Origin of the sequence: Micromonospora sp. NPDC049359 (assembly GCF_044466585.1) — a bacterium.
Lineage (GTDB): Bacteria > Actinomycetota > Actinomycetes > Mycobacteriales > Micromonosporaceae > Micromonospora.
This window is the reverse complement of record NZ_JBITMW010000010.1, coordinates 169,843-285,185: the sequence shown is the minus strand read 5'-3', so window position 1 is coordinate 285,185 and position 115,343 is coordinate 169,843. Positions and strand designations below refer to the sequence as shown.

Here is a 115,343-nt window from a genome sequence, read left to right as displayed (position 1 = left end):
ATCCGGCACTTCTCGCATGGCACTCCTCGCGTGGCAATCCGATTTGATCACACCGCGACGCGCCTAACAAGCAGCGTTGACTCATCTAGCATGTCTAGATATGTTGATCCCGAGCCGGTCCTCGCGTGGCAACGAGTGCGGCTCATCCCCTCGGTCGGGGCGGGTGCGTGCACCCGCCCCGACCCCGCAATCCCGCCTGCTGGCAGAGAGGATCGCCGTGGCTCAGGTGTATCGAGGAAGCCAACCCCTGCCGGCCGGCTACCCCGCCCGGCTGACGCCGTACGAGGTGCGGACCCGCGAGTTCGCCGCCCGCCGGCCCGGCGTCGACCCCGATGAGGTACGCGAGTTCCAGGCCCGCGTGGCCGACGAGCTGAGCACGCTGAACGAGACGGTACGGCTGCTCAGTCAGGAGAACACCCGGCTCGGGCGCGCGCTGCGGGACTGGCAGAGCATGCACGCGCAGGAGTGCCGGCCGCCGCACGAGCAGCACCCCGACGTCCGCGACTGGTGACCACGCGCCCCTCCCCCGGAGACCTGATCGTCATCGACGGGCGAGCCTCGGTGCAGTTCGCCGGGGATCGCGCCCTGACCTTCCGCGTCGTCTCAGTCTGCACCCTGCCGGCCTACCAGGGCTGGGCCTGGTTGATCGGCTACCTCATCGACCGCCGAGGCGTCGCGACCGCCAAACGGGAGATCTTCGTTCAACTCATCGGCCTGACAGCGGCCGAGTCATCGCATGAGACCGGAGCGCGCTCAGCGCAGGCAAGACCGGATCAAGCCGCCTTGTAGACGGTGTCGAGATGCCATTCGAGGAAGTCAGCGCGTGGCCGATCGCTGCGTCGTTCCGGCAACGCGATCTGTTCACCAGCCTTCGCATAGAACTGGTCGCCGTTGCCGAACTCGCTGCGAAGCCGGGGACTGACCAGTAGGCGATGCTTTGGATCGACACCGAGGTAGCCACGGTCGAAGAGGATGTGCACGTCGGACTTGAGCAATAGGCCATTGTCCAGCCGATGCTCGCCGCCGAGCGGGAGCGGACGGATGTGCGCAGCCTGCAACACGGGCTGGACTCTGTTGCCGGTGATCGCACAACGCCGGCCGTAGGCCCCCAGGACCACCGCCTTGAACGACTGTTGCCCGAGCCGTTGGGGCACCAGCCGCGGATCGCCGTAGACGGGACCGGGGCGGTGCCACGGACCACTCAGGTCGACCGCCGCCGTCGTCCCGATCAGACGATGGATCAGCAGATCGAAGTACGCCGCAGCATCAGCGTCGGCCAGGTTGTAGGTCTTGCCCTGCACGACGTTCGGCGCGAATCGTGGCGGTGGATCAACGGTCGACTCGTCGGGGAAGAAGGTCACGTCGCGGACAAAGATACAGCCGATGATCGGGTCCTCCCCGGCACCGATCGCCTGCTTGCGGTAACGCCCGACACTGCGGCGCATCTCGTCGATACTCGAGGCGCCGTTGGCTTCGCCGAAAAGGTCCCAGGCCTCGGAGATCCGCAGCTGGGTGAAGCCGCTGAAGAAGCCGCCGCCCACCACCCGGTTCAGCGGAGAGTGCGCCTTGAACAAGAAGGGCTCACCGGGCGTGAGAGCGCGGAAGGTGCCACCGGAGGGCCGCCAGAAGTTGACCTCGTTCAGCGCGGGCCGCTCGGCCAGATAGCGGTACCACCTCTCGTCGGTCACACCCACGAACGCCTTCACATCGAACAGCGTGCGTCAAAGTGGATCTAAAGACCACCATCTGAACGGTCACCAGCGGGCGCGTCGCGACGGCCACTGTCCTCAGGAACATCGTGCACGGGCACTGAGAGCGCGGCAGCCGTACCCGCTGGCCGGCCGAGCAGCGCCTGCCGCAGCGCCGCCGACTGCTCTACCGACCCACCGCGGACACCGAGGCTCCGTCGAGCCGCCCGGTAGTAGGCATCGCGGGCCTCGTTGACCCGGGCCAGCATCTCGGAGATGTCAGACGATGGATCGACGATGGATCGGGCGAGCCGTTCCACCTGCCAGACCGCATCGCGCCAGTTGGCGGCGGCGGCGACCGTCGGCTCGTCGCCGAGCAGCAACAGGTTCTCCCAGACGATGGTCCTTCGCGCGTCGGACTCGGCCAGCCGGGCCAGACCGCCCTCCCGGTCGATCGGGTGGCTATGCGACTCCGGCCGCAGGTCAGCCGTCATCCGCAGCGCCACCGCGTAACTCTCCTTGAGGGCGTGCGCGTAGTCGACGTACGCATCGAGCCGCCGCTCGTCCCAGCGGGTGCTTTGGCTGCGCCGCCACCGTGCGCGATCGGTCAGGGTAGTGGCGAGGATCGTGCCCAGGGTGCCGACCAGCACACCGAGAAGTGCCGGAAGCTGCGTCACGAATGTACCCACGACGCCGAGGTTGTCAGCACCGGGCAACCCGCGCCAGCCCCGACCCGATGGTCCAGATCAGGCACGGTCCGACTCCGAGCGCCGCCGACGCGTCCGGGACTGATGATCTAGGCTGACGCCCGTCGAGATGTGGGGCAGGAACTGAGTGGCAGGGTGTGGAGCAGTGGGCGTCTCAGTAGCTCGCTTTCACGTGGATTCCGGCCCGAGTCCCCTGTTCGCCCGTGTCCGTCAGGTGCTCACCGGAGTTCGACCGCTTCGGCTGCACGGGGCGCATCTGCGTGAGCGGGTCGATGGGCACGACGCTCCCCTAGCTGATCTGGAGAAGTTCGATCCGGAGGCATGGGAGCTCATTCTCGTGGAAGCACGGACAGACACCGGGAAGTTCGTGTCGACAACCTGGCGACGCCGCTATCCCGACGGGACCTGGTGGGTCGTGGTCGGATTTGGCGACACGGTCCGAACGCTCTACCGCGCCTCACCCACGAAGCAAGGACGAGGCGAGGGCATCGTGACGCATGGCCCTCTCTGGGAACTCGCCGATCGCGTGAACGCGCAGCTGATCCTCGACAGTTGATATTGGCCAGTCCTGCACCCCCGCGTCAGCTCCGGCGAGTCGCCAGGATGGTGACGGTTTCCCGGCGTACGGCGACGGCCTCGCCCTCCCGGCGACGGTGGGCGAAGGACGGGCCGAGCGCGCGACGTTCAGGCCGCCAGCGCGGCGTAGCGGCCGTTGCGGTCCAACAGGCTGCCGTGGGTGCCGGCCTCGACGATGCGGCCATGGTCGAGGACGGCGATCTGGTCGGCGTCGCGGACGGTGGAGAGGCGGTGGGCGATGGTGATCGTGGTACGGCCCTGGGCGAGCACGTCGAACGCCCTCTGCACAGCGCGTTCGGTCTCGGTGTCCAGGGCGCTGGTGGCCTCGTCGAGGACCAGGATGCGCGGGTCGCGCAGCAGCGTACGGGCGATGGCGAGCCGTTGCTTCTCACCGCCGGAGAACCGGTGCCCACGCGAGCCGACCTCGGTGTCGTACCCGTCGGGGAGCGCGACGATGAGGTCGTGGATCTGGGCGGCGCGGGCGGCGGCCTCGATCTCGGCGTCGGTGGCGTCCGGCCGGGCGTAGCGCAGGTTCTCCCGGACGGTGGTGTGCAGCAGGTACGTCTCCTGGCTGACCACGCCGACGATCGCGGCCAGGTCGGCCAGGCGCAGGTCGCGCAGGTCGACGCCGTCGATGGTGACGCGGCCGGCGGTCGGGTCGTGCAGGCGGCTGACCAGGCCCGCGAGGGTGCTCTTGCCGGATCCGGTCTCGCCGACGAGGGCGAGGCTGGTGCCGGCGGGCACGTCGAGGGTGATGCCGGCGAGGGCGGCGGTGTCGCTGCCCGGGTAGCCGAAGGTGACGTCCTCCAGGCGCAGGTGACCCTGGACCCGGGCCGGGTCGAGGCGGACCGGTTCGGCGGGGTCGTCCACGTCGACCGGCAGGTCGAGGTATTCGAAGATGCGGGCGAACAGGGCCAGCGACGCGGTCAGCGACACGCCCACGTTGAGCAGGCCCATCAGCGGCCGGAACAGGCCGCCCTGCAGGGCGGTGAAGGCGACCAGGGTGCCGATGCTCAGTGTCCCGGCGGCGCCGGGCAGGCCAGCGGCGAGGTAGATGACGGCCGGTACGGCGGCGAAGATGATGCTCATCGAGGCCATCCGCCAGCGTCCGGCCAGCTCGCTGCGCAGCTCCAGGTCGACGAGCCGCTCCGAGGAGGCGGTGAACCGGTCGACCAGCGCGGGGCCGGTGCCGAGGGTCTTGGCGAGCTGCACCCCGCTGATGGACAGCCCCTCCTCCACCGTGACGTTGAGGTCGGCGAGTTCGCGTTGGCGCTGGGCGGTGATCTCGCGGCGCATCCGGGCGACCCGACGGGTCAGCCAGATGGCCGGTGGCAGCACCACGAGCGAGACCAGGGAGAGCTGCCAGGAGAGCGCGACCATCGCGACGGCGGTGGCGACCACGGTGGTGAGGTTGGCCGCGACGGCGGTGGCGGTGGACGTGACCACCGACTGCATGCCGCCGATGTCGTTGGTGATGCGCGACTGCACCTCGCCGGTGCGGGTGCGGGTGAAGAAGCCCAGCGACTGCCGCTGGAGGTGACGGAACACGTCGGTGCGCAGCCGGTGCATGACCCGCTGCCCGACCTGGGTGGAGATCCAGGTCTGGACGACGCCGAGCGCGGCGGTCACGGCGGCGACGGCGACCATGCCGAGGACCAGCCAGACCAGCAGGGTCACGTCACCCTGCGGGAGGGCCCGGTCGATCACGGTACGGAGCAGGAACGGGCTCGCCATCGCGACGATCGAGGAGAGCACGATGATCGCGGTGACGACGGCCAGCGCGGGTCGGTGGGGGGTGAAGAGGCGGCCGATGCGGCGCAGGGACACCTGGCGTGCCTGCTCCTTCTCCTCGGCGCTGACGGTGCGGTGGCCGCGGTCGCGGCCCATCGGGGTGGGTTCCAAGGGGAACTCCTTCCGGAAGGATATGCTGAGGTTACCTCAACATGAGGGAACAACAGCATCGGCTGCTACCGTATTCCGGTGACCGAGGACACCGCCGACAGCGGCGACGAGAGCCTGGCCGAGACGTTCTGGGCGGTCGCGTCCCGCCTGCGTCGGCAGACCCGCGAGTCACTGGCCCCGTGGGACGTCACCCCCAGCCAGGCCCGGGCGCTGGGCGTGCTCGGCCGGCACGGCGAGGTACGCCCCGGCACCCTCGCCGAGCACCTGCGCATCGCGCCCCGCTCGGCCACCGAGGTCGTCGACGACCTCCAGGCCCGGGGGCTCGTCGAGCGGCGACCCGACCCGGCCGACCGGCGGGCCACCCTGGTCGCGCCGACCGCCGAGGGCACCCGGGTCAGCGCCGCCATCCGGGCCGCCCGCCGCGCCGAGGCGGACCGCTTCTTCGGCCACCTCCCCGACACCGACCGGGCCGAGCTGGCCCGCATCCTGCGCACCCTGCGCACCTGATGTAAGGAAGGGCACCTTATTAACGCCTGGTGTATAAGAAGGGGCCCTTCCTTACATCAGGGCTCTGGTTTACCTGGCTTGTGTGCGGGTAGCCAGCCGCCCCGTTCGTCGCTGCGGCGGGACCGGCCGCCACCGCGCCGGGAAGCGCGACAGGAGACGCCCGATGTGCGGGATCAGCGGAGAGGCACGCTTCGACGGCCGACCGCCCGACGCGGCGGCGGTCACCCGGATGACCGAGGCGATGCGCTCCCGCGGACCGGACGCCGAGGGCCTGCTGACCGACGACTGGGTGACCCTCGGGCACCGCCGGTTGACCATCATCGACCTGTCCGACGCCGGCGCCCAGCCGATGGCGCGCGACGATCTGGGCCTGGCGCTGGTCTTCAACGGCTGCGTCTACAACTACCCGGAGCTGCGCGAGGAGCTACAGAACGCCGGGTACGCCTTCAGATCCACCAGCGACACCGAGGTGATCCTGGTGGCGTACGCGCACTGGGGCGAACGTTTCGTCGACCACCTGGTCGGCATGTTCGCGATCGGCCTGGTCGACCGGGTCCGGCGACGCCTCGTCCTGGCCCGCGACCGGCTCGGCATCAAACCGCTCTACCTCGCCGAGAGTCCCGGACGGCTCCGGTTCGCCTCCACCCTGCCCGCGCTACTGCGCGCCGGGGACGTCGACACCGGCATCGATCCGGTGGCGCTGCACCACTACCTGTCCTGGCACTCCATCGTGCCCGCGCCGCGGACCGTGCTGCGCGGCGTCCGCAAGCTGCCACCGGCCACCCTGCGGATCGTCGAGGCCGACGGGCGCAGCCGGGAGCAGGTGTACTGGCAACCCGACTACGTGCGGGAACCCGCCGACGCGCGGATGGACGCCGCCGACTGGCGGGCCGCCGTCGGGGACGCGCTGCGCACGGCGGTACGCCGCCGGCTCGTGGCCGACGTCCCGGTCGGTGTGCTGCTCTCCGGCGGTCTGGACTCCAGCCTCATCGTGGCGCTGCTCGCCGAGGCCGGTCAGGCGCACCTGCGCACGTTCAGCATCGGCTTCGACAGTCGGGGCGACGAGTCCGGCGACGAGTTCCACTACTCCGACCTGGTGGCCCGCGCGTACGACACCGACCACCAGCGGATCCGGCTCGCCGACGACGACCTGGCGCCCGCCGTCCGCAACGCCGTGCGGGCCATGACCGAGCCGATGGGCAGCCACGACGTGGTCGCCTTCCACCTGCTGTCGGAACAGGTGGCGAAGCACGTGAAGGTGGCCCAGTCCGGGCAGGGCGCGGACGAGGTGTTCGCCGGCTACGGCTACCACCAGCCGCTGGTCGACGCACCTCGGCACGGTGCCGCCGAGACGTTCGCGGCGGCGTTCTTCGACCGGGACCACGATGGGCTGCGTGCCGTCGTCGGCCCGGCGTACGCGCTGGACCACGACGCCAGCCGGGACCTGCTCGCCGGGCATCTCGACGCGCCCGGGGCGCAGACCGCGCTGGACGCGGTGCTGCGCCTGGACACCCACCTGATGCTGCCCGACGACCCGGTCAAGCGGGTGGACAGCATGAGCATGGCGTGGGGGTTGGAGGTGCGCACGCCGTTCCTCGACCAGGACCTGGTGGCCCTCGCCGCGCACTGCCCGCCGGAGCACAAGGTGGCGCAGGGCGGCAAAGGCGTGCTCAAGGAGGTGGCCCGGGAGGTGCTGCCGGCCGAGGTGATCGACCGGCCGAAGGGTTACTTTCCGGTGCCGGCGCTGCGCAACGTGGACGGACCGGTGCGCGAACTGGTCGCGGAGGCGTTGCAGGCCCCGGCGGCCCGCGAGCGAGGCCTCTTCCGCCCCGAGTACGTCTCGCGTCTGCTCGCCGAGCCGGACCGGGCCGAGGCGGCCGCCGGCAGCAACAAGCTGTGGCAGCTCGGCCTGCTGGAGCTGTGGCTACAGACCCACGGCATCACCTGAGCCACCGCCGACTCCTGCGGCGCGGAAACGGGAGCGGCCCGGCCCGTCAGGCGGCGGCGGTCTGGGCGGCGAGGTCGTCGATGACGGCACGCAGGTCGCCAGTGTCGTCGAGCACCCGGCGCTGTCGGGTCGCGCCGGTGCCGTCGCGGCGCAGCCGGGCCAGTTGGGCCAGGACGTAGCCGAGGTCGCCGTGCCGCAGCAGCGCCGGGGCGATCGTCGCCATCAGGTCGTCGACCAGGTCCCAGGCCGGGCGGGCGCCGCCGGCCCGCAGATCGATCAGCTCGCCGTCGAGGCCGTCGTGGGCGGCCCGCCAGTGCGCCGCGGCGACGAGGCAGTCGCGCACTCCCGGGGCGGGCACACCGGCGCGTACGTCGTCGGCGAGCGTCGCGACCAGGCTGCGGACCAGGGCGGCGACCAGCACCGCGTCGTCCACCGTCGGACAGACGTCGCCGACGCGCACCTCGACGGTCGGGTACGCCGACGACGGCCGGGCGTACCAGTACACCATCGCGGCGTCCAGCATGACGCCGGCGGCGATCAGCTCGTCGACCGTGCGGTCGTAGTCGGTGACCGACTCGAAGTACGGGGTGGGGCCGATGCTGGGCCAGCGTTCCAACTGCATCGACCGCCAACTGGCGTGGCCGGTGTCGTACCCGTCGTGCAGCGGCGAGTTGGTGGTGAGGGCCTGCACCACCGGCAGCCACACCCGCAGGTGGTTGCAGACCTGCACGGCCAGTTCCCGGTCCGGCAGCCCGACGTGCACGTGACACCCGCAGACGGCCGGATCGTGTGCCACCGGCCCGTACCGGCGCGACATGGCGTGGTAGCGCGGCTCGTCGGGCACCGTCCGGTGCGGCTCGGCCACCGGTGTCGCGCCGACGGCGACGAGCCGGGCCCCGGCTTGGGCGGCGGCCTCGACGGCCGATCGCCGCAGCGCCACCAGGTGGGTACGGAGTTCGTCGAGGTCGGCGCAGACCGGGGTGACCATCTCGACCATGCTGTGCCGGAACTCCTGGCGGCTCTGGTCGCGGGCCGGGCCGCGCAGGGCGGCCCGCACCTCGTCGGCGACCGCCAGGTTGCCGCCGCTGGCCGGGTCGAGCAGCAGGAACTCCTCCTCGACGCCGAGGGTGAGGGTGCCGAGGTCGGCAACGGCGTCGACGGTCGCCGGTCGGTACGCCATCTCCGCCTCCATCCACTGCTGCGGCCACGGGCGGGCAGCCGGGCCGGCGGGCGGCTCGGTTTCCCGGCGCGGGCGGTCGGCAAACGCGCGGTCAGCCCGCAGCCAGCGCCGCCGCCCGCGCGGTGAGGAAGGCCCGTTCGGCCGCGTTGTCCGTCAACGCCACGGCCGTCCGGTACGCCTCGACAGCCTCGGCGTCGCGGCCGAGCCGGGCCAGCAGGTCGGCGCGGACCACGTGCCGCACGTGGTATCCGGGCAGGTCGAGCCGGTCCACCTCGTTCAGCGCCACGGCCGCGCCGGCGACCTCGGCGAGCGCGACGGCCCGGTTCAGCGCCACCACCGGGCCCGGGGCGACGACCGTGAGCTGGTCGTACAGCGTGAGGACCTGTCCCCAGTCGGTGTCGGCGGCGCGGGGCGCGACGCTGTGCACGGCGGCGATCGCGGCCTGGATCTGGTACGGCCCCGGCCGGCCGCGGCGCAGGCAGCGGCGCACCAGCGCCTGCCCCTCGGCGACGAACGCGGCGTCCCACCGGCTCCGGTCCTGCTCGGGCAGCGGCACGAGGTCACCGCCGGCGGTGGTGCGGGCGACTCGGCGGGATTCGGTGAGCAGCATCAGCGCGAGCAATCCCAGCGCCTCCGGCTCGTCCGGCATCAGCTCGACGAGCAGCCGGGCCAGCCGGATCGCCTCGGCGCACAGGTCGGCGCGGACCAGGTGCGGGCCGGTGCTGGCCGTGTAACCCTCGTTGAAGATCAGGTACAGCACCGCGAGGACGCCGTGCAGCCGGTCGGGCAGGTCGGCGTCGCTCGGCACCCGGTACGGGATGCGCGCGTGGCGGATCTTCGACTTGGCGCGGACCAACCGCTGCGCCATGGTCGCCTCCGGCACCAGGAACGCGCGGGCGATCTCGGCGGTCCGCAGGCCACCGAGCAGACGCAGGGTGAGCGCGACCCGGGTGGCCGGCGCGAGCGCCGGATGACAGCAGGTGAAGATCAGACGGAGCTGGTCGTCGCGCACGGGCCCCTCCTCGGCGGGTGGGTCGGGGGCGTACAGCAGGGCCGCCTGGGCATGCCGCTCGGCGCGGGTCGCCTCCCGACGCAACCGGTCGATGGCCTGGTTACGGGCGGTGGTGATGACCCAACCGGCCGGGCTGGCTGGTGGGCCGCTGGTCGGCCACCGCCGCAGCGCGATCGTGAAGGCGTCCTGCACGGCCTCCTCGGCGAGGTCGATGTCGCCGAGGAGGCGCACCAGGACGGCGACCGCGCGGCCGTACTCGGCGCGGAACACCGCCTCCACGTCGGGCACGGTCACCCTCCGGCGGCGGACCGGAAGGGGCGGACCTCGATCGGCAAGGTGGTGGCCAGCGCGTAACGGCGGCCCCAGCGCAGAGCCGCGTCCAGGTCCGGAACGTCGATGATGGTGACCCCGCCCAGGTGCTCCTTGCCCTCCACGAACGGTCCGTCGGTGACCAGAACGTCGCCGTCGCGGGGACGCAGCACGGTGGCGGTCTCCGGCCCGTGCAGGCCCTGACCGAACACCCACGACCCGTCCGCGACGAGCTCGTCCCGCAGCTCACCGACCTCGCGCATGACCTGGGCCAGGAACTCCGGCTCCGGTGTCCCGCCGTTGGGCTGGTGCATGCTGAGCAGATAGAGCGCCATCGTTCCTCCTCGCGAGCGGTGGGTCGACGTGACGTCGACCCCTCATCTTCCACACGAACGGCGACCGCCCACATCGACAGGCCGATCGGATCGGTATCGGCCCGCCGACGCCGACGGGCCGTGGCGGTACGCCAGGTAACGGCACGGTGGCCAGCGCGTACGGGGTACGGTGTCGCGCCCTCGCGGGTCGGCTGCGATGGTGTAGAAAGGCGGAGTGAGCGCAGCGGTGACTCAGGTGCCGGTCTTCGAGCGAAGGACGGTCCACCGTGGCTGACCACGACCAGCCGCCCATCCCGCACGCTGTCGGCACCGCGCTGGTGCAGCTCGGCGACGTACCCCTGGCGGACCTGTTGGCCGGTGCCGGTGACGGCGTCCTGGCGCACGTGCTGGGCGCGCTGGCCGCCGAGGGCGAGCCGGCTCGGCCCGGCGACGTGTCGGCCTTCGAGTCGAGCTTCTGACCGTGCCGGCCGACGCCCCGCCGTCGGCCACCCGAGACCGCCCTGCCGTGGCCACGCCGCACATCCGGCAGGTGGTGCTGAAGGTCCACTCGCGGTGCAACCTGGCCTGCGACTACTGCTACGTCTACCGCCACGCCGACCAGGACTGGCGGTCCCGGCCCCGGATCATGGCCCCCGGGACCGTGAGCCGGGTCGCCGACCGGCTCGCCGCCCATCTGGCCCGGCACGGCGCCGACCGCGTCCGGGTGGTGCTGCACGGCGGTGAGCCGCTGCTCGCCGGTCTCGCCGTGCTCGACCGGACGGTCCGCACGCTGCGGGCCGCGCTGCCCACCGGGGTCACGCTCGATGTCGCGATGCAGACCAACGGGCTGCTGCTCGACGAGGCGGCGCTCGACCTGTGCCACACGCACGGCATCGACGTCGGCGTGAGCGTGGACGGTGACCGTACGGCCAACGACCGTCACCGCCGTCACGCCGATGGGCGCGGCAGCTACGCCGAGGTGGCCAGGGCGCTGCGCCTGCTGGCCCGACCCGAACACCGCGCCCGCTACGCCGGTCTGCTGTGCACCGTGGACCTGGCCAACGATCCGGTCACCGTCTACGAGGGCCTGCGGGAGTTCGACCCGCCCCGGCTGGACCTGCTGCTCCCGCACGGCAACTGGAGCGCTCCCCCACCCGGGCGTCACCCCGACGACCCCGCCACCCCGTACGCGGACTGGCTGATCGCCGTCTTTGACCGCTGGTACGCCGAGCGGCCCCGGCGGACCGGCATCCGACTCTTCGAGTCGCTGATCGCGCTGCTGCTGGGCGGTCGCAGCGGCACGCAGGCGCTGGGCGTCACCGATCCGGATGTCATGACGATCGAGACCGACGGCACCATCGAGGGCACCGACACGCTCAAGACCACCAGCGCCGCGGCGATGCGGACCGGCTTCGACGTCTTCCGGCACAGCTTCGACGACGCGCTGCGGCACCCGTCGCTGGCGGGGCGTCCCACCGGGATCGCGGCGCTCGCCCCGGCCTGCCGGGCCTGCCCGGTCGTCGGCGTCTGCGGCGGCGGCCTGTACGCGCACCGGTTCCGCGACGGCGACGGCTTCACCCACCCCTCGGTCTACTGTGCCGACCTGTTCCGGCTGATCCGGCACGTGCAGGAGAGGGTGACCGCCGACCTGGCGGCGCTGCGCGATCGGAGCGTGCCGGCGGTACGCCCGTGACGGGCCCGTTGACGGCGAGACAACTCGCCGGGCTGGCCGCCGGCCACGGTGACGCCGACACCATCGCCGTGTTGCGCGGCGGGCAGCTCGGTCGCCGCCGGCTGCTGACCGTGGCCGCGGCCCGCGCCTGCCGCGACCAGCCGCTGGTGCGGCAGAGTCTGGAGCTGCTCACCCGGGCCGAGCACGCCGAACCGGCGACGGTCGCCGCGGTGCTGGCCCATCCACCGGTGACCGGTTGGGCCCGCGCCGCGCTCGACGGCGCGGCGGGCCCCACCTATCTGGCGACGCTCGCCACGGCGGCGGCGGTCCGCGCCGGCCTGACGTTCACGCTGACGCTGCCCCGCCCGGCCGACGGTGTGCTGCCGCTGCCGACCGTCGGGGCGGCGACGGGCCTGCACGCCGATGGCGCGATCCGACTGCGCGGCGCGACCGGCACGCTGCGGATCGACGGCGGCGCGGACGACGGCGGAGTGTGCGTCGACGCCCGCGCCGGTCGGCTGCTGGACGCGGGCGACGGCGGGATCGAGTGGCAGCCGGCACGCCGGACCGTGCCGTTAGACGCGGCCGGGGTGCTCGTCGACGACCAGGACCCGTGGCGCGACTGCTACCACCGGCCGTCCGCGCCACGGCTGGACGACGCGGGGGCGGCCCGGCTGGACCGTCTCGCCGCCGGGGCCGGGCAGTGGCTGCGCGAGCACCTTCCGGCGCACGTCGACGCGCTGGCCGGGCTGCTGCGCTCGCTCGTGCCGCTGCGTCCGCCGCCCTCGGGCAACCCGGTGAGCGCCACCAGCAGGGACGCGCTGGGGGCCATCGCGCTCTCCGTGCCGGCCGACGCGCAGACCCTCGCGTTGCTGCTCGTGCACGAGGCGCAGCACACGAAACTCGGCGCGCTCCTCGACCTCGTCCCGCTGCACAGCGAGGGTGGGCCGGCGCGCTACCGGGCGCCGTGGCGGCTGGACCCGCGCCCGGTCGGCGCGCTGCTCCAGGGCGCGTACGCCCACCTCGGGGTGGCCGAGGTGTGGCGGCAGCGCCGGCACGAGGGCAGCGCCGCCGCGTTCGAGTACGCGTACTGGCGGGAGCAGACCGTCCGCGCGGTCCGGCAGCTCGCCGGGGCGACCGAGCTGACCGCGGTCGGCCGGTCGTTCGTGACCGACATGGCCCGCACGTTGCACGGCTGGCGTGACCCGCTCGACGGCCCGGTCGAGGCCGCCGCGCGGGACGTCGCGGACGCCGGCGCGGTGCGCTGGGGCCTGGCCAACCTGCGGCCCGACCCGGACGGGGTGGCCCGCTTGGCGCGCGCGTGGCGACACGGCGTGCCACCGGCTCTCGACGGCTCACCGTCGACGGTCGTCCCGGCCCCGGCCCGGCCCGCTCTCACCGTGGCCAGTGGCCCCGAGGCCGCCGTCCGCCACCGGCTCCTGGGCGGCGGCGGGCCGCACCGGTCGAGCCCGAGCGACCAGGCGTACGCGGCGGGCAACTGCGAGGACGCGTTGGCCGGGTACCGGCGACGGCTCGCGGCCGACTCCGGCGATGTCGACGCCTGGGTGGGACTCGCCCTGGCCGCCCACCGCACCGGGCAACCGGCGGCGGCACGGATGCTGACCCGCCGGCCCGAGGTGGTGCGGGCGCTCAGCCAGAGCCTCGTGGACGCCGACCCGCTCGCCCTCGCCGCGTGGCTGGCGGCGGCCACCTGACCGACCGCGCCTTGAAACAGGACCTAGAGCAGCGCCGGTTCGATGTAGGCGTTGGAGCGTTCCCGCTGGCGGGCCTGCACCACCCGGGGATTGTCGCCGCCGAAGAGCTGCACGAGTTGCCCGAACGCCTCGTCGTAGAGCGCCCGGCCGGCGTCCGCCTCGCTCTCAGTGCCCTGGCGGCTCAACGCGAGGTTGACCGACGCCGAGAGGGTGTCCGGGTGCTCGGCGCCGAACGCCCGGGTCAGCTCCACGTACGCGGTGGTGTCCAGCAGCAACGCGCTCTCCCGGTCACCGAGGGCGAACAGGTCGTTGGCCAGGTTGAGGGTGGCCAGCAGGGTGTGCGGGTGCCGCTCGCCGAGGTTGGCCAGCAACTGGTCGCGGACCCGCTGGGACAGCTCCCGGGCCTGGGCGTGGTCGCCCTGCTTGCGCAGCAGCACGCCGAGGTTGTTGAGGCAGGCCAGGCTGATGGCGTGCGAGTCGCCGAGCACAGCGTTGTAGCTGATGCTCAGGCGGCGTGCCAACCGTAGGGCGGTCTGGTTGTCACCCACCGCCGACCAGGTCGTGGCGAGGGCCATCTCGGCCGAGAGGGTGTCGGCGTGCTCGGCGCCGAGGGTGCGCTGGTAGCGGACCACCGTCCGCTCGATCAGCCGGTGCGCGTCGGTGAAGCGGCCGAGCTGACGCAGCGTGAGCGCCAACTCCTTGGCAGTCCGCAGGGTCTCCGGATGGTCCGGTCCGTTCACCTTCTGCTGGCTGGTGTACGCGCGTTGCAGGACGCTGTGCGACCGCCACAGCTCGCCGGTGTCGCGCAGGCCGCGCCCGTAGTTGCTGGCCGAGGCCAGGGTGGACGGGTCCTCCTCGCCGAAACGGTCCCGCCGTCGCTCGTGGATGTGCTGGTCGAGCGCGGCCGCGTTACGGAAGTCACCGACCAGCCGCAGCGACACGGCGAGGTTGTTCTCGGCGATCAGCGTACGGCCGCTGTCGTCGCCGAAGCTGCGCACGCTCAACTCCAGCGTGCGCCGGTCCTGCGCCTCGGCCTCGTGGTAGAGCCCCTGGGCGCGCAGGTCCGCGCCGACGCTGCGGGCCGTCATCAGGGTGTAGAGGTGATCCTCGCCGAAGATCCGCCGCTGCCGCTCGTAGACGTCCCGGTCGATCTCGTACGCCCCGTCGAAGTTGCTCTGCGCGCGCAGCACGTTCGCCAGGTGAAAGCGCATGCGCAGCCGGGTGGGGTCGTCCTCGTCGGTGTCGCGCCACCCGGTCAGCGCATCCTCGGCGAGGGTGCGGCTGCTGTCGTAGTCGCCCCGACGGTAGAGGTAGCGCACGATGTCCACGACGAGCTGACGCGCCTCGTCCAGGGTGGACAGGTGCAGGCCGCTGGGGCGTACGTGCGGCCACAGCTCGGCGTACTCGGGCCAGTTGACCGGCTTGTCGGGGTCGCGGGGGTTGGCGGCGGCGAGCAGCAGTTGGGCCTGCCGGCGGGCCTCGTCGGGATCGCTGAGCTGGTCCTGGATGACCAACTGGACCAGCCGGTGGATCCGTACCGTGTTGTTCTCGGCGTCGACCTGGGCCAGGCCGTAGCGGCCCAACTCGGCGGTCACCAGGCCCTGCAGGATCGGGTCGGTGAGCGTCGGATCGATCGGCGCCATGAAGCTGGCGAAGCGGTCACCGGTGAGCATGGCGACCGGGATCGGCTCCGGCGCGTAGAACGAGCACAGCTCCAGCAGCCGGGCGGCGGCCGGCTTCTCCTCGCGCAACTGGCCGAGGGTGAACAGCCAGGTGGCGGCGAGCGCCTTGGAGTAGCCGGCGGACTGCCGGCCGTCGAGGATGCGCAGCAGGCCGGGCGTGTCCAGCGAGTTCAGGTACTTCTCGACCTGCATGGCGCTGGCCCGCAGGTACGCGGCGCCCTGCTCGACCGCGAGCGGCAGGTCGCCGAGCTTCTCGGCCACCTGGGTGGCCTCGGCCTCACTGAGTCCGCGAACCCGGTCCCGCAGCAGTTGGACGCTCTCGGCGCGGTCGAAGACGGTCAGCTCGGTCGCGGTGGCGTACTCGCTCCAGCTCTGGTCGCGGGTCGTGAGCAGGACGTGGCCGGGGCCCTGCGGCAGTAGCGCGCGGGTGGCGTGGGTGGGCTTGTCGACGTTGTCCAGGATGATCAGCCAGCGCTGGTCGGGCCCGGCGCGGCGCAGCGCGTCGAGCACCCGTCGGGCCGCCTCGGCGCCACCGCCGGTGCCCAGCCCCATCGCCTGCCCGAGGTCGCCGAGGCCGCCGCGGATGCGGTCCTCGCTGTCCGCCGGGATCCACCAGACCAGGTCGTACCCGCGGCCGAAGCGCAGCGCGTACTCGGCGGCGAGCTGGGTCTTGCCCACACCGCCGAGGCCGTGCACGACCTGGATGGTCGAGTCCGGCGAGGTGGTGAGCCGGTCGCGTAGCGCTTCGAGTTGGGCGGCGCGACCGACGAACGGGGTGCCGTGTTGGCGGACGTTGGAGATCGCCGGGAACGGGCCGGGGAAACGGCCGACCGCGCGACCGCCGGCCATGGCGGTCGTCCCGCCGGCGGCATCCAGTAGGCGGGTTCGCGCGGTGGACGGGTCGACGTCGGTGAGGTCCACCGGGCTGTGGTCGCTGTACGGCATCGTCAGCCGCGACTCGTCGACGCGCAGCGGCACCAGCACGCCCGCGCCGCCGAGCTGGTCCCGGCCGGTGGCGTTCTTCCACACCTCGCCGGCGAGGGGCGTGCTGGCGTAGTGCCGGGTGAGGACGGCCAGCACCCGGCTCGCGCCGCTGACGGCCCGGTCGAACTCGGCCCGCCCGCCGGAGAGCACCGGCACGTCCAGCGCGCGACGATCCACCCGCAGCCCGGCGTCCTCCAACTGGTCGGTGATCCACTCGGCCCAGAGCCGGTCTGCCGAGGCGTAGCTGAGCAGCACGGCCTGCTCGGCGGTGAGCCGGCTGCGCTCGAATTCGGTCAGCGAACGGCGTCGGTCCGCCTCGCCGATCGGGTGCAACTGGGTGACGCGCCCGTCGGTGATCACCGAGGCGAGTTGCTCGTACGCGGCCAGCAGGGTGCCGACCTGCTCGGGCCGGTCACCGAACGCGGCGAGGATCTCCTCGTAGGCGTAGAAGGTGCGGTAGGGCACCTCGATGGTGTTCCAGTAGCGGGCGGCCGCCGCCTCCGAGAGGTGGTCGAGGAACGGGGCGAACTCGGTCCGTACCAGGTCACGCCCGGTCTCCAGCTTGCGCAGCTCGGCGTCCTCGACGCGCATCGGCACCGGCAGCAGCAGCGGCGGGTCGTCCGGGCGCTGGCTGCGGATCGAGCGGGCCACCGCCGCCGCTCCCCGGATGCTCTGGGTGGACATGGTGAAGCAGTTGACCACCAGGTCGGGCAGTTGCACGGTGCAGATGCCGGCCACGTCACTGAGGCCGGTGCGGCTGTCGATCAGCACCACGTCGTACTCGGCGCGCATCTGCGCCCGGACCGCGTCGATGAACGACGCGCCGCCCTGGCGCTCGTAGAAGTTGGCCCAGTCGAAGGAGCTCACCAACCGGGAGTACGCCGAGTCCTGCTGGCCGGCGGCCACGAAGTCGATCACGCCGCCGTGGCTGAAGTCCCAGTTCAGCGAGACCGCACGACGTTGGATCTTGGCGTGGCCGGTGAGAAGTTCCTGGGAGTCCTCGTCCCGGTTGCGCTGCATCGTGGCGATCGAGTAATCCCAGATCATCTCGATGACGCCCGGGGTGGCCCGCAGCTCCTTGTCCCGCAGGAACGGGTGGAAGTAGCGGTGCAGACCCGGAGACTCCAGGTCCCAGTCGACGACCAGCACCTGCAGGCCCTGACTCGCGAGGATCCAGGCCACGTTGGCCAGCGCCATCGTGCGACCGGTGCCACCCTTGTACGAGTAGAAGGTCACGATCTGGCCGCGTGCCGTCTCGTTCAGCGCCATGACGTGTCTCCCCTAGGGACCTTCGAGGATCGGGCGGGTACCGGGGCCGTCGGTGGGCGGCTCCTGGTAGACGGTGCCCGTACGGTAGATCCGGCCCTGTTCGACGACCAGCACGTCCTCCAACTCCTCCTGGAAGCGCGCGCAGGTCGCGATCTCGGTGCGCCACACGTCGCGGGTGCTGTGCAGCACGTGGTACGGGAGCACCCGGGCCAGGGTGTCCCACATCTTGCGGTTGCCACCGGCGGCGGCGTCGTCGGCCGCCGTCCACGGCACCAGCACCGGCGCACGCGGCCCGGTCACCTCGCGGTCGTGACGCATCAGGCTCTGCCGGTAGCGCGGCAGGTCGGCGGACCAGACGTCGACCACCAGCACGACGATCTGGTTGTGCGCCAGCGCCCACTCCCGCACCGCCGCCAACTCCTCGGCGTCCTCCACCGTCCAGCCGTAACTCTTGGTGGTGGCGATGGCCCCGGCCCAGCTGCCGATGGGCACCTCCAACTCGGGCTGGTACGGACGCCAGTCCCGGGAGATCGCGCCGTACCGGTCCTCGGCTCCGGGGCGACTGCCGGCGACCTCGGCGGAGCTGCCGGCGACCAGGACGATGTGCACGTGCCGTGCGCTGGTGGCCCGCTGCACCGCCGTCGTCACGGCGGCGCCGTGGTGCGCCTGCGGCCGTGGCGGCAGGTCGAAGGCGCTCGTCACCTTGGACAGCACCGGGCGCTGCGCGGGCCGCTGGAGCTGGTGGTCCCGGGCGGTCTGCACGATGTGCTTGGCGAGCGCGTCGACGAAGTCCTCGTAGTCGTCCTCGTGCCGTTTGCGCTGCTTGAGGGTGAGCAGGCCGTCCTGCGCGTACGCGGTGCCGGTCGGGAAGTTGCGGTACTGGTAGCCGGCGACCGCCGCGGGCAGCTTGTCGCACGGGATCCACTGGACCGGCACGATCGCGGGTGGACGGACCTTGAACAGCCGCTCGTGCTCGTCGATCCGGTCGGCGAAGACCCGGAACTCCCGACCGCAGTAGTCGCTGACGACGTACCGGGGCGAGGTGAGCGCGATCAGACAGGCGCTGGTGGACAACGCATCGGACAGCGTGTCCGTCCACGTGCTGCCGAGCAGGATCTGCCCGTCGATGAAGCCCGCCTCGTCCCAGCGGACGGCGGCCAGCCCGGCCACCGCGTCACTGAGATCGCCGAAGAACTTCTGGATCTGACCGTTGCGGTTGTCCTCTTGGGCGTAGCTCAGGAAGAAAAGTGGCACGCCCGCCTCCGCTTACGGGTTCCACGACCGGTAGGCACAGTATAAGACCGTCGATGCCAGCCCACCCGAGCCGCGATCATCAGCGCGGGCGCGCGGAGAGTCGTATGCCCGACGCTTTCGGGTGGCCGACGAGGTGGCGTACGCGGAGACGACCGTGGCCGGCCCGGTCTTCGGCGGGACCGGGCCGGCCTCGGCCCTGGGTACGACCCGCGCCGGCCCGGTCAGATGAGTCGACCGGGCCGGCGCGGGCGTCCCGGTCAGGGGTAGTTCGTCAGGTACACCGTCTGGTTGGCGGCGTTCGCGGTGCCACCGGCGTTGTTGATCACCCGGTTGATGGTGCCGACGCCACCGAGCGAGACGGTGACCATGTTGGTGAAGCGCACGTTCGAGTTGACCGGCACCTCGAAGGAGTGCTCCTCGACCACGGCGGGGTTGACGTTGAAGTAGCTGTAGCTGCCCAGCCCGAACGCCTGGTGGCTGGTCACCGAGTCGGCCACCTTGTAGGCGGCGTAGCCCCGGGTGGACCCGTTCATCCAGGCCGCCTGGTTCGGCACGTCGTACGGCAGTTCGTTCTGGTAGAAGTACGTCCGCCCACCGTTGCCGTTCCAGATGGTCTGGTACTTCTGGTAGTGCTCGACGAAGAGGCCGTACATGGTGACGTCGTCGCCGTTGACGGTGAGCCCGGTGTCGGCGGTGTTCAGCGTCCACCCGGTGGGCACGCCCTGGGCGGCGTGGTCGGCCCGCCACAGCCACATGTGGTCACCGATCACGTTGTCGCTGTTGACGGTCAGCGTGTTGGTGGCCTTGCCGACGAGCGGACCGCCGATGCGGAAGAACACGTCGTGCAGCGAGGTCGGGTTGCCGGCGTGGCTCGCCGACGAGCCCGACGGGCCGACCTCCATCAGCACCGGCGAGTTGGTGGTGCCGGCCTCGAACATGATGCCGGCGACCTTCACGCCGTCCACGTCGGCGACGCGCATCCCGACGCTGCCGTTGTCGGCCTGGATGGTGGCCAGGCCGAGGCCGAGGATGACCGTGTCGGCCCGGTTGACCTGGATCGGCTCGGTGACGTGGTGCACGCCCGGGGTGAAGAGCAGGTGCTTGCCCTGGGCGAGGGCGGCGTTGATGGTGGCCGCGCTGGTGCCGGGCTGGACGACGAAGAACTGCGACAGCGAGATCGACGAGCCGGCCGGGGTCTTGTTGTACCAGCTCGTGCCGGTGGAGTTGGTGCGCACCGCGGGCACGAAGACCCGGTACTCGCCGCTGCCCGTCACGTAGAGGAACGGCTTCTCGCGGACCTGCGGGGTCTGCGCGATGACGGTGTGGGACGGGTTGGGGAAGCTCGGCGGCGGAGCGCCGTTGACGCCCTGGAAGACCATGTTCCACACCGAGCCGGTCCAGCCGTTGCCGAACTCGCTGTTACGCGAGTACCACTGCTGCTGCGATCCGGAGACGACCAGGCCGTCGATGCGGGTGTCGGCCAGCAGGCCGCCGCTGGACCAGCCGTCGCCGCCGTTCCAGAGCTGGATCTGGTTCTGCGCGCCGCGCAGGTGCATCCGCCGGTACGGCGCGGCCTGCGACACCGCCCACCGCTCCACGCTGACTCCGGACGGCAGGGTCACCGAGAGGTTCTCCGCGGACCGCCAGAAGTTCTGGGTGGCGTTGCCGCCGAACCAGGTCGCCTCGGCCCGGACGTGACCGTTGAGGTTGACGTCGTCGGGGCTCATGCCGAGGCCGGCGACCTGGGTGAAGAAGCCGAGGTTGACGTCGGCGGTGTAGGTGCCCGGCTTGAACAGCACGGCGTAGCGCTGCACGCCGAACTGGTTGGTCTCCTGCTGGGTGAAGATGGTGTTCAGTCGACTCTGGATCGTCGACGTCGGGGTGCTCGGGTCGAAGACGTACGTGTTCGCGCCGAGGTTGGGGTTGTACGGGTCGGTCGTGCCGACCGGGGGTTCGGTGGTGCCGCCGCCGGTCGTGTTGACCGCCACCTCCCACAGCGAGTAGCCGTAGGCGGTGCCCCGGGCGGTGCCGTACACGCGCAGGTAGCGTCCGGTGCCGGTGACGGTGAGGCTCTGCGTGCCACCGGTTGCCGTGGTGGTGGAGTAGATCGTGGTCCAGGTGGACCCGTCCGCCGAGGTCTGGAGCTGGAAGGCCCGGGCGTACGCGGCCTCCCAGGTCAACGTGACCCGGCAGATGGTGCGGGTGCTGCCCAGGTCGACGCGCAGCCACTGCGGGTCGCTGGCGGCGCTGGCCCAGCGGGTGCCGGTGTTGCCGTCGACGGCCGCCGAGGCGGGGGTGCCGGCGTTCTCGGTGGACGAGGCGGTCACCGGGCTGCCCTGCGCCACGTTGGCGCTGCCGCAGGTGGACGTGTCGCCGCCGGTCTCACCGTAGACCTGGAACTCCCACAGCGAGTAGCCGTAGGCGGTGCCCCGGGCGGTGCCGTACATCCGCACGTACCGGCCGGCGCCGGTCACGGTGAGGTTCTGCGTGCCGCCCGCGCCGGTGGTGGTCGAGTAGATCGTCGTCCAGGTGGCGGCGTCGTCGGAGGTCTGGATCTGGAAGGCGCGGCCGTAGGCGCCCTCCCAGAGCAGGTTGACCTGGCTGATGGTGGCCCGCGCGCCGAGGTCGACCTGGAGCCACTGCGGGTCGCTGAAGGCGCTGGCCCAGCGGGTGCCGGTGTTGCCGTCGACCGCGGCCGAGGCGGGGGTGCCGGCGTTCTCGGTGGACGAGGCGGTCACCGGGCGGCCCTGCGAGAGCAGGGTGGGGGCGGCCTGCGCGGGCGCCGTGGCCACCGCCGGGGTCAGGGCTGCCACCAGGGCCACCGCGACTCCGGTGAGGAGGTGCCGAACGGTCCGCCGCCGGGGACGCGGGCGTACGGATGTAGCACGAGATGTCATGACATCGCCTGTCGATAGGGCGTTACGGACGCCGTGCGGGTGGGGTCGGTCTTCGCCCGTGGTGCCGTGGGTGGTGCCGCCGATGCGACGCCGCGGGGAGAGGAGAGCGCTCTCGTAGGAGTGTTGCGGCGAGATTGCGGCGGCGTCAAGACATCGATCTATAACTTCGTTATTTATCCCGAGAATCAGATTTTGTGTAATTCCACCCCGCCCCCACCCGTCCACCCCCGTCCCCCGGCCCGAGCTGACTCCCGTTGATCAAGAGGTTGGCGTCAGAAACCGCGCCCGGGATGACGCGAACCTCTTGATCAACGGGCGAAGGGGGTCAGGTGGGGGGGGACGCCGCCGGCGGTGAGGAAGCGGGCTATCGGGAGGGTGGCCGCGCCGAGGGCCACCGCGTCGACGCCGAGGCGGCACAGTTCGATCGACGCCTGCTCGTACGGCTGGCGCAGCGCCTGCCGGCCGGCGGCCTCGCGCACGGCCGGCAGCAGGTCGCCCAGCGCCATCGCCGCCCACCCGCCGAGGACCACCCGCTCCGGGTTGAACAGGTTGATCAGGTTGGCCACCCCCGCGCCCAGGTAGCCGGCGGTGTCGTCCAGCACCCGACGGGCGGTGGCCGAGCTGTCGGCGGCGGCGACCAGCGCGGCGAGCTGGGACTCCTCGTCCTCGCCGGGAACGGCGCGTCCCCGACGGGCCTCCCGGTAACGGTCGATGATCGCCTCCGCGCCCACGTACGCCTCGAGGCAGCCGCGTGCGCCGCACCGGCAGGTCCGGCCGCCGTACACCAGGGTGGTGTGCCCCCACTCCCCCGCGCTGCTGGACGCGCCCCGGTAGGTGGCGCCGTTGGTCACCACGGCGGCGCCCACGCCCGACCCGACCAGCGCGAAGACGGCGTGCCGGGCCCCACGCCCGGCGCCGAACCACATCTCGGCCTGCCCGAGGGTCTTCGCGCCGTTGTCGATGTGCAGCGGCAGGTCGGTGCCGGCGCCGATGAGGCGTTCCAGCGGCACCCGGTCCCAGCCGAGGGCCTGGGCGTGCACGACGGCCTCGTCGCCCTGCTCGACCACGCCGGAGACGCCGATGCCGACGCCGAGCACGTCGGCGGTGGCCACGCCGGCCCGGCCGGTCACCACCTCGATGCCGGCCAGCACGTGCCCGGCCACCAGGTCCGGCTCGGTACGCGCCGGGTCGAGCGGGTACTCGACGCTGGCGAGCAGCGTCATCGCGAAATCGAACAGCTCGACCCGGACCCGGGTCTCGCCGACGTCCACGCCGATCACGAAGGCGTACCGGGCGGCGACCCGCAGCAGCATGCTGGGTCGGCCGCCGTCGGACTCGGCGGCCCCGGCCTCGACGACGATGCCCTCGTCGATCAGGTCGGCCACCACGTTGCTCACCGCCGGCTGGCTCAGCCCGGTGCTGCGCACCAGGTCCTGCCGGGTGAGCGGGGCATCGAGGAAGAGCTTCGTCAGCAGGGCGGACCGGTTGCGCAGCCGGACGCTCCGGTTGGTGGCACGCGCCAGCTCCACTCGTCACCTCGTTCCCGTCGGCCGTAGGTGGCGACTGTAACCGCACCGTGCTTGACGACCCACCGGCCAACCACTTTAATGACGACATTCATTAAGCCGTGATGTAACTCCCGGGAAACGCCGAAGGACCTCCGACGGCGCGTCCGGAGAAACCCCGTCCGCAGCCGACCGCCGTCGCCTCACCCCTATCGACGACGACGGTCGGCGGACCCCCACCACGCACCGGAAGGGCTGACCGTGTCGAGACGACACCTCGGGATATTCGCTGCCGCCGTACTGGCCGCCGCATCGCTGACCGCCTGCGGCGGCTCCGGCGACGACTCCGCCTCCTCGCCCAAGACCCTCACCTACTGGGCCAGCAACCAGGGCGCCAGCCTGGAGGCCGACAAGACCACCCTCCAGCCCGAGCTGGACAAGTTCGAGAAGCAGACCGGCATCAAGGTCAACGTCGAGGTGGTCCCCTGGTCGGACCTGCTCAACCGGCTGCTCGCCGCCGCCACCTCGGGCAAGGGCCCGGACGTGGTGAACATCGGCAACACCTGGTCGGCGTCGCTGCAGGCCACCGGCGCGCTCGTCGAGTTCGACGACGCCGCGCTGCAGGCCGTCGGCGGCAAGGACCGGATCGTGCCCGCCGCGCTCGCCGCCGCCGGCGCGCCCGGCAAGCCGCCGGCCGCCGTCCCGCTCTACTCCATGGCGTACAGCCTGTACTACAACAAGAAGATGTTCGCCGACGCGGGCATCACCGCCCCGCCGACGACCTGGGAGCAGGTCGTCGAGTACGGCAAGAAGCTCAGCACCGGTGGCAAGTGGGGCCTCGCGATCGAGGGCGCCAACCCGTCGGAGAACGCCCACCACGCGTTCACCTTCAGCCAGCAGTACGGCGGCGAGTGGTTCGACTCGGCCGGCAAGCCGACCTTCGACACCCCGCAGAACGTCTCGGCCATCAAGCGCTACATCGACTTCATGGCCGCTGACAAGATCACCAACCCGAGCAACGCCGAGTACGCGCAGAACCAGTCGGTCTCGGACTTCGCCAACGGCAAGGCCGCCATGCTGCTGTGGCAGTCCGCCGGCTCGAACCTCAAGACGCAGAACATGGCCGCCGACGCGTACGGCGTGGCCCCGGTGCCGTTCCTGGCCAACCCGCCGGCCGGCGGCAAGAAGGTCAACAGCATGGTGGCCGGCATCAACATGGCCGTCTTCAAGCACACCAAGAACAAGGACGGCGCGCTGAGCTTCGTCAAGTTCATGACCAGCGACGAGGAGCAGACGATCCTCAACAAGACGTACGGCTCGCTGCCGGCCGTGAAGACCGCCGGCGCCGACCCGGCGTTCAGCGCTCCGGAGCAGAAGAGCATCCAGGAGACCCTGGTCACCACCGCGGCCCCGCTGCCGCAGGTGCCCGAGGAGAGCACCTTCGAGACCCTGGTCGGCACCGCGATGAAGGAGTTGTTCGCCGACGCGGCGAGCGGCAAGCCGGTCACCGAGGCATCGGTGAAGGCGAAGCTGACCGACGCGCAGCAGAAGATGCGCTGACCCACGCAGCGCCGGTGGCCGTGGTCGGGCTCGTCGCCTGACCACGGCCACCGCCTCCGAGAGGACCCCGATGGCAACCAGCACCACCGCGCCGGACGCCGACCGGCGCGCACCCCGGGCCGGGTCACCCGCCCGGGGGGCCGCCCGCCGGCCGCGCGGCCCCCGCCGTTCCCCCCTGCCGTACCTGCTGCTCGCGCCGGCCATCGTGCTGGAACTCGCCATCCACGTGATCCCCATGGTGGTCGGGGTCTGGATGAGCATGCTGGAGCTGACCCAGTTCCACATCCGCGACTGGTCCACCGCACCCTTCGTCGGCCTGGAGAACTACCGGGCCACCCTCGATTTCAACAGCGCCGCCGGCAAGGAACTGCTGCACTCGTTCTGGGTGACGCTGGCCTACAGCGTGCTCTCGGTCGGCTTCGCCTGGCTGCTCGGCATCGCGGCGGCCGTCGTGCTGCAGAAGCCGTTCCGTGGGCGGGCCATCCTGCGGGCGCTGTTCCTCACCCCGTACGCGCTGCCGGTCTACGCCGCCGTGATCACCTGGAGCTTCCTGCTGCAGCGCGACACCGGCCTGGTCAACCACGTGCTCGTCGACCAACTCGGGCTGCTGAACGAACGGCCGTTCTGGCTGATCGGCGACAACAGCTTCTGGTCGCTGCTGGTGGTGTCGGTCTGGCGCAACTGGCCGTTCGCCTTCCTCTGCCTGATGGCCGGTCTGCAGAACGTGCCTGGCGAGCTGTACGAGGCCGCCGCGATCGACGGCGCGGGGTTCTGGCGTCGGCTGCGCTCGGTCACCCTGCCCATGCTGCGGCCGGTGAACCTGGTGCTGCTGCTGGTGCTGTTCCTGTGGACGTTCAACGACTTCAACACGCCGTTCGTGCTCTTCGGCGGCTCCGCGCCCGCGCAGGCCGACCTGATCTCCATCCACATCTACCGCAGCTCCTTCAAGACCTGGGACTTCGGGTCGGGCTCGGCGATGTCGGTCGCGCTGCTGCTGTTCCTGCTGGTCGTCTCGGCCGCGTACCTGCTGATCACCAACCGCCGGAGGGACGATCATGCGTGAGACCGCCGGTGAGCGCTGGGGCCGGCGCATCGTGCTGACCCTGCTCACCCTCTTCGTCGTCATCCCGCTCTACGTGATGGTGACCTCCGCGGCGAAGCCGCTGCGGGACGTGCAGAACGGGTTCACCTGGTGGCCCAGCCGGCCCACCCTGCAACCGTTCGTCGACATGTGGAGCACCGTGCCGCTGGCGCGCTACCTGGTGAACAGCCTCGTGGTGTCGAGTCTCGCGGCGGTCTGCTCGGTCGCGATCGCCATCTTCGCCGCGTTCGCGGTCAGCCGGTACCGGTTCCGGGGCCGGGGCGTCTTCACCGTGACGGTGCTGTCCACGCAGATGTTCCCCGGCATCCTGTTCCTGCTGCCGCTGTTCCTCATCTACGTCAACCTGGGCAACGCCACCGGTATCGAGCTGTACGCCAGCCGGACCGGCCTGGTCATCACGTACCTGACCTTCTCGCTGCCGTTCTCGATCTGGATGCTGGTCGGCTACTTCGACTCGATCCCGCGCGGGCTGGACGAGGCGGCGCAGGTCGACGGGGCCGGGCCGTTGCGCACGCTGTTCCAGGTCATCCTGCCGGCCGCCGTGCCCGGCGTGGTCGCGGTGACCGTGTACGCGTTCATGACCGCCTGGGGTGAGGTGCTGTTCGCCTCGGTGATGACCGACGAGGGCAGCCGCACCCTGGCCGTCGGCCTGCAGGGCTACTCGACCCAGTTCAACGTCTACTGGAACCAGATCATGGCCGCGTCGCTGGTGGTCAGCATCCCGGTCGTCGCCGGGTTCCTGGCCCTGCAGCGGTACTTCGTCGCCGGCCTCACCGCCGGCGCCGTCAAGTGATCCACCCGAACCCAGAGGAGAGCCTTCCCGTGCCGGACCTGTCCAAGCTGCCACCCGACTTTCTCTGGGGCGTCGCCACGGCGGCGTACCAGATCGAGGGGGCCGTCGATGTCGACGGCCGGGAGCCGTCCATCTGGGACACCTTCTCGGCGACCCCGGGCAACGTCGACAACGGCGACACCGGGGCGGTGGCCTGCGACCACTACCACCGGTGGCCGGAGGACGTCGGGCTGCTGCGGCAGCTCGGCGTGGACGCGTACCGGTTCTCGGTGGCCTGGCCCCGGGTGATGCCCGCGGGTGTGGGCCGGGTCAACCCCGCCGGGCTGGACTTCTACGACCGGCTCGTCGACACGCTGCTCGCCGACGGGATCCGGCCGTTCGTCACGCTCTACCACTGGGATCTGCCGCAGGCCCTGCAGGACGCCGGCGGTTGGCCGGAGCGCGCCACGGCCGAGGCGTTCGCCGACTACGCGGCGGTTGTGGCCTCTCGCCTGGGCGACCGGGTGGCCGACTGGTGCACGGTCAACGAGCCGCTCTGCGTGTGCTGGATCGGGCATCTGGACGGGAACATGGCCCCCGGCGAGCGGGACCTGACCCGCGCGGTGCGCGCCTCGCACCACGTGCTGCTCGGGCACGGCCTCGCCACCCAGGCGATCCGGGCGAACGCCGCCCGGCCCGCCTCGGTGGGCCTGGTCGTCAACCTCAGCCCGATCGAGCCGGCGACCGACCGGCCCGAGGACGTCGCGGCGGCGCGGCGGGCGGACGGGCACGTCAACCGCTGGTGGCTGGACCCGATCCACGGGCGGGGCTACCCCGCCGACATGGTCGAGACGTACGGGGTCGAGCCGCCGGTACGCGGTGACGACCTCGCGGTGATCGCGACGCCCACCGACTTCCTCGGGGTGAACTACTACTTCCGGCAGTTGGTGGTCGACGACCCGACCGGCCCGGCGCCGTACGCGAAGCAGGTGCCCGTCCCCGGCTCGGTGGAGACCGCGATGGGCTGGGAGATGTACCCGGCAGGGCTGGAGCGGCTGCTCGTCGACGTGCACGAGCAGTACGGACCGGCCCGGATCATCGTCACCGAGAGCGGCTCGGCGTGGCACGACGAGATCACCCCCGACGGCACGGTCGAGGACAAGGAGCGCACCGACCACCTGGAGCAGCACCTGGCGGCGTGCGCGTCGGCGGTGGCCCGGGGCGTGCCGCTGGACGGCTACTTCGTGTGGTCGCTGCTGGACAACTTCGAGTGGGCGTACGGCTACGACAAGCGCTTCGGGCTGGTGCACGTCGACTACGCCACCCAGCGGCGGACGGTGAAGGCGAGCGGTCTGCGCTACGCGGAGTTGATCCGCGCGCATCGGAATCTTGCCCGGGCCACTCCGGTGGCCTGAGACGGGGGCGGGCGGACGGCCGCCCGGGTGGCGCTGCGGCGCGTACCCGGGCGGCCGTCGCCGTTCGCGGGGCGGACGCCCCACGGCGAAGCGCTCTTCGCGTTATTCGCCCGCATTTGTACCCGGGATGGCTAATCTGGGGCGGTGTCCGCAGCAGCAGAGAGACAGACGGTCGTCGACGCGCAGCACGCGTCCCGGGTGGGGTTCGACGTCAACGGCGCCCCACGCGAGGTGACGCTGGACAATCGCACCACCCTGCTCGACACGCTGCGCGAGCATCTCGGCCTCACCGGGGCCAAGAAGGGCTGCGACCACGGCCAGTGCGGCTCCTGCACGGTGCTGCTCGACGGTCGCCGGGTGAAGAGTTGCCTGCTGCTCGCGGTCACCCTGGACGGCCGCTCGGTGGTCACCGTGGAGGGGTTGGCCGACGGGGAGGAACTGTCGCCGTTGCAGGCGGCCTTCATCGCGCACGACGCCTTCCAGTGCGGCTACTGCACCCCCGGGCAGCTCTGCTCGGCGCGCGGGATGCTCGACGAGGTCGAACGGGGCTGGCCCAGCGCGGTCACCGAGGACCTCGCCGCCGCGCCCGACCTCACCGACGCCGAGATCCGCGAGCGGATGGCCGGCAACCTGTGCCGCTGCGCCGCGTACCCGCACATCGTGACGGCCGTCCGCGAGACGGCGGCGGCGCGATGAGGCCGTTCCGCTACCACCGGCCCACCGACGTGGCCGACGCCGTCGCCGTGCTGGCCGCCGAGCCGCAGGCGGCGTACCTCGCCGGCGGCACCAACCTGGTGGACCTCATGAAACTCGGGGTACAGCGCCCCGACGTGCTGGTGGACGTGAACCGGCTGCCCCTGGACACCGTCGAGGAACTGCCCGACGGCGGACTGCGGATCGGCGCGACGGTGCGCAACAGCGACCTGGCCGCGCACCCGGCGGTCCGCCGCGACTACCCGGTGCTGACCCGCGCCCTGCTCGCCGCCGCCTCCGGGCAACTGCGCAACATGGCCACCACGGGCGGCAACCTGTTGCAGCGCACCCGTTGCCCGTACTTCCAGGACACCGGCAAGGCGTGCAACAAGCGCGAGCCGGGCAGCGGATGCGCCGCCCTGCACGGCGAGAACCGCGACCTCGCGGTGCTGGACTGGTCCGAGCAGTGCGTGGCCACCCACCCGTCGGACCTGGCCGTCGCCCTCGCCGCGCTGGACGCCGTGGTGGAGGTGCACGACACCGACGGTGTCCGGGACGTCCCCATGGTCGACCTGCACCGCTCGCCCGGCGCCCATCCGGAACGGGAGACCACCCTGGCCCGGGGCGCGCTGATCACGGCCGTACGGCTGCCGGCGCTGCCGGCCGCGCGCCACTCGACGTACCTCAAGGCACGAGACCGGGCGTCGTTCGCCTTCGCGGCCGGCTCGGTGGCCGCGGTGCTGGACCTCGACGGCGGCGTCGTCCGCGACGTGCGGCTGGCCTACGGGGCGTTGGCCCACCGGCCGTGGCGCGCGTACCGGGCCGAGCAGGAGCTGCGCGGCCAGCCGTTCAGCCCGGAACTGGCGGCGCGGGCCGCCGACGCGGAGCTGGCCGAGGCCCGCCCGCTGAGCGACAACGGCTTCAAGCTGCCGCTGACCCGGTCCATCACCGTACGGGTGCTCAGCGAACTGGCGGCGTCGTGAGCACCGGGGCGATCGGTCAGGCGCACCCCCGGCTGGAGGGCCGGGAGAAGGTCACCGGCGCGGCGCGGTACGCGGTGGAGTACCCGGTCGACGGCGTAGCCTACGGCTGGGTGGTGCCCGCGACGGTGGTGCGCGGTCGGATCACCCGGATCGACACCACCGAGGCGCTGGCCTCGCCCGGCGTGCTGGCCGTCGTGCATCACGGCAACGCGCCGCGGCTGGCGACCATGGTGGAGCCGGACCTGTGGCTGCTTCAGGACCCGGCCGTGCACTACCGGGGGCAGTACGTCGCGGTGGTGGTGGCCTTGAGCCTGGAGGCGGCCCGCGAGGGCGCCCGGCTGGTGCGCGTCGAGTACGACACGGGCCCGCACAGCACCGTGCTCACCGACGACCACCCCGGTCTGTACAAGCCGGACGAGGTCAATCCCCACTACCCGACCGACACGGCCGAGGGGGACTTCGACGCGGGGTACGCGGCCGCGCCGGTCCGGGTGGACGCTACCTACCGGACCCCGGCCTACCACAACAACCCGATGGAGCCGCACGCCACCACGGCGCAGTGGACCGGCGGGCGGCTGCTCGTGCACGACTCCAACCAGGGCGCGTCATCGGTGCGGGCCACCCTCAGCGAGCTGTTCGGCCTGCCCAGCGAGTCGGTCCGGGTGATCGCCGAGCACGTCGGCGGGGGCTTCGGCAGCAAGGGGTACGCCAAGGCCGCCGTGGTGTTGACCGTCCTGGCCGCCCGACACGTGGACCGGCCGGTGAAACTGGCGCTGACCCGCCAGCAGATCTTCGGGCCGATCGGCTACCGCACGCCCACCATCCAGCGGGTCCGCCTCGCCGCCGACACGGATGGGCGACTCACCGCGATCAGCCACGACGCGATCAGCCAGACCTCGATGATCCGCGAGTTCGCCGAGCAGACCGCCGTCTACACCCGCAGCATGTACGCCGCGCCGCACCGCCGTACGACGCATCGACTGACCCGCCTCGACGTGCCCACCCCGTTCTGGATGCGGGCGCCGGGCGAGTGCCCCGGCGCGTACGCGCTGGAGTCGGCGATGGACGAGCTGGCCGTGGCCGTCGGCATCGACCCGGTGGAGCTGCGCATCCGCAACGACCCCGAGGTCGACCCCGACCAGGGGAAACCGTTCACCAGTCGGAATCTGGTGGCCTGCCTACGCGAGGGTGCGCGGCGGTTCGGCTGGGCCGACCGGAATCCGACGCCCCGGTCCCGGCGCGAGGGACGCTTCCTGGTCGGCTCCGGCGTGGCCGGCTCGGCCTACCCGACACGGTCGCGCCCGTCCTCGGCGCGGGTCACCGCCCGTCCGGACGGCGGCTTCCTGGTCCAGATCAACGCCACCGACATCGGCACCGGGGCGCGTACGGCGCTCTGGCTGGTCGCCGCCGACGCCCTGGGGGTGCCGCCCGAACGGATCGAGATCAGGATCGGTGACAGCGACCTGCCCACGGCCCCGTTGGCCGGTGGCTCGATGGGCACCTCCAGTTGGAGCTGGGCGGTGATCCGGGCGTGTGCGGCGCTGCGCGCCAAGGTGCCCGACGGCAGACCGCCGGACGCCGAGGTGACCGCCGAGGCGGACACCACCGACGAGATCGGCGAGCAGGCCGCACTCCCCCGGTACGCGTACGGGGCGCAGTTCGTCGAGGTCCGGGTGGACACCACCACCGGCGAGATCCGGCTCAACCGGATGCTCGGCGTGTTCGCGGCCGGCCGGATCGTCAACCCGACGACGGCGCGCAGCCAACTCATCGGGGGCATGACGATGGGCCTGTCGATGGCGCTGCACGAGGGGGGCCTACTCGATGAGCGGTACGGCGACTGGGTCAACCACGACCTGGCCACCTACCACATCACGGCCTGCCCGGACGTGGAGTCGATCGAGGCGTACTGGGTGGACGAGCACGACGACGAGCTGAACCTCGCCGGGGTGAAGGGCATCGGGGAGATCGGCATCGTGGGCGCGGCGGCGGCGGTCGCCAACGCGGTGTACCACGCCACCGGGGTGCGCATTCGTGACCTGCCGATCCAACTCGACAAGCTCGTCGGAGTATCAGAGCTGGCTTAAATAAGTCAGGAGTGATACAACTGTCGCCGTGCACGCCTTCGACGTGCTGGGCGATCCGGTCCGGCGCCGCATCCTGGAACTGCTCGCCGACGGCGAGCAGAGCGCCGGCGCGGTGAACGCGGTCATCCGCGACGAGTTCGGCATCTCCCAGCCCGCCGTGTCCCAGCACCTCAAGGTGTTGCGGGACAACGGCTTCGCCACCGTGCGTCCGGACGGCGCCCGGCGGCTCTACGCGGTCGACCCGCGCCCGTTGCGCGAGGTGGACGGCTGGCTGGAGCACTTCCGCCGCTTCTGGGCGCCACCCCTGGCGGCGCTCGCCACCGAGCTGGCCCGGGGCCGACGCGAGCGGCGCCTACGCGGGCCCGCCGACCCACCCGACGAGAGGAACACCTGATGTTCGACGCCACCGAGCAGATCAACGCCGTCCAGCGACAGGTCGGCAGCCGCACGCTGGCCGCCGGCGAGGCCCGGGTGACCACGATCAGCCAGACCTACCAGGCGACGGCCGAGGACCTGTGGGACGCCTGCACCAACGCCGAGCGCATCCCCCGCTGGTTCCTGCCGATCAGCGGCGACCTGCGGCTGCACGGCACGTACCAGCTCGAGGGCAACGCGCACGGCACCGTCGAGACCTGCGAGCCCCCGCACCGCTTCACCGCCACCTGGGAGATGGGCGGCGAGGTGAGCTGGATCGAGGTGCGGGTCACGCCGGTGGGCGACGATCAGGCCCGCCTGGACCTGGACCACATCGCGCACGTCGACCAGGACCGGTGGGCCCAGTTCGGACCGGGGGCCGTCGGCGTCGGCTGGGACCTGGGCCTGCTCGGCCTCGCCACGTACCTCTCCGGCGGCGTCGGCGTGCGACCCGAGGACAGCGCCGAGTGGGTCGCCTCCGCCCAGGGTCGACGGGCCATGGAGCTGAGCAGCCACCTGTGGGGCGAGGCAAGCATCGCCGCCGGCACCGACCCCGACGAGGCCAAGGCCGCCGCCGAACGCACCACCGCCTTCTACACCGGCACGCCAATCGAATGAGCGCGGCCGGCGGGTAACGTGCTGCGGCATGACCGGTACGCCGTACTCGCACTGCTCCTACTGCGGCGCCGCCTACCCCGCGGCGGCCGGCTGGCCGCGGGTCTGCGCGGCCTGCGGCGAGACCGTCTGGCGCAACCCTTTGCCCGTCGCGGTGGCGGTGCTCCCGGTCCGCACGGCCGAGGGCCTCGGCGTGGTGGTCGTCCGCCGGGCCATCGAGCCGGCCCGCGGGCTGCTCGCGCTGCCCGGCGGTTTCATCGAGTACGGCGAGGAGTGGTCCGACGCGCTGGTGCGTGAACTGTGGGAGGAGACCGGGCTGGTCGCGGACGCCGCCGACGCCCGGCTCCTCGCCGTACGGGGCGCACCACAGGGCGGCACCATGATGATCTTCGGGATGCTGCCGGAGCGGGACGCCGAGGATCTGCCGCCGTCGCGGCCCACCGAGGAGGCGACCGAGTGGTTGGTCCTCACCGACCCGGTCCAGTTGGCGTTCTCCACCCACACCCGCGTCCTGGCCGACGTCCTCACCAACCAGGCCTGACCACGACCCCCGGGCCCGGCCCCCGCCGCGATGATCCACTCGGGTTCGGTGATGTCGGGCCGTACTCAGCGGCGAGACGCCCCGGGTTCCTTGAACCCGAGTGGATCAAGCCCGAGCCGAGGCTCACCCCGACCCCCGCCGCGCCGCGGCTCCCACAGAACCGCCAGCCCAGCCCAGCCCACCCACCCACCCACCCACCCCGCCGGCCGGCCGGCCGGCGATCTTGCACTTTATGCGGCGACATAGGGCGCATCCCCACCGAATTCAACAACCGAAAGTGCAAGATCGCGGGGGCGACGGGCGGGGCAGGGGCGGCGGGCGGCGGGCGGGGGTCAGGGGCGGTGGGCTTCGCTGGTGTGGGCGCGGTAGCCGCTGGCCTGTAGCTCGAACAGCTCGCGGTAGAGGCCCCCGGCCGCCATCAGCTCGTCGTGGTTGCCCTGCTGTACGAGACGGCCCTGATCCATGACGAAGATCCGGTCGGCGTGCCGGACGTTGGCCAGCCGGTGGGTGATCAGGACGACCGCCCGGTCGGGCCGGCGACGCAGGTGCTGGAACAGGGCGTGTTCGGCGCGGGCGTCCAGAGCCGCCGACGGCTCGTCGCAGATCAGCAGGGCGGCGTCCCGGTAGAGGCCACGCGCGGCGACCAGCCGCTGCCACTGTCCGCCGGACAGCTCGTGGCCGTTCTTGAACTCCCGGTCGAGCAGGGTGTCGTAGCCGTGCGGCAGGCCCTCGATCATGTCGTGGGCGGCGGCCGCGTCGGCCGCCTCCCGCACGGTGGGGCCGGGCCGCTCGGGCGTACGGTCGTGCCGGCCCACCCTGATGTTCTGACCGGCCGTGAACGGGAACTTCCAGTACTCCTGCGTCATCACCGCGACCTGTGCGCCGAGCGCGCGCGGATCCAGCTCGGCGGCGTCGACGCCGTCCCAGCGGATCGTCCCGCCGGTCGGCTGGTAGAGACCGGCGATCAGCTTGGCGAGGGTGGTCTTGCCGGAGCCGTTCTCACCGACCAGCGCGATCACCTCGCCGCGCCGGATCGTCAGACTGACCCGGTCGACCGCAGGGGCGTCGGTGTCGGGGTAACGCAGGCTCACCTCGTGCAGGTCGATCGCCTCGACGCCGTCGGCCGTCCGGCTGCCGCCGACGGGCACCCGGCCCTGCGCCCGGGTGAGGAAGTCCCGGTAGTCCTGGTAGTAGAGGGCGTCCTCGTACAGCGAGTTGGTGGCGACGACCGCGACGCCCAGGCTGGTCCGGGCGGACTGGAGGGCGAGCAGGGCGGTGGCCGCGGCGGCGAGGGCGACCATGCCGGCGAGCAGCAGGCCACCGAGCACCGCGTACACGCCGAAGGTGGCCAGGCCCGCCACGGTGGCGCCGGCGACACGGGTGCCGGTCTGCGAGCGGACCAGCCGCAGTTGGGCGCGGGTCTCGACGGCCATCACACCCCGGTACTCGGCGAGCAGGAACTCGCGCATCTGATAGGCGCGCACCTCGGCGGCGGTGTGCCGGTTGGCCATCAGGTGGGCGAGCATCCACATCCGCCGCCGTCGGGTGATCCGGGCGAGCATCGCCAGGTACTCCCGGCGGGCCATCCGCACGGCCGTGATCGCCTGGGGCACCGCAGCGAGCAGCAGGCACGGCAGCAGCAGCGGCTGGATGACGGTCACCGCGACGGCGGTGGCGAGCATCCCGACGACGCCGGTGACCAGGTTGACGGTGTGGTCGACGATCCACGCCGCCTCGCCCATTCCCCGGTCGCGGACGCGGTCCATCTCCTCGGCGAACCCGGCGTCGTCGAACGCGGCCAGGTCCACCGCCGTGGTGGCCTCGAACAGCCGCAGCTCCACCTGGTAGTTGATCTGTGGGGTGAGCCGGGCCTGGGCCCAACCGGCGGCGATCGTCAGGCCGCCGCGCGCCGAGATCGCCGTCGCGGCCACGATCAGCGCCGGCAGGGCGGCGCGCACCCGGTCCGGGGTGGGCCCGGCGGCGAAGAGTTCCCGCAGTACGCCGGTCGTGGCGAGCAGGCCGAAGGTGGTCATCACCCCGGCGGCGACGTTCAGGCCGATGGAGGCGACCGTGTCCGTGCGGTTGGTGGCCCAGGCCAGGGCTACCGCCTCACGGACCAGCCTCGGCAGCCGGCGGGCCACCGCCCAGAAGCTGGTGTGCGCGAAGGTGTGCGCGTGGTGCATCCAGACGGCGTCCTCCAGCTCCGGCAGCACGGAGCTGTCGTCGGGGGGATCGATCGGCTGGTCATCGTGGGTCGCGGTACGCGGGCGGGCCATCGAGTCCACGGAAGCTCCTCGGGGGGCGGGAAGCACGGACGCCGCCCGAGACTACTGCCCGCAACCGCTCGATGTCTCTAGGTAGTCGGCGTGTCAGGGCAACGCGGCCACGTCCTCGGTGATCGGCAGCAGGACCCGGAAGGTGGTGTGCCCCGGCTCGGTCTCCACCCGGATGTCGCCGTGGTGCTTGTTGACCACGATCCGGTACGAGATGTCCAGTCCCAGTCCGGTGCCCGCCCCGACCGGCTTCGTGGTGAAGAACGGCTCGAAGATGCGCGGGCGCACCTCCGGCGGGATACCGGGACCGGTGTCGGTGATCTCCACCGCCAACAGGTCGCCGACCCGTCCGGTGCGGACGGTCAGCACGCCCTTCTCCCCCATCGCGCCCAGCGCGTTGTCGACGAGGTTGGTCCACACCTGGTTCAGCTCCGCCGCGTACGCCGGGATCGGCGGCAGGCTCCGGTCGTACTCGCGGACGAGTTTGACCTCCGCCGGAATCTTGCCCTTGAACATGACGAGCGTCGCGTCCAGCAGATCGTGCACGTCCACGACCCGGTGCGGCGCGCGATCGAGCTGGGAGTACTGCTTGGCCGCGCCCACCAGACCCGAGATCCGGGTCACCGCGTCGCCGATCTCGCGCATCAACAGTTCGGTGTCGACCGTGTACGACAGCCACCGCACCGCGGCCTCCAGGTCCGCCGGCCCGACGGCCGCCTTCACCTGGGCGAGCCACGCCGCGTCCAGGCCCCCGGCGACCAGGATCGGCGCCAGGTCCCACGCGCCACCCACACCGTGGTCCTCCAGCCAGTCGGTGAGGATGTCCTCGGCGTCGGCGGTGGCGACCGGGGTCAGCTTCGGCGCGGTCGCCACCCGGGCCACCGCCTCCTCCTGCAACGCGACCAGCCCGTGCAGCGCCCGCCCGTCGAGCCGCCCGTCGGCGATCATCGCGAGCTTGTGCCGCATCCCCGCGACCCGGTCCCGCAACACCGACGTGGCCCGCACCGCCGCGGCGGCCGGATTGTTCAGCTCGTGGGTCAGCCCCGCCGAGAGCGAGCCGAGCGCCAGCAGCCGCTCCCGCTCGCCCACGATGGTCTGGCTGTCCCTCATGCCGAAGAACAGCCCCTCCAACAGGTGCATCGGCATCGGGAACCAGGACCGCAGGGCGTGCGCGAAGTCCTCCGCCGGCAGCACGAAGAAGTCGGCGTCGACGAGCGCGCGCAGGCTGTTGCGGTACGTCTGCTCGACCTGGTCGCCCAGGTACGCCTGGGTGGCCCCGCCGTACACGCCGCGCTGGTCGGTGCGGCTGACCTCGACGTCGTCGCCACGGACCTGCCGGCTCAGCGCCACCGCACCGCGCAGCAGCACGAAGAAGCAGGTGGCGGCCTCGCCCTCGCCGTACACGAGGGTGCCGCCGGCGCGCTGCTCCACGCGGCCGTGCTCGCTCAGCCAGTCGAGCTGCGCGTCGTCGAGGGCCTCGAACAGGAACAGCTCACGTAGCTGTGCCGGGGTCAGCCGATCGGACTGGCTGGTCATTGGGCCTCCAGGTAGCGGTGCACGAGCGACACGGCCATCGCGCCCTCGCCGACTGCCGAGGCGACCCGCTTGACCGACTCGGCGCGGACGTCACCGGCGGCGAAGACCCCCGGCAGGCTGGTCTCCAGGTGGTACGGGTCGCGGGACAACGACCAGCCGGCCGGGCGTCGCCCACCGGCCAGCAGATCCGGGCCGGTGACGATGAAGCCCCGACCGTCCCGCACGAGCACGCCGTCCAGCCAGTCGGTGCGGGGTTCGGCGCCGATGAAGATGAACAACCAGGAGGTGTCGACCGTGCGACTCTCCCCGGTGCGGGTGTCGCAGAGGGTGAGCCGTTCCAGGTGGTCGTCGCCGGCCGCGCCGACCACGGCGGTGTGCGGGTGCACGGTGATCCGGTCGATGCGCGCCAACTGGTCGATGAGGTAGCTCGACATCGAGGCCGTCAGGTCCGCGCCGCGGATCAGCAGGTGGACGCGCGCGGCGTACCGGGAGAAGTGCACCGCCGCCTGGCCGGCCGAGTTGGCCCCGCCCACGATGTAGACGTCCTGGTCGACGCAGCTCGGCGCCTCGGTGGCGGCCGCGCCGTAGAACACCCCCCGACCGGTGAAGTCGGCCAGCCCGGGAGCGTCGAGCACCCGGTACGACACGCCGGTCGCCAACACCACCGTGTGCGCGGCGATCTCGCTGCCGTCGCCGAAGCGCAGCAGCCGCGCGCCGCCGGCCTCGCTCAGGCCGACCACCTCGCGGGCACTGAGCAGCTCCGCGCCGAACTTCACCGCCTGCCGGCGGGCCCGGTCGGTCAACTGCGCGCCGGAGACGCCGTCCGGGAAGCCCAGGTAGTTCTCGATCCGGCTGCTCTGCCCGGCCTGCCCGCCGGTCGCCCGCCGCTCGACGAGCACGGTCCGCAGCCCCTCGGACGCGCCGTACACGGCCGAGCCCAGGCCCGCCGGGCCGCCGCCGATCACCACGAGGTCGTAGAAGTCGGACGCGGGCACCACGGTCAGCCCGGCCAACGCGGCCAGCTCGGCCTCGCTGGGGGCCACCAGCGCCTTGCCCTCGGCGGTCACCACCAGGGGTACGTCCGCCTCGGTGGCCCCGGCCGCGTCGAGCAGTCGGGCGCCCTCCGGGTCGTCCGAGAGCAACCAGCGGTACGGCACGAGGTTGCGGGCCAGGAAGTCACGGATCTTGAACGACGGCGCCGACCAGCGGTGCCCGACCACGCGGATCTCGGCGCTCGTGGCGTCCGGGGTCACCGACCAGGCCTCCAGGAGCCCGTCGACGACCGGGTACAGCTTCTCCTCCGGCGGGTGCCACGGCTTGAGCAGGTAGTGGTCCAGGTCCACCACGTTGATCGCCTCGATCGCGGCGTCGGTGTCCGCGTACGCGGTGAGCAGCACCCGGCGGGCCGCCGGGAAGATGTCCATGGCGGCCTCGAGGAACTCGACGCCGGTCATCTCCGGCATCCGGTGGTCGGCCAGCAGCAGCGCCACCTGCTCGCCGCGTAACTTGACCTCCCGCAGCGCGTCCAACGCCTCCGGTCCGGAGGCGGCGCGCAGCACCCGGTAGCGGTCGCCGTAGCGGCGCCGGATGTCCCGGGCCACCGCCCGGGACACCGCGGGATCGTCGTCGACGGTCAGGATCACCGGGTTTGCCATGGCGCCAATAGAACCACCTCGCCGGGCCGCTCCGCACCACCGGTGGGCAGCGCCGCGAGGCGTGATCCGGCGCGGGGCGGGTAAGCGGCACCGCCGCGGGCGGCCGGCGCCGCGTCCCGCCGGCTGTCACACACCTCGGGGGGCCCATGGCGGACGCGTCGCCGACCGGACCGGAGACGGGTCGGATCGTGGAGCTGCGGGTGCACGGCGTCTCGGGGGCGGGCGCTGACCGGGTGCTCAACCGGCCGTTCGTGCACCAGGTGGCCGGCGACCGCAGCGGCGGGTTCTACCGCCCCCGTCCGGGCTACCCGGACTCGACCGGCACGGACGGGGTGACGCTGGAGGCGTACCGCTGGAACGACCTGCCCTCCGGCACGGCCGTACGGACGCTGTCGCTGGTGTTCCTGTTGCCGTTCATGCTCTGCAACGTGGCGCTCTGGATGCGCCCCGCCAACGATTCGGCGAAGCACGCCCTCGTCGCGTTGGGTCGGGTGCTCGCACTCACCCTCACGATGCTCTACGTGCTCACCATCGTCGGGGTGGCGGTGGACCTCGTCGCCTGGCGGTGCATGGGCACGCCGAGCTGCCTGGACGGACGCAACTGGCTGTCCTGGCTCGGCGGGCGTTCGCCCGGCGTACGCCTGGGCGTGCTGGCCCTGGTGCCGGTCGCCGCCATCGGGATCGTGTGGCGGCTGTCCGCTCGGCCGAGCCACTCGTTCGACGCCTTCCGCACCGGGGCGGTCCAGGAGACGTCCGTGTCGCAGTTGAGCGCGGTCGGCCAGTGGGACGGCACGCCGGTGGTGGGACGGCTGCGCTCCGTGCACGTCGCGGCCGCGTTCGCCACGCTGGACGGCAGCCTGCTGGCCGCCTGGGACAGCGAGAACTCCTCGTGGGTGCGGGTGGCGCTGGCGGTGGCTACGGGCGTCGTGCTGCTCGCCTGCCTGGTCCTGCTGACCCAGGTGAGCGGCATGGACCGAACCAGCTTCGTGCCCGGGCTGGAGAGCGTCACGCGCGGGCTCCGTACGATCGCCTGTGGCCTGACGATCCTGGTGATCGCGTACACCCTGGCCAGTGGCGAGCCCTGGCCGCACAGCGAGATGCTGCCCGGGTACAGCGCCACCGTGGCCTGGTTGTTCGTCAGCCAGACCTTCCTGCTGGTCATCCTCGCGGCGACGGCGCTCTGGGCGCGCGGCGGCGGACGGCGTGCCGACGGACAACGGCTCCCGCGGCTGCGCGCGCTGGGCGCGCCGGTCTTCGTCACGGTCGCCGCCGGACTCGCGGTCGCGTTCTCCGCCGAGTTGGTCTACCGCGTGGCGGACGTGTTGGACCGCGACGGGCGGCACGTCAGCCGGTTCGCGTTCGGCCCGCCGCTGGCGTACAAATGGGCGATCTTCGGGTTTTTCCTGGCGGTGGCCGCGGCGGTGCTGGTGGGCGTGCTGGTCACCGTCGCGACCCGTGCCAGCCGGTGGCGGGCCGCGCGGGCGATCGTGGCCGCCGACTACCCGGACGCGCCGCCGGAGGCGGCGACGCGGCTGCGACGGGTCGAGCAGGCGGTCGCCCGGGCCCGGTTCACCGAACGCGTGGAACCCCTCGCCGTGGTCTACGCCGCATTCGCCGCGATTGGGCTGGCCACCAGCCTGCTCGGCCTGTTGCAGCTCTATCCCGGCGACCTGTTCCAGGCGTACCTCGGTGTGCCCGACAGCTTCGTCAACTTTTTCATCGGGGCGGGCAACTACGCGATCGCCGCGATCCTGATCGGGCTCGTGATCGGTGGGTTCTTCGCCTACCGGACGGCCGGGTTCCGCCGGTACGTGGGCGTCCTGTGGGACCTGGGCACCTTCTGGCCCCGGGGAGCACATCCCTTCGCGCCACCCTGTTACGCGGAGCGGGCGGTGCCCGAGTTGGCCAAGCGGATCACCTACCTCGTGGACCAGGGCGAGGGCGTCCTGCTGGCGGGGCACAGTCACGGATCGGTGCTGCTCACGGCCACGCTGCTGCAACTGCCAGGGCGGGTCACCGACCGGGTCGCCCTGCTGACCTACGGGTCACCGCTGAGTCGGCTGTACTCGCGGCTGTTCCCCGCCTACGTCAACCCGGGGTCGCTCCGGGACATCGGCGGGCGCATCGGCTGGCGCTGGGTCAACCTGTGGCGCGACACCGACCCGATCGGTGGGTGGATCTTCGCCCCGCACCGGTGCGGGGACACCGGGCCGTCGACCGGGCCGGAGGCGGCGGTGGACCGCCGGTTGACCGACCCGCAGGGGCTCGTGCCCCCGCCCAGCGACAGCGTGCCGCCACCCATCCTCGCTCACCTGCCGTGCGAGTCGCAGGAGGAGTTCGGGCAGGCGGTACGGGACCTGACCGCGCGGCTGCGTGCCGAGCGCCGGACGGGAGACTGAGGCGGCGGCCGGATATCGTCGCCGGGTGAGCCCGTCCCGCAAGCCCGAACGCCGACTCATCGCCTCGAACAAGAAGGCGCGACACGAGTACACCGTGCTGCGCACGTACGAGGCGGGCATCGTGCTGGTCGGCACCGAGGTGAAGTCGCTGCGCGAGGGGCGGGCATCGCTCGTGGACGCGTTCGCGCACGAGCGCGACGGCGAGATCATGCTGTACGGGCTGCACATCGCCGAGTACCGCTACGGCACCTGGACCAACCACGCGCCCCGCCGTAACCGCAAGCTGCTGCTGCACCGCTCCGAGATCGGCAAGATCCTGGAAAAGGTCCGCGAGGGCGGGGTGACGCTGGTGCCGCTGTCGATGTACTTCGACAACGGGTGGGCCAAGGTCGAACTGGCCCTGGCCAAGGGCAAGCGCACGTACGACAAGCGGCAGTCCCTCGCCGAGCGCGACGCCAACCGCGAGATCGCCCGGGATCTGGGCAGACACCTCAAGGGCCATCCCCGCCCCAACTCCTGAATTGGTCCGACCGTGCGGTGGGGGCGTCGCGGCACGGTCAGCGTCCGATCGTGTCCAGCTCGACGAGGTCGTCGTCGGACAGGACGAGGGCCGCGCCCGTGATGTTCTCGCGCAGGTGTGCCACGGACGACGTGCCGGGGATCAGCAGGATGTTCGGCGACCGCCGCAGCAGCCAGGCGAGGGCGACGGACATCGGTGTCGCCTTCAGCCGCGTGGCGACGGCCGAGAGGACGGCGGACTGCAACGGGCTGAAGCCGCCCAACGGAAAGAACGGCACGTAGGCGACGCCCTGGTCGGCGAGCGCGTCGATCATCTTGTCGTCCTGGCGGTGCGCGAGGTTGTACATGTTCTGCACGCACACGATCGGCGCGATCGACTGCGCCTCGGCGACCTGCTCCGGCGTCGCGTTGCTCACCCCGAGGTGCCGGATCAGGCCCTGCCGCTGAAGGTCCACGAGCGCGTCGAGCGCCTCCGCCACCGGCCCGGGTTCGGGGCCCTCGGCGTTGCCGAGCCGCAGGTTCACCAGGTCGAGCAGTTCGAGGCCGAGCGTCTGGAGGTTCTCGTGGACAGCCCGGCGCAGGCTCTGCGGGTCGCGGGCAGTGGGCCATCCGCCCTGTTCGTCGCGGATCGCGCCGACCTTGGTCACGATGTGCAGCGACTCGGGGTACGGGTGCAGCGCCTCCCGGATCAGCTCGTTGGTGACGTGCGGCCCGTACGCCTCGGCGGTGTCGATGTGGGTGACGCCCAGTTCGACGGCCTCGCGAAGCACGGCGAGCGCGCCGTCCCGGTCGGCCGGCGGTCCCATGACCCAGGGGCCGGCGAGCTGCATCGCGCCGTAGCCGAACCGGGTGACGTCCAGGTCGCCCAGCCGGAAGGTGCCGCCGGGGAGAGAGTGGGAAGCCATCTTCGCTACCTCTGACTTTCGCATCGCACCGCGCGGGGCGCCGGTGCCGCACTGTTACCGGAACCAACTATCAGGGGGTAACTTCCTGATGGAAAGTAGGCACCTCGAAGTGCGTAACTCACCCTCAGGAAGGAGCAGGGCGATGGCGACGGCGACGGCGGCCCAGAAGAGGGCGCAGGCCAAGTCGGAGTACGACGCGTTCCTGGCGCAGTGCCCGAGCCGCAAGCTGCTCGACCGGATCGCGGACAAGTGGGTCACGTTGGTGCTGGCCGCGCTCCGCGGCGCAGGCTCGCCGCAGTCCGGTGCCGACTGTGCCGGCGAACCCCGGCCGATGCGCTACTCGGAACTGTCGCGCCAGCTCGCCGGTGTCAGCCAGAAGATGCTCACGCAGACACTGCGCTCGCTGGAGCGGGACGGTCTGATCACGCGCACCGTGGAGCCGACCGTGCCCGTCACGGTCACCTACGAGCTCACCGACCTGGGCCTCTCCCTGCACGAGGTGGTGCGGGGCCTGAAGGCCTGGGCCGAGACCCACATGGACGACGTGTTCGCCAACCGCGCGACGTACGACACCCGGGCCAGCTGAGCCCTATCGCAACTGCGATCGAAAACCGCGCACGCGTACGCAGAATCGGCCCTGTTTGGCTCTTCTTCCTCGCAGATGCGGCGGCTATGGTTTTCCGGTGACGACCTTCCGGATCGGCGCGGCGGCCGACCTGCTCGGCGTCAGCGCCGACACGATCCGCCGCTGGGTGGACGCCGGGCGGCTGCCCGCCGGGCGTGACGAGCACGGCCACCGGATCATCGACGGCGTCGACCTCGCGGCGTTCGCCCGGGCGCAGGCCGCCGACCCGGACGCGGGCGCCGAGTTCTCCTCGGCGCGCAACCGGCTGCGCGGCATCGTCGTCGACGTCCGCAAGGACACGGTGATGGCCCAGGTCGACATCCAGGCTGGCCCGTTCCGGGTGGTGTCGCTGATGAGCCGGGAGGCGGTCGACGAGCTCGACCTGCGGGTCGGCTCGGTCGCCGTCGCCGTGATCAAGTCGACCACCGTGGTGGTGGAGCGGGCCGCGCCCACCGCCCCGGTCGGAGCGAGGGGGAACGGATGAGGCCTCGGGCCAGATTCGTGGCGCTGGCGCTGGCGGTGGCCGTGCTGGCGACGGCCGGCTGCGACCGCGCCGGCGACCCGGCGACCGGGGGTGACACCCGGGACGGTCGGGTCAGCGGCACGGTGACCGTGTTCGCCGCCGCCTCGCTGACCGAGTCGTTCACCCGCATCGCGAAGGACTTCGAGGCCGCCAACCCGGGCGTCACCGTCACCCTCAACCTCGCCGGCAGCTCGGCCCTGGCCAACCAGATCACCCAGGGCGCTCCGGCGGACGTCTTCGCCTCGGCCGCGCCGAAGAACATGGCGACCGTGACGCAGGCCGGTGACGCCGACGGCACGCCGTTCGTCTTCGCCCGCAACCAACTGGTGGTCGCGGTGCCCAGCGGCAACCCGAAGGGCGTGACCGGTCTCGCCGACCTGGCCCGTCCGGGCGTGAAGGTCGCGCTCTGCGCCGAGCAGGTGCCCTGCGGCGCGGCGGCGCGTACCGCCCTGACCGCGGCCGGCGTCGCGCTGACGCCGGTCACCCTCGAACAGGACGTCAAGGGTGCGCTGGCCAAGGTCAAGCTCGGCGAGGTCGACGCGGCCCTCGTCTACCGCACGGACGCCCGTGCCGCGAGCGCCGACGTGACGGGTGTCGAGTTCCCCGAGTCCGCTCGGGCGATCAACGACTATCCGATCGTCGCGCTGAAGAACGCGCCCAATCGGGCGGGCGCGCGCGCCTTCGTCGCGTACGTCCGCTCGACGCCGGCACAGGCGGTCCTCGCCGAGGCGGGGTTCCAGGCGGCGTCGTGAGCCTGGTCCGCGAGCCCACCACCTCGCGACGTCGTTCGAGGGTGCCGGCGGCGTTGCTGATCCCGGCCGGGCTGGGCCTGCTCTTCCTGGTCCTGCCGCTGGCCGGGCTGGTGGTCCGGGCGCCATGGGCGACGCTGCCGCAGCGGCTCACCGCGCCGGGGGCGCTGACGGCGCTGCGCCTGTCGGTGCAGACCGCGACCCTGGCCACGTTGCTCTGCCTGCTGCTCGGGGTGCCCCTGGCGTGGTTGCTGGCCCGGGTCGACTTCCCCGGCCGCCGGCTGGCCCGCGCCCTGGTCACCGTGCCGCTGGTGCTGCCGCCGGTGGTCGGCGGCGTGGCGCTGCTGCTGGTCTTCGGCCGACGCGGGCTGCTCGGCGGCTGGCTCGACGCCACGTTCGGCGTCACCCTGCCGTTCACGACCGCCGGCGTGGTGCTGGCCGAGGCGTTCGTCGCCATGCCGTTCCTCGTCATCGCCGTCGAGGGCGCGCTCCGCGCGGCCGACCACCGCTACGAGGAGGCCGCCGCGACGCTGGGGGCCAGCCGGTGGACGACCTTCACGCACGTCACGTTGCCGCTGGTAGCACCCGGGATCGCCGCCGGCGCGGTGCTGTGCTGGGCGCGGGCGCTCGGCGAGTTCGGCGCCACCATCACCTTCGCCGGCAACTATCCCGGGCGTACGCAGACCATGCCGTTGGCCGTCTACCTGGCGCTGGAGACCGACCTGGAGTCGGCCATCGTGCTCAGCCTGGTGCTGCTGATCGTCTCGGTGGGCATCCTGGCCGCGCTGCGCGACCGCTGGATGGCGGCCCCGTGACCACGCCACCGCCCAACCAGAAGCCCGTGACCGCGCCGCCGCCCAACGAAAGGCCCGTGACCCCGCCACCGCCCAACGACCAGCCCGTGACCGCGCCGTTGTTGGATGCCCGGCTGGTCGTCGACCGGGGCGCCTTCCGGTTGGACGTACCGCTGCGGGTCGCACCGGGTGAGGTCGTCGCGCTGCTCGGGCCCAACGGGGCCGGCAAGACCACCGCGCTGCGCGCCCTGGCCGGGCTGCACCCGCTCACCGCCGGGCACGTCACCCTCGACGGTGTCGACCTGGACCGGCCGGCGAGCCGGGGCTGGGTGCCCACCGAGCGCCGGCCGATCGGCGTGGTCTTCCAGGACTACCTGCTGTTTCCGCACCTCGACGCGTTGGACAACGTGGCGTTCGGGCCGCGCCGGCACGGCGTCGACCGGCGGGCGGCACGGGCCACCGCGCGGAGCTGGCTCGACCGGGTGGGCCTCGCCGACCAGGCGCACCGCAAGCCCCGCCAGCTCTCTGGCGGGCAGGCGCAGCGGGTGGCGCTGGCCCGCGCGCTGGCCGTCGGACCGTCGCTGCTGCTGCTCGACGAGCCGCTGGCCGCCCTGGACGCCCGTACCCGCCTGGAGACCCGCGCGCAACTGCACCGCCACCTGGCCGCGCACCCGGGTGCGACGGTGCTGGTCACCCACGATCCGCTGGACGCGTTGGCGCTGGCCGACCGCCTGGTCATCGTCGAGGGCGGGCGCGTCGTCCAGGAGGGCGACGGCCCGAGCGTCACGGCCCGCCCGCGCACCGACTACGTGGCACGGCTGGTCGGGCTGAATCTCTACCGGGGTCGGGCCGAGGGCCACGGCGTACGTGTCGCGCCGGAGTTGACCCTGAGCGTGGCCGACCGGCTCGACGGCGACGCGTTCGTGGCGTTCCGCCCGGCGGCGGTGGCCCTGCACCCGTCGCGACCTGACGGCAGCCCCCGCAACACGTGGGCGGGCACGGTGAGCGGCGTCCAGCGCCACGGCGACAACGTGCGGGTGCAGGTGGACGGACCGGTCGGCGTGGCCGCCGACGTCACGCCGGCCGCGGCGGCCCAGCTCCGGCTGATCCCGGGCCAACGGATCTGGGTGGCGGTCAAGGCGACCGAGACCCACGCCTACCCGGCGACGAGCTGACCCCGCCGCACGACGAACGGACCGTGCCCGCTCTGCCGGCCTCGGTGCGCAGGGCGAGGCCGGACCGTGTGCGTCCACCGCCGCACGGCGCCCAGCCCCGACGCCGGACCGGGCGCGAGCCACCGCCGGACCGGGCGCGAGCCGCCGCCGCACGGTGCGCAGAGCCAGGCCGGAGCGGGCGCGAGTCGCCACCGGACCCGGTAAGCGGAGGTCAGTCGGCCAGCAGGTCGGCGTGCGCGGCGCGCAGCCGGGCCAGCGTCGGGTCGCTGCCCGGGACGACCCGGCGGTCCAGCTCGGCCCACACCTCCGCCAGCGCCGCGCGGACCGCGCCCAGCTCGGCGGCGTGCCGTTGGCTGCTGCGACGGTGCTGCTCGTCGAGGCGGCGGGCCCACCCGGCGGTGACCGCGGCGAGCCGGTCGGCGTCGGCGCGGGCCTGGGCGGCGCTGCGGGCCGCGGCGGCGGGAACGATCGCGGCGACCGGGCGGGGATCGCCGTCGCGGGTGACGACGGTGACCGCGTCGGTCAGCTCGGCCAACGCGACGAGCTGGCTGAACCGGGTGCGCGCCTCGCGCAGCGGCACGGAGCGCGGCGGGTCGGGATGCGGGGTGAGCGCGGGGATGGCCATGAATGCATGCTGCCGCCCGGGTACGACAGAAATCCGTCGTCGTCAGTGGACGGTGGGTGGTGGCGCGGACGCGGCCCGCCACTCGTCGGCCAGCACCGACCAGATCTCCAGGTCGATGCGACCGTCCAGGCCCGGGTAGACCTGACGCAGGGTGCCGTCGTGGCGCAGGCCCAGCCGGCGGGCCAGGGCGATGCTGCGGACGTTTGCGGCGTTCGTCCGCCACTCGACGCGGTGGATGCCGCGCTCCCGCACCGCCCAGTCGACGATCCGCCGAATCGCGGGGGCGACGAAGCCCTGGCCCTGCGCCGCCGGCTCCACCCAGCAGCCGACCTCGCACAGGCCCACCGTGACGTCGAACGACACGAACATCACCCCGCCGACCAGCGTGCCGCGCCACCACAGGCCCCAGATGCCGCCGGCGTCGGCCGCCCAGCGGTCGGCGTAGCGCTGCAACACGGCCCGGGCCGACGGCAGGTCGGTGGCGACGAAGGACGGCGCCACCCAGGGACTTATGTGATCCCGCGCCCGGTCGAGATGGGCGAGGAACTCCTCGGCCCGCCAGGGGTCCAACGCGCGCAGCTCGACATCCTCGTTCAGCGCCAGGGCGAACACCGGGCCTCCCCCGAAGTTGGCGACGACGGGTACCAGGCTCGCACAGGGTCGCCGGTGCTAGACCGGCAGGTGCGTCCGCAGGGCGGCGAACTGGGCCACCGTCAGGTACGAGGGGTTGGCCGCCTGCGGCTGTCGGAGCACCTCCAGAGCGGCGAGCCGGTCGTCGGCGCGCAACACGCCTCGGGGCACCCGGTCCGGCTCGGCGAGGATGGGTAGCTCCACGGGCACCGACCAGGGTCGCCCCGGTGGCCCCGGCTCGGCCGGCCCGGTGACCCGGCCGACGCCCCACACCCCGTACGGCAGGCGGGCGCGGCTGCCACTGGCCCAGAACACCACGGGCTGCCCGGTCCGCATCAGCCGGGCGCGGTAGCCGGGGCGTACGCACCAGCTCGTCACCAGGGGTTCGCGGGCGAAGCGGGTGGCGAGGTCGACGGTGTCCGCGTTGCCCTTGATCAGCCAGGCGCCCAGGTCGTCGAGGCGTACCCGTGGCTCGGTCATCGCCTCATCCTGCCCCGACCGACGTCCGTCCAATCAGATGATCATGTGGGTCCAGTAGGTGAGCCAGAGCACGAACAGCGCGCCCTGCACGAGGGCGAGCGCCGCCGTCAGCCACCCGTCGACGCTCGCCCGGCGGGCCCAGCGGGCCAGCACGAGGGCCACCGGGAACGCGGCGAGCAGGTAGCGCAGCAGGCTCTTGTAGACGGCGGGGCCCAGCGACAGCGGCACCACCACCATCAGCACGCCGTAGACCAGGTAGGGCAGCTCCCGACGGCGGAACCCGGCGGCCAGGACGGCCAACACGACCAGGGCGAACAGGACCCGGGCGGCGTCGCGCGGCTCGCCGGTGAGCCCGCCCAGGACCACCGGAAGCGGGTTCTGCGTCTCGATCCCCCAGCCGGCCTTCTGGGCGTGCTGGTAGGCGAACCAGTCCCCGCCCCGCCATTTGCAGAACGCCATGAAGGTGAACCATCCGGCGGGCAGCAGCAGTAACGGCCAGCCGGTCCGCAGGTATCCGAGCAGGGCACGCGGACCGAGCCGCCAGTCGTGCTGGCGCAGCAGCACGAGCGCCAACGGCAGGACGACGAGCAGTCCGAGAGACCGGCTCATCGCCAGGAAGTAGCCGACCACGCCGACCACCAGCCACCGGCGACGCTCGGCGTAGTAGAAGGCGGCCAGCGCGAGGCAGACGAACAGCGACTCGGTCAGCGCGGCCTGGAACAGGAACGCCGTCGGCAGGAGCACCAGGTAGCGGGTGAATCGACGAGCCGCGTCGGCGTCGGCGAACAGCAGCTCGGCCAGCCGGTAGCCGTACCCGAGGACGCCCAGGAACGCGACATTGCTGATCAACAGCAGGGCCAGCGCGTTGTCGCCGCCCAGCAGCGCGCCGACCGGCCGGGCGAGGAAGGGGTAGAGCAGTGGAAAGCCGAAGTCCCCCCACGGTCGCCCGGTCAGCGGCAGCTCGCTCAGCCGCAGGTAGAGCAGCGCGTCCCAGGCGAACCAGGAGGAGATCCACCGGTGCCCGGAGATCTCCCGCTGCTGCGCCCACATCAGCGCCTCGTCCGGCGGTGGCGCCCCGGGGATGCCGTCCCAGGCGTGCAGGACCAGGAGGCCGAGCAGGGTCAGCAGCAGCTTCGCGCCGAGAAAGAGCCCGATCAGGTACGGCCAGGGAGGCGGCACCCGGCGGACCAGTCGCGCGCCCGCCCGGACCAGCGCCGTCGCGCGCCGCCGGCCGCCCCGCCACCGGTGCATCCGCCCCGCTCCCCCGGTCCGCCGAACCGCCTGCCGCCCTCCCCGTTGTACGCCCCGGCGGACCTCGCCGGAGGAGAAACCCACCAGGACCAGAGGTGACATCCCGGTCATAACGGGTACGCGGGCCGCCTCGACCAGCAACAGGGAGTTCGGCGGCATGAGCGAGCAACACGGCACGGTGGTCATCGGCGCGGGGCCGGCGGGGCTCACGGCGGCGTACGAGTTGCTCCGGCACGGGCGGCCGGTCCAGGTCTTCGAGGCCGATGAGGTGGTCGGCGGGATCAGCCGGACCGTGGAACGCGACGGGTGGCGCTTCGACATCGGCGGACACCGGTTCTTCACCAAGGTCCCCCGGGTGGAGGCGTTCTGGCACGAGATCCTGCCCGACGAGGACTTCCTGACCCGGCCCCGGATGAGTCGGATCTTCTACCGGGGCGCCCTGTTCAACTACCCGCTGAGCCCGTCGAACGCGCTGCGCAACCTGGGTCTGCCGGAGGCGGTGCGGTGCCTCGCCTCGTACGCCCGGGCGCGGGTTCGCCCACCTCGCGACCAGTCGCACTTCGAGGGCTGGGTGTCGGCCCGGTTCGGCTGGCGGCTGTACTCGATCTTCTTCAAGACGTACACCGAGAAGGTCTGGGGGATGCCCGCGGACCGGCTGCGGGCCGACTGGGCCGCGCAGCGGATCAAGAACCTGTCGCTGGCCACGGCGATCCGCAACGCGGTGCTGCCCGGACGCCGCCGCACCGACGTGACCAGCCTGATCGAGGAGTTCCAGTACCCGAAGTACGGGCCGGGGATGATGTGGGAACGCTGCGCCGACCAGGTACGCCAGCGCGGCGGGGAGGTGTCGACCGGTACCTGGGTGACCGCCGTGCACCGCGACCCGAAGCGGCGCCGGGCGATCAGCGTGACGCTCAACGGCGCGGGCGGGCAGCGTACCGAGCCGGCCGACGACGTGATCTCGTCGATGCCGATCTCGGAGTTGGTCGCGGCGCTGCGCCCGCCGGCGCCCCCGCACGTGCTGGCCTGCGCCGCCGACCTGCGCTACCGCGACTTCCTGACCGTCGCCCTGGTGGTGCCGGCCGAGTTCTCGTTCCCCGACAACTGGATCTACGTGCACGATCCCGCGGTGCGGGTGGGCCGGATCCAGAACTTCGGCTCCTGGTCGCCGTACCTCGTCAAGGACGGGCGCACCTGCCTGGGCCTGGAGTACTTCGTCTTCGAGGACGACGAGATGTGGCGTACCGCCGATGCCGACCTGGTGGCCCTCGCGACCGCGGAGCTGCAGCGGTTGGGCCTGGTCCGCCCGGGGGTGGTCGAGGCCGGCTACGTCGTGCGCATGCCGAAGGCCTATCCGGTGTACGACGAGCGCTACCAGCACAACGTGGACGTGATCCGGGCGTGGCTGGCCGAGGCCGTGCCGAACGTGCACCCGGTGGGACGCAACGGCATGCACCGCTACAACAACCAGGACCACTCGATGCTCACCGCGATGTTGACCGTGGAGAACATCGTCACCGGCAGCGCCCACGACATCTGGTCGGTCAACGTGGAGCAGGACTACCACGAACAGTCGACCACCGGCGGCGCGCTCCGGGGCACGGGTCGGGACGCGCCGGTGCTGCCGAGCCGGATCATCACCGCCCCGATCACCGCTCCCGAGGGCGTCCGCGCGGCCGGCGACGGCGGCCGATCCGCGCAGGCGCCGCTGGTCTGACGGACCGGGGCTCGTTACGCGAACGCCGGCGTCAGATCGGGCCGCTGGTGTAGATCTCCGTGCTGCTCTCGTTGCCGATGAACGGGTTGTTGACGGCCCACAGCAGGCCCTCGTCGTACTCCGGCACGTCGAAGTTGCACATGACCCAGCCGGCGTCCGCGCCGCTGCTGTTGATGCACTGCCGGCTCCAGTCCGGTCCCTGGATCGTGCCGGCGGCGGGCGCGCCATTCGCCTTGGTGTCCTTCACCCAGACCCGGTCCCCGTACGCGGCGAAGCACGCCTTGGCGCCGGTCGTCGACACGCACCACACGTCGACACCGTTGGCCGCCGGCGGCGCACCGCTCGGCGTGCCCACGGCCGCCGACGCCGCCGAGGCGGTGCCGACCAGAACGAGGGCCACTGTCGTCGGCACCATGACCAGGGCACCCGCCAACCGCGTGCTCGGCTTCCCACGCATCCCCGTCAACTCCCCACATCCACCATGATCGTCATTCCGGTGCTGGACGATAGCAGTCGGGCCGTCGCTGAAGCCGATGTGGACGGTGGCACATCATGAGGGCGGCCCACCCGCCAGCCGCGTCCCCAACCTCTCTGGACAGAACACCTAGGGCTCGAGTGTGGCGGGCATGCTGAAGGCGGCGACGTGACGGGCACCGATGAAGGCGTTGCTCTCTACGATCTTCCCGTTCTCGATCCGGAGTACGTCGACGACCAGCGCCTCGTAGTGCGGGCTGCCGGGCCGGCGGAGATAGTTGATCAGCGCCGGGCGCCCGTTGGCCGAGGTGGGGAACGTACGCCAGTCGAGCGGTCGGCCGAGGAACTCGGCGGCCGCGTCGATCCCGACGACCGGCGGCTCGGGCGGCATCGTAATCCGTACGTCCTCGGCGAGCAGTGACCGGATCGTCTCCGGGTCCTTCGCGTTGGCGTAGCGGCGCAGGATCTCTTCGTCCTCGCTGGTGAGCTGCGGGCGGCGCCAGTCCTGTGGGTCCGACGGAGCGCGCCCGCGGAGGGTGTGGCGGGCCCGCTGGAGGAGGCTGTTGACGGCCGCCACGGCGGTGTCGAGCGCGGCGGCGATCTCCGGCGGCGTCCAGCCGTGGACGTCGCGCAGTACGAAGGCCGCCCGCTGCCGTGGCGGCAGGTACATGAGCGCGGCTATCAGGGCCAGCTCGACGGTCTCCCGGGCGGCGAGACCGGTCTGCGGATCGTCGGCCAGCAGGGCGTCCGGATAGGGACCGAGCTCGGTGGACCACTCCAGCGGATCCCCGGACGGTACCGTCCGGTGACCGGCCGCCTTGCGGCTGTCGAGGAAGACGTTCGTGGCGATCCGGTAGAACCAGGTGCGCGCCGACGCCCGACCCTCGAAGCGGTCGCGAGCCCGCCAGGCACGCAGGAATGTCTCCTGCACCAGGTCGTCCGCGTCGGTGACGTTCCCGGCGAGGCGGTAGCAGTGCACGTGTAGCTCGCGCCGGTGCTCGTCGAAGGCGCGCTGCAGCCAGACCGCCTGCTCGTCGGTCGAGTCGGACATCTGATTTCCCCGGGGCTGAATGATCCTCACCACTGTACTGACGACCGCAGACCCCATCCGTCATCGGTCGCCGATGACGATCGCCGACTCGGTCGTCTGTACCTGTAACCGATCCTCACCTACTAAGGAGAACGCCATGACGGCAACCCCCGCCTTCAGCGCCGCCGCGCTCCCGGTCGTCGACCGGGAGACCTGGCTGCGCGAGCGCGACGAACTGCTGGTCCGGGAGAAGGCCCATACCCGCGAAGGGGACGCGATCGCAGCCGCTCGCCGTCAGCTGCCGATGACCTTGATGCCGACGGTGACGGTCCAGGGTCCCGGCGGGGACACCCCGCTGGTGGAGGTCTTCGAGGGCCGCCGGATGCTCATCGCCTACTTCCACATGTGGCACGACGACAAGCCGTACGAGCACCAGTGTGAGGGGTGCACCTTCTCGACCTGTCACATGCAGACGCTGGACTACCTGCACGCTCGGGACGTCACCTACGCCGTGTTCTGTCAGGGCCCCTACGACGAAAGTGCCCCGTTCGCGGAGTTCATGGGCTACCCGTTCCCCTGGTATTCGGCGAGAGACTCCGACCCGGCTCTGGCCGACGGTCGTGACTTCGGGTTCATCGCCTGCTACCTGCGCGACGGCGACAACGTCTACGAGACCTACTGGACCACCGGGCGGGGCGTGGAGGCGTTGATGACCACCTACCACGCGCTGGACCTCACCGTGTACGGCCGGCAGGAGAACTGGGAGAACTCGCCGGAAGGCTGGCCGCGGGTCACCGGGCACCCGTGGCGTCTCAACGGCCGCCCCACCGCGCAATGGTCACGCCCCGGCGTTACGCCAGCGGTGACGACCTGATGATCGAGGTGATCATGCTCGGGTCGACCGCGGTGTCGACCTGCTGCTCGGGCATCCTGCCCATCGTGAGGAACACCTCGACGCCGCCGGGCGTCGTCCGGGCCCGCCGCAGGCCGACCAGTTCTTATGAAACAGGCCCTAGGCGTGATCCGGCCACCGCGCCGGCCCGATCAGCAAAGCGGTGGCTGTCATCTCAGGTAGGCAGCGAGTGGGATGTTCTGCGCCCGCAGGGCGGTGGCGACCAGGCCGGCGATCTGTCTGGCCCCGGCGGTCTCGAAGTGGGTGTGGTCGTTGCAGAAGAACGCGCCCACCGCGCCCGTCGAGTAGTCACCGTTGTTCGGGCACAACCGGAGCGAGTTGTAGAGCGCCACGCTCCTGGCGTGCAGGTCGATGACCGGTACACCGTTGGCGGCGGCCGCGGCCGTCGTCTCGGTGACGAAACCGCGATTGCCGACGGCGGTGTTGCCGCTGCAGGTGATCGCCGCGACCGGGGTGACGAAGATCGGCTTCACCCCTCTGGCCTTGGCGGCCGTCGCCATCACGCCGAGCAGTTCCTTGAAGCGGTTGGCGCCGACGTGTCGCGGGCAGGCCGAGTCACCGTCGTTGATGCCGAACTGGATGATCAGGTAGTCCCCGGCCTTGAAGCCACTGCCGCTGTCCAGCATCGCCGACCATCGCGCGCTGTAGGCGGTCGAGCTGAGCGCGCACTCGCCGGCCGAGTTCTTGGTGGAGGTCACATTGCCCTCGTACAGCCAGGTCTGGATGCTGCGACCGCCGACGGCGCTGTTCTGCACGGTGACGTTGGACGTGAGGTAGGACGCGAACTGGCTGCCCCAGCCGATCGGACAGGAACTGGCGTTCATCATCGTGGAGTCGCCCGCCATCCACACCTTGGTCGGCACGGGCGTCGGTGACGTGGAGGGGCTGGCCGGCGGCGTGCTCGGGCCGGTGCAGGGTGTCGGCGCCGGGGATGGCGTCGATGTCGGCGACGGCGCGGTGGGCGACGGCGTCGGCGCGGTGGGTGTTGGTGCCGGTGGACCGGCACAGGTGGTGCCGTTGAACGAGAACGACGACGGCACCGGGTTGCTGCCGCTCCACGAGCCGGTGAAGCCGAAGTTGACCGACGCGCCGGTGCCGACGGCGCCGTTGTAGCTCACGTTGGTGGCGGTGGCCGCCGAGCCGGTGACCGTGAGGGTGGCGTTCCACGCCTGCGTCACGCCCTGCCCGGGAGCGAAGCTCCACGCCAGGCTCCAACTGGTCACCGCGTCACCGAGGTTGGTGACGACGACATCCGCGCCGAACCCGCCGGTCCACTGGCTGGTGACCCGGTAGTCGACAGCGCACGCCGGGGTGGCGGCCTGGGCGGTGGCGATGCCGAGCCCACCGGCCACGACGGTCAGGACCGTTGCCGCCAGAACCACGAGACGCGATCGGCGAACCGTCATCGGGTTACTCCTGCCTCGATCGGAGGCGCTCGCCATCACGTGACGGCGGCGCACGGGGAGCCGTTGAGGGCGAAGCCGGTCGCTCCGCCGAGCGGGCTGTCGGTGATGAATCCGAAGCTGGTCGAACCGGCGGCCGGGATCACCGTGTTCCAGGCGACGTTCACCGCCGTGGCCGCGGCGCCGGACTGGGTGACCGTGGCATTCCAGGACTGCGTGATCCGCTGACTGCCCGGCAGCGACCAGGTCAGTGTCCACCCGTTGATTCCGACGGTGGAGGTGTTGTTGAGCGTCACGTCGAACTGGGCGCCCGTACCCCAGTCACCGGTCTTGCGGTAGGTGACCGCGCAGGCCGCGCCCGCGGAAGGCGTCGGCGCGGGCGTCGTCGGCGGCGGCGTGGTCGGCGCGGGCGTCGTGGGGGGCGGCGTGGTCGGCGCGGGCGTCGTCGGCGGCGGCGTCGTCGGGGCCGGGGTCGTGTTCAGTCGTGCGCTGAGGATCGGGGCCAGCCGGTCGGTGATGGCCTGGTGGCCGGCGTCGTTCGGGTGCACCGAGTCGCTCAGGCCCCCCGACGGCAGCCAGCCGGTGGTGTCCAGGTAGAACACGTTGGCGTCGCCCGCGGCGTTGCGCGCCCGCACCGCCGCCTCCGTCTCCGTCGCGTACCGACCGATGAACGTCCGCATGGCGAAGAGCTTGGCGTTCGGGAACCTGGCCCGGATCCTTGTCAGGAAGGTGGTGTACGCCGTCTGGAAGGCGGCCGCGCTCACGCCGTGGCTCTTGTCGTTGGTCCCCAGGTTGATCACCACGCCGTCGGCGGTGTAGCGGGAGAAGTCCCACGGGTCGGTGCCGACCTGGCCACCGGAGGACATCCAGTAGCGCGTCTCCTGCGCCCAGCACCCATCGGTCGTCTCGGCCAGACACATGCCACCGATCGCGATCTGCGTGTGGTCGTAGCCGAGCCGCTCACCGACCTTGAAGCCGTAGTCCGTCACGGCGAGTTGACTGCTCGTGGCCCCGGCGGTGATCGAGTCGCCGACGAACTCGACCAGCTTGGGGCGGGTCGGTGGCGCGAAGGTGCGCGCGCCGGAGTCGAGGATCAACCCCTGGAAGACCGCGTCACCGGTGTAGGAGCCGGCCACCTGCCGGTAGCTGACGATCAGCGTGTGACTGCCGGCCGCCAGCGCGGTCGGCGTCAGGTTGATCGTGCCGGAGCCGGTGAAGGAGGTGAACGCCCCACCGTCGATGCTCGCCCAGAGTTGGATGGTGTTGCGCTGCCGGAGCTTCACCGTTCTGCCGGTGAACCCGACGCGCAGGTACGCGCCGGCCCAGTAGGGCACGTAGGCCGAGGCGTTCGTCCTGTTCCACCGGCCGACGAAGCTGATGTTCGAGTCGGCCGGCGTGCCGTCGCCGGCCGCGGCCTGGGCGCTGAGCACCGGCAGGCCGGCGGCGAGCACCCCGGCGGCGACCGCGATGAGGGCTGCGGTACGCAGGGAACGGATCGTCGTCATCGGATCGGGTTCCAGCCGTCGGTACCCGCCAGGTAGGCGGTGGGTGTGTACTGGGTGGCGGTGGAGGCGCTCATCTGCGGCCGGTTGGCGTTGATGACGGCCCCGGGCCCGGTGCTGCCGTACTCGGCGAACCGGGCGTTCCGCCACGAGAAGCCGGACATGTCGGTCCACGGGTCGGTGCGGATGTGCGCGCCCATCGTGACGCCCCGGTAGAGGACCTGACCGCGGGCGTTCACGTCGCCGCTGGGGTGCCAGGGCCGGCCCAGGTAGACGGTCCTGGCGGGAGCGTTGCTGGTCAGGGTGGTTCCCCAGAACAGGAAGCCGAACTTGTTGTTGATGTCGGTGGCCGCGGCGGTGAGGTAGCCGTTGTTCGACGACGAGCCCCGCGTCAGCGAGTGCACGGTGCCGTTCTGGAAGACCATGGTGCCCCGCCCGAAGATGAAGTCGACGTCACCCTCCACGTAGGAGTTTCGGACGTAGAGACGCCGGACCGAGCTGACACTGGGCGCGTTGACCAGCAGGGTGTCCTGGTTGCCGAGAACGCGGACGTTGTCGAACTGCACCCGGTCGCCCGAGGTGTTGACAGCGACGGCCTGCTCGGCGTCGAGAGTGTTGGCGGCCTCGTCGAAGTCGTTCGACATGGTCAGGTTCCTGATCGTGGTGTCGTTGGCGTTGACGAAGACCGAGGCGCTGCCGGACGTGCCGTACGTACCGCCACCGGGCTTGGTCTGGCCGGAGGCATGCCCGTCGACGATCACCACCTGGGCGGCGGAACTGCCGGCGCCGACCAGGGTGAGGTAGGGCTTGTTGGCGGGAATGGTGACCACGCCCCGGTAGGTGCCGGGTTTGATGGTGATGGTGACCGGCACGCCGTTGTTCGCCGCGACACTGTCGATCGCCGCCTGCACGGTCGTGTAGGTGCCGCTGCCGTCGGCGGCCACGGTGATGGTCGTCGCGGACGCGGACGCGGACGCGGCCACCGGGACCGCGGTGGCGAGGGCGCACCCCGTCAGCACCGCCACCGTGCGCAGCCCAAGCACCCTGCCGGACGTGGTCATAAGCGTTCTCCGATCCCCGGGTCACTGCCGACGACCATGTCGACTGGCAGACGACGACGTTAAGTGAACGTTAACATCGACGTTCGGGAATATAAAGCGGATGTCCGCGGAAGGTCACCCGACCCGGACGTCGCGCCCGGACGTACTGGCCTCGGGGGCCACCGACGGTGTCCGGCTGGGCAGCAACAGCGGGGTGGCAAGCAGCAGGACTCCGGAGAGCGTGATCGCGGCGAGCGGGCTGGTGAGCGTGGCGAGAAGACCCCAGCCCACCATCAGGGCAGCCTGCAGGAGCTTGCCGACGGCACTCCACGTGCTGAGCACCCGCGCGGCGTGACCCGCGGGGACCCGGCGCAGGCGTTCGGTCGCGTAGATCGGATTGAAGACTCCCATGCACGTGATCAGCAGTCCCTCGACGACGATCACGGTGACGAGTCCGGGCACACCCGGCTGGACGAGGGCGAGACCGAGTGGGAAGACCGAACGCAGCCAGCCAAAGACGATCATGACTCGGTGTCGGCCGTGGCGGCTCACGAGGCGCGCGGAGAGGCGGGCGCCCAGCAGCCCACCGAGCGCCGGGATGCCGAAGGCGAGGCCGTACTGCCACGCCGGCAGGTGGTACTGGCCCAGCAGGAGCACGGCCAGCAGCGGCGCGGTGGCCATGATGAGGCCGCCGACCAGGATCGAGTTGAGGAACAGCCCGCGCAGGACGCCGTCGCCGAGGATGAGCCTGCCCCCGTGCAGCAGGTCGGCGGGCCGCAGCCCCGCCGCGCGGCCACGAGGTGTGGCGACGTCGCCGCCCCGCACACGCAGGATCGCGAACGCGGACAGCAGGTAGCTGACGGCGTCGGCCAGGACGGTCACGACTGGACCGAGCAGCCCGGCGAGCGCGCCACCCAGGGGCGGCCCGGCCGCGGTCGCCACCCAGGCCGTGCCCTCGAACCGCCCGTTGGCCGCCAGCAGGTCCGCGCCACGCACCAGATGTTTCAGGTACGCCCCGGACGCGGCGGAGAAGGCGATGCCCGCAGTCCCCGAGATGATCGACACAACCAGCAGTTGACCGTACGACAGAAGCCCGAGGCCGTACGCGGCCGGGACGCTGACCATCGCGACGAAGCGGACGAGGTCCATCGTGGTCATCACCGGTCGCTTCGCGCGGTGCTCGACCCATGGCCCGAGGGCAAAGGCCACCACCGCCGCGACCGCGAGACCGGCCGCCTCCAGCACCGCCACGGCGACCGCCGAAGAGTCCAGAACACGGACCGCTATCAGCGGAAACGCACCGAAGGCGAGCCAGGTGCCATACGTGCTGGCGGCGTACGCCGACCACAGCCAACCGAAATCGCGCCCCAACCGCCCCCGCATGCGACCCTCCCGAATCCACCGACATCCGGGGGCAGCACAACTCTCGCGCCCGCGCGGAAGCAAACAACTGGGATCCCGCGAGCCACAACCAGCAGTTGTGGGTGGGCATAATGAGCCGGTGGATACCGAGGCGGTGCGGTCGTTCGTGCGGGCAGCCGAGTTCGGGCAGTTGCAGCACGCGGCCGACGAGCTGGGGGTGACGCAGCAGGCGATCTCCAAGCGGATCGCGGCGCTCGAACGCGCCCTGGCGGTCCGGTTGTTCACGCGTACCCCCCGAGGGGTCGAGCTGACACTCGACGGCCAGGCGTTCCTCCCGCACGCCCGGGGCATCGTCGCCGGGGTGGACCGCGCGGTCGCCGCGATCAGGCCCGGCTCGCGGGCCCTGCGGATCGACGTGCTCGGCCTGCGCTCCGCGCAGGCCGTGGTCCTGCACGACTACTGGCGCTCCCATCCGCAGACCGACCTCGACGTCGTGACACTGCGGGTCAACGACCCGCGCGAGGCGGTCGCCGCCATCCAGGCGGGCGACGTCGACGCCTCGTTCCGGTCCGTCACCGATCCGACGACGCTGCCGCGCGACGTGCGGATGGTCCACGCCTTCGACTCGGCGCTGGAACTGCTCGTCGGCCCACGGCACCCGCTCGCCGCCGCGCGCACGCTGACGCCGGCCCAGCTTCGGGGGCACCGGATCTGGGTGCCGGGCATCGCGCCACGCAGTGAGTGGGCGGACTTCTACGACCAGCTCACCGAGGCCTTCGACCTACGGATCGACGCCGCCGGGCCGAACTTCGGCAACGAGGTGCTCCTCGACGTCCTCGCCGAATCCCCCGACGTGGCGACCCTGGTCGGCGCGCGCGACAGGTACCTCTGGCCGGCGACGCACGACCTGCGCCGCATCCCGATCGCGCGCCCGACGCTCGCGTACCCGCTCTCGCTCCTCCTGCGCCGCGCGAACCCGCACCCGGGGCTACGCGCGGTGCTCGACCACTGCGCGGGGCTGACGCCGCTGCCCGCGCCGACCTGGCGTCCCTCCTGGGCGTTGGGTCCTGTTTCATAAGGGCGGTCGAGCCGAGCGGGAGTCCGGGCGTCCATCCGGCGGCATTGCGGTGGCGTCCGGGGACGCCGCCGACGAGGTCGAGCAGGGTCGCCGTCCGCGTCGACCTGTGACGGCCCGCTTCGCGGCATCGGCGCGAGTCCGCGCCGCACCCGTCGGAGAATTCTCTGCGACGGTGTCGATGCGCGGTCAGCTCGTTCGACGAAGAGGCGCGAGGGGCGAGCGGCGACCCCGCCGAAGGAGGAGAGGGCAATGGCGAAGTACATGCTGATCATGCGGGGCACCGACGAGTCGAACGCGGCCATGATGGCGTCGATCGACGAGGCGATGGCCGCGACCGGCCAGTTCATCGAGGAGATGCTGAAGGCCGGCGTCCTCCTCGCGGCCGAAGGACTGGACGATCCGGGCCAGGGCGTCGTGGTGGACTTCGGCGGCGACGCCCCGATGGTCACGGACGGCCCGTACGGCGAGACCAGGGAACTGTTCGAGGGCTACTTCCTGCTCGACGTCGACTCGAAGCGGGAGGCCGTCGAGTGGGCCACACGCGTCCCGGCGGTCCGCGGGTCCAAGATCGAGGTCCGGCGGGTGGCGGAGGCCGACGAGGTCCCGGCGGGCAGCGGGAACGACGGCGAGATTTGATGGGTACGGCCGACGTCGAGGCCGTCTGGCGGGTCGAGTCGGCGCGGATCGTCGCCGCGCTGACCCGGTTCACCGGCGATCTCGGGCTGGCCGAGGACGCCGCCCAGGAGGCGGTGGCCGAGGCGCTGGTGTCGTGGCCGCGCGCGTCCCCGGCCAATCCGGCCGGCTGGCTGATGGCCACGGCCCGTCGACGGGCCATCGACACGATCCGCCGCCGGAGCGCGCTGCGCGAGCGGTACGCCCTCCTGGCGACCGACACGGCGGTCGGCTCGGCGCTGGACGAGGAGGTGGACCCCGACCGGATCGACGACGACATCCTCGCCCTGATGTTCGTCAGCTGCCACCCGGTGCTCTCCCCCGAGGCCCGGGTGGCGCTGACCCTGCGCGTGGTCGGTGGGCTGTCCAGCGAGGAGATCGCCCGCGCGTTCCTCGTGCCCGTGCCGACCGTGCAGGCCCGCATCACCCGCGCCAAGAAGACCATCGCGGCGGCCGGGGTGCCCTTCGAGCTGCCGCCGTCCGGCGAGCGCCGGGCACGGCTGGGCGGCGTGCTGCACGTCCTGTACGCGATCTTCACCGAGGGGTCGACGGCCACGTGGGGCGACCACCTGCTGCGCCCGGACGTCGCGTACGAGGCGATCCGACTGGCCCGTGCGCTGGCGGCGCTCCAGCCCGACGAGGCGGAGGTGCACGGTCTGCTCGCGCTGTGCGAGCTGACGGCCGCGCGTTTCCCGGCCCGGGTCGGCCCGGACGGCACGCCGGTCCTGCTCGATGACCAGGACCGACGGCGGTGGGACGCCGCCGCGATCGGCCGGGGGCTGGCCGCGCTGGCCAGGGCATCGACCGGTCGTCTCGGCCCCTACGGTCTACAGGCCGCTATCGCCGCCACCCACGCGTCGGCGCCGTCGGTGGAGGCGACCGACTGGACCCGGATCGTGCGGCTCTACGACGCGCTGAGCCGGGTCGCGCCGTCACCGGTCGTCGAACTCAACCGGGCCGTCGCCGTGGCCATGGACTCCGGTCCGGCGCGGGCGCTGGCCATCGTGGACGAGCTGGTCACCGCCGGTCGGCTCCCCGGATCACATCTGGTCCCGACCGTACGCGGCGAGTTGCTGGCCCGGCTCGGTCGGCGGGCGGAGGCCCGCGCCGAGCTGGAGGCGGCGGCCGGGCTCTGCGCCAACCAGCGCGAACGATCGGTGCTGCTGCGCAGGGCGGCCGCGCTGACCTGACGGGCTGCACACCGCCCGGTGCGGCAATCTGGTCAGGTGAACGGTGATGACGTGCGAGCTCCCCGAGCGCAGACCGGGTCCAGCCCGCAGCACCTGCTGGCGACGGTACTCGGCGAGTATCTCGACTCGGCGGACGCCGACCTGCCGTCGGCGGCGGTCATCGCGATCCTCGCGGAGTTCGGGGTCAGCCAGTCCAGTGCCCGTGCCGCCCTGTCCCGACTGGTCAAGCGGGGCCTGATCGCGATGAGGGCGAGCCGACGGCCCCCGGTCTACCACCTGACGCCCGAGGCGATCGCCCGGCATCGCGTGCGGATGCGGCACTTCCTGACGTTCGGCGCTCGGCCACCACACTGGACGGGCGACTGGGTGCTGGCCTCCTTCTCGATCCCGACTTCCGGGCAGGCGTCGCGGCACGCCGTACGCAGAACACTGGGCGCGCTACGTTTCGCGGGCCTGTACGACAGCGTGTGGATCCGGCCGGGATCGGACGCCGCGCCGGCGCAGGGGGCGCTGAGCGAGCTGCTGGACCACGTCGAGGGCGCCCGGTGGTCGGTGATGCACGTCCGGTTCGACGAGGAGTCCGGACCACACGGTCCGGCCGGCGCGTACGACCTGGCCGCTCTCGCGTCGGAGTACTCGCGCTTCATCCAGCGGTACGCGCCGCTGCGGGCGGCCGTACGTGACAACGAGGTGGACGCGGCGCGGGCGCTGGTGGCCCGGACCTCGGCCATGGACTCCTGGCGGCGGTTCGCCGACATCGACCCGGACCTGCCCGACCACCTGCTGCCGAAGCCGTGGCCCCGCCAGGAGGCCAGGGACACCTTCCTGGAGATCCACTCCGCGCTCGGCGCGCTCGCGCAGGCGCGGCTGGTCGAGGTGGCGACACCGCACTGGCCGGACGCCGCCGCGTGGATCACCCACTTCGAGGCCTCGGAGGACCTCCCGACGGCCGGGTCGGGTGGCATCGGGCCGGCACGCCGAAGCCGGCGTTGAGACCTCTCCAGACATTGACACTTTTCGTTGCGGCAGTGATAGTAACTGCACACCGCTCCCATCGGATCGCCTGTGGGGACCCCGCCGGGTGGTCGACACGTACCTATCGACCTGGCCCGTGGCCTGCGCTCGCCGCGCGAACTTACCGCCGCCACCGCCGCCGCGGGGAGCCCCACCGTGACATCCGTTGGAGGCGCGCATGAGAAGAAGATCGAAGATCTACGCGGGGTTGGCGGCCGCCGTGGTGCCGATCGCCTCGATGATCATTACGCTCGGCGCGACGCCGGCCGATGCCGCCGTGGGCGGTTCCGGCCCCTACCCCGCCGACTACGAGACCTCGGCCAGCCTGACCAACCACACCATCTTCCGGCCGCAGACGCTTCCGTCCGAGCGCCTGCCCATCTTCGTCTGGGGCAACGGCGGCTGCTCGGCCAACGGCCTCTCGCAGGGCAACTTCCTGCGCGAGATCGCCTCGCACGGCTTCCTCGCCATCGCCAACGGGGCCCCGAACGGCTCAGGCTCCACCAACTCCCAGATGCTCACCCAGTCCATCGACTGGGCCATCGCGGAGAACTCCCGGCAGGGCAGCAAATACTTCAACAAGATCGACACGACGAAGGTCGCGGTCGCGGGCTTCTCCTGCGGCGGGCTGGAGGCGTACGCCGTCTCCAACGACCCGCGCGTCACCACCACCGGGATCTTCAGCAGCGGCCTGCTCAACGACGCCGACGACTACCAGCTCAGGAGACTGACCAAGCCGATCGCCTACATCATCGGCGGGCCCAGCGACATCGCCTACCCGAACGCCATCGACGACTGGGGCAAGCTGCCGTCCACGCTGCCCGCCTTCATGGGCAACCTCAACGTCGGGCACGGCGGCACGTACGACCAGACCAACGGCGGCGAGTTCGGCCGCGTCGCGGTGCTCTACCTCAAGTGGCGGCTCAAGGGCGACACCACCGCCGGCGCCAACTTCGTCGGGCCCAACTGCGGCCTGTGCCGTACCCAGTGGACGGTCCAGCAGAAGAACCTGACGCTGGACGGCGACACGCCGCCGACCACGCCGCCGCCCACGACTCCCCCGCCCACGACTCCGCCGCCGACCACGCCGCCGCCCACGACTCCCCCGCCGACCACGCCGCCACCGACCACGCCGCCGCCGACGGGCGCCGCCTGCACCGCGACCTACGCCGTGCAGGACCAGTGGAACGGCGGCTTCGTCGCCAACGTCACCGTCACCGCCGGAAGCACCGCCCTCAGCGGCTGGCGGGTCACCCTCAACCTGCCGAGTGGCGCCTCAATCACCTCGCTGTGGAACGGTGTCGCGACCGGTAGCAGCGGAACCGTCACCGTCGCGAACCAGAGCTACAATGGACGACTCGCCGCAGGCCAGAGCACCAGTTTTGGTTTCCAGGGCACCGGAAACGGCAGCGGCACCACCGCCACCTGCACCGGCAGCTGAGATCGGCGCAACCCGGCGGCCGGCGCGTCACGCGCCGGCCGTCGGCGCTTCCCACCGAACCGAGGAGACCACGATCGCCGGCAGCACCCTGGCCGACATCCTGCGAGCGGCAGCGAACGGGCACTTCCCGCCGGCCGACGGCGGGACCACCGTCGTACCGCAGCCGTGCCACCGCGACGCCGGCGTCATCGCGTTCACCGCGCACTCCGTGGTGTTCACCAACGAAGACCCCGAATGGGTACGCCACACGCTGGCGGCCATCGACTGCGACGGCCTGGCGGCCACGATGAATCCGCGTTTCCTCGTCGCGCTGCTCGACCGCACCGGGCGCCGCACCGACACCATCGACCTGCTGACCGTCGCGAGTCCGCTAACCGGCCCGCCCCCGCTGCGACTGACCGAAGTCCCGGACGCCGGTCACGCCCGCGCGGGCCGGGCTCGTCGCCGTCGTGACGACGTCCGGGTCTGGGCCGCCGACGGCGGGGTGGTCGTGCTGGGCCGAGGCGTGGCGGGCCGCTGGGAGACGGCGATCGAGGTCGACGAGGACTGCCGCCACCGGGGCCTGGGGCGGGCGCTGGCCACGGCCGCCCGACATCTCGTACCCGATGGGCAACCGCTCTGGGCACAGCAGGCGGCCGGCAACGCCCGCAGCGTGCGCGCCTTCCAGGCGGCCGGGTTCCGCCCGGTCGGCGCGGAGGTGCTGCTGTTGGCGACGGCTGGGGCGTAGCTCAGGCCCAGAATGTGCTGGCGAGTTCAGGACGACCTCCACACCTGAAACGTCTGCTGGAGTCGCCACTCCCCGTCGGGCTGCCGCGCCTCGTTGCGCCAGCGGAACTCGTCGGCACCGATGTCGGAGAAGGTCCACCGCAGGTCACCGCCGTCGAGCACGATCTCGTCGCCGACCCGGGACGCCAGGAAGGTGTGCGTCCGCCGGCGGGCCGGGCCCACCCACGTCGAACGCCACACCCCGGCACCCGCCGACGGGTCGGGGAACCGCACGCTGACGCCGTGTTCGACGCCCGGCAGGATCCAGACGTCGGTGGTCGCCCGCCCGCCGAGCGCGTACCCGAAGTGCCACTCGCCACGACGGACGGTCGACGACCCGTCGGGTTCGTACTCGGTGCAGTCCAGCGTCCAGGAGCCCGCGAACTGCCCGAACAGGCTGAGGTCGACACCGTAGGCCGGGCCGTCCGCGAGGAAGGCCGCGCCGACGACGCCGGAGATCGATCGCCATGCCGGAGACGATAGCCAAACGTCCGAGCTTCGCGTTCGCTTGGCGGTAGGTGGTGGTCACGCACGTGAGAAGGCATCGTGTTAGCCTCTTGATGCGCCCCAGATGGGCCTACCCCCGGAGGTTCTGGCTACTTCAGCCGCCATGCCGAGATCGACGCGTACGCGTCTCCCGCATGGGTCCGGGGCGTTCTCGCCTACGGGGTCTGTCAATTCAGTACGGCTGCTGGACGCCGTGTGCTTCCGGTCGGGTCTTCGGATCGACCGAAAGACGGGTACTCGTGACGGTCACGTTCAACCACACCATCATCGCCTCGACGGACAAGCACGCGTCGGCGGCCTTCTACCGGGAACTGTTCGGACTCCCGGAGGCGCCCTCGTGGGGGCCGTTCGTCAATGTGCTGCTGGACGAGGGGGTGCTGCTCCAGTTCGCCGAGCCGCCGGTGGACATCCAGATGCAGCACTACGCGTTCCTCGTCGACGACGAGCTCTTCGCGCGTGGCCTGGCGTACATCCAGGAACGAGGCGTCACGTACTGGGCCGACCCGCAGATGAAGCGGCCAGGTGAAACGAACACCGAGCACGGCGGCCGAGGGGTCTACTTCAAGGACCCGGCAGGACACGCGATCGAACTCATCACGCGCCCGTACCTCTAGCAGCCCTCCTGGTCGGACGCTGTGGCTCAGCGTCCGACCAGGGCGGGTGGGCGAGCCGCCCTACCGCGGCCGGACAGCGAGGTGGATGTGCACGACGTCGTCGAGGGCAATGCCCTCCTTGTTGCGCACCGAGTCCCGCAGCGGAAGGACGTAGCCCCCGTCCCTCGGGAACAGCGAGGTGCGCCACCGGCTTCGCCCAAGCCGGACCTCGACCGGGATCATGCCCCAGCCGTAGGTGACGGCGGATGCCACCTGACGCACCATGTCGACGCACTCGGGTGGAATCGTTACGAAGTGGTACGGCGATGGCCCGCGCCACTCCCACACGGCATCCTCGAACTCGTACTCCACCACGGCATCAGATCACGCCGAACCCGTTGCCGTAGGGGCATGGCAAGACGGCGTGCCCCTACTCCTCGCCAACGACCGACCGCCCTGTGCCGTCTTCCTGCTCTGGACCTTCCGCCTGGTCCAGTAGTGCGATCAGCGTCCGCACCGATTGTTCGTCGAGGGCAGCGATGACGGCACCGCGAAAATCGTGCTCGCCGAGCATCCTGCGGAGCTCACGGAGCCGGGCGAAATTGAAGCCGGCTTGGGGAACGCCGATCCCGAGCCGTATCGCGAGGGCCTGGCAGTGGAAGGTCACCGCCTCGCCAAATTCCCCCATTTCGGTACGCAGAGTCCCGAGCTGGCTGATTGAGGTGGCCATATCGGCCTGGTTGCTCAGCCCTTCGTTGATCGCCCGAGACTGCTGGTAACGGCGTTCGGCCTCACGGTAGTCACCCCGAAGCTGAGCGAGTACGCCCATCTGGTGATAACTGGCAGCCATACCAGACTGATTCCCCAGCTCCTCTTTGATCGCCAGGGACTGCTGGTAACGGTGTTCAGCCTCGCCGTAGTCACCCCGCTCCTGCGCGAGGATGCCCAGATGGTGGTAGTTGATAGCCATGCCGGACTGGTTGCCCAGCCCTTCGTTGATCGCCAGAGACTGCTGGTGACGGCGTTCGGCCTCCTCGTAGTCACCCCGAAGCTGGGCGAGGGTTCCGAGCTGACCGTAGCTGGCGGCCATGCCGGCCTGGTTTCCCAGCTCCTCCTCGATGGTCAGGGACTGCTGGTAACGACGCTCCGCCTCGGCATAGTCACCCCGATACTGAGCGAGGATGCCGAGCTGGTGGTAACCGGTAGCCATGCCAGACCGATTCCCCAGCTCCTCCTTGATCGCCAGGGACTGCTGGTAACGACGCTCCGCCTCGCCGTAGTCACCCCGCCCCTGCGCGAGGATACCCAGCTGGTGGTAATTGGCAGCCATGCCGGACCGGTTGCCCAGCCCCTCGCTGATCGCCAGAGACTGCTGGTAACGGCGTTCGGCCTCACCGTAGTCACCCCGAAGCTGGGCGAGGGTTCCGAGCTGACCGTAGCTGGCGGCCACGCCGGACTGGTTTCCCAGCTCCTCCTCGATGGCCAGGGACTGCTGGTAACGACGCTCCGCCTCGGCATAGTCACCCCGATACTGAGCGAGGATGCCCATCTGGTGATAGCTGCTGGCCATGCCGGCCTGGTTCCCCAGCGCCTCCTCAATGGCCAGGGACTGCTGGTAACGACGCTCCGCCTCGGCATAGTCGCCGCGAAGCTGGGCGAGGATGCCGAGCTGCTGGTACCAGGCCGGCCGACGGGGTGAATTTTCAGGAAGCCAGCGCAGGGTGTCGTGGATGAGGCTGGCCTCTCGGTCCCAGGCCCCCCACTCGTCGAGTTGGCTGCAGATGTGCTCGGTGATGGTGCCGGCGGTTTCCAGATCGCCGGCGGCCAGCAGGTGGTGCCGGCTCTCGCCGAGATCGTGGAGGTCGTCGAGCCGATCTTGCGGCCATCTCCCCACGCGCCACTGCCAGTATGTCGCGGCGGCCCGGTGGGCGGCGGTGACCAGCCCGGGGCGGTGGTGCGGACCTTGGTCGCTGTTCCAGTGGCGATGCAGCTCGGCGGCGGTCCAGCGGTGCATCACGATCCGGCCGTCATCGACGATCGCTATCAGACTGGTAGTGGCGAGTTTCTGGGCCAGCCCGGCCATCCCCGGTGGTGCGGTGAACGGGGGCTGAGGCGGTCGGCGTGCCTGCTCAAGAAGCCGGACGAGACGTTCGGTGTCTACCGGGGTCAGCGGGCTGTCCTGCCCGATTGCCTCCGCCAGCCCGTTGAGATCGAGTGCATAACGCGACAGCAGGTCCGTGATCTCCGCGGCCGCCTCCGCCATGTCGCCGGGCTGCTGTTCGGCATCCGGCTTCGCGACGCCGACCTGGAAGAGCAGCCCGTTGACGTCGACGGGTTCGCGGTAGACGCTGATCCCGGCCAGCAGCCGGACCGCGCCCTCGATGGCGCCGAGGCGGGTCAGGTGCTCGGTCAGCAGGACATCGTCGGCGGCCAGCGTGACCGTGTCAGCCAGCGCTGCGTCCAAAGTGCGCTGTTGGGCCAGCCACGCGGCCGTGCCGGCAGTACCGAGCCGTGTTTCGACGGCGTGGTGGAGGCGTCGGGTGATGTCGGCGAAGCGGCCCCGTCCGGCCGGGTCGCCGCCATTGCCGGGCAGCAGCGCGTCGAGGTACTCCAAGGCCCGAGGATGCCCACCGACGGTCTGCCAGATGCGCTGCACCGCGTCGATATCGGCGGCGTGCCGGTCCAGTCGGGGAAGCGACCACAGCAGCTTTCGGGTCTCGGCCAGGCTCAACGGCGGCACCTGGTAGGGATGCAGCCGTTCGGCGGCCGGAACGGGTAGCCCGAACCGGTAACGGCTGGTGATCAGCAGCCGGCTCCGGCCGGGGCTGGTCAGCCATGCGGCCAGCAGTCCCGCCAGCCCGGAATCCCCGACTGACCAGCCGCCGTCGATGCCGCCGTCACGGATCAGGTTGTCCTCGAAGTTGTCCAACACCACCAGGATCCTGACCCCGGCCAGAACCTGGTCGCGCAGCAGCGCGAACCGGTCCGACCAGGGCAGGTCGACCCGACCGGCCGTCTGCACCGCGACCATCGGCGGGCCGCTGAACTGTGTCCGCAGCACCAGTTCCCGGCGAGCCGCGTCGGCGAGCGCGGTCAACAGCCCGTCGACGGTGACCGGCCCGGTCACGGTGACCAGACGCCAGTCCGGCGAGGTGTCAAGCAGGCGGCGCACCACCTCGGCGGCCAGGGTGGTCTTCCCGACCCCACCGATGCCGTGCAGCAGCACCGCCGTACCGGTGCCGTCACTGAGGAGGCCGGGCAGAACGCGCTGGGCGGGTCGGCGACCGACGAACTGCCCGACGGGCCGGGCGAGGAGGCCGCCCAGGTCCGGCACGATCTCCGCGCGAGATTCGGCTGGTGCGGTGCCGTCCGCGACGGCCACCGAGGGTGTGGCGGCCAGCACGCTGACCACGCTCCACTCGTCCATACCCCCGACCGCCTGGGTCAACGGGTCCGGACCGGTGGCCAGGTCTCGTTGCACGCGCCGACGGGCCTGCGCCACCGCCGCGACCACATCCGGCCGCGCCGATGCCGCCAGCTCGGCGTACACGGCGGCGAACAGCCTCGTGGCGTACACGTCGGTGACCGAGGTCTGCGTCGCGATCACCGCGCCCGCGCCCCGCCGGGCCAGCCTGGCGGCGAACGACCCCGCGCCGTCCTCGCCGTCGACATCGGTGTAGCAGGCCGCCAGTGAGATCACCCGCGGCATCCGGCCCTCCGGGATCGCCTCCGCTATCAGGGTTTCCGGGTCCACCGACCGCGGACGCCCCTGCTCGTCCTCCAGGTGCAGGACGCCCGGCGCACCGTGCGCGGACAGATGCAGCACATGCGTGGTGTCCTCGGCGAGGACCGCACGGATGGCCGCCGTCGTGGCGAACGGCACGATCCGCACCACCGCCCGGCTGCGGTGCGCACCGTGCACCGCGTCCAGGACACTGCCCAACTCCCGCTCGTAATCCAGCAGCGGACCACTGCCGGCCTCCGGCGAGGCGATCGCCACCACGATCCGCAACGGCCCCGGCGCCGCCGCCGATCGGGAGCCGGCCGCATCCACCCTCCGATACACCGACACCAGCTCGTGCAGCACCACCGGACGGCCGGTCACCGGCTCCGGCAATGCCTCCCACGGCAGCCACCACCAGTCCGGCGCCTGCACCCCCACCCGCACCGGCACGTGCTCCCGCTGGGCACGGCGGATCACCCGGGCAAGCGCCTGCGCCACCGCGACCGGCAGAAATGATTCCGCCATCAGCTCGCCGGCGCGCCGCAACGACACCACGCCGGCGGCCTGGCCACCGGTCGCAAGGTCACGTACCACCGCACGTAGCCGAGCGCGTTCCCGGCGTACGTCGTGCAACGCGTTGGCCAGGCCAGCTGAGACACCACGATGCTCCGCGGTCACGTCCTGGCCACACCCCGACAGGCGCACCTCTGACTGCGACACCGTCAGCACCAGGTCCAGCAGACCATTGGCCGGCGTCGTCTCCTCGACGACGACCGACGCCACCCCTTCCAGCAGCGCGGACAGGTCTTCCACCCGCGACACCCACACGGCACCGGCCAGCCAGCCGTCCTGCGAGTTGTAGCGGCCGGAAACCACGCCGATCACCGCCCGGTCGGACGCCCGCAGCACCGGCGCACCACTCATGCCGGGCATCACCGCGTCCGCCTGTAGACGTGACCACAACACGCCGTCCCGCAGCGCCGGCCCGCGCCAGTGGCCTCCCGCGGTCAGCAGCTCGTACTCGTGCCCGTCGTCCTCGACCGTCGGGTAGCCGGCCGTCGTCACCGCCTCGTTGTCCCGCACCCCGTCCGAGACAACGAGGTGCGACGCCGACCCCGGAAGCGGCCGCTCGGCGCGCAGGACCGCCAGGTCGTGCACCTCGTCGAAGCGTTCGACCGTCGCGTCCCATCCCGCACCGACGCCGACGGGCCCGACCCGCACCATGGATCCCACCGCCGCCGCGCCGATATCCACGAGAACGTGGTGGGCTGTGACCAGCACACCCCCCTCGACCTGGAAACAGGTGCCGGCAGGCGACGCGCCATCAGCAGCAACCCAGCCGAGAAAGTCGTAGCCGGCCACCCGCGCCGTCATTATGCGCCGTCCTGCGGCGCCTCAGTTTCGGTGTCCGCGTCGTCCGGGGCCGCTTCGCCCGGCCCGCGATGCACAGGGTCGGCACTCGCGCGATAGGTGATCTTCACCTTCAGCGATGCCTCACCCGCGGCGCCCGCAACGATCACGTCACCCTTGGCCGACACCTTCAGCCCGAACTCGACCTCGACCGACTCCGGGCTACCGACCCGGCGCGTAACCCGGCCGACCGTGCGCGCCGTCGACACGGCGATCTCCTCCACCGCCGACTGCGCCCGCTCGAACGCGCCTGCCGCGTAGTCCACCGCCCGATCGACGCGTCCCGGTGTCGACGTCTGCTGAGAACCAGCCGCAGGCACGACCTCGACCAGCACCTCGACCGCACCCACCCGCACAGGAACCGTCTGCGCCACGGAAGACTCCTTCGCCGAGAAATGGTAGAAACCGTCCGACCATCAAGTGGAGACACCAGACAAGATCGAGCAAGGCCCGGCAGGGGTCAAAATAAAGCACAAACGAAGTGCCACCCGCCAGGGCCACAGCACCGAAATGCCCCAAACGAACGGGCGAAGTCAGGGATCCGACAACAGTTTCGGTACGCACAAGATGGGCTGACAACAGTTCCGAAGAATTGGACAGATCACGCTCAGGAGAAGGCCTTACGCGCTCTCATCGCAATCCGCAGGAGGCCACAGTGGCATCGTCCGGAACCACGGCGTCGGGGTCGCCGCTCACCCGCGCCTCGAACGCACGGATACGCCGGATGACGCCGGACGGCCCGTCGGCGGCAAGTAGTTCCCGCACCCCCGGCCAGTCGGTCAGACCGTACGGGGTGACGATCCGGCTGGCGCCGTTGCTGAGCACCGCGATGCCGTGCAACTCGTCGAGGGCGACGCTCCCGGTCGCCGCCTCCCAGGCCGCCCGCGGATCGTCCTTGGCGATCCAGTAACCGCCCGGCCGGTTCCGACGAGCGCGCAGTGCCAGGGCGCAGGAGGCGCGGATGTGGTCGTACTCCGGGGTTCCGGGTGTGATGCCGGCCAGGGGCGCCGAGCATTCCCGCCGGGCGGCCACCTCGCGCTCGTCGGTGACCACCCGCACGCCGCCGCCGACCTCATCGAGCACGAGGTACGAGTCCGCGAGCAGAAGGTGCTCCAGCCGTCCCCGGTGGACGCGGGCCATCAGAACGGTCGCCTGCGGGCTGCTGGGATCGGTGATGTCGCAGGTGGCGCGATGCGCGGCGGCCGTCTCAGCGATGGCGTCGGCGAGGATGGCCGCGAGGCCCCGCCCGTCGGCCCGCGACAGACCGCCGAGCAGCGTGCCGCCGAGACGATGGGTGTACCAGGCGACCCCGTGCGCGCAGAACGCCTCGGCCCCTGGAATGCCGGCGCCGTCCAGCAGGACGAGAGCGCCGGGCACCGCCCCCACGAAGTCCTCGTTCGGCCGGCCGGCCCTACCGGCGCTCGTCGCGAGACTGACGTGCATGGGCCGCTCCTTGCCACGAGAGATCAGCGTGCCGCGTTCAGATAGCGCAGTACGGCGAGAACTCGCCGGTGGTCGGTTCGCGCCTGGGGTAGGTCGAGTTTGGTGAAGATGGCCGTCACGTGCTTCTCCACGCTGCGCGGGGCGAGGTGGAGCGACTCGCAGATGGCGAGGTTGGACCGGCCCTCGGCCAGCATCCCCAGGACCTCGCGCTCCCGCTCGCTGAGCCGGGCGACGCCCGCGTCCACCGACGGCGCCGCCAACAACTGGCGCACCACCTCCGGATCCAGCGCCGTCCCGCCGGCGGCCACCCGGCGCAGCGCGTCGACGAAGTCCTCGGTGCTGACGATCCGGTCCTTCAGCAGGTAACCGACCCGACCCGGGTGCTCGGCGATCAGTTGCCGCGCGTACCGGGTCTCCACCCACTGCGAGAAGACCAGCACGCCGGTGTCCGGATGGCCCGCCCGGATGGCCAACGCCACCCGCAGGCCTTCGTCGGTGAAGGTCGGTGGCATCCGTACGTCGACCACCGCCGCGTCCGGTCGGTGTTCGTCGACCGCCGCGCGCAGGTCGTCACCGTTGTCCACCGCCGAAACGACGGTGATCCCGTGATCGGTCAGCAGCAACGTGATCCCGTCGCGCAGCAACGGGTTGTCCTCGGCGATCACTACGCGCACGGCAGCTCCACGGTGATGGTCGTCGGTCCCCCGGGCGGACTGTCCAGCCAGAGCGCGCCGTCCAGCGATTCAGCTCGTCGGATCAGCCCCGCCAGACCCGTACCCCTGCCCCCGGATCGCGCCCCACCGCGCCCATCGTCGCTGACGGTCAGGCGCAGGACGCCATGCTGCGCGCGAAGGTCCAGCCGGATCCGGCTGGCCCCGGCGTGCTTCGCCACGTTGGTGAGGAGTTCGGCGGCGCTGAAGTACAGCGCCGATTCCAGGTCGGGTGTCGGGCGCTCAGGCAGGTCCACGTGTACCTCGACGGGCACCGCGCTGCGCGCGGCCAGGGTCTCGATCGCGGTGCTCAGGCCGGTGTCGAGCGCGGGCGGGTGGATGCCCCGCACGATGTCCCGCAGCTCGGTCAGCGTCTCCACCACCGCGCCCCGGGCCTGGGCCACCATCGCCTTGAGCTCCGGCTCACCGGCTCGCCCCTCGATACGCGACAGACCCACGCCGAGCGCGACCAGCCGGGCCTGCGTACCGTCGTGCAGATCCCGTTCCACCCGCCGCAGCAGCGCGGCCGCGTCGGCCCGCAGCGCGGCCCGGCTGGCCTCCAGAGCCGCTATCCGGACCCGCTCGGGTCCCGGCTCCAGCAGTGCCCGCACCAGCCACCGGTCCAGCGACACGATGAGTCGGAAGTACCACGGGAACACCAGCAGCGCGGTCAACCCCTGCGCGGCCAGTGCCCAGGAGCCGCCCCACGGCGGGTCTTGCGGAAAGCGGTGCACCCACACGGGGTAGGTCACGCCCACCAGACCTCCGACGACAAGGGCCCCGCCGAGGTACGCCCCCGCGGCCATCAGCGGCAGCCGGGCGAAGCAGTACGCGAGGGCCTTCCAGCCGCTGGCGTCCGTCAACACCGCGCGTGCCCAGCGCACCGGGCCCGTCCCCCGGCGGCCCACGGGCGGCGGGTTCGGCCAGCTCCAGCCGAGGAACAGCCGGGCCGGCCCCCGGAAGTACCGAACGGTCAGCCGCGCGAGCAGCAGCACACCGGTCAGCAGTGGTAGCCCGATCGTCAGCAGCGACAGCGCGGAGAACACCAGCCCCAGCAGCGCTATCGCGAACGTCGGCACGGCCAGCACGGTGCCGGTGACCGTGTATCCGACCTCACGCCAGGTACGGGCGGTCGTCGGAGCACGCAGGACCACGCCGACGACGGACCTCACGGGTCCACCGCCAGCGACTCCACCGCCGGGCGGCGCATCGCGACCAGCGCCGGCACGACGGTGCCCAGCAGCACCAGGCCGAGCACCACGGCCAGGCCGCCGGCCAGTTGCCCGGGTGGCAGGTAGGGCATCCACGTGCCCAGCATGCCGTGCAGCATCGGCACCATGGTGACCATCGCGACCACGGTACTGACCGCCAGGGCGGTCACCGTCACCAGCAGGGCTTCGCAGACGACCACGGCCAGCGCGCGCATCCTGCTCGCGCCGACCAGCCGGGTCACCGCAAGCTCCCGACGTCGGGACAGGAGTACGGTCACCAGCGTGTTCACCGCGGCGACGGCGGCGAAGGCGACGTAGACGGCGGTGCCGGAATACTCCGTCCACACCTGCGCCGCCGGGTCGGGAGCGCCGTGCACGTGCGCGGACGTGGTGTGCGTGACCACCTTCACCGTGGCGAACGCGATCGCCAGGACCAGTGGCACCAGCGCGCCGGACAGCGCCGTGGCGCGCACCGCGAGGTTGTCCGCCGCCAGCGCCCCGGTACCCCCGAACAGTCGCGTCAGCGGAGCGGCCAACCGCAGCAGGACCGGGCCGAGGAAGCCGGCTCCCACGCACATCGCCAGCATGGTGAAGAGACTCGACTCACCGGCCTTGGCCGGGTCACCCTTCGCGATCAGGATCGACAGCACGACGCCGCCGGTCAGGAGGACCACCCCGATCGCGGTACGCAGCAGGCTGATCCGACGCCGCGGGACGGCCGTCTCGGTCAGCGCGGCGGCGGGGCGTACCCGTGCTGGTCGCATCGCGGCGGTCAGCGCGCCAACCACCGACGCCCCGACGGTGATGCCCAGCGCCGCGGGCAGTGCCGCGGGCGACGGGTGGAACGTCACACCGGGCGGGATCGCCTGGTGTCCGGTGAGCCCCGCCAGCCAGGCGTGGGCGAGCAGGGCACCGAGCGGTACGCCGAGCGCGGTCGCCGGCACCGCCACCACGGCGGCCTGGGCCGCCACCGCGCGGCGCACCCGGCCGGGAGTGGCACCCACCGCTCGCGCTAGCGCGATGTCCCGCGCCTGGCGGGCGATCGACGACGTCATGGTCAGTCCGACGATCAACGCGGTCAGGTACACGGACACCACCACGAACAGCGTGGCCATCTCGGGGATCGAGCTCTCGGTCAGCACCTGCCGGGCGGCCGGGTCCAACCGCGCGCCGGACATCGAGGAGCTGGCGCCCAGCGCTCCGGACACCAGCGCGGCGGCCAGGCACTGCGTGACGAACGGACCGGCGAAGGCCCACGGCTGCTTGCGCAGCGCCTGTCGGGTCAGTCCCGCGCTCACCGGGCCACCGCCGGGTCACCCGTGGTGGCACGCAGCCGCTCCCCGATGTGTGCCGCATCGGGTGTCGGGCCGTCCGCCACCACCTCGCCGTCGCGCAGCAGGACGAGTCGGTCGCTCCAGGCCGCCGCCATCGGATCGTGGGTGACCATCACCACCGTCACCCCGGCCCGGTCCACCCCGTCACGCAGCAAGCGCAGCATCTGCTCACCGGTCGCCGGATCCAGCGCCCCGGTCGGCTCGTCCGCGAACACGACGGCGGGACGACTGGCCAGCGCGCGGGCGATGGCGACCCGTTGGCGTTGGCCGCCGGACAACTCGCCGACCGGCCGACCGGCCAACCCGGACAGACCCACCTCGGCCAGCACCTCGTCGAGTGGGCGCGGACGCGGTCCACCCAGCCGCCGGGGCAGCAGCACGTTCTGCCGCACCGTCAGCTCCGACAGCAGGTTGTACGACTGGAAGACGAAACCCACCCGATCGCGACGCAACCGGGTCAGCGCGCCTTCGCGCATTCGGGTGACGTCCCGGCCGACCAGGCGGACCCGCCCCGACGTCGGCCGGTCCAACCCCGCCGCGCACTGCAGCAGGGTGCTCTTGCCCGAGCCGGTGGCTCCCATCACCGCCACGAACGTGCCGGCCGGCACCACGAGCGAGATGCCGCGAAGGGCGGCGAGCGGCCGTCTGCGCGAGCCGTAGGTGCGGGTCACGCCGTCGAGTTCCACCACGTTGTCCATGTGTTCCACCCTCGACGCCGACGGCGATCCGGACATCCGGGCGACCCGAACGATCCTGGTGCGGTTATCCGTACCCGCGTCGCGCTGCGGCAGCCCGCCAGGAAACCGCTTACCTCGTGCCTATTGACGCTCATAACTGGCTGTCAGTACCGTGATGCGGGCATCGAGAAAGCGCTTTCCGACCCTCACCGTCCGACAGGGAGCGCCCCCATGCCCAAACACCTGCGCGCGATCTGCCTCGCCCTGCTCACCGTCGCCACCGTCCTGAGCACCACCACCGCCCTGCCCGCCGAGGCCGCCCCGCGCTTCCGGGTGCTGGTCTTCTCGAAGATCACCAACTTCTACCACGACTCGATCCCGGCCGGCGTGGCCGCGATCCAGCAGCTCGGCGCCACCCACAACTTCGAGGTCGTCGCCACCACCGACGCGGGCGCCTTCACCGACGCCAACCTCGCCACCTTCGACGCCCTGGTCTTCAACAACACCAACTCCACCCCCGCCTCGGGCGACCTGCTCAACGGCAGCCAGCGCGCGGCGTTGCAGACGTTCATCCGCAACGGCGGCGGCTGGGCCGGCCTGCACGCCGCGTCGGCCAGCGAACGCGACTGGTCCTGGTACGAGGGTCTGGTCGGCACCATCTTCGACTACCACCCGGACTTCTCGGCCACCGGCGGCACGTACCCCGGGCGGGTGAAGGTCCTCGACCGCGCCCACCCCTCCACCCGCAACCTGCCGGAGCTGTGGGAGCAGAGCGAGGAGTGGTACAACTGGCGGACCAACCCGACCGGCAACGTGCACACCCTCGCGCAGATCAAGGTGCGTGACGGGATCAGCGGCCTGGACGAGGGCGTCGACCACGCGTACTCCTGGTGTCAGCGCTACGACGGCGGCCGGTCCTGGTTCACCGCCGGTGGGCACGCCAGCTCCCAGTTCAGCAGCGCCACGTTCCTGGAGCACCTGCGCTACGGCATCGAGTGGGCCGCGGGCGCGGTCGCCGGCGACTGCTCGGCCAGCAGGACCGGCACGTTCGAACGCGTCGGGCTGGTCACCGAGAACCTGGCCGACCCGTTCGAGCTGGCCGTCGCTCCCGACCGCAGGGTCTACTACATCCAGCGCACCGGCGCGCTCAAGGTGGTCGACTCGGACACGCTCCAGGTCACCACGCTGCTCGACCTCGCGTACACCTCGGCGATGACCGACCAGTCCGACGGCCTGCTCGGGATGACCCTGGACCGCGACTTCGCCAGCAACGGCTGGGTCTACCTGCTCTGGTCGGACAAGACCCTCAAACAGCTCAACCTGTCCCGGTTCACGGTGGCGAACAACAGCGTCGCGCTCTCCTCGGAGAAGCGGCTGCTGACCGTCCCGACGTACCGGGGCGTGGGTCGGGCCAACTCGCACATGGGCGGATCGCTGGCCATGGACGCGGCCGGTCGCCTGTACGCCGCGATCGGCGACAACACCGACCCCTTCGCGTCCAGCGGTTACACCCCGATCGACGAGCAGTCCGGGCGAGCCGCCTGGGACGCCCAGGGCACCGCCGGCAACACCAACGACCTGCGCGGCAAGATCCTGCGGATCACCCCGCAGGCCGACGGTACGTACACCGTGCCCAGCGGCAACCTCTTCCCCGCCGGCACCGCGCGGACCCGACCGGAGATTTACGCGATGGGCATGCGCAACCCGTTCCGGATCACCATCGAGCCGGGAACGAACGCGGTGCTGGTCGGTGACTACGGCCCGGACGCCCGCGCCGCGGACGCGAACCGTGGACCGGAGGGGACCGTCGAGTTCAACCGCATCACCGCCGCCGGCAACTTCGGCTGGCCGTACTGCGTGGGCAACAACATCCCGTTCAACGACTACAACTTCGCCACCAGCACCTCCGGGGCGAAGTTCACCTGCGCCGCGCCGGTGAACAACTCCCCCAACAACACCGGCCTGACCACCCTGCCGGCGGCGAAGCCGGCGCTGGTCTGGTACGCGTACTCCGCCTCCGCCCAGTTCCCCGAGGTGGGCACCGGCGGTGGCGGCCCGATGAGCGGGCCGGTCTACGACTTCGACCCGGCGAACACCCGTACCACCAAGTTCCCGGAGTACTTCGACGGCAAGTGGATGACGTACGAGTTCACCCGCAGGTGGTTCAAGACGCTCTCGATCCACCGGACGGCGCAGACCTTCAGCAACTCACGTTTCGCCCCCACGGCCGTCGGTGACCTCCAGTCGATCAACGGGATCTTCGAGAACATGAGCTGGATCCAGCCCTTCGAGGCGGAGTTCGGCCCGGACGGCTCGCTCTACGTCATCGACTTCGGCGAGGGCACCGGCAGCGGTCGCGGCGGCAGCAACGCCGGCGCGGGCATCTACCGGATCGACTACGTGGCGAACGGCCGACCACCGACCGCGAAGATCACCGCCAGTCCGGACACCGGGCGTACGCCGCTCACGGTCAGCTTCTCCTCGGCCGGCGCGACGGCCGGCGACGGCACCGCCCTCAGCTACGCCTGGGACTTCACCAACGACGGCACCACCGACTCCACCGCCGCCAACCCGAGCTTCACCTACTCGGCTGCCGGGAAATTCACCGCCCGGCTGACCGTCCGCAACAGCGGCAACGGTCTGACCGCCACCGCCGTCACCGACGTGGTGGTCGGCAACACCCGGCCGACGGTCACCATCACCGTGCCCGACGGCGGCTTCTTCGACTTCGGCGACAAGATCCCGTACACGGTGACGGTCACCGACCCGGAGGACACCACCATCGACTGCGCGAAGGTGACCGTCCAGACGCAGCTCGGGCACGACACGCACGCCCACCCACTGGACGTCTACACCGGCTGCTCCGGGCTGCTGGCCACCGAGGCGGACGCCGGTGACGGGCACGGGCCGGGACAGAACCTCTACACCCTGATCACCGCGCAGTACACCGACGGTGGCGCGGCCGGCGTGCCGGCGCTGACCGGCTCGACCCGGATCCAGTTGCAGCCCAAGAGCAGGGAGGCCGAGCACTTCAGCGCCCAGTCCGGCCTGATCGTCAACGACCGGACCACCGCCCGCGCCGGCAAGCGGCTCGGCGACGTCGACCACAACGACTGGGCGGCGTACGGGCCGGTGGACCTGCGCAACATCGGCTCGGTCACGCTCGGGGTCACCAATGGCGGACTCGGCGGCACCATCGAGCTGCGAACCGGTTCACCCACCGGCACGCTGATCGGTACGGCCACCATCGGCTCCACCGGCGGATGGGACAACCTGGTGTCCCCCACGGTCACGCTCACCAACAAACCGACCGGCACCACCACCCTGTACGCGAAGTTCGTCAACACCGCGCAGGTCGGCGGCACGCCGGACCTGATGTCGCTGGACTGGATGCGGTTCAACGGCGCCGGCGTCAAGCAGGAGCCGGGCGGAAGCCTGACGATCGCGGCCAACCCGACCGGCGGCGCCGCGCCGTTGACCACCACGTTGACCGCCACCGCGACCGCGCCGTCCGGGCAGAGCATCACCGACTACGCGTGGGACTTCGGCGACAACGGCGCGGTGGCGCACGGCGCGACGCTGCGGTCGACAAGTCACAGCTACCCGCGAAAGGGCACCTTCACCGCCCGCGTGACGATCACCTACACCGGCGGGGAGACCCGCTCACTCAACCTGACCGTCACGGTCACGGTCACCTGATGGGAATCGGTGGCGGGCGGATCAACCCGCCCGCCACCGGCCACGTCCCGGACCGCCAGAGACCGCACGTCTAGCGGTCCTGCCTGACCTTGGCGATGTCGAGATCCAGCAAGGGGCCGAAGAACCTGGCGAAGTCGTCCAGGGAGTCCGACCGGAAGATCTCCCGCGCACCATCCAGGATGGCGACCGCACCCGAGGGAAGGTCGAAGAGGTAGCCGACAACCTTCTCATCCCTGATGAGAACGAAGACCTGCGGCACTTCCGCCACGACAACCGTCGGGCTTTCCAGCATCGGTGGACTGCTCGCGGGCGACGCTTCTGGATCGCCACAATTTCTCGTCATGGACATCCTCCTCCTGAGGGCTCCCCGCGCGCCGGTCGCGACGGCCGACCCAACCTCGGCCTCATCGAGACCAATTGTCTTGGGACAATCCCTGGGGATAGTCTGGGGACAATCTGACCCAGAGTCAAGGCTTGTCTATGGACAACCGGGAAGGGCGTTGACGTGCCGGTGCACTCGCGCTACCTGAACATCGCGTCCACGATCCGCGAACGGATCGAAGCCGGAGAATGGGCACCGGGTGCCCGGCTTCCGACCCTCAACGATCTCGCGGCCGAGTACGACGCCAACCGCGACACAGTCGGGAGGGCCATCGCCCTGCTGGAGACCGAAGGCTACGTGTGGGCCGTCCAGGGGCGGGGCATCGCCGTTCGATACGGCACGATACGTCCACGTCGACCCCGCGGCGATCTGGTCAAGCGCAACGAGCAGGCAACCGGATACTCATTCCCTTCGGCAAGCAGCCAGGAGGTGTGGGTCAGCCACGGCAAGGCCGTCAACCTGCCGGCCCGACTGGACGACCCCCGCGTCGCCAAGCTTCTGGGAGTGGAGCCCGGCACCGAAGTGCTGCGCCGGTTCCGGGTTACCGGGCCAGCGTCCGAGGCCCCGTTCCAAATCAACATCTCGTGGATTCACCCACGCGTCGCCGACATCGTGGCCAACCTGGACGCGAGCCCGGCGGCGGGCGAGTGGCTGCACCACATCGAAAAGGCCGGCCACTGGCCGATCAGTTGGATGGAGATTCACCGCGCCCGGATGCCCAGCAGAGACGAGGCAGCTCTTCTGGAGATCCCCACCAACCTGCCCGTACTGGAGATCGTGCGGGTCGGCACCTCCGGGGGCGACCAGAAGCCGGTCGAGGTGACCGAGTACGTCGTGGCGAGCGACCGAGTCGAGACGGTCCACGTCCTGCACCGCGACGCGAACGCAAAGGAGCCGTGGCCTGACGGCGAGCCGAGGAGCGGGTCATGACCGTGGCCCTCACTCTCGCGGCGGCCAGCCGGACGCACCAGGGCCTCGTCCGCAGACGAAACGAGGACTCCCACAGCCAAGGACAGTGGCTGTACGTGGTTGCAGACGGCCTCGGCGGCCATGTCGCCGGTGACATCGCGAGTAGCACAGTCGTCGCTGCCGTGAAGGCGTACGACCGCCTGGTGGATCCTGAGGATCTTGCTCACTCCTTGGGACGGGCCATCAACGACGCGAGCGACGAGTTACGAAGGAAGGTCCGCGAGAACCCGAATCTGGCCGGGATGGGCACCACGTTCGTCGCTCTGCTGCATGCCGGCAGTGATGCGGTCGTGGCAAACGTTGGGGACTCTCGTGCCTACCTGATCCGACGCAAGCGCCCCCGCGACAACGCCCTGGTGCAGATCAGCGAGGATCACACCTACGAACACCTCGTCGCCGACGCCGAGGAGGTGCCCAACCTCCCCGGGAGGCTAGCCCGCTTCCTCGACGGACGGGCCGACGGCCGGTCGGCCGACCTGAGGCCTCTCCAGCTTCAGCCCGGCGACCGAGTCCTGTTGTGCTCTGATGGACTGAGTTCGTACGTGCCGTACGAACGGATACGGGCCGCGCTCGACTCCGACGCCGACCCCGGGGACATCGCCGAACAACTCGTGGCCCTGGCGATCGACGAGGGTGGACACGACAACATCACCGTGATCGTCATCGAAGCGATCCGGCCTGACGAACCCGCGCGCTAGTTCGACAGGGACGCTGGCACGGGTAGCTCGAGATGTGCCAGGAGGGCGGCGACCTCGCGGTCGAGCTGCAGGCCGACCTCGTGGATCGCCTCCACGCCGAACGACCCGAACGTGCGACTGGGCTGCTCGATCACGAACCGCACCCCGCCGTCGGGCACATCGCCGATCATCGTGCGCAACGGCGCGTACAGCATGGCGGTCGGGTCGTGCCGGTACATCTTCTCGGCGATGGTGTGGTTGCCCATCAGGTACTCGACAGCGTTGCCGGCGTCACCCGCGAGGCCCATCATCGGTCGCAGCTCGCCACTGCTCCAGTAGATGAGGAAGTCGTGGGGCGCACGCTCGCGCATCAGGGCGAGCACGTCGTCCCAGGGGGCGTCGCGGGCAACCAGGGCGTCGAACGCCGCGGCGTCGTAGCGCGGGACCGCCTGCTCGTACTGCCCCCGGAACTCCTCGAACGGTCGATCGACACCGACGTCCAGGCGGCGGGCCTGGTAGGTGCGTTCGGTGTAGCCCGGCTTCATCCCGCGTTCCCCGATCCCCGTCGAGCTATTTCACGAGCGTCACCACTTTAGTCCGAAATGCACCCTTAGGATCGGATCATTGTTGGTTCAGCCGTCGGTGAGGTGGTGGGTGTGAACGGCGCGGAAGCACTGCTGCGGACGCTGGCCGACGCCGGAGTGGAGGTGCTCTTCACGAACCCCGGCACCACCGAGCTGCACCTGGTCGGGGCGCTGGAGTCGGTCCCCGAACTGCGCGGAGTGCTCGCGCTGTTCGAGGGCGTCGTCACCGGCGCGGCCGACGGCTACGCCCGTATCGCGGGCAAGCCGGCGGCGACCCTGCTGCATCTCGGGCCCGGACTCGCGTACGGGCTCACGAATCTGCACAACAGCCGACGCGCCAACTCGCCGGTGGTCAACATCGTCGGCGACCACGCGACGTTCCACACCGCCTTCGATCCTCCGTTGAACTCGGACATCGCCGCCCTGGGCGGATGGCTGCAAGGGCCGGTTCGCCGACCCGAGGACGCGGCCGGGGCCGGCCCCGACGGCGCGGCCACGCTCGCCGCCGTCCTGGAGCCACCCGGTCAGATCGCCACCGTCATCATGCCGGCGGACGTGTCGTGGTCGGACGGAGGCACGGCCGCACCGCCGATGCCGCCCCGCGCGACGCCGGCCGTCAGCCAGGACGTGCTCACGCGGATCGCGGAGGTCCTTCGCGCCGGGGAGTCCACCGCCCTGATCATCGGCGGGACCGTGCTGCGGGAGTCGGGTCTGTTGGCCGCCGGCCGTATCGCGGCGTCGACGGGCGCGCGGGTGTTCCAGGAGTTGTACTCCAACCGGGTCGAGCGTGGGGCCGGCCTGCCCATGTTTCCCCGGCTCGGCTTCTATCCGGATCAGGTGCTCGACCAACTGCACGGGATACGGCACGTCATCGTCGCGGGCACCAAGGCACCCGTCTCCTTCTTCGCCTACTCCGATCAACCGAGCCTGCTCGTACCCGAGGGAGCGCAGACGCACGTCCTGGCCGAGGTTGGCCAGGACGCCGTCGGCGCGCTCGACCGACTCGCCGACCTGGTGGCCCCGGACGCAACCACCCCGGTGACCGAACCGCGTCGACCGGCGCTGCCGACCGGGAACCTCACCCTGCGGAACTGGACGGACGTCGTCGCGGCGTTGCTGCCGGAACGCGCCATCGTCATCGACGAGAGTGTCAGCTCCGGCACCGCCCTGGCTGCCGCCACCGCTGGCGCTCCCCGCCACGACGTGCTGATGCAGACCGGCGGAGCGATGGGTGACGGCCTGCCCCTCGCCGTCGGTGCCGCGGTCGCGGCACCCGACCGGCCGGTACTGGCGCTGGTGGCGGACGGCTGCGTCATGTACACCGTCACCGCGCTGTGGACGCAGGTACGCGAGGGGTTGAACATCACCAACGTCGTCCTCAACAACCGCGCGTACGCGATTCTGCGCCAGGAGTGGGAGTACTTCAGCAATCGTCCGGGTCACACCAACCCGGACGGAAATCCGCTGTTCGACCTGGCCAACCCACAGATCGACTTCGTGGGTCTGGCGAACGCCTTCGGCATGCCGGCCAGTCGTGTCACCACCGCCGAGCAACTCGCGGAACAGCTTTCCCGAGCGCTGGCCGACGACGGACCGCACCTCATCGAGGCCGTCATCCCGGCCGCCGCGTAGACGCATCCGGTCCCGCGACGCGGCCGCTCGACCCCGGTCGCCACGGCGGCATTGATCGTTTCCGGTCGCCGCTGGCGGGGAACTGCTCAGGTCGAGGTGAGGGGGGAACCATGAGCCGATCCGCACTGCCGCCGACCGTCCGAGCGCCCCGGATGCTCGGGCTGATCCTGCCGTTGGTGGGCACCGTCGCGCTGAGCGCCGCCTGCACGGCTGCCGAGGAGGGATCCGACGCGACACCGTCGAGCGCGTCGACGACGTCGGCCCCGGCGAGTCCGACCGACCCGCCGTCCGGGAGCGCCAGCGCGCCGACGACCATCCCGACGTCGGCCTTCGTGGAGCTACCGTCTGAGCTGCGGAAGTCACCCCGACGTTCGACGCCGGTCGCCGAGGCGCTGCCCAAGCTGTGCGGCAACGAGTTCGGCACCGGGGGCCGGCAGGTCACCGCGAGCGCGGCCATGACGGTGACGTACAAGAAGGCCGGCGAGCCCGACAGCAACACGCCGCAGGGCATGATCCACCAGACCATCTTCACCTTCGCGGGCGACGGCGCCACGGACTACCTGCGCCGTCTGAGCGATGCGGTGAAGGCCTGCCCATCCTTCGACCAGGGCGACGACCCGGTCACGGTCGAGAGCAGGGCAGTGCCCGGTGTCGGGGACGAGGCGTTGCTCGTGACCCGCGCCTGGGCCGCCACGAACCTGAACGGCGAGCGCACCGGCGGCGAGGGGTCCAGCCAGATCGCCGTGGCCCGGGTCGACGGGGTCGTGACGGTCTTCGACGACCAGGGCTGGGAGGGCAGCAGCGGCAATCCCGCCATCCTGGACCAGACCATGCGCAAGGGCGTGCGCACGATCGACGCCTGGCAGCGCTAGCGAGAACAGTGGGGCGGCGCACGACAGCGCCGCCCCACGATTCCGGTACGGCTACTCCTCCCAGGCGCTCTGCTGGGTGTAGACGAGGTTGCCGGGGACGACCGTGCCGTTGGTGCGGTACTCGGTGTACGCCCAGAAGTCGCCCTCGGGCAGCGGCCGGTTGGGCTTCAACGTGAAGTTGAGGCTCATGCCGCGCTCGGTCGTCGACGGCAACGTCAGCGTGGCCGGCGCGTAGATGGCGTTGCGACCGATGATGGCGTGGCTCAACTGGAAGTCGACGACCGGGCCACCGGGCACCTGCGCGAACACGTAGGCCGTGTAGCGCCCCGGCTCCGGCAGGAACTTGTACGCCTGCTCCGCGCTGGTCCAGTACCTGTCACTGCTGTAGACGAGCTTGTCGCCCTTGTACAGGTACAGGTCGAGGTTCGTGTTCGGATCCTCGGTGTTGGCCTCGACGATGATGCCGGCGGTGTTCGCCGGCACCGTGAAGTCGACCTTCTTCACGCCGGACGCGCTCGGGTCGAACACGCCGCCGTACACACCGGCCGGCATCGAGTACGAGTCCCGGCGCATCGGCGTGTAGCCGGTGCTGCGACCGGTGAGCGGGCCGGTGAAGCCCGGCTGGGCGTAGCCGAACGAGCCGCTGGTCATCCGGCCGAACTCCTCGCCGTCGTCAGCGTACGGCCGGGGGGTGATGCCCCACGGGCGGGCGGCGACGGGGATGCGGGCACTGTGGACCTTGCCGCGCCAGGTGATCGACCCGGTGACGTACCGGTCCCAGGGGGCGCTGCCCCGGCGCAGCGTGATGGACACCGTCGCGGACTTGCCCGGCGCGAGCGTCACCGACGCGGGCGACACCGTTACCGTCATGCCGGGCAGGCCGGACACCGACGACCGGTAGGTCTCCCGCGTCGTACCCACGTTGGTCAGGGTGCGCTTGATGGTCACCGGGTGGGTGCCGTCGTACTCGCGCAGCGAGATGGCCGGCAGGTTGAGTTCCTTGCCGTCGGGCTGGGCCGTCTCGCTGAACTCGACCAGGTCGGCCGCGGTCGGCTCGATGACCAGGCCCGGGTCCTTGGCTCCGGTCAGGTTGATGAAACCGCTGCCCTGGTCCAGCGGGTTGCTGGTGCCCCGGGTGTCGGTGGCGGTGGTCCGCAGGGCCGAGGCGACGGTCCCCGGCGACCAGGTCGGGTGCGTGGCGCGCAGGATCGCCGCCGCGCCGGCCACGTACGGCGAGGCCATCGAGGTTCCGGAGTACGCGTCGTAGTCCCGACCGAAGTTACCCGCCGGTGAGACCGCGGCGATGATGTCCGTCCCCGGCGCGACCAGGTCCGGCTTGAAGACGCCGAGGGTCACCTTGTCCGGGCCGGTGGAGGAGAAGTCCGCCACGCTCGGGATCCCCGGGACGCTGGAGCCGTCGCCACCGTTGCGCAGCGACACCCTGGCGTCGGTGGGGTGGCGCATCAGGTAGTTGAACAGCGTGCCGGCCTGCTTCTCGGTGTTCAGGTAGACCACCGGGAAGTTGTAGACGGAGTTGACCCGGTAGTTGCCTTCCGGGACGAACACGACCATCCCGGCCCCGCCCTTCTCCTTCACCTCCAGCGCGGAGTAGAAGGGGGACGACAGCGCGCAGGCGACCACCTTGCCCTTGATCTTGGCCGCGTCCAGGCTGCCGGGTTCGCAGTACGCCGAACCCTGCTCCAGTGAGCCGGCCTGGTCGCCGAAGACCATCGGCCGCGAGGCATCGCCGGGCAGGGCGTCCAGTGAGCCGCCGACCAGCTTGGTGCCGTCGCCCAGCTTGACCGTCGCCTCGTTGGCGTTGGTCACCGCCGCGCCCACCGTGGTGACCCAGGGCGCCGCGTTGCTGATGGCCCCGCTCACGATGCCGGTGTTGCCCGCCGACGCCGCCACGAAGACGCCGGACAGCGTGGCGTTGAGGAAGGCGACACCGATGGGGGTGTTGGCCTCCCAGTCGCCGAGGTCGCTGCCGATGGAGAAGTTCAGGACCTGCACACCGTCGGAGACGGCCGCGTCGATGCCGGCGATGATGTCGGCGTCGTAGCCCATCCCGCCCCAGAGCACCTTGTAGACAGCGATCTGGGCGTCCGGCGCGACACCGGAGACGGCACCGAAGGAGCGGCCGTCGATGGTGACGTCCCGCACCGGCAGACCGGCGGCCGTGGACGCGGTGTGGGTGCCGTGCCCGGCCGCGTCGCGGGGCGACAGGAACTCACCCTCGGGTACGGAGCCACCGCCGGCGAGCCAGGTGTCGGCGAAGTACCGGGCACCGACGATCTTGCCGTTGCAGTGCTCGGCCACGAAGGCCACGCCGGTCTGGCAGGTGCCGTGCCAGGTCTTGGGCGCCGGCATCTTCTTGGCGAACGACGCGCTCTCCGGCCAGATGCCGGTGTCCAGGACGCCGACGACCATGCCCGCGCCGGTGGCCGGGCCGGGCTTGACCGGCTTGGCCGGCTTGACCGGCTTCGCGGCGGCGTCCGTCGTGGACGCGGCGGCCGCGGAGGAGGTCGGCGTACCGGCGGCGGGGGCGCTCGGGGCGGCCGCGAGCGGCATCGCCGATCGGGTGCCCAGCGCCCGCGCGGCGGTGACGGCGCGGACGCGCTTGTCGGCCCGCAGCGCGGTCGCCTGCTTGGCGGTCAGCGTCGCCGAGAACCCGTTGAAGGCGGCGGTGTAGGCGGCCTTGACCTGGACGCCGGCCGCGCCCGCGACGGCGGATCGCTGCGCGTCGAGGTGCCGGCGGTACGCCTGCGACGGCGCCGACGTCACGTCCAGTCGGGCGCCCGGCGTGGGGCGGGTCCGCGCGAGCCCGGACGTCCCACCGACGTACGTGGTCAGCGGCGCCTCGGCCAGCTCGACGACGTAGACACCCGAGCCGTTGGCGTCCACGGCGGTCTTCGGGCTGGTCCCGTCGGCGTCGGCGCGACGATCGGCGCCGTCGGTCAGCGTGGTCCGCCGGTCCGATCCCTTGGTGAAGTAGCCGGCGCCGCCGCTGGCCGACCGGTCGCCCGGCGCTGCCGACGCTGATCCCGCGACGCCGGTTGTGCCGGCGAGCATCGCTGCGACCAGCGTCGGTATCGCCAGTCTTCGCAGATTTTTCCCGCTCGTGCGTGTGGACACGAGACTCCCTTCGATTGCTCCTGTGTGGAGCTTCTTCAGTGACCGCGACCCGCATGGGAGCGCTCCCCCACCTAAGCCCTCGACGGTTAATCGAGGATTCGAGCGGTGTTACGGATCATGATGCAGATAAGATCATGATGTTTCACCCGTGCCTAGATCATGTTTTTTCGGCGCGGCTGCGGGACAATCACCGGCTACGGCCAGAGCCGCACCACGGCGAAGACGGCGGCTATGACGATCGCGGGAAGCACCACGTAGATCACCAGGAGCACCCAGGGCAGCAACCGGAACGCCCTGCCCAGAGTGCTCTCCGGCGGGGTGTAGCGGACCGGCGACCCCAGACCCGTTCGCTGCCACACCAGCCCGGCCGCGTCGGTGAAGCGGATCCTCGCCTGCCCCAGGTACGCGGCAGTGCCGGTCAACTCGAAGCGCACCGCCTCGGACTTCTCCACCACGGCGAAGCGTCTGCCCCCGTTCGCGATCACGGTGCCCTGCATCTCTCGGCGACGTCCGGGCCAGCGGAACGACTCCTGCCAGGCGACGTCGACATGCACATCGAAGATGGGCGCGGCGCTGTGGTTGACGAGGGTCACCGTCGCCTCGGTCGGGTCGCGCCGGACCACGACGCCGTCGCTCTCATCGTCATCGCGGGTCAGTACCGGGATGACCAGGCGCGCCTGCGCCGCCTCGCGGCTCTCCTGCTCGTCCCGACGGACCCGGGTCTCGTGACGGAACAGCAGACCGGTGAAGACGACGGCGAAGGTCGACATGACCAACCCGGCCAGGCTCCCCCACGCCTGCATCCAGTCCGTGATCTTCGGGGCTTCGGCGGCTAGCACCGGATCAGGGTAGGTACGGCCGATGCGTCGCGTCGATCGGGAAGCGGCCCTGACGCCACTGCCAGTGCCGGCCAGCCGACAGGTGGTCGACGATCGCCCGTTGCAGGGCGGTGCGGCGCGGCAACTCGTCCAGCGGTGTGGTCAGCGTCCGGAAGACGAATCGCAGCACCTCGACGTCCGCGTCCAGGCCCTCCGGCTCCTCGTAGGACTCCAGCTCGAACCGTCGCTGGAACCGGATGATGTTCGAGTCGTCGGGCAGGTACTCCCGCAACTGGGGGTCGAGCAGCCACGAGCCGCAGGAGAACGCCGTGTAGTGCTCGTCGGGGAAGTGACGCGGGAAGAAGACCCGGGCCTCGTCGAGCGACGCCGAGACCGCCTCCGGGGTCAGCGGCCCCGCGTCGGGGATGTGCAGGCCGATGGCGCCGTCGCCGCGATGGTGCTGCAACCGGCCCAACTCGTAGACGGCGCCGCGCACGTGCAGCGTCAACCAGCTCTGCATGACCGGCCAGCCCTCGCCGCGCATCCGCCGGTCGACGGCGAGGTTACGACCCAGGTCGGCGAGCGTCGCCCAGGAGACGGCGTCGGGAACGCCGTGGTCGCGGTGGTAGCCCCGCACGATCTCGACCAGCGCGAGGTACGCGTACACGTAGAGATGCCGCCAGGCGGGGCCACGGTCGAGCGGCAGCTCCGGCCCGGGTGGCAGCCAGCCGTACCCGCCGAGATCCGCGCGGACCAGCGCGATCGAACGGTCGAGCAGCCAGCGCAGCTCCGGCGTCCACAGTGGTAAGTCGCGTTCCGGCCACCCCGCCATGATCTCGACGGCGTCGTCCGGCGGCACCGCGAGCCGGTCGAGGATCGCCGGCGCGTCGGCCTTGGCGGGCAGCGGGGCCGAGGGCCGGTCGCCGGCCAGCCGGTGCACCCGCTCGACAGCCTCGACGGGCACCCCGAGCAGGGCTGCGGTCTTCTCCAGATCCACGCCGACGACCCTACCGCCGGTCGGCGTACCCCTGCGCCCCGCGCCGGTCAGACGACGTGGCGCAGATAGCCGGCGATCGCCGCGTCCAGCACCTGCGCGCCCGGCCGCGCCCAGACCTCGGCGGAGAAGACCTCCACCTCGATCGGACCGCGGTAGCCGGCCGCGTCCACCGCCTCGCGCAGCCGCCGCAGCTCGATGCACCCGTCGCCGGGCAACGCCCGGCCGAGCAGCACCCCCTCCGGCAGCGGTGTCACCCAGTCGCAGACCTGGAACGCGGCGATCCGCGCGCCGGCCCGGACGATCTGCGCGTACACGGTGTCGTCCCACCACACGTGGTACGCGTCGATCACCACCCCGACCACCTCCGGATCGAACCGCTCGGCGATGTCGAGCGCCTGACCGAGGGTGGCGATCACGCAGCGGTCGGCGGCGAACATCGGGTGCAGCGGTTCGATCGCCAGCCGGACGCCGGCCGCCGCCGCGTGCGGCGCCAGCTCGCCGATCGCGTCGGCGACCCGGCGGCGGGCGCCGTCGACGTCGCGACTGCCCGCCGGCAGTCCGCCGGAGACGAGCACCAGCTCGGGTGCGCCCAGCGCGGCGGCCTCCTCGATGGCCCGCAGGTTCTGCGCACGCCAGTCGTCGGCGGTGAAGAATCCGCCCCGGCACAGCGACGTGACGGTGAGGCCCGCGTCGCGGACCAGCTTCGCCGCGCGGGCCAACCCGTACTCGGCCACCGGCTCCCGCCACAGTCCGATGCCCGGCACACCGGCCGCCACACAGCCGGCGACCACGTCGGGCAGCGCCCAGCGCTGCGCGGTGGCCTGGTTGAACGAGAACCGCGCGAGACTCACTGGACAACCCCCGCGACGGTGAAGAACGCCCGCGCGCGGGCGGCGGCCAGTTCCGCGTCGGGCAGCAGCCCGGCGGCGTCGGCGAGGGTGAGCAGGGTCGCCAGGTGCGCCGGGGACCGGCCGGACTGCGCGCCGCCGACCATCGTGAAGTGGTCCTGGTGCCCGGCCAGCCACGCCAGGAACACGATGCCCGTCTTGTAGTGCCAGGTCGGCGCCGCGAACAGGTGCCGGGCCAGCGGCACGGTCGGAGCGAAGATCTCGTCGTACGACGTCAGGTCGCCCCGGTCGAGAGCATCCAGCGCGGCGGCGGCGGCCGGCGCGATGGCCGCGAACACGCCGAGCAGCGCGTCGGAGTGGCCCACCTCGTCGCCCCGGATCAGCTCCGGGTAGTGGAAGTCGTCGCCGGTGTAGAGGCGTACCCCGGCCGGCAGTCGACGCCGTAACGCCACCTCCCGGTCGGCGTCGAGCAGCGACACCTTGATGCCGTCCACCGTCGACTGGTGGGCCTTGACCAGCTCGACCACCGTGTCGGCGGCCAGGTCCAGGTCGGCGGACCCCCAGTAGCCGGTCAGCGCCGGGTCGAACATCGGACCCAGCCAGTGCAGCACGACCGGCTCGCCGGCGGCGGTCAGCAGCTCGTCGTACACCCGTAGGTAGTCCTCGGCGTCGCGGGCGGTGGCGGCCAGGTGCCGGCTGCACATCAGCACCGGCCGCGCGCCGGCGGCGCGGACGTCGTCGAGCTGCTCGCGGTACGCGGCGGTGACCCCGGCCAGGCTGGCCGGGCCGGCCGGGAGCTGGTCGGTGCCGACACCGGCGACGATCCGCCCGCCCACGGCACGGGCCTCGGCGGCACTGCGTCGGACCAGCTCCCGGGTCGCCGGATAGTCCAGCCCCATTCCCCGCTGGGCGGTGTCCATCGCCTCGGCGACACCCAGCCCGTACGACCACAGGTGCCGCCGGAACACGAGGGTGGCGTCCCAGTCCACCGTCGCCGGGGCGCCCGGTACGTTCTCCGCGCCCGGATCGGCGACCACGTGCGCGGCGGCGTACGCGATCCGGCTGGTCGCCGGTGCGGCCGGGCGGGTGAATCCGTCGGCCCCGGTGAGCCGGTGTCGCCGCCCGCCCGGCAGCGCCACTTCGACGGCGCTCACGGGTGCAGCTCCGGAACCTCGACGCGGACGCCCTCGCGGGCCGCGCGGAGCCCCAGCTCGGCGAGCTGCACGCCGCGCGCGCCGGCCAGGAAGTCCCACGGGAACGGCTCGCCGGCCACGACGTGCCGCAGGAATGCCTCCCACTGCATCTTGAAGCCGTTGTCGAACTCCTCGTTGTCGGGCACCTCGGTCCACTGCGCGCGGAAGTCCTCGGTGACCGGCAGGTCCGGGTTCCACACCGGTTTCGGGGTGACCGCCCGGTGCTGTGCCCGGCAGCGGCGCAGCCCGGCGACGGCGCTGCCCTCGGTGCCGTCGACCTGGAACTCCACCAGCTCGTCGCGGTACACCCGCACACCCCACGACGAGTTGATCTGCGCGATCACGCCGCCGTCGAGTTCGAAGATGGCGTACGCGGCGTCGTCAGCGGTGGCGGCGTAGGCGCGGCCGTCCTCGTCGAACCGCTCGGGCACGTGGGTGGCGGTCACACAGGTGACCGCGGTGACCCGGCCGAACAGCTCCTGGAGCACGTAGTGCCAGTGCGGGAACATGTCCGAGGTGATGCCGCCGCCGGCCTCGGCGCGGTAGTTCCACGAGGGACGCTGGGCCGGCTGCCAGTCGCCCTCGAAGACCCAGTAGCCGAACTCGCCGCGCACCGAGAGGATCCGACCGAAGAAGCCGCCGTCGACGAGCCGCTTGAGTTTGCGCAGGCCGGGCAGGAACAGCTTGTCCTGCACGACGCCGGTGCGGACACCGGCCGCGTCGGCGGCGCGGGCCAGGTCGAGCGCGGCGGCGGTGTCCTCGGCGAGCGGCTTCTCCGTGTAGATGTGCTTGCCGGCCTCGATCGCCTGGCGGATCGCCTTCTCCCGCTGCTGGGTGACCAGGGCGTCGAAGTAGATCTCGACGTCGTCGCGGGCCAGCGCGGCGGTCAGGTCGGTGGTCCAGTCGGTGAGGCCGTGCCGCCCGGCGAGCTCGCGGAGCTTGGTCTCGTTGCGCCCCACCAGGACCGGTTCTGGCCAGATGGTCGTGCCGTCGGCCAACGTCACGCCGCCGGACTCGCGGATGGCCAGCAGGGACCGGACGAGGTGCTGGCGGTAGCCCATCCGTCCGGTCACGCCGTTGACGATGATGCCGATCGACCTGCGGGTCATGGTGGTCCCCTTCGTCGTGCTGGTCGTTCAGTGGTTGGCGGCCGCGCTGCCGAGCAGTCCGCGCAGTTCGGTGGCGAGCCGGTCGAAGCGGGAGTCCGACATCACCTGCGCGTAGTCGCGGTGCGCGGGCAGCTCGACGTCGAAGGCGCGGATGATCCGGCCGGGCCGGGCGCTCATCACCACGACCCGGGTGCCGAGGAAGACCGCCTCGGCGATGGAGTGGGTGACCAGCACCACCGTGGTGCCGGTCTCCCGCCAGATGCGGTGCAGCTCGGCGTTCATCTGCTCGCGGGTCAGCGCGTCCAGGGCGCCGAACGGCTCGTCCATGAGCAGCACCGGTGGGGCGTGCAGCAGCGCGCGGCAGAGCGCCACCCGCTGCTGCATACCGCCGGACAGCTCGTGCGGCAGCGCCTTCTCGAAGCCGGTCAGCCCGGTCATCTCAATCAGCTCGTCCGCCCGACGGGCCGCCCGCGCCCGGTCCATCCCGCGCATCTCGGCCTGCAGCAGGATGTTGGCCCGCGCGCCACGCCACTGGAGCAGCGCGGCCTTCTGGAAGACGAAGCCGATCTCCTGCTGCGGGCCGCGCACCGGCTGTCGCAGCAGCGAGACCTCGCCGCTGGTGGGCTTCACCAGTCCGGCGACGATCTTCAGCAGGGTGGACTTGCCGCAGCCGGACGGGCCGACGATGGTGACGAACTCGCCCGGCTCGATGTGCAGGGACACGTCGTCGAGGGCGGTGGTCCGCGAACGTCGGGTGGTGAACCGGACGGTCACCCCGGACATCCCGATGGCGGTGCCGGTGGTCGCCGGCGCGGCGCTCACCTCGTCAGCCCTTGGCCGCGTACGACGAGTCCCAGTACGCGTCCGGCGCGCCCGGATCCTTCAGCTCCGCGTAGCGGGCCATCAGGTCGATGGTCTCGGACCACTGGGCTTCGGTGTTCACCCCGGCCGGACCGTCGCCGCCGAGCAGCGGCAGGTTGAGGGTGAGCTGCTTGGTGAGCACCTCGGGGGCCGGCTCGTTCTCGGCGAGCGCGACCATGGCGCTCACCGCGCCGGCCGGGTCGCGCGCCGCGTCGGCCCAGGACTTCTGGGTGGCCCGGACGAACCTGCGGGCCAGCTCCGGGTCCTTCTGCAGGGTCTGGGTGTTGGCGATCAGTCCGGTGCCGAGCAGGTTCATCCCGTAGTCGGCGAAGAGCAGCACGTCGACCTTCTTGCCGGTCTTGCTCTCGATGGTGGGCGCCTGGTCGTGGAAGAAGCCCATGATGGCGTCGACCCTGCCCTCGGCCAGGGCGGCGATCTTGCCGGCGGCGTCCACGTTGACGACCTTGACGTCGTCCTTCTTCAGGCCGTTCTTCTCCAACCAGGCCGGGAAGGTCGCGTAGAGGGCGTCGCCGGGTGTGCCGCCGACGGTCTTGCCCTTGAGGTCGGCCGGTGTCCTGATGTTCTTCTCGGTGAAGAACTCCACCGAGGACGGGCCCTTCTCCAGGTACGCGCCGAGGCTGCGCACCGGCATCCCGCTGGCCACCGACTTGAGCAGGACGGGACTGTCGGCCCAGCCGAAGTCGGTCTGTTTCTGGGCGACCTGCTTGACGGTGTTGCCGGAGCCGTTGCCGGGCAGGATCTTCAGGTCGATGCCCTCGGCGGAGTAGTAGCCCTGCTGCAGACCGTAGTAGAAGGGCGCGTGCTCGCCGTACGGCACCCAGTTGAGGGTGAGGGTGACCTGTTTCCTGCCGTCGGCGCCGGTCCTGCCGGCGGAGTCCGAGCCGCCGCAGCCGGCGGCGGCGAGCAACAGGGCGGCGGTGGCCAGGATGGTGGTGGCGGTGCGCTTCATCGGTGCCTCCGTGATGGGGTCGGTCAGGAGGTGGTGAGGGACACGCCGGCGCGACGGCTGGCGTGCCACGGGATGAGCATCGCCTCGGCGATCTCGACCAGAACGAACAGGACGATGCCGATGGCGGACATCAGGATCAGGTCGGCGAACAACAGCGGGGCGTCGAGGTTGCCGTTGGCCAGCAACAGGACGTAGCCGAGCCCCTCGCTGGCGCCGACGAACTCGCCGACCACGGCGCCGACCACCGCGAGGGTGACCGCCACCTTCAGGCCGGCCATGAGGTGCGGCAACGCGTTCGGGAAGCGGATCTTGCGGAAGGTCCGCCAGGGCCCGGCGCCCATCGTGGCGGAGAGGTCGAGCAGTTCCGGGTCGGTCGAGCGCAGGCCGGCGACGCCGGAGATGACCACCGGGAAGAACGCGATGAGCACCGCCAGGATGATCTTCGGAGTGAGGCCGAGACCGAACCAGACGACCAGCAGCGGCGCGATGGCGATCTTCGGGATGACCTGTGCGAACAGGACGATCGGATAGAGCGCCTTGTCCAGGGTGCGCGAGTAGGCGATGGCGACCGCGGTGGCCAGCCCCAGCGCGGCGGCCAGGACGAAGCCGAGCACGGTCTCGTAGAGGGTGACCAGGGTGTGCCGGGCCAGCTCGGACCACTGGTCGGTCGTCGTGGTCCAGACCTGACCGGGGGTGGGCACGAGGTAGTTCGGCACGTACTCCCGGGCGGCGACGAACCACCAGGCGAGGACAAAGGCCGCCAGCACGAGCGCCGGCCGCCAGAGCGAGTCGGCGACCGCCGCCGCGCGACGGCCGAGCGTGCGTCGGGGTGACCGGTCATCATCGTCCGGCGACGGACCGGCCGCTCCGGATCCGAGCCCGCTCCCGACGCGAGCGTCGGCCGATCCGGGCGAGGAGTCCGCCGGGGCGGCTGAATCCGTTTCCCGCCCACCAGTCGCCTGGTCGGCGGCGGCGCGCCGGCCTGCCGTGTCCAAAGAGTTCTCGGTCACGCGAACCTCCTCGGGGCCCGGCGCGGCACCCGGGGGCCGGGTCGGTCGGCGGGTCAGGCAAACGCTTTCCTGGGAGCGTAGGCGGCGTCCAGACCGCAGGCAAGGCCTTTCCTCGATCTATTCGACGCCCGTCGGGCCGCCCGGTGAAGGCGTCGCCCACGGTCGACTCGGCTTGCTGGAAACCGGGCCTTCCCTCCCTCTCGGACACCGCGACTGCCCTGAAACCGAGTGGATCATCGCCCTCGCGGTCCGAACTGGACCGCGCGGCACCGGCGGCGTCAGCCGGCAGCCGGATAGGTGTCGAGCAGGCCGCACATCCCCAACCGGCCACGCTCGACGGGCGCGTCCACCGCGTACACGCCGGCCCCGCCCAGATAACGCCACTCGCCCCGCTCCAGGGCGTCCAACTGGGCGCCGGTGCCGGCGGCGGCCGCACCCGCGCCGTCCGCCCACCGCTGCCGCCAGGCCGCCAGCAGCGGCCGGCGCAGCACCGCCGCCGCCGCGTAAAAGGCGGCCAGCGCCGTCGGCCCACCGGACCGCAGCGCCGCGAAGCCGGCCACCGCCAGATCCCGCCGACGGTACGCGCCCCGCACGTCCGCCCCCGGCGCTCCCCCGTCCGGCAGCGCCGCGGCCTCGGCGTACGCCTCGGGGTCGGCCAGCACCTCGGGCGGGAAGGTCAGGACCGCGTCGCCGGCCTCGGGCAGGCCGCTGTTCTGCATGAGCACCACGATGGACAGATCGCCGCCGTTCACCAGGCGGTGCACGGTGCCCGGTTCGAACCACACCACCGTGCCCGCCCGCAGCGGGGTCTCCCGGAAGCCCTCGCCGCCGAGGGTCTGCACCGCGCCCTCGCCGCCGGTCACCACGTACCCCTCGGTGCAGCACAGGTGCACGTGCGGGGTGCCGCCGACCACGCCGTCCGGCGCCGCCGTGTCGTAGACGCGCAGCCGGGACACTCCGACGCCGCCGGGCAGTGCCGCGAAGCGTTCCGACATGGCCGGGCCTCCCTGCGGGAAAGGGCTTTCTCTGCGGTACGGTGACGCTAGCCGGCGCGGCGAAACGCCGTCAACAGACCGAGGGGGCGGGCCATGGCGACCCTGTCCGACGTGGCGCGGCGCGCGGGCGTCTCACCCGCCACGGCCTCGCGCGTCATCAACGGCAGCAGCAAACCGGTCACCGACGAGCTGCGCGAACGGGTGCTCGCGGCCGTCGCCGAGTTGCAGTACGTGCCGAACGCGCACGCCCAACTGCTGGCCCGCTCGCACCGCAGCGCGGTCGGCGTGATCGTGCACGACGTCTCCGACCCGTACTTCGCCGAGATCACCCGCGGCCTGCAACGCGTCGCCACCGACCAGGGCCGGCTGCTGATGATCTGCAACAGCTACCGCGACCCGGACCGCGAGCTGGAGTACGTGGAGCTGCTGCGCGGCCACCAGGTGGCTGCGCTGATCCTGGCCGGGTCCGGCTACCACGACGAGGCCTTCACCCGACAGCTCAACGAGAAGCTCGCCGCGTACGAGGCGACCGGCGGGCGGGTCGCGGTCATCGGCCGCCACGAGCACTCCGGCGACGCCGTCATGCCGGACAACCAGGCCGGCGGTCACCTCGCCGGCCGCGAACTCTGCGCGCTGGGCCACCGGGCGATCGGCGTGGTCGCCGGCCCGCGCATCCTCACCACCACCACCGACCGGCTGGCCGGGCTCCGGCAGGCCCTGGCCGAGCACGGCCTCGACCTGCCCGAGCGGCGCATCCGGTACGCCGAGTTCGACCGGGACGGCGGCGCGGAGGCCACCGCCCGGCTGCTCGACTCCGATCCGGAGCTGACCGCCATCGTGGCGCTCAACGACTCGATGGCCATCGGCGCCCTCGCCACCCTGCGGGCCCGCTCGCTCGCCGTACCGGGACGGATCTCCGTCGTCGGCTTCGACGACATGCCGATCGCCCGCGACGTCACACCCGCGTTGACCACGGTGCGGCTCCCCCTCGTCGACATGGGGGTCCGGGCCATGTCGCTGGTGCTCGGCGCGGCGGCGCCGACCCCCCGGGTCGAGGTGCTGCCCGCCGAACTGGTCCGCCGGGACACCGCCGGGCCGGCGCCGGGTCGAGCACGCGCCACGACGACGCCGCGCGCCCGGCGCGCCGACGCCGCCTCCTGACGGGCCCGCAAAACCCGTTGTCCCCCCCCGGCGCGTCCTGCGTAGCCTGCGCCCGTGTTGATCCGTACGTTCACCGACCAGGACTGGTCGCAGGTGTGGCCGATCATCGAGGACGTGATCCGGGCACCGGAGACCTTCGCCTACGACCCGGGGATGACCGCGCAGGAGGCGTACGCCCTCTGGGTGGAGGCCGCGCCCGGACGGACCGTCGTCGCGACCGACGGTGATCGGGTGCTGGGCAGCGCGAAGATGGGGGCCAACCGTCCCGGACCGGGCGCGCACGTCAGCACCGCCAGCTTCCTGGTGGCCGCCGACGCCCGCGGCCGGGGCGTCGGCACCGCGCTGTGCCGCGACGCTCTGACCTGGGCCCGCCTCGCGGGGTACGCCGGGATGCAGTTCAACGCCGTGGTGGAGACGAACCGGACGGCGGTCGAGCTGTACCGGCGGGAGGGCTTCGAGGTGGTCGGCACGGTGCCGGGCGCGTTCCGCCACCGAACCCTCGGGCGGGTCGGCCTGCACGTCATGTACCGGGAGTTCTGAGTCCCCCGCCGTGCGGTGCCTCAGCCGCCGGTCGTGCCGACGGCCGGCGCCGGCCCGAGTCCCGGTGCGGTGGACGCCGGTTCGGCGCCCGCGCGGCGGACCGGGGTGAACAGCCCGCCGACCGCCACCAGCAGGCAACCCGCTCCGGCGACGAGCGCCACCGCCGGTACGCCGTACCGGCTGGCCGTCCACGTCAGAATCACCGCGCCGGCCGGGCCGAGGGCGTAGTGCGTGCTCCAGAACGCCGAGGTGACCCGACCGAGCAGATGGTCGGGAGTGATCTCCTGGCGCAGTGACATCGAGCAGATTCCGCCGACGCTGAGACAGCACAGGTACACGGCGGTCAGGGCGGTGACCGTCGGCACGGTCGTCGCGACGCCGACGCCCGCCACCGCGAACCCGCAGATCGCGTGCGCGCCGATCCAGGTGGCGCCGAATCCGCGTCGCCGGCGCAGCGGAGCCACCAGCAGCGCCCCGGCGACCGTGCCCAGGGCCGCCAGGCCGAGTACGGTGCCGACCGTCCCCTCGGTGCCGCCGAGGTCGTGGGTCACGTGGTAGATCAGCACGTCGGTGAAGCCGTAGGTGAGGAAGATGAACACCGACAGCAGGACGGTCAGCGCGCGGAGCACGGGCTGGCGCCACAGGAACCGCGCGCCGGCCAGGAACTCGACCAGCGGGCGTTCCCGGGCCATCGGCGCGGTGTCGGCGGGCTGGGCGGTGCGCAACCGGATCAGCCGCAGGCCAACGGCCGAGAGGGCGAAGCTGGCGGCGTTGACGGCGATGGCGACCGCCGGGCCGAAGCGGGCCGACACCACACCGGCGAGCAGCGGCCCGAGGACGGCGGTCGCCGCGAACGTCGCCTGGAGCCGGCCGTTGGCCTCGGTGATCCGGTCGGCGTCGACGAGGTTGCGGACGGCGGTCACCGCGGCGACCTGGAACAGCATGCCGGCCGCCTCGCAGACCGGCAGCACGACGAAGAGCAGCCAGACGCGCGGGCCAGCGAGCCAGACCAGCGGCACGAGACCGTAGAGGACCAGCCGGACCAGGTCCGCGACGATCATCAGCCGACGCCTGTCGTACCTGTCGACCAGCACCCCGCCGAAGATGCCGGCGGCCACGGACGCCGCGCCCGCGACGGCGGTGAGCAGGCCCATCTGGGCCACCGATCCGGTCGCCTGCAACACCAGCAGCGGTACCGCGAGGTAGGCGAACGCGTCGCCGGCCGCGGAGAGCGACTGCGCGATCCAGTACGTGCCGAAGGCACGGTCCCGCCACAGCGGAGCCCGCGCGGGGCTGGCGGCTCGGCTCATCACGCCGAGGGTAGCGGCCCGCCTCGCGCCGCGCCGACCGTCACACCGGGCCGATGTTCACGAACCCGCCGGGACACCCATGCACCGAGACGGCCGTGGGAGGGACTCCCGCGGCCGTCTCGAGGCGTACCGATAAAGGTCAGCCCTGGCGCAGCGGCGCGAGCGCGGTGCTCCAGGCCACGACCTGGTCGAGGGTGGTGGTCAGCGCCGGCAGGTGCTGGTCGCCGGGCTTGAAGGTGCTGAAGTTCTCGAAGTCGGTGTAGAGCGAGAGCGCGACCTGCGAGCGCACGTCGGCCATCTGCAGCTCACCGGCGATCAGGCGCAGGTGCTCCACGGCCCGGGCGCCACCGAGGGAGCCGTAGCTGACGAACCCGACGGCCTTGTTGTTCCACTCGTTGTAGAGGAAGTCGATGGCGTTCTTCAGCGCGCCGGAGGTCGAGTGGTTGTACTCGGGCGTCACCATCACGAAGCCGTCGAACGACGCGATGGTCTCGGCCCAGCGCAGCGTGTGGGGCTGGCTGTACTGGCCCATCGCCGGCGGCATCGCCTCGTCGAGGTGCGGCAGCTTGTAGTCGAGCAGGTCGATCAGCTCGAACTGCGCGTCGGTGCGCTGCTGGGCGATCTCGTGGACCCAGCGGGCGACGGCTTCGCCGTTGCGCCCCGGGCGGGTGCTTCCGAGGATGATCCCGATCCTGGTCATGGCTGCGCCTTTCAGTAGTCCGAACCTGACCGCCGGAACGCTAGCCGCTCCTTGCTTCGTCAAGCAAATGACCGTGGTATGAGCACCCTCACACCCACAGTAAGCAATTGCTCAATCAAGCAACTATGCTTGCGGGATGGCCGATCCCCACCCCGAGGCGCCGCGACCCCTCGAACCCGACGAGGAGGCGCTGGTTCGCGCCCTGGGCCAGGTGATGTACGTGGTGCCACGCGCGATCGACGCCGACATGGTGGGCGACCGGCAGCTACCGCTGACCGAGTACACCGCCCTGATGAACCTCTCCGAGGCGCCGGAGCGGCGAATGCGGATGCACGAACTCGCTACGGCCTGTTACCTCTCGTTGAGCGGCATGACCCGGACGATCATCCGACTGGAGAGCCAGGGACTGGTCAAGCGGGAACGGTGCGAGGAGGACGCCCGCGGCTGGAACGCGGTGCTCACCGACGCGGGCTTCGCCCGCCTCCAGGAGTCCTGGCCCAGCCATCTCGCTGCCGTACGGCAGCGGTTCCTGCGCCACTTCGAAGGGCTCGACCTGGCCGAGCTGGCCCGCGCGTTCCGGCGCGCGGGAACGGCCGACTGAGGTTCAGGTCACCGGGTCACCGGTCGGCGGCGGCCCGGTCTGCTCGACCTGCTGGATGAGTTGCTTGAGGTGGGCGATCTCGTCGCGCAGGGCGGCCTGACCGGCAGCGGTGAGAGTCACCCAGGTACGCGGGCGCTTGCCCTCGTAGCCCTTCTCGATCTGGATCAGCTCGGCCTTCTCCAGGACGGTCAGGTGCTGCCCGAGATTGCCCGCGGTCAGCTGCAGGGTGGTGCGCAGGAAGCCGAACTCGACCTGGCGAGCCTGGTGCGCGATGGCCAGGATGCCCAGTCGGACGCGCTGGTGGACCACGTCGTCAAGGCCGTTGGTGGGATGGTCGGTCATCGCCTCGGAACCTCGGTGCTCGGCCGGAACAGGGCGAAGGCCGCGCTGCCGAGCAGCAGTAGCGCCGCAGCGAGGAGCAGGTGCGGCAGGAAGAACCACGACGAGGTCGAGTGGATGACCTGGCCGCCCTGCACCATCACGATCACCAGGTAGACGAGGCTGTACGCAAGCAGCGCCCAGTTGCGTTCGACCCACGCGAGCACCATCAGCGCCAGCGCGATGACCGCGACGGGACTGGCCAGTCCGTTGACGAGCCACGTCGCCGGCCCGACCTCGATCTTGACCGGGTCGGTGGAGAAGGGGTCGGCGGGGACGGGGAGGAGCGGGTGGAACGTCAGCCAGATCGACACGGCGGCCATCAGCACGGCCAACGCGACGCCGACGACGACGTAGGGGCGGATCGGGGTGCCCACGCCACGGCGTCGGGACTGCCGTACGTAGAAGCCGGCGATCGCCACGTACGCGAGCACCAGCGCGACGGTCCAGTACCCGAGCTCCGCCGGATTGGGCGCCATGCAGACCGTGTGCCCCGGGCGGGATCGGCAGGTGTCGAACACATCGAGGTAGGGGGCGTACCGGTAGACGGGGATCGCGGCCAGGGTGACCACCGCGAGGACCAGCAGCGGAAACCAGGTGCCGCGCTGGGCGACCTGGACCTGGCGGGTCAGGTCGCGCACAGCGGCCAACAGCTCCCGAGGGCCGTCCGCCTGCGGAGCGGATTCGTGTGTCATGAAGTTAGCTTTGCATTACAGACCTATCTGCGCAAGAGAGTTCGGCAAGATCTCGCGGGTCGGGCCGAGACAGCACGAGGGGCGTGTGCCGAAGCCCCCGATTCGAGGGTTTCGACACACGCCCCGGCCAGGCCGAGCCTCGACGGTCTAGGCGTTGGCCACCAGCCGCCAGCGGTTGTCCGCGCTGCCGTTGTCCGAATCCTGCACCGCCTGCGCGCCCCGGGCGGTGGAGTTGTTCAGGATGCCGAGCAGCTTGCCGCTGTTGACGTTGCGGATCTTGTAGGTGCCGTCGCCGTTGTCGACGAGCGTCCACCGGTGGTCGGCGGTGCCGTTGTCCGACCACTGCAGGACGCGGGCGTTGTCGGCGGTGGACATGTTCTCCACACCGAGGACCTTGCCGCTGTTGACGTTGCGGAACCGGACGGCGTTGCCATCGGTGATCATGACCCAGTTGTGGTCGGCCGTGCCGCTGTCGTCCCACTGCAGGGCCAGCCCGCCGTCGGCGGTGGACATGTTCTGGATGCCGAGGACCATCCCGCTGCCCACGTTGACCAGCCGGTAACTGCCTCCGCCGCTGCTGCCGCTGGTGTTCCAGTACACCGTGTAGTTGAACCCGTGGGCGTCCTGGAACGGCCCGAGGTTGACGGTGGACCCGTTCGCGGTGGCCGTGAACGCGAGCGAGCTGGTGCTGGTCCGGGCGACCGACGAGACCACGAGCGACGGCAGCGAGTTGAGCGTGGTGTTGCCGTAGTTGCCGCAGAGCACGCTCGGGCCGTACGTGACGGCGGCGACGCTGGGATTGTCGTTGGCCGCCCGCATGACGACCCGCATGGGCAGTCGTACGGTGATGGTGTCGCCGGCGGCCCAGGTGCGGGTGACGGTGGCGTAGCTGCCCGGCGTCGTGGTGACCGACTCGGCCACCCCGTTGACGCTGATGGTCGCGCCGCTCGTCCACGCCGGGATGCGCACCCGGATGCTCCACGAGCCACTCATCGTGCCGGAGAGCGTGAGCGTGCTGGTGTCGCTCACCGGGTACGTGGTGCTCTGGGTGACCGTGATCCCCCGCTGCGACCAGTTCAGCTCGGACGGCACGAAGAGGTTCACCGTGAGCGTCGTGCCGCTGTAGAAGTAGACGGAGTCCATCAACTTCGTGTTGATCTCCAGGCCGGTGCCCTGGCAGCACCAGAACGAGTTGTAGTCGGTGCTCCAGGTGCCGCCACCCCACGCCGGGCCGACGCCCCGCCGCCCACCGGGCTTGAGCGGGGTGAAGTAGGTGATGTGGCCACGGCTGTCGGCCGGGTTCTGCGCGCCGAGCAGGTGGTTGATCATCGCGCGCTCGTAGAAGTCGAAGTAGTCGGTCCGGTTCGGATCGAGCAGCCACAGCTCCCGCGTCAGCTTGAGCATGTTGTAGGTATTGCACTGCTCGCAGGTGTCGTTGCTCAGGTAACCGGCGATGGCGTTCGGCGCGCGGAAGTGCTCGGCCTGGCTGTTGCCGCCGATGACGTAGGAGTGCGCGCCCACGGTGATGTTCCACGCGTTGCTGGCGATGTCCCGGTAGCGGGTGGTCCCGGTGGCCTTGAACTCGCGGGCCGCGCCGATCCACTTGGGCACCTGCGTGTTGGCGTGCAGACCGTTGAGCTGGTCCTGGTTGCTGGCCAGGGGGTTGAACACCGAGGCGTGGTCGAACCGCTGGGCCGTGGTGAGCCACCGGCTGTCACCGGTCATCTGGTAGATGTCCGTCAGCACGTCGTTCATGCCACCGAACTCGGTGCCGAGCATCGACTGCATCTGGCTGGAGCTGAGCCGGGACGTGCGGGTGTCGACCCAGCCGGCGAGGGCCAGCAGCACCGTACGGGCCTGGGTGTTGCCGGTGTAGCGCCAGACGTCGAGCAGGCCGGCGAGCGTCTTGTGGATGCAGTAGTACGGGACGTTTCCGTTGGACAGGGTCCGCGCCTCGAGCGCGGAGAAGTCCGACTCCGGGAAGCCGGAGAGGTAGCCCGCGCCGAACCCGGCCGCGCCGTTGTTCGCCTGGCACTTGGCCATCTCGGCGACCATGTAGTTCGCCTTGTCCCGGCAGGTGGTGTCGCCCAGCACCGCGTAGGCATAGGACCACGCGGTCAGGAAGTGCCCCTGCATGTGCGTACGGAACGGGAAGTTCGGCGCGTCCCACCCACCGTTGGTGGCGGCGCCGTTGGTGGACAGCCGGTGGTTGGCGCGGAAGTTGTAGAGCATCCGGTCAACGTCGACGAAGCGCAGATAGTTCAGGGTGCGGTTCTGGTTGTCCAGCCAACGGCCGCTGGTCAGTCGTACCTGACCGGGGTCGAAGGCGTAGGCCGCGACGCCGATGTCCGCGCGCGCTGGCGGGACCACCGCGGCGGCGGCGGGGCCGGCGCCCAGCGTCGCGGCGCCGGTCGCGGAGACCACGGCGGTGGCGCCGGCGGCCTGCAGAACGCGCCGTCGGCTGAGGGGCAGGGACGACATGGGACCTCCAAATGAGCGCTACCGGCGATGGGACGGCAACCGGGCGGGACGGGCTCGGCGGGATGCAGGGGTCCGAACGTTAGCGTTCACATCCGTGTTCGGCATGTTACGGCCGGACTACGCACAAATTCAAGGTTCTAACTATTACGGCTCCCTGTGCACCACGCCTGAGCTGGCAGATCAGGAGCGGCGACACGGGTGCGGTAGGGGTCTTCACCTCGTGTTATCGATAACACCGGTGGATCTCTGCACGGTGCGGCCACCGTCGGCGCGCACCGAAACGGGGTGCGCGGCGACCGGTGCCGCTGGTGGAATCTCGGAATGAAGCACGATCTTGTACGTCCACCGAAGGCACGCCCGGGTGACCGGATCGCGGTCCTGTCGCCGTCCTTCGCCGCCGCGGGCGCCTTTCCCGAGATCCACGAGCAGGCCATGCGCCGGCTCGCCGACGTGACCGGCCTCGTCCCGGTCGAGTACCCCACCACCCGCACGGTCGGCGCGAGCGCACAGGCCCGCGCGGCGGACGTCAACGCCGCCTTCGCCGATCCTCGGGTACGCGCGATCCTGGCCGTCGTCGGCGGCGACGACCAGATCACCGTCGTCCCCCACCTGGACGCCGACCTGGCCCGCGCCGACCCGAAGCCGTTCCTGGGCACCAGCGACAACACCAACCTGCACCAGTGGCTCTGGGGGCTCGGCATCGCGAGCTTCTACGGCGGGTCGTCCCAGGTGCACCTCGGACCCGGTCCCGCCGTGGACGACATCCACGCCCGCTCGCTGCGCGCCGCGCTGCTCACCGGCGAGCGGTTGGAGATCACCGACCCGGGCGAGTCCGAGGATGTCGGGGTTCCCTGGGACGATTCGCGGGCGTTGCAGTCGTTCGGGGAACGCGAGCCGACCGAGCCGTGGACCTGGCACGGGCCGCGCCGCACCGTCACCGGCCCCACCTGGGGTGGCTGCCTGGAGGTCCTGCAGTGGCTCCTCACGGCGGGGCGTTTCCCGTTCGGACCGGAGGTGCTGCGCGGCGGCGTGCTGATCATCGAGACGTCGGAGGAGCTGCTCCCCGCGCGCGAGGTCGGTTGGATCGTCCGCTCGCTGGGGGAACGCGGTCTCCTGGCCGCCGCCGACGCGGTCCTGGTCGCCCGTCCCCCGGTCTCCGACCTGGACCGCCGGCCCGACGCGCAGGAGCGGGCACGGCTACGCGAGCAGCAGCGCGACACGGTCGTGGACCAGATACACCGCTACAACCCCGAGGCGGTGGTCTGCGTCGGCGTGCCGTTCGGCCACACCAGACCGCAGTGGATCCTCCCGCACGGCGGCCCGGTAACCGTCGACGGTGCGCAACGCCGGATCTACGCCGACTACCGGTAGGCGAGGGGTCAGCCGATCCGGAGACCGTCACGTACGGGTACGACGCGTGGTTGCCGTGCCCGGCGGGGAATGATCACTTGATGCTGACCAGTTCCAGGAGGGGCCGGACAACTGGTCAGCATCAAGTGATCGCGATGAAGACGGAGTGGCGTCAGCGGGCCGGGGCGTGGGCGGCCAGTGGATTGGTGAGGGTGCCGACGAACTGCAGGGCGGCCGACGGATCGGCCAGGTCGATCATCTGCTGGTTGTCGCGGAGCTGAAGGCGGTTGAGGCAGGACAGCGCGAACTCGGGAGCGAACAGGTCGTAGTGGCGGACCCGCTCGGCCAGGTGCGGCACCCGCGCGAAGTAGTCGGCGGCGCAGGCCGCGACCGTGCCCCAGAAGGCGTCCTCGGTGAGCACCCCGGCCTCGACGAGGACGGCGTTGAGGTGGCGCAGGAAGCAGTCGACCACGTCGGTGAAGATGGTCAGCAACTTGGTGTCGTCGGGCACCTCGACCCGGATGCGCTCCACCTCGGCCGGCAGCTCGACGTCGGCGCTCAGCACCGCGATCTCCTCGGCGATGTCCTTGAAGATCACCCGCTGGACGGTGTGCCGCTCGTCGAGGACCAGGATGACGTTCTCGCCGTGCGGCATGAAGGCCAGGTCGTGGGCGTAGAAGCTGTGCAGCAGCGGGGTCAGGTAGGCGTCCAGGTAGCGGCGTAGCCACACCTCGGGCGCCAGGCCGGACCGGTCGATCAGCGCCGCCGCCAGCGAGCCGCCGCCGTCGTCGACGTGCAGCAGCGCGGCCATCGTGGACAGTCGCTCCCCCGGGGCCAGACCCGGCACCGGGCTCTCCCGCCACAGGGCGGCGAGCATCTTGCGGTACGGGGAGGTCCGTTCGGTGGCCGCCTCGTACTGCCGGTGGCGGTAGCCGACCGCCGCCCGCTCCCGGATGACCGTCAGGCCCGTGCCGGCCAACACCTCGTCGGCGGCGATCAGATCGGCCAGCCAGTCGTTGATGGCCGGCGTGGCGGCCATGTACGCGGCCGACAGCCCGCGCATGAAGCCCATGTTCAGCACCGACAGCGCCGTCTTGACGTAGTGCCGGCCCGGATCGGTGACGTTGAAGAAGGTACGGATGGACTGCTGCGCGAGGTACGAGTCGGGGCCGGGGCCGAGGTGCACGAGCCGGCGTTCGGCCAACTCCCCCGCGAACGTCACCGCCAGCTTGTTCCACCACTGCCAGGGGTGCGCCGGGATGAGGTGGTAGTCGGCGAGGTCGAGCCCGAGGTCAGCCATCGTGGCGGCGAACCGCGCCCGGGTCGCAGCGTCCAACTCGCCGGAGATGAGCGCGTCGTAGTCGAGGTCGGCGGCGCTGCTGAACGTCGAGTGGTCCCGGTGCGCGGCCAGCCACTCCAGGCTTACCGGCGTGCTGGCTTCCGGGGCGTAGCGGTGGTACTCGTCGACGCCGAAGCCGAGCCGGCCGTTGTTGGCCACGAAGCAGGGGTGACCCTCGGTCATGGACGTCTCGATGGTCTGGAAGTCCGCGCCGGCCAGCTCGGCGGCGCCCGGCGCACCCTGGGCCAGCTTGTACGCCGTACCGGCCAGGGTGGAGGTGATCTCTTCCAGGTAGACGGGCAGCACCCGAGCGGAGAGCCCGAGAGTGCCGCGCAGCTCGACGATCAGGTCCACCGCGTCGGGTGGCAGCGACGTGCCGTCGCGGTGCCGGGTGATGCTGTCCGCGTCGATCTGCCAGTGGGCCAGGGCGAGCACCCGGGCGGCGAACCGGTAGGTGATGAGGTCGTCGTCGCTGCGGACCTCGTACCACTGCCGGTCGTCGGGGCCCGGCACGGGCGTCGGGGTGAGCAGCCGCTCGTGGGTGAACTCGGCGAGCGCCTTGCGGACCAGCATCCGGTTGGCCCGCGCCCAGCGCTGCGGGGTGAGGTGCGCGACCGGGTCGCCCGGGGTGGCCGGGCCGGTGACGGTCGGCGAGGTGGGGACGGCGGTGGTGGTCACGCCGGGGCTCCTTCTGCTGGGGTGGCGGTAGCCCGCTCGGTGGCGGCCTGGAACTGGGCGCGGGTGCAGACGCTGAGCAGCGCCTCTTTTTCCGGCTTGGTGATCGGGCCGACGACCTCGAATCCGACGGCGGCGTTCAGCGCGTGCACGGCCGTGTTGCGCACGTCCGGCTCGACCACCACGCGCACGGTCGCCGGGTCGGCGAAGAGCCAGGCCAGGACGGTACGGATCACCGCGCGGGTGAAGCCGTGCACCGGCGTGCCGGCGGGTGCGCACAGGAAGTGCATCCCCACGTCGCCGGGTTGGTGGTCGTACCGGCCGACCAGCTCCACGTGCGCCGGGTCGTAGCGTTCGGCCAGGAACGCCGGGCTCCCCCGCCACAGGCCCAGGTACGCGTCGTGGTGCGGGTGGGCGGCGATGCGCCGGTACTCCTCGACGACCTGGGCCTCGTCGGTGTCCTGCATCAACCAGAACGCCGACTTCGGGTGGGTCACCCAGCCGTGCAGGACCCCGGCGTCGCCCTCTGGGTCGAGGCGACGCAGGGCGAAGTTCCCGAGCCGCTCGTCGGCGCGGCTGAAGACCACGCTCACGACACCACCCCGAACTCCTGGAAGGTGATGCTCTTCTCGATCGGGTAGTGCTCGCGGCCGAGCAGCTCGCGGATGATCCAGGAGTTGCGGTACGCGCCCATGCCCAGGTCGGGTGAGGTGATGCTGTGCGTGTGGGTGCCCGCGTTCTGCAGGAAGATGCCCCGCCCGTCGTGGTCGATGCTGTAGTTGCGGGCCACGTCGAAGCGGCCGTGCGCGTCCCAGCGGATGCGCTCGCGCACCGGTTCGAGGAACGTCGGGACCCGGTAGTGGTAGCCGGTGGCCAGGACCAGACCCTCGGTGCGCAGGGTGAAGTCCCGCTCCTGCTCCACCTGCCGCAACCCGAGCGTGTACTCCCCGTCGTGGTGGGTGGCGTCGACCAGCTCGGTGTTGGTGATCAGCCGGGTGTTCACCGGACCGTCGACGCTGTGCGCGTAGAGCAGGTCGAAGATGTCGTTGATCAGGTCGGCGTTGATTCCCTTGAACAGCCCCTTCTGCGCCGATTCCAGCCGGTAGCGGGTCTCCTCGGGCAGCGCGTGGAAGTAGTCCACGTAGTCCGGTGAGGTCATCTCCAACGTCAGCTTGGTGTATTCGAGGGGGAAGAACCGCGGCGAGCGGGTGACCCAGTTGAGCTGGTAGCCGTACCGGCCGATGTCGCCGAGGAGGTCGTGGTAGATCTCGGCGGCGCTCTGCCCGCTGCCCACCACGGTGATGCTGCGCCTGGTCCGCAGCGCGTCCCGGTGCTCCAGGTAGCGCGAGTTGTGCACGGCGTCCCCGGGCAGCCCGGCGACGGCGGCCGGCAGGTGCGGCGGCGTGCCGGTGCCGAGCACCAGGTGCCGCGCCCGGTACTCGACGCTCTCGGACCCGCCGGTGGTGGCCCGCACCACGTACCGCCCGTCGGCGCTGTCGTACTCCACGGTGGTCACCGTCTGACCGAAGCGCAGGTTCGGCAGTTTCGCCGCCGCCCACCGGCAGTACGCGTCGTACTCGCTGCGCAGCGGGTAGAAGCTCTCCCGGATGTAGAACGGGTAGAGCCGGCCGATCTCCTTGAGGTAGTTGAGGAACGAGTACGGGGAGGTCGGATCGGCGAGGCTGACCAGGTCGGCGATGAACGGGGTCTGCAACCGGGCCGACTCCAGCAGCATGCCGGGGTGCCAGGCGAGGCTGGGTCGAGCCTCCAGGAACACCCCGTCCAGCTCGTCGATCGGCGCGGTGAGACAGGCCAGGCCCAGGTTGTACGGGCCCAGCCCGATGGCGACGAAGTCGTGGGTGGACATCTTCTTCTCCAGGCGGGGTTCGGGGTCAGCCGACGGGGCAGGTCAGGTCGGCGGCGACGGTGTCGCGCACGTACCGCCCGGCGTGGCCGGCGATCAGTTCGAGCACCTGGCCGACGTCGTCGACGGTCGTGGCCGGGTTCAGCAGCGTGAACTTGAGAAAGTGCCGGCCGTCCACCCGGGTGCCGGCGACCACGGCGAGGCCGGAGGCGGCCAGCGCCTCCCGGGCGTACAGGTTGGCGGCGTCGGCCAGCTCCCGGCCCGGACCGGTGGGCAGGTAACGGAAGACCACGGTGCTCAACTGCGAGCGGGTCACCACCTCGAAGCGGGGGTCCTCGCTGACGAGCTGCCAGGCGTCGGCCGCGGCGTCGACCACCTCGTCGAAGAGTTCGCCGAGCGCGTCCGGGCCCATCACCCGCAGGGTCAGCCACAGCTTCAGCGCGTCGAAGCGGCGGGTGGTCTGCAGGCTCTTGTCGACCTGGTTCGGAATCCGCTGCTCCACCATGCGCGCCGGGTTGAGGTAGTCGGCGTGGTAGGTGACGTGCCCCAGCGCCCGCCGGTCCCGGACCAGCAGCGCGCTGGAGCTGACCGGCTGGAAGAACGACTTGTGGTAGTCGACGGTCACCGAGTCGGCCCGTTCGATGCCGTCGAGCAGGTGCCGGCGCGTCGGCGAGACGAGCAGACCGCAGCCGTACGCGGCGTCGATGTGCAGCCAGACGCCGGTCTCCGCGCAGACCTCCGCCAGGTCCGCGAGCGGGTCGATGGAGCCGAAGTCGGTGGTGCCGGCGGTCCCGACGACGGCCATCGGGACCAGTCCGGCCGCCCGGCACCGGGCGATCTCCTCGCGGACGGCGGCGGGCCGGACGCGTCGCCGCGCGTCGGTGGGCACCGCGATCACCCCGTCCGGGGCGAGGCCGAGGAGCTTGGCGGACTTCTGGACGCTGAAGTGCCCGGCGACCGAGGTGAGCACGCGCAGGCGGGGCAGCAGGTCCAGGCGTGCCGCCGGGGTGGTCGCGGCGAGGCACGCCTCCTCCCGGGCCAGCAGCAGCGCCTGGAGGTTGGACTGGCTGCCTCCGCTGGTGAACACTCCGTCGGCGTCCGGACCGAGACCGATCCGGGCGGCGGTCCAGTCGATCAACCGTCGCTCGATGAGCGTCGCGCCGGCGCTCTGGTCCCAGGTGTCCAGGGAGGAGTTGACCGCGCTGAGCACCGCCTCGCCGAGCAGCGCCGGGATGACCACCGGGCAGTTGAGGTGGGCCAGGTAGCGCGGGTGGTGGAACCAGACGGCGTCGCGCAGGTAGACGTCCTCCAGCTCGTCCAGCGCCGCGCCGGCGTCGCCCAGGGGCCGGTCCAGGTCGACGCTGTCGACGAGGGGCGCCAGCTCGCCCGGAGCGATTCCGGTGGTGGGCCGGTCCACCGTGGCGACCCGCCGGGCGACCCGGTCGACGCCGTCGGCGATCGCGCGCCGGTACTGCTCGACCGACCCGTCGTGCAACAGGTGGGCGCGGGCCCCGGCGGGCGCTGTGGCCGGTGGTAGAGCGGCCGGTGCGCTGCGCGGGTCGGTCTCGCCGGGGTACGTCGGCACGGTCACGGGATGTCCTTCCACGTTCTGACGATGGGCAGCCGGAACCCTCCCCCGACGCGTGCGCGCGCCGGGGGCCGTGCTGCGTTCTGGTGGGACTGCTGGTCAGGCGGTGGCGCCGGCCAGCGCCTCGGCGCGCAGGTCCTCCTCGGAGAGCCCGCGCCGCCAGTAGCCGGCGAAGGTCACCCGTCGACGGTCGAAGCCGCGCTCGCCGACCAGGTGCCGCCGCAGCGCCCGTACCACGCCGGACTCGCCGGCGATCCAGGCGTACGGCGCGACGGCCGGAAGTCGGGTGGCGCGCAGCGCGCTGACCAGCAGATCGCTGCCGGGTGCGGTGCTGCCGCGCACGATCCAGCGGATCTCGGCGTCGGCGTCGGTGGGCAGCTCGGTGATGTCCGCCGCGTCCGGGACCTCGATCCAGGCGCGGACCCGGGTGCCGGCGGGCAGCCACGCCAGGATCCCGGCGGTGGCCGGCAGCGCGGTCTCGTCGGCGGCCAGCACCACGAGGTCGGTGTCGTCCGGTGGCCGGAAGCAGACGCTGCGGTTGTCGTACACCGCCGGGCCGAGCAGCAGCACCCGGTCACCGGCCACCGCCAGGCTGGCCCACCGCGAGGCGGGACCGGTGCCGCCGTGGCCGACGAAGTCGATGTCCACCTCGCCGACCGCCGGGCGGTGCTCCCGGATGGTGTACGAACGCATGACCGCGCGGACGTCCGGCGGGAGGGCCCGCCAGGCGCCGAACCAGTCCTCGCCGCGCTCGACCGGGACGACCGGGGCGTCCTGACCCGGGTGCGGCAGGAACAGCGAGACGCTCTGGTCCCGGCCGCCGCCGGCGAAGTCGACCAGCTCCGCGCCGCCGAAGGTGACCCGGATCAGCGAGGCCCCCACCTGACGGGCCCGCACGACGTGCGCGGCGAAGAAGCGGTACTGCAGGGCGACGGGTGCGACGGTGCTCGTACTCATGGCGTCAGCCGACCTTCTTCGCGTTCCGGATGGCGGTGGCGAGGTTCTCCAGCAGCGGCGCTGAGCCGGCGTACGAGAAGCGGGGGACCGCGTCCCACGGCGTCACCTGGTTGGCCCGCACGGCGGGCAGCTGTGTCCAGGTCGGCTTGGCGGCGAGGTCCTTGGGCTGCAACGCGGTGCTGCGGTTGTCGAGCAGAATCAGGTCGGCGGGGAACTTGCCGGCGTTCTCCCAGCTCAGCGCCTCGAAGTAGTCGCCGGCTTCGAGCTTGGTCGGCACCACGATGTCGACGCCCAGCTCGGCGAAGTACATGAGGTCGGTGCTGACCTTGGGGTTGGAGACGTAGAACAGGTCGGGGCTGCCCGAGCAGGCCATCACCCGGATGCCCGGGTTGGCCTTGACCGCCTGGCGGACGGCGTCGGCGGCGGCGTCGAAGCGGGCCTTCGCGTCGGTGACCTTCTTGGCGGACAGGTCGGCGCCGAGCGACTCTGCCAACGCGGCGTACCGCTCCATCGGCTTGGTCATCGGCACCCGCGCGGTGGTGATCGCCACGCTCGGCGCGAGCGGGAGGATCTTGTCCTTGCTCTCGTCCGGCACGTACCAGAGGGCGTCGGGGTCGTACATGTGCGTGACCAGCAGCTCGGGGCGCAGGGCCGCGTACTTCTCCAGGCTGAACTCGCCCCAGGTGTTGCCCAGGATCTCCACGGCCTCGACGTTCAGGTCACCGGCCTGGGGGTCCTTCGTGCCGTCGGCGCGCTTGGTCTCGCCGAACACGCCGACGACCTGCTTGTCGAGACCGAAATCGACCAGGGCCGCCGCCACGCCGGTAAAGGCCACCACACGCGCCGGACGGGCCGCCACCTCGACCTTCTTGGCGCGGTCGTCGGTGAACGACCAGGGGCCGGCGGTGTTGTCGCTGCCCGCAGGCTTGGCGGAATCGTCCTTGCCGCAGCCGGCGAGCAGCGCGGCCAGCGTGGCGGCGCCGCCAGCGGCCAGCAGGCCACGACGGGAGAGGCGACGGGCGGACAGTGCATCGGGCATGGTGTCGTCTTTCGATCAAAGGATGGCCGGGGTCGACCGGGACAGCGGGGTTAGGTTAGCCTAACCTCGCTTGTTGTCAACAGCGGTTCGCCGTGTCGCCACACCCCGGAGCCCACACTGGACGCCACACCCACCGTCACCAGCCCGACACCATCAGTGCCGGACGTGTCGACGGCCCCCGCACCGAAGCGACGCCGGGCGACCCGCGCCGCCGGCCTGCTCGCCGCCGTGGCACTGCTCGGCGTGATCCTGGTGCTCAGCATCGCGGTCGGCGCGAAGTCGCTGCCGCTCGCCGACGTCTGGTCCGGGCTGCTGCACCGCGACGCCACCGAGTACGCCGTGGTGCACCGGATGCGCCTGCCCCGCACCCTGCTCGGACTGCTCGCCGGCACGGCGCTCGGCGTGGCCGGCGCCGTGATGCAGGCGCTCACCCGCAACCCCCTCGCCGACCCAGGGCTGCTCGGCATCAACGCCGGAGCGTCCGCCGCCGTGGCCACCGCCGCCGCTTTCCTGGGCGTCACGGCGATCGGCGGGTACGTCTGGTTCGCGCTGCTCGGCGCGGCCCTGGTCACCGCGCTGGTCTACGCCGTCGGCGGCGGGCGGGGCGCCACCCCGGCCCGGCTCGCGCTGGCCGGCGCGGCGCTCAACGCCACCCTCTACTCGTTCGTGAGCGCGGTCATGCTGCTGGACACCGCCTCGCTGGACCGGCTGCGGTTCTGGACGGTCGGCTCGCTGGCCAGCGCCGATGCCGCGACGGTGGCCCGGGTGACGCCGTTCATCCTGGTCGGCCTGCTGGTCGCCCTCGGGGCTGCCCGTCCGCTGAACGCCCTCGCGCTCGGCGACGACGCGGCCCGGGCGCTGGGCGCCCGACCGGCCGTGATCCGGGCCGCCGTGATCGTCGCGGTCACCCTGCTCTGCGGCGCGGCGACCGCCGCCTGCGGTCCCATCGTCTTCGTCGGCCTGCTCGTGCCGCACCTGGTACGCGCGCTGACCGGGCCCGACCTGCGCTGGCTGCTGCCGTACTGCGCGGTGCTCGCGCCGGTCCTGCTGCTCGGCGCCGACGTGCTGGGCCGGGTGCTCGGCCGCCCCGGTGAACTCCAGGTCGGCATGGTCACCGCCGTGCTGGGCGGCCCGCTGTTCCTCTGGCTGGTCAGCCGCTCACGGTTGGTGGCCCCGTGAGCGCGGTCATTCGTACCCCCGGTGGGTTGTCGGTGCGGTTCCGCCCCCGCGCCCTGGCGGTCGGTCTCGGCGCGACGCTGCTC

General features: G+C 71.5%; 102 protein-coding genes (2 of these 102 only partly in view). 45 read left to right on the top strand and 57 right to left on the bottom strand.

Features of this window, described 5'->3' with window-relative positions:
- Positions 1–18 carry the start of a winged helix-turn-helix domain-containing protein gene (locus ACIBTX_RS23460; protein WP_396833019.1) on the bottom strand. It extends 222 nt beyond the left edge of the window, so the window shows 18 of its 240 coding nt (coding positions 1–18); its start codon is at positions 16–18; the stop codon falls past the left edge of the window.
- Positions 19–217: 199 nt separating this feature from the next.
- Here ACIBTX_RS23460 and ACIBTX_RS23455 point away from each other — a divergent pair, with 199 nt between their 5' ends.
- Complete coding sequence (locus tag ACIBTX_RS23455) at positions 218–511, top strand: DivIVA domain-containing protein (protein WP_396833018.1); 294 nt, start codon at positions 218–220, stop codon at positions 509–511.
- Entirely contained in the window at positions 508–789 is a 282-nt protein-coding gene (locus ACIBTX_RS23450; RefSeq protein WP_396833017.1) for a hypothetical protein, read from the top strand. Before ACIBTX_RS23455 ends, ACIBTX_RS23450 begins: the two co-directional genes overlap by 4 nt.
- On the opposite strand, the gene ACIBTX_RS23445 is transcribed toward ACIBTX_RS23450, so the two are convergent.
- Together ACIBTX_RS23445 and ACIBTX_RS23440 are read right to left on the bottom strand one after the other, a co-directional pair.
- Positions 774–1,706 (bottom strand): HNH endonuclease, encoded by a 933-nt coding sequence (locus ACIBTX_RS23445; RefSeq protein ID WP_396833016.1) that lies wholly within the window; start codon positions 1,704–1,706, stop codon positions 774–776. The genes ACIBTX_RS23450 and ACIBTX_RS23445 overlap by 16 nt on opposite strands.
- Positions 1,707–1,732: 26 nt before the next feature.
- Positions 1,733–2,377, bottom strand: a complete 645-nt coding sequence (locus ACIBTX_RS23440) for a hypothetical protein (protein ID WP_396833015.1) — start codon at positions 2,375–2,377, stop codon at positions 1,733–1,735.
- A 163-nt stretch (positions 2,378–2,540) separates the two neighbouring features.
- Here ACIBTX_RS23440 and ACIBTX_RS23435 point away from each other — a divergent pair, with 163 nt between their 5' ends.
- Positions 2,541–2,951, top strand: coding sequence for a hypothetical protein (locus tag ACIBTX_RS23435; protein WP_396833014.1), 411 nt, complete (start codon positions 2,541–2,543; stop codon positions 2,949–2,951).
- A gap of 128 nt (positions 2,952–3,079) precedes the next feature.
- Here the strand turns inward: ACIBTX_RS23435 and ACIBTX_RS23430 are convergent, their stop codons facing one another.
- Entirely contained in the window at positions 3,080–4,858 is a 1,779-nt protein-coding gene (locus ACIBTX_RS23430) for an ABC transporter ATP-binding protein (protein ID WP_357398454.1), read from the bottom strand.
- 93 nt (positions 4,859–4,951) lie between these two features.
- On the opposite strand from ACIBTX_RS23430, the gene ACIBTX_RS23425 reads away from it, so the two are divergent.
- Positions 4,952–5,380, top strand: a complete 429-nt coding sequence (locus tag ACIBTX_RS23425; protein ID WP_396833013.1) for a MarR family winged helix-turn-helix transcriptional regulator — start codon at positions 4,952–4,954, stop codon at positions 5,378–5,380.
- Between the two features lie 163 nt (positions 5,381–5,543).
- Positions 5,544–7,328, top strand: coding sequence for an N-acetylglutaminylglutamine amidotransferase (locus ACIBTX_RS23420; protein ID WP_357398436.1), 1,785 nt, complete (start codon positions 5,544–5,546; stop codon positions 7,326–7,328).
- A gap of 46 nt (positions 7,329–7,374) precedes the next feature.
- On the opposite strand, the gene ACIBTX_RS23415 is transcribed toward ACIBTX_RS23420, so the two are convergent.
- The 3 genes from ACIBTX_RS23415 to ACIBTX_RS23405 all read right to left on the bottom strand — a co-directional run bounded on the left by ACIBTX_RS23415 (position 7,375) and on the right by ACIBTX_RS23405 (position 10,164).
- Positions 7,375–8,508 (bottom strand): glutamate--cysteine ligase, encoded by a 1,134-nt coding sequence (locus ACIBTX_RS23415; protein ID WP_396833012.1) that lies wholly within the window; start codon positions 8,506–8,508, stop codon positions 7,375–7,377.
- A 91-nt stretch (positions 8,509–8,599) separates the two neighbouring features.
- On the bottom strand, positions 8,600–9,808 hold the full coding sequence (locus tag ACIBTX_RS23410) for an RNA polymerase sigma factor (RefSeq protein WP_396833011.1): 1,209 nt from the start codon (positions 9,806–9,808) through the stop codon (positions 8,600–8,602).
- 2 nt (positions 9,809–9,810) lie between these two features.
- Positions 9,811–10,164, bottom strand: coding sequence for a YciI family protein (locus ACIBTX_RS23405; RefSeq protein ID WP_357118117.1), 354 nt, complete (start codon positions 10,162–10,164; stop codon positions 9,811–9,813).
- A 266-nt stretch (positions 10,165–10,430) separates the two neighbouring features.
- Here ACIBTX_RS23405 and fxsA point away from each other — a divergent pair, with 266 nt between their 5' ends.
- Genes fxsA through ACIBTX_RS23390 form a run of 3 tightly spaced genes read left to right on the top strand, consistent with a single transcriptional unit; the run spans position 10,431 to position 13,530 of the window.
- Positions 10,431–10,622, top strand: coding sequence for an FxSxx-COOH cyclophane-containing RiPP peptide (gene fxsA / locus ACIBTX_RS23400; protein WP_396833010.1), 192 nt, complete (start codon positions 10,431–10,433; stop codon positions 10,620–10,622).
- A gap of 2 nt (positions 10,623–10,624) precedes the next feature.
- Entirely contained in the window at positions 10,625–11,836 is a 1,212-nt protein-coding gene (locus ACIBTX_RS23395; protein WP_357118111.1) for an FxsB family cyclophane-forming radical SAM/SPASM peptide maturase, read from the top strand.
- A complete protein-coding gene (locus ACIBTX_RS23390) occupies positions 11,833–13,530 on the top strand; it encodes an aKG-HExxH-type peptide beta-hydroxylase (protein WP_396833009.1) in 1,698 nt (565 codons plus the stop codon). Before ACIBTX_RS23395 ends, ACIBTX_RS23390 begins: the two co-directional genes overlap by 4 nt.
- Before the next feature lie 23 nt (positions 13,531–13,553).
- Here the strand turns inward: ACIBTX_RS23390 and fxsT are convergent, their stop codons facing one another.
- The 4 genes from fxsT to ACIBTX_RS23370 form a co-directional block, all read right to left on the bottom strand.
- A complete protein-coding gene (fxsT, locus tag ACIBTX_RS23385; RefSeq protein WP_396833008.1) occupies positions 13,554–17,465 on the bottom strand; it encodes an FxSxx-COOH system tetratricopeptide repeat protein in 3,912 nt (1,303 codons plus the stop codon).
- Between the two features lie 12 nt (positions 17,466–17,477).
- Positions 17,478–18,719, bottom strand: a complete 1,242-nt coding sequence (locus ACIBTX_RS23380) for a TIR-like protein FxsC (protein ID WP_357169774.1) — start codon at positions 18,717–18,719, stop codon at positions 17,478–17,480.
- Positions 18,720–18,976: 257 nt separating this feature from the next.
- On the bottom strand, positions 18,977–21,616 hold the full coding sequence (locus tag ACIBTX_RS23375; RefSeq protein ID WP_357169770.1) for a discoidin domain-containing protein: 2,640 nt from the start codon (positions 21,614–21,616) through the stop codon (positions 18,977–18,979).
- A 308-nt stretch (positions 21,617–21,924) separates the two neighbouring features.
- Positions 21,925–23,145 (bottom strand): ROK family transcriptional regulator, encoded by a 1,221-nt coding sequence (locus ACIBTX_RS23370; RefSeq protein ID WP_357398450.1) that lies wholly within the window; start codon positions 23,143–23,145, stop codon positions 21,925–21,927.
- A gap of 237 nt (positions 23,146–23,382) precedes the next feature.
- Here ACIBTX_RS23370 and ACIBTX_RS23365 point away from each other — a divergent pair, with 237 nt between their 5' ends.
- From ACIBTX_RS23365 to ACIBTX_RS23320, 10 genes are all read left to right on the top strand, one after another.
- Entirely contained in the window at positions 23,383–24,681 is a 1,299-nt protein-coding gene (locus tag ACIBTX_RS23365; RefSeq protein ID WP_357118093.1) for a sugar ABC transporter substrate-binding protein, read from the top strand.
- Between the two features lie 70 nt (positions 24,682–24,751).
- Positions 24,752–25,744, top strand: coding sequence for a sugar ABC transporter permease (locus ACIBTX_RS23360; protein ID WP_357118090.1), 993 nt, complete (start codon positions 24,752–24,754; stop codon positions 25,742–25,744).
- Positions 25,737–26,576, top strand: a complete 840-nt coding sequence (locus ACIBTX_RS23355) for a carbohydrate ABC transporter permease (protein WP_357118087.1) — start codon at positions 25,737–25,739, stop codon at positions 26,574–26,576. The genes ACIBTX_RS23360 and ACIBTX_RS23355 overlap by 8 nt, the downstream gene beginning before the upstream one ends.
- Before the next feature lie 29 nt (positions 26,577–26,605).
- The gene (locus tag ACIBTX_RS23350) at positions 26,606–27,970 is read left to right on the top strand and encodes a GH1 family beta-glucosidase (protein ID WP_357118084.1); all 1,365 of its coding nucleotides are present in this window, start codon (positions 26,606–26,608) and stop codon (positions 27,968–27,970) included.
- Positions 27,971–28,168: 198 nt separating this feature from the next.
- Positions 28,169–28,666 (top strand): 2Fe-2S iron-sulfur cluster-binding protein, encoded by a 498-nt coding sequence (locus ACIBTX_RS23345; protein WP_357119408.1) that lies wholly within the window; start codon positions 28,169–28,171, stop codon positions 28,664–28,666.
- Positions 28,663–29,646 (top strand): xanthine dehydrogenase family protein subunit M, encoded by a 984-nt coding sequence (locus ACIBTX_RS23340; RefSeq protein ID WP_357118080.1) that lies wholly within the window; start codon positions 28,663–28,665, stop codon positions 29,644–29,646. The genes ACIBTX_RS23345 and ACIBTX_RS23340 overlap by 4 nt, the downstream gene beginning before the upstream one ends.
- Positions 29,643–31,733, top strand: a complete 2,091-nt coding sequence (locus tag ACIBTX_RS23335) for a xanthine dehydrogenase family protein molybdopterin-binding subunit (protein ID WP_396833007.1) — start codon at positions 29,643–29,645, stop codon at positions 31,731–31,733. Before ACIBTX_RS23340 ends, ACIBTX_RS23335 begins: the two co-directional genes overlap by 4 nt.
- Before the next feature lie 28 nt (positions 31,734–31,761).
- Positions 31,762–32,127, top strand: a complete 366-nt coding sequence (locus ACIBTX_RS23330) for a metalloregulator ArsR/SmtB family transcription factor (protein WP_357118074.1) — start codon at positions 31,762–31,764, stop codon at positions 32,125–32,127.
- Complete coding sequence (locus tag ACIBTX_RS23325; RefSeq protein WP_357118071.1) at positions 32,127–32,765, top strand: SRPBCC family protein; 639 nt, start codon at positions 32,127–32,129, stop codon at positions 32,763–32,765. The genes ACIBTX_RS23330 and ACIBTX_RS23325 overlap by 1 nt, the downstream gene beginning before the upstream one ends.
- 28 nt (positions 32,766–32,793) lie before the next feature.
- Positions 32,794–33,303, top strand: a complete 510-nt coding sequence (locus ACIBTX_RS23320; protein WP_357118068.1) for an NUDIX domain-containing protein — start codon at positions 32,794–32,796, stop codon at positions 33,301–33,303.
- A gap of 332 nt (positions 33,304–33,635) precedes the next feature.
- On the opposite strand, the gene ACIBTX_RS23315 is transcribed toward ACIBTX_RS23320, so the two are convergent.
- From ACIBTX_RS23315 to ACIBTX_RS23305, 3 genes are all read right to left on the bottom strand, one after another.
- Positions 33,636–35,579, bottom strand: a complete 1,944-nt coding sequence (locus ACIBTX_RS23315; RefSeq protein ID WP_363660345.1) for an ABC transporter ATP-binding protein — start codon at positions 35,577–35,579, stop codon at positions 33,636–33,638.
- A gap of 93 nt (positions 35,580–35,672) precedes the next feature.
- On the bottom strand, positions 35,673–37,112 hold the full coding sequence (locus ACIBTX_RS23310) for an ATP-binding protein (RefSeq protein ID WP_357118065.1): 1,440 nt from the start codon (positions 37,110–37,112) through the stop codon (positions 35,673–35,675).
- Positions 37,109–38,767: an FAD-dependent oxidoreductase gene (locus ACIBTX_RS23305; protein WP_357118062.1), complete on the bottom strand. Its 1,659-nt coding sequence runs from the start codon at positions 38,765–38,767 to the stop codon at positions 37,109–37,111. Before ACIBTX_RS23305 ends, ACIBTX_RS23310 begins: the two co-directional genes overlap by 4 nt.
- A gap of 146 nt (positions 38,768–38,913) precedes the next feature.
- Between ACIBTX_RS23305 and ACIBTX_RS23300 the strand changes: the two genes are divergently transcribed.
- Positions 38,914–41,166, top strand: coding sequence for a hypothetical protein (locus ACIBTX_RS23300; RefSeq protein WP_396833006.1), 2,253 nt, complete (start codon positions 38,914–38,916; stop codon positions 41,164–41,166).
- A gap of 25 nt (positions 41,167–41,191) precedes the next feature.
- Positions 41,192–41,686, top strand: coding sequence for an SsrA-binding protein SmpB (smpB, locus tag ACIBTX_RS23295; protein ID WP_396833005.1), 495 nt, complete (start codon positions 41,192–41,194; stop codon positions 41,684–41,686).
- A gap of 37 nt (positions 41,687–41,723) precedes the next feature.
- Here smpB and ACIBTX_RS23290 read toward each other — a convergent pair whose 3' ends face one another.
- The gene (locus tag ACIBTX_RS23290) at positions 41,724–42,590 is read right to left on the bottom strand and encodes an aldo/keto reductase family oxidoreductase (protein WP_357118053.1); all 867 of its coding nucleotides are present in this window, start codon (positions 42,588–42,590) and stop codon (positions 41,724–41,726) included.
- Positions 42,591–42,732: 142 nt separating this feature from the next.
- Here ACIBTX_RS23290 and ACIBTX_RS23285 point away from each other — a divergent pair, with 142 nt between their 5' ends.
- The 5 genes from ACIBTX_RS23285 to ACIBTX_RS23265 all read left to right on the top strand — a co-directional run bounded on the left by ACIBTX_RS23285 (position 42,733) and on the right by ACIBTX_RS23265 (position 46,456).
- Positions 42,733–43,176 carry a helix-turn-helix domain-containing protein gene (locus ACIBTX_RS23285; RefSeq protein WP_357118050.1) on the top strand — a complete coding sequence of 148 codons (444 nt, stop codon included), beginning with the start codon at positions 42,733–42,735 and terminating at the stop codon, positions 43,174–43,176.
- Positions 43,177–43,273: 97 nt separating this feature from the next.
- Positions 43,274–43,699, top strand: a complete 426-nt coding sequence (locus ACIBTX_RS23280; RefSeq protein WP_396833004.1) for a molybdopterin-binding protein — start codon at positions 43,274–43,276, stop codon at positions 43,697–43,699.
- Positions 43,696–44,490: a molybdate ABC transporter substrate-binding protein gene (gene modA, locus ACIBTX_RS23275; RefSeq protein WP_363660315.1), complete on the top strand. Its 795-nt coding sequence runs from the start codon at positions 43,696–43,698 to the stop codon at positions 44,488–44,490. Before ACIBTX_RS23280 ends, modA begins: the two co-directional genes overlap by 4 nt.
- Complete coding sequence (gene modB / locus ACIBTX_RS23270; protein ID WP_357118041.1) at positions 44,487–45,302, top strand: molybdate ABC transporter permease subunit; 816 nt, start codon at positions 44,487–44,489, stop codon at positions 45,300–45,302. Before modA ends, modB begins: the two co-directional genes overlap by 4 nt.
- 86 nt (positions 45,303–45,388) lie before the next feature.
- Positions 45,389–46,456 (top strand): ABC transporter ATP-binding protein, encoded by a 1,068-nt coding sequence (locus ACIBTX_RS23265; protein WP_396833032.1) that lies wholly within the window; start codon positions 45,389–45,391, stop codon positions 46,454–46,456.
- Between the two features lie 211 nt (positions 46,457–46,667).
- Here the strand turns inward: ACIBTX_RS23265 and ACIBTX_RS23260 are convergent, their stop codons facing one another.
- Genes ACIBTX_RS23260 through ACIBTX_RS23245 form a run of 4 tightly spaced genes read right to left on the bottom strand, consistent with a single transcriptional unit; the run spans position 46,668 to position 49,601 of the window.
- Complete coding sequence (locus tag ACIBTX_RS23260) at positions 46,668–47,081, bottom strand: type II toxin-antitoxin system prevent-host-death family antitoxin (RefSeq protein WP_357169751.1); 414 nt, start codon at positions 47,079–47,081, stop codon at positions 46,668–46,670.
- A gap of 42 nt (positions 47,082–47,123) precedes the next feature.
- Entirely contained in the window at positions 47,124–47,693 is a 570-nt protein-coding gene (locus ACIBTX_RS23255) for a GNAT family N-acetyltransferase (RefSeq protein ID WP_396833003.1), read from the bottom strand.
- Between the two features lie 57 nt (positions 47,694–47,750).
- A complete protein-coding gene (locus tag ACIBTX_RS23250) occupies positions 47,751–48,191 on the bottom strand; it encodes a hypothetical protein (RefSeq protein ID WP_357169745.1) in 441 nt (146 codons plus the stop codon).
- Between the two features lie 33 nt (positions 48,192–48,224).
- Positions 48,225–49,601 carry a hypothetical protein gene (locus tag ACIBTX_RS23245; protein WP_396833002.1) on the bottom strand — a complete coding sequence of 459 codons (1,377 nt, stop codon included), beginning with the start codon at positions 49,599–49,601 and terminating at the stop codon, positions 48,225–48,227.
- On the opposite strand from ACIBTX_RS23245, the gene ACIBTX_RS23240 reads away from it, so the two are divergent.
- Positions 49,600–51,159, top strand: coding sequence for an NAD(P)/FAD-dependent oxidoreductase (locus ACIBTX_RS23240; protein WP_363660318.1), 1,560 nt, complete (start codon positions 49,600–49,602; stop codon positions 51,157–51,159). The two genes, ACIBTX_RS23245 and ACIBTX_RS23240, sit on opposite strands and share 2 nt — an antisense overlap.
- 31 nt (positions 51,160–51,190) lie before the next feature.
- On the opposite strand, the gene ACIBTX_RS23235 is transcribed toward ACIBTX_RS23240, so the two are convergent.
- The gene (locus tag ACIBTX_RS23235) at positions 51,191–51,616 is read right to left on the bottom strand and encodes a hypothetical protein (RefSeq protein ID WP_396833001.1); all 426 of its coding nucleotides are present in this window, start codon (positions 51,614–51,616) and stop codon (positions 51,191–51,193) included.
- A 147-nt stretch (positions 51,617–51,763) separates the two neighbouring features.
- Positions 51,764–52,684: an RNA polymerase subunit sigma-70 gene (locus ACIBTX_RS23230; RefSeq protein WP_357118019.1), complete on the bottom strand. Its 921-nt coding sequence runs from the start codon at positions 52,682–52,684 to the stop codon at positions 51,764–51,766.
- A 136-nt stretch (positions 52,685–52,820) separates the two neighbouring features.
- On the opposite strand from ACIBTX_RS23230, the gene ACIBTX_RS23225 reads away from it, so the two are divergent.
- Entirely contained in the window at positions 52,821–53,537 is a 717-nt protein-coding gene (locus ACIBTX_RS23225) for a DUF899 family protein (protein WP_396833000.1), read from the top strand.
- A 188-nt stretch (positions 53,538–53,725) separates the two neighbouring features.
- Here ACIBTX_RS23225 and ACIBTX_RS23220 read toward each other — a convergent pair whose 3' ends face one another.
- From ACIBTX_RS23220 to ACIBTX_RS23205, 4 genes are all read right to left on the bottom strand, one after another.
- Entirely contained in the window at positions 53,726–54,982 is a 1,257-nt protein-coding gene (locus ACIBTX_RS23220; protein WP_357394625.1) for a cellulose binding domain-containing protein, read from the bottom strand.
- A 35-nt stretch (positions 54,983–55,017) separates the two neighbouring features.
- On the bottom strand, positions 55,018–56,484 hold the full coding sequence (locus ACIBTX_RS23215; RefSeq protein WP_363660321.1) for a cellulose binding domain-containing protein: 1,467 nt from the start codon (positions 56,482–56,484) through the stop codon (positions 55,018–55,020).
- Positions 56,481–57,542 carry a pectinesterase family protein gene (locus ACIBTX_RS23210; RefSeq protein ID WP_357118007.1) on the bottom strand — a complete coding sequence of 354 codons (1,062 nt, stop codon included), beginning with the start codon at positions 57,540–57,542 and terminating at the stop codon, positions 56,481–56,483. The genes ACIBTX_RS23215 and ACIBTX_RS23210 overlap by 4 nt, the downstream gene beginning before the upstream one ends.
- Positions 57,543–57,656: 114 nt before the next feature.
- A complete protein-coding gene (locus tag ACIBTX_RS23205) occupies positions 57,657–58,904 on the bottom strand; it encodes an MFS transporter (RefSeq protein WP_396832999.1) in 1,248 nt (415 codons plus the stop codon).
- Positions 58,905–59,022: 118 nt separating this feature from the next.
- Here ACIBTX_RS23205 and ACIBTX_RS23200 point away from each other — a divergent pair, with 118 nt between their 5' ends.
- The 6 genes from ACIBTX_RS23200 to ACIBTX_RS23175 all read left to right on the top strand — a co-directional run bounded on the left by ACIBTX_RS23200 (position 59,023) and on the right by ACIBTX_RS23175 (position 65,005).
- On the top strand, positions 59,023–59,961 hold the full coding sequence (locus tag ACIBTX_RS23200; RefSeq protein WP_357169729.1) for a LysR family transcriptional regulator: 939 nt from the start codon (positions 59,023–59,025) through the stop codon (positions 59,959–59,961).
- Positions 59,962–60,210: 249 nt separating this feature from the next.
- The gene (locus tag ACIBTX_RS23195) at positions 60,211–60,597 is read left to right on the top strand and encodes a YciI family protein (RefSeq protein ID WP_396832998.1); all 387 of its coding nucleotides are present in this window, start codon (positions 60,211–60,213) and stop codon (positions 60,595–60,597) included.
- Positions 60,597–61,823: an RNA polymerase sigma factor gene (locus ACIBTX_RS23190; protein ID WP_396832997.1), complete on the top strand. Its 1,227-nt coding sequence runs from the start codon at positions 60,597–60,599 to the stop codon at positions 61,821–61,823. Before ACIBTX_RS23195 ends, ACIBTX_RS23190 begins: the two co-directional genes overlap by 1 nt.
- 51 nt (positions 61,824–61,874) lie before the next feature.
- Entirely contained in the window at positions 61,875–62,816 is a 942-nt protein-coding gene (locus ACIBTX_RS23185; RefSeq protein ID WP_396832996.1) for a PaaX family transcriptional regulator C-terminal domain-containing protein, read from the top strand.
- Between the two features lie 199 nt (positions 62,817–63,015).
- Positions 63,016–64,278 (top strand): cellulose binding domain-containing protein, encoded by a 1,263-nt coding sequence (locus ACIBTX_RS23180; protein ID WP_357117986.1) that lies wholly within the window; start codon positions 63,016–63,018, stop codon positions 64,276–64,278.
- A gap of 73 nt (positions 64,279–64,351) precedes the next feature.
- Entirely contained in the window at positions 64,352–65,005 is a 654-nt protein-coding gene (locus ACIBTX_RS23175) for a GNAT family N-acetyltransferase (protein WP_396833031.1), read from the top strand.
- A 26-nt stretch (positions 65,006–65,031) separates the two neighbouring features.
- On the opposite strand, the gene ACIBTX_RS23170 is transcribed toward ACIBTX_RS23175, so the two are convergent.
- Complete coding sequence (locus tag ACIBTX_RS23170) at positions 65,032–65,277, bottom strand: hypothetical protein (RefSeq protein WP_396832995.1); 246 nt, start codon at positions 65,275–65,277, stop codon at positions 65,032–65,034.
- 512 nt (positions 65,278–65,789) lie between these two features.
- Here ACIBTX_RS23170 and ACIBTX_RS23165 point away from each other — a divergent pair.
- Positions 65,790–66,164 carry a VOC family protein gene (locus tag ACIBTX_RS23165; protein WP_357394608.1) on the top strand — a complete coding sequence of 125 codons (375 nt, stop codon included), beginning with the start codon at positions 65,790–65,792 and terminating at the stop codon, positions 66,162–66,164.
- Positions 66,165–66,224: 60 nt separating this feature from the next.
- Here the strand turns inward: ACIBTX_RS23165 and ACIBTX_RS23160 are convergent, their stop codons facing one another.
- The 8 genes from ACIBTX_RS23160 to ACIBTX_RS23125 form a co-directional block, all read right to left on the bottom strand.
- Complete coding sequence (locus ACIBTX_RS23160; RefSeq protein WP_357117977.1) at positions 66,225–66,515, bottom strand: DUF1905 domain-containing protein; 291 nt, start codon at positions 66,513–66,515, stop codon at positions 66,225–66,227.
- A 58-nt stretch (positions 66,516–66,573) separates the two neighbouring features.
- Positions 66,574–71,241 carry a tetratricopeptide repeat protein gene (locus ACIBTX_RS23155; protein WP_396832994.1) on the bottom strand — a complete coding sequence of 1,556 codons (4,668 nt, stop codon included), beginning with the start codon at positions 71,239–71,241 and terminating at the stop codon, positions 66,574–66,576.
- Positions 71,241–71,651, bottom strand: a complete 411-nt coding sequence (locus tag ACIBTX_RS23150; RefSeq protein WP_396832993.1) for a CU044_2847 family protein — start codon at positions 71,649–71,651, stop codon at positions 71,241–71,243. The genes ACIBTX_RS23155 and ACIBTX_RS23150 overlap by 1 nt, the downstream gene beginning before the upstream one ends.
- Positions 71,652–71,907: 256 nt before the next feature.
- Positions 71,908–72,720 carry a hypothetical protein gene (locus ACIBTX_RS23145; protein ID WP_396832992.1) on the bottom strand — a complete coding sequence of 271 codons (813 nt, stop codon included), beginning with the start codon at positions 72,718–72,720 and terminating at the stop codon, positions 71,908–71,910.
- A gap of 23 nt (positions 72,721–72,743) precedes the next feature.
- Positions 72,744–73,394 (bottom strand): response regulator transcription factor, encoded by a 651-nt coding sequence (locus tag ACIBTX_RS23140; protein WP_357117965.1) that lies wholly within the window; start codon positions 73,392–73,394, stop codon positions 72,744–72,746.
- The gene (locus ACIBTX_RS23135) at positions 73,385–74,602 is read right to left on the bottom strand and encodes a sensor histidine kinase (RefSeq protein ID WP_396832991.1); all 1,218 of its coding nucleotides are present in this window, start codon (positions 74,600–74,602) and stop codon (positions 73,385–73,387) included. Before ACIBTX_RS23135 ends, ACIBTX_RS23140 begins: the two co-directional genes overlap by 10 nt.
- Positions 74,599–75,939: an FtsX-like permease family protein gene (locus ACIBTX_RS23130; RefSeq protein WP_396832990.1), complete on the bottom strand. Its 1,341-nt coding sequence runs from the start codon at positions 75,937–75,939 to the stop codon at positions 74,599–74,601. The genes ACIBTX_RS23135 and ACIBTX_RS23130 overlap by 4 nt, the downstream gene beginning before the upstream one ends.
- The gene (locus tag ACIBTX_RS23125; RefSeq protein WP_396832989.1) at positions 75,936–76,673 is read right to left on the bottom strand and encodes an ABC transporter ATP-binding protein; all 738 of its coding nucleotides are present in this window, start codon (positions 76,671–76,673) and stop codon (positions 75,936–75,938) included. The genes ACIBTX_RS23130 and ACIBTX_RS23125 overlap by 4 nt, the downstream gene beginning before the upstream one ends.
- Before the next feature lie 210 nt (positions 76,674–76,883).
- Here ACIBTX_RS23125 and ACIBTX_RS23120 point away from each other — a divergent pair, with 210 nt between their 5' ends.
- Complete coding sequence (locus ACIBTX_RS23120; RefSeq protein ID WP_396832988.1) at positions 76,884–80,351, top strand: ThuA domain-containing protein; 3,468 nt, start codon at positions 76,884–76,886, stop codon at positions 80,349–80,351.
- A gap of 70 nt (positions 80,352–80,421) precedes the next feature.
- Here ACIBTX_RS23120 and ACIBTX_RS23115 read toward each other — a convergent pair whose 3' ends face one another.
- A complete protein-coding gene (locus ACIBTX_RS23115) occupies positions 80,422–80,643 on the bottom strand; it encodes a hypothetical protein (RefSeq protein ID WP_357117949.1) in 222 nt (73 codons plus the stop codon).
- Between the two features lie 213 nt (positions 80,644–80,856).
- Between ACIBTX_RS23115 and ACIBTX_RS23110 the strand changes: the two genes are divergently transcribed.
- Together ACIBTX_RS23110 and ACIBTX_RS23105 are read left to right on the top strand one after the other, a co-directional pair.
- On the top strand, positions 80,857–81,663 hold the full coding sequence (locus ACIBTX_RS23110; protein ID WP_357117946.1) for a GntR family transcriptional regulator: 807 nt from the start codon (positions 80,857–80,859) through the stop codon (positions 81,661–81,663).
- Entirely contained in the window at positions 81,660–82,400 is a 741-nt protein-coding gene (locus tag ACIBTX_RS23105) for a protein phosphatase 2C domain-containing protein (RefSeq protein ID WP_357169692.1), read from the top strand. Before ACIBTX_RS23110 ends, ACIBTX_RS23105 begins: the two co-directional genes overlap by 4 nt.
- On the opposite strand, the gene ACIBTX_RS23100 is transcribed toward ACIBTX_RS23105, so the two are convergent.
- Entirely contained in the window at positions 82,397–82,924 is a 528-nt protein-coding gene (locus ACIBTX_RS23100) for a hypothetical protein (protein ID WP_357169689.1), read from the bottom strand. The genes ACIBTX_RS23105 and ACIBTX_RS23100 overlap by 4 nt on opposite strands.
- A 111-nt stretch (positions 82,925–83,035) precedes the next feature.
- On the opposite strand from ACIBTX_RS23100, the gene ACIBTX_RS23095 reads away from it, so the two are divergent.
- Entirely contained in the window at positions 83,036–84,595 is a 1,560-nt protein-coding gene (locus ACIBTX_RS23095) for an acetolactate synthase large subunit (RefSeq protein WP_357169686.1), read from the top strand.
- Between the two features lie 110 nt (positions 84,596–84,705).
- Positions 84,706–85,467 carry a hypothetical protein gene (locus ACIBTX_RS23090; protein WP_396832987.1) on the top strand — a complete coding sequence of 254 codons (762 nt, stop codon included), beginning with the start codon at positions 84,706–84,708 and terminating at the stop codon, positions 85,465–85,467.
- Positions 85,468–85,518: 51 nt separating this feature from the next.
- Here the strand turns inward: ACIBTX_RS23090 and ACIBTX_RS23085 are convergent, their stop codons facing one another.
- The 10 genes from ACIBTX_RS23085 to ACIBTX_RS23040 form a co-directional block, all read right to left on the bottom strand.
- Positions 85,519–88,539: a S8 family serine peptidase gene (locus ACIBTX_RS23085; protein ID WP_396832986.1), complete on the bottom strand. Its 3,021-nt coding sequence runs from the start codon at positions 88,537–88,539 to the stop codon at positions 85,519–85,521.
- A 257-nt stretch (positions 88,540–88,796) separates the two neighbouring features.
- Positions 88,797–89,441 (bottom strand): hypothetical protein, encoded by a 645-nt coding sequence (locus tag ACIBTX_RS23080; RefSeq protein ID WP_357117928.1) that lies wholly within the window; start codon positions 89,439–89,441, stop codon positions 88,797–88,799.
- Between the two features lie 4 nt (positions 89,442–89,445).
- On the bottom strand, positions 89,446–90,417 hold the full coding sequence (locus tag ACIBTX_RS23075; protein ID WP_357117925.1) for an acyltransferase domain-containing protein: 972 nt from the start codon (positions 90,415–90,417) through the stop codon (positions 89,446–89,448).
- A gap of 47 nt (positions 90,418–90,464) precedes the next feature.
- Positions 90,465–91,268 (bottom strand): sugar phosphate isomerase/epimerase family protein, encoded by an 804-nt coding sequence (locus ACIBTX_RS23070; protein ID WP_357117922.1) that lies wholly within the window; start codon positions 91,266–91,268, stop codon positions 90,465–90,467.
- The gene (locus ACIBTX_RS23065) at positions 91,265–92,419 is read right to left on the bottom strand and encodes a dihydrodipicolinate synthase family protein (RefSeq protein ID WP_357117919.1); all 1,155 of its coding nucleotides are present in this window, start codon (positions 92,417–92,419) and stop codon (positions 91,265–91,267) included. Before ACIBTX_RS23065 ends, ACIBTX_RS23070 begins: the two co-directional genes overlap by 4 nt.
- A complete protein-coding gene (locus ACIBTX_RS23060; RefSeq protein WP_357117916.1) occupies positions 92,416–93,567 on the bottom strand; it encodes a Gfo/Idh/MocA family oxidoreductase in 1,152 nt (383 codons plus the stop codon). Before ACIBTX_RS23060 ends, ACIBTX_RS23065 begins: the two co-directional genes overlap by 4 nt.
- Before the next feature lie 27 nt (positions 93,568–93,594).
- Positions 93,595–94,350, bottom strand: a complete 756-nt coding sequence (locus ACIBTX_RS23055) for an ABC transporter ATP-binding protein (RefSeq protein ID WP_396833030.1) — start codon at positions 94,348–94,350, stop codon at positions 93,595–93,597.
- Between the two features lie 43 nt (positions 94,351–94,393).
- On the bottom strand, positions 94,394–95,398 hold the full coding sequence (locus tag ACIBTX_RS23050; RefSeq protein WP_396832985.1) for an ABC transporter substrate-binding protein: 1,005 nt from the start codon (positions 95,396–95,398) through the stop codon (positions 94,394–94,396).
- 23 nt (positions 95,399–95,421) lie between these two features.
- On the bottom strand, positions 95,422–96,408 hold the full coding sequence (locus ACIBTX_RS23045; RefSeq protein ID WP_357117905.1) for an ABC transporter permease: 987 nt from the start codon (positions 96,406–96,408) through the stop codon (positions 95,422–95,424).
- A gap of 278 nt (positions 96,409–96,686) precedes the next feature.
- Complete coding sequence (locus ACIBTX_RS23040) at positions 96,687–97,403, bottom strand: cupin domain-containing protein (protein WP_357117902.1); 717 nt, start codon at positions 97,401–97,403, stop codon at positions 96,687–96,689.
- 93 nt (positions 97,404–97,496) lie between these two features.
- Between ACIBTX_RS23040 and ACIBTX_RS23035 the strand changes: the two genes are divergently transcribed.
- Together ACIBTX_RS23035 and ACIBTX_RS23030 are read left to right on the top strand one after the other, a co-directional pair.
- A complete protein-coding gene (locus ACIBTX_RS23035; protein ID WP_357117899.1) occupies positions 97,497–98,564 on the top strand; it encodes a LacI family DNA-binding transcriptional regulator in 1,068 nt (355 codons plus the stop codon).
- Between the two features lie 54 nt (positions 98,565–98,618).
- Complete coding sequence (locus tag ACIBTX_RS23030) at positions 98,619–99,104, top strand: GNAT family N-acetyltransferase (RefSeq protein ID WP_357117895.1); 486 nt, start codon at positions 98,619–98,621, stop codon at positions 99,102–99,104.
- Between the two features lie 20 nt (positions 99,105–99,124).
- Here ACIBTX_RS23030 and ACIBTX_RS23025 read toward each other — a convergent pair whose 3' ends face one another.
- Both ACIBTX_RS23025 and ACIBTX_RS23020 read right to left on the bottom strand, forming a co-directional pair.
- Positions 99,125–100,414 (bottom strand): MFS transporter, encoded by a 1,290-nt coding sequence (locus ACIBTX_RS23025; protein WP_357117892.1) that lies wholly within the window; start codon positions 100,412–100,414, stop codon positions 99,125–99,127.
- A 139-nt stretch (positions 100,415–100,553) separates the two neighbouring features.
- Complete coding sequence (locus ACIBTX_RS23020; RefSeq protein ID WP_357117888.1) at positions 100,554–101,114, bottom strand: NAD(P)H-dependent oxidoreductase; 561 nt, start codon at positions 101,112–101,114, stop codon at positions 100,554–100,556.
- Between the two features lie 136 nt (positions 101,115–101,250).
- On the opposite strand from ACIBTX_RS23020, the gene ACIBTX_RS23015 reads away from it, so the two are divergent.
- The gene (locus ACIBTX_RS23015; RefSeq protein WP_357117885.1) at positions 101,251–101,715 is read left to right on the top strand and encodes a MarR family transcriptional regulator; all 465 of its coding nucleotides are present in this window, start codon (positions 101,251–101,253) and stop codon (positions 101,713–101,715) included.
- Positions 101,716–101,718: 3 nt separating this feature from the next.
- On the opposite strand, the gene ACIBTX_RS23010 is transcribed toward ACIBTX_RS23015, so the two are convergent.
- From ACIBTX_RS23010 to ACIBTX_RS23000, 3 genes are all read right to left on the bottom strand, one after another.
- A complete protein-coding gene (locus ACIBTX_RS23010) occupies positions 101,719–102,057 on the bottom strand; it encodes a transcriptional regulator (RefSeq protein ID WP_357117882.1) in 339 nt (112 codons plus the stop codon).
- Positions 102,054–102,788, bottom strand: coding sequence for a hypothetical protein (locus tag ACIBTX_RS23005; RefSeq protein ID WP_357117879.1), 735 nt, complete (start codon positions 102,786–102,788; stop codon positions 102,054–102,056). The genes ACIBTX_RS23010 and ACIBTX_RS23005 overlap by 4 nt, the downstream gene beginning before the upstream one ends.
- A 147-nt stretch (positions 102,789–102,935) precedes the next feature.
- Entirely contained in the window at positions 102,936–105,269 is a 2,334-nt protein-coding gene (locus tag ACIBTX_RS23000; protein ID WP_357169648.1) for a beta-L-arabinofuranosidase domain-containing protein, read from the bottom strand.
- Between the two features lie 321 nt (positions 105,270–105,590).
- Between ACIBTX_RS23000 and ACIBTX_RS22995 the strand changes: the two genes are divergently transcribed.
- Positions 105,591–106,640 (top strand): LD-carboxypeptidase, encoded by a 1,050-nt coding sequence (locus tag ACIBTX_RS22995; protein ID WP_357117873.1) that lies wholly within the window; start codon positions 105,591–105,593, stop codon positions 106,638–106,640.
- A 151-nt stretch (positions 106,641–106,791) separates the two neighbouring features.
- Here ACIBTX_RS22995 and ACIBTX_RS22990 read toward each other — a convergent pair whose 3' ends face one another.
- The 6 genes from ACIBTX_RS22990 to ACIBTX_RS22965 all read right to left on the bottom strand — a co-directional run bounded on the left by ACIBTX_RS22990 (position 106,792) and on the right by ACIBTX_RS22965 (position 114,081).
- Positions 106,792–108,531 carry an IucA/IucC family protein gene (locus ACIBTX_RS22990; protein ID WP_396833029.1) on the bottom strand — a complete coding sequence of 580 codons (1,740 nt, stop codon included), beginning with the start codon at positions 108,529–108,531 and terminating at the stop codon, positions 106,792–106,794.
- A 101-nt stretch (positions 108,532–108,632) separates the two neighbouring features.
- A complete protein-coding gene (locus tag ACIBTX_RS22985; protein WP_357117871.1) occupies positions 108,633–109,226 on the bottom strand; it encodes a GNAT family N-acetyltransferase in 594 nt (197 codons plus the stop codon).
- A complete protein-coding gene (locus tag ACIBTX_RS22980; RefSeq protein WP_357398752.1) occupies positions 109,223–110,500 on the bottom strand; it encodes a SidA/IucD/PvdA family monooxygenase in 1,278 nt (425 codons plus the stop codon). Before ACIBTX_RS22980 ends, ACIBTX_RS22985 begins: the two co-directional genes overlap by 4 nt.
- Before the next feature lie 25 nt (positions 110,501–110,525).
- A complete protein-coding gene (locus ACIBTX_RS22975; protein WP_396832984.1) occupies positions 110,526–112,088 on the bottom strand; it encodes a pyridoxal phosphate-dependent decarboxylase family protein in 1,563 nt (520 codons plus the stop codon).
- 96 nt (positions 112,089–112,184) lie between these two features.
- Positions 112,185–113,042: a siderophore-interacting protein gene (locus tag ACIBTX_RS22970; protein ID WP_357169638.1), complete on the bottom strand. Its 858-nt coding sequence runs from the start codon at positions 113,040–113,042 to the stop codon at positions 112,185–112,187.
- 4 nt (positions 113,043–113,046) lie between these two features.
- Entirely contained in the window at positions 113,047–114,081 is a 1,035-nt protein-coding gene (locus ACIBTX_RS22965) for an ABC transporter substrate-binding protein (RefSeq protein ID WP_396832983.1), read from the bottom strand.
- 117 nt (positions 114,082–114,198) lie between these two features.
- Here ACIBTX_RS22965 and ACIBTX_RS22960 point away from each other — a divergent pair, with 117 nt between their 5' ends.
- Both ACIBTX_RS22960 and ACIBTX_RS22955 read left to right on the top strand, forming a co-directional pair.
- Positions 114,199–115,260, top strand: coding sequence for a FecCD family ABC transporter permease (locus ACIBTX_RS22960; RefSeq protein ID WP_396833028.1), 1,062 nt, complete (start codon positions 114,199–114,201; stop codon positions 115,258–115,260).
- Positions 115,257–115,343: the 5' portion of a FecCD family ABC transporter permease gene (locus ACIBTX_RS22955; RefSeq protein ID WP_396832982.1), read on the top strand. The gene runs 945 nt beyond the window's last position; only the first 87 of its 1,032 coding nucleotides appear in the window; it begins with the start codon at positions 115,257–115,259; the stop codon falls past the right edge of the window. The genes ACIBTX_RS22960 and ACIBTX_RS22955 overlap by 4 nt, the downstream gene beginning before the upstream one ends.

Excerpts from the sequence above, each read along its gene's own strand:
- ACIBTX_RS22970 (WP_357169638.1), bottom strand. The coding sequence starts at position 113,042 with ATGAGTACGAGCACCGTCGCACCCGTCGCCCTGCAGTACCGCTTCTTC.
- ACIBTX_RS23420 (WP_357398436.1), top strand. The coding sequence starts at position 5,544 with ATGTGCGGGATCAGCGGAGAGGCACGCTTCGACGGCCGACCGCCCGAC.
- ACIBTX_RS23180 (WP_357117986.1), top strand. The coding sequence starts at position 63,016 with ATGAGAAGAAGATCGAAGATCTACGCGGGGTTGGCGGCCGCCGTGGTG.
- ACIBTX_RS23355 (WP_357118087.1), top strand. The coding sequence starts at position 25,737 with ATGCGTGAGACCGCCGGTGAGCGCTGGGGCCGGCGCATCGTGCTGACC.
- ACIBTX_RS23190 (WP_396832997.1), top strand. The coding sequence starts at position 60,597 with ATGGGTACGGCCGACGTCGAGGCCGTCTGGCGGGTCGAGTCGGCGCGG.
- ACIBTX_RS23145 (WP_396832992.1), bottom strand. The coding sequence starts at position 72,720 with ATGCACGTCAGTCTCGCGACGAGCGCCGGTAGGGCCGGCCGGCCGAAC.
- ACIBTX_RS23015 (WP_357117885.1), top strand. The coding sequence starts at position 101,251 with ATGGCCGATCCCCACCCCGAGGCGCCGCGACCCCTCGAACCCGACGAG.
- ACIBTX_RS23205 (WP_396832999.1), bottom strand. The coding sequence starts at position 58,904 with ATGCGGGGGCGGTTGGGGCGCGATTTCGGTTGGCTGTGGTCGGCGTAC.
- ACIBTX_RS23215 (WP_363660321.1), bottom strand. The coding sequence starts at position 56,484 with ATGACGACGATCCGTTCCCTGCGTACCGCAGCCCTCATCGCGGTCGCC.
- ACIBTX_RS23300 (WP_396833006.1), top strand. The coding sequence starts at position 38,914 with ATGGCGGACGCGTCGCCGACCGGACCGGAGACGGGTCGGATCGTGGAG.
- ACIBTX_RS23290 (WP_357118053.1), bottom strand. The coding sequence starts at position 42,590 with ATGGCTTCCCACTCTCTCCCCGGCGGCACCTTCCGGCTGGGCGACCTG.
- ACIBTX_RS23285 (WP_357118050.1), top strand. The coding sequence starts at position 42,733 with ATGGCGACGGCGACGGCGGCCCAGAAGAGGGCGCAGGCCAAGTCGGAG.
- ACIBTX_RS23090 (WP_396832987.1), top strand. The coding sequence starts at position 84,706 with ATGAGCCGATCCGCACTGCCGCCGACCGTCCGAGCGCCCCGGATGCTC.
- ACIBTX_RS23260 (WP_357169751.1), bottom strand. The coding sequence starts at position 47,081 with ATGGCCATCCCCGCGCTCACCCCGCATCCCGACCCGCCGCGCTCCGTG.
- ACIBTX_RS23340 (WP_357118080.1), top strand. The coding sequence starts at position 28,663 with ATGAGGCCGTTCCGCTACCACCGGCCCACCGACGTGGCCGACGCCGTC.
- ACIBTX_RS23430 (WP_357398454.1), bottom strand. The coding sequence starts at position 4,858 with ATGGGCCGCGACCGCGGCCACCGCACCGTCAGCGCCGAGGAGAAGGAG.
- ACIBTX_RS23060 (WP_357117916.1), bottom strand. The coding sequence starts at position 93,567 with ATGACCCGCAGGTCGATCGGCATCATCGTCAACGGCGTGACCGGACGG.
- ACIBTX_RS23000 (WP_357169648.1), bottom strand. The coding sequence starts at position 105,269 with ATGTCGTCCCTGCCCCTCAGCCGACGGCGCGTTCTGCAGGCCGCCGGC.
- ACIBTX_RS23125 (WP_396832989.1), bottom strand. The coding sequence starts at position 76,673 with ATGGACAACGTGGTGGAACTCGACGGCGTGACCCGCACCTACGGCTCG.
- ACIBTX_RS23250 (WP_357169745.1), bottom strand. The coding sequence starts at position 48,191 with ATGACCGAGCCACGGGTACGCCTCGACGACCTGGGCGCCTGGCTGATC.
- ACIBTX_RS23035 (WP_357117899.1), top strand. The coding sequence starts at position 97,497 with ATGGCGACCCTGTCCGACGTGGCGCGGCGCGCGGGCGTCTCACCCGCC.
- modA (WP_363660315.1), top strand. The coding sequence starts at position 43,696 with ATGAGGCCTCGGGCCAGATTCGTGGCGCTGGCGCTGGCGGTGGCCGTG.
- ACIBTX_RS23360 (WP_357118090.1), top strand. The coding sequence starts at position 24,752 with ATGGCAACCAGCACCACCGCGCCGGACGCCGACCGGCGCGCACCCCGG.
- ACIBTX_RS23240 (WP_363660318.1), top strand. The coding sequence starts at position 49,600 with ATGAGCGAGCAACACGGCACGGTGGTCATCGGCGCGGGGCCGGCGGGG.
- ACIBTX_RS23225 (WP_396833000.1), top strand. The coding sequence starts at position 52,821 with ATGACGGCAACCCCCGCCTTCAGCGCCGCCGCGCTCCCGGTCGTCGAC.
- ACIBTX_RS23085 (WP_396832986.1), bottom strand. The coding sequence starts at position 88,539 with ATGCTCGCCGGCACAACCGGCGTCGCGGGATCAGCGTCGGCAGCGCCG.
- ACIBTX_RS23405 (WP_357118117.1), bottom strand. The coding sequence starts at position 10,164 with ATGGCGCTCTATCTGCTCAGCATGCACCAGCCCAACGGCGGGACACCG.
- ACIBTX_RS23230 (WP_357118019.1), bottom strand. The coding sequence starts at position 52,684 with ATGTCCGACTCGACCGACGAGCAGGCGGTCTGGCTGCAGCGCGCCTTC.
- ACIBTX_RS23055 (WP_396833030.1), bottom strand. The coding sequence starts at position 94,350 with ATGTCCGGGGTGACCGTCCGGTTCACCACCCGACGTTCGCGGACCACC.
- ACIBTX_RS23325 (WP_357118071.1), top strand. The coding sequence starts at position 32,127 with ATGTTCGACGCCACCGAGCAGATCAACGCCGTCCAGCGACAGGTCGGC.
- ACIBTX_RS23115 (WP_357117949.1), bottom strand. The coding sequence starts at position 80,643 with ATGCTGGAAAGCCCGACGGTTGTCGTGGCGGAAGTGCCGCAGGTCTTC.
- fxsT (WP_396833008.1), bottom strand. The coding sequence starts at position 17,465 with ATGGCGCTGAACGAGACGGCACGCGGCCAGATCGTGACCTTCTACTCG.
- ACIBTX_RS22995 (WP_357117873.1), top strand. The coding sequence starts at position 105,591 with ATGAAGCACGATCTTGTACGTCCACCGAAGGCACGCCCGGGTGACCGG.
- ACIBTX_RS23050 (WP_396832985.1), bottom strand. The coding sequence starts at position 95,398 with ATGAAGCGCACCGCCACCACCATCCTGGCCACCGCCGCCCTGTTGCTC.
- ACIBTX_RS22980 (WP_357398752.1), bottom strand. The coding sequence starts at position 110,500 with ATGTCCACCCACGACTTCGTCGCCATCGGGCTGGGCCCGTACAACCTG.
- ACIBTX_RS23220 (WP_357394625.1), bottom strand. The coding sequence starts at position 54,982 with ATGACGGTTCGCCGATCGCGTCTCGTGGTTCTGGCGGCAACGGTCCTG.
- ACIBTX_RS23105 (WP_357169692.1), top strand. The coding sequence starts at position 81,660 with ATGACCGTGGCCCTCACTCTCGCGGCGGCCAGCCGGACGCACCAGGGC.
- ACIBTX_RS23155 (WP_396832994.1), bottom strand. The coding sequence starts at position 71,241 with ATGACGGCGCGGGTGGCCGGCTACGACTTTCTCGGCTGGGTTGCTGCT.
- ACIBTX_RS23320 (WP_357118068.1), top strand. The coding sequence starts at position 32,794 with ATGACCGGTACGCCGTACTCGCACTGCTCCTACTGCGGCGCCGCCTAC.
- ACIBTX_RS23100 (WP_357169689.1), bottom strand. The coding sequence starts at position 82,924 with ATGAAGCCGGGCTACACCGAACGCACCTACCAGGCCCGCCGCCTGGAC.
- ACIBTX_RS23235 (WP_396833001.1), bottom strand. The coding sequence starts at position 51,616 with ATGCGTGGGAAGCCGAGCACGCGGTTGGCGGGTGCCCTGGTCATGGTG.
- ACIBTX_RS23310 (WP_357118065.1), bottom strand. The coding sequence starts at position 37,112 with ATGACCAGCCAGTCCGATCGGCTGACCCCGGCACAGCTACGTGAGCTG.
- ACIBTX_RS23020 (WP_357117888.1), bottom strand. The coding sequence starts at position 101,114 with ATGACCAGGATCGGGATCATCCTCGGAAGCACCCGCCCGGGGCGCAAC.
- ACIBTX_RS22990 (WP_396833029.1), bottom strand. The coding sequence starts at position 108,531 with ATGCTGGTCCGCAAGGCGCTCGCCGAGTTCACCCACGAGCGGCTGCTC.
- ACIBTX_RS22965 (WP_396832983.1), bottom strand. The coding sequence starts at position 114,081 with ATGCCCGATGCACTGTCCGCCCGTCGCCTCTCCCGTCGTGGCCTGCTG.
- ACIBTX_RS23195 (WP_396832998.1), top strand. The coding sequence starts at position 60,211 with ATGGCGAAGTACATGCTGATCATGCGGGGCACCGACGAGTCGAACGCG.
- ACIBTX_RS23120 (WP_396832988.1), top strand. The coding sequence starts at position 76,884 with ATGCCCAAACACCTGCGCGCGATCTGCCTCGCCCTGCTCACCGTCGCC.
- ACIBTX_RS23245 (WP_396833002.1), bottom strand. The coding sequence starts at position 49,601 with ATGCCGCCGAACTCCCTGTTGCTGGTCGAGGCGGCCCGCGTACCCGTT.
- ACIBTX_RS23305 (WP_357118062.1), bottom strand. The coding sequence starts at position 38,767 with ATGGCAAACCCGGTGATCCTGACCGTCGACGACGATCCCGCGGTGTCC.
- ACIBTX_RS23040 (WP_357117902.1), bottom strand. The coding sequence starts at position 97,403 with ATGTCGGAACGCTTCGCGGCACTGCCCGGCGGCGTCGGAGTGTCCCGG.
- ACIBTX_RS23315 (WP_363660345.1), bottom strand. The coding sequence starts at position 35,579 with ATGGCCCGCCCGCGTACCGCGACCCACGATGACCAGCCGATCGATCCC.
- ACIBTX_RS23415 (WP_396833012.1), bottom strand. The coding sequence starts at position 8,508 with ATGGCGTACCGACCGGCGACCGTCGACGCCGTTGCCGACCTCGGCACC.
- ACIBTX_RS23025 (WP_357117892.1), bottom strand. The coding sequence starts at position 100,414 with ATGAGCCGAGCCGCCAGCCCCGCGCGGGCTCCGCTGTGGCGGGACCGT.
- ACIBTX_RS23375 (WP_357169770.1), bottom strand. The coding sequence starts at position 21,616 with ATGACATCTCGTGCTACATCCGTACGCCCGCGTCCCCGGCGGCGGACC.
- ACIBTX_RS23010 (WP_357117882.1), bottom strand. The coding sequence starts at position 102,057 with ATGACCGACCATCCCACCAACGGCCTTGACGACGTGGTCCACCAGCGC.
- ACIBTX_RS23005 (WP_357117879.1), bottom strand. The coding sequence starts at position 102,788 with ATGACACACGAATCCGCTCCGCAGGCGGACGGCCCTCGGGAGCTGTTG.
- ACIBTX_RS23210 (WP_357118007.1), bottom strand. The coding sequence starts at position 57,542 with ATGACCACGTCCGGCAGGGTGCTTGGGCTGCGCACGGTGGCGGTGCTG.